Source organism: Rhodococcus sp. 105337 (assembly GCF_012844225.1).
Classification (GTDB): Bacteria; Actinomycetota; Actinomycetes; order Mycobacteriales; family Mycobacteriaceae; genus Rhodococcus.
On the sequence record NZ_JABAGQ010000011.1, the window covers coordinates 1 to 115343 of the forward strand.

The 115343-nt window shown below is 67.6% G+C and carries 101 protein-coding genes, 1 tRNA gene and 5 pseudogenes; 34 read left to right on the forward strand and 73 right to left on the reverse strand.

Going from position 1 to position 115343, the window contains the following annotated elements:
* Positions 1 to 327: 327 nt before the first annotated feature.
* The 19 genes from tyrS to infC form a co-directional block, all read right to left on the reverse strand.
* On the reverse strand, positions 328 to 1605 hold the full coding sequence (gene tyrS, locus HF886_RS16405) for a tyrosine--tRNA ligase (RefSeq protein ID WP_169652884.1): 1278 nt from the start codon (positions 1603 to 1605) through the stop codon (positions 328 to 330).
* A gap of 7 nt (positions 1606 to 1612) precedes the next feature.
* Positions 1613 to 2239 (reverse strand): DNA-3-methyladenine glycosylase, encoded by a 627-nt coding sequence (locus tag HF886_RS16410; RefSeq protein ID WP_169622997.1) that lies wholly within the window; start codon positions 2237 to 2239, stop codon positions 1613 to 1615.
* 14 nt (positions 2240 to 2253) lie between these two features.
* Positions 2254 to 2475, reverse strand: coding sequence for a Trm112 family protein (locus HF886_RS16415; RefSeq protein ID WP_169622996.1), 222 nt, complete (start codon positions 2473 to 2475; stop codon positions 2254 to 2256).
* Between the two features lie 41 nt (positions 2476 to 2516).
* Positions 2517 to 5504 carry an alpha/beta fold hydrolase gene (locus HF886_RS16420; RefSeq protein WP_169652885.1) on the reverse strand — a complete coding sequence of 996 codons (2988 nt, stop codon included), beginning with the start codon at positions 5502 to 5504 and terminating at the stop codon, positions 2517 to 2519.
* A 178-nt stretch (positions 5505 to 5682) separates the two neighbouring features.
* Positions 5683 to 7104 (reverse strand): argininosuccinate lyase, encoded by a 1422-nt coding sequence (gene argH, locus HF886_RS16425; RefSeq protein WP_169622994.1) that lies wholly within the window; start codon positions 7102 to 7104, stop codon positions 5683 to 5685.
* Between the two features lie 2 nt (positions 7105 to 7106).
* Entirely contained in the window at positions 7107 to 8306 is a 1200-nt protein-coding gene (locus tag HF886_RS16430) for an argininosuccinate synthase (protein WP_169622993.1), read from the reverse strand.
* A gap of 49 nt (positions 8307 to 8355) precedes the next feature.
* Complete coding sequence (locus HF886_RS16435) at positions 8356 to 8868, reverse strand: arginine repressor (protein ID WP_169622992.1); 513 nt, start codon at positions 8866 to 8868, stop codon at positions 8356 to 8358.
* A 2-nt stretch (positions 8869 to 8870) separates the two neighbouring features.
* Positions 8871 to 9800 (reverse strand): ornithine carbamoyltransferase, encoded by a 930-nt coding sequence (argF, locus tag HF886_RS16440; RefSeq protein ID WP_169622991.1) that lies wholly within the window; start codon positions 9798 to 9800, stop codon positions 8871 to 8873.
* Between the two features lie 6 nt (positions 9801 to 9806).
* The gene (locus HF886_RS16445; protein WP_169652886.1) at positions 9807 to 10994 is read right to left on the reverse strand and encodes an acetylornithine transaminase; all 1188 of its coding nucleotides are present in this window, start codon (positions 10992 to 10994) and stop codon (positions 9807 to 9809) included.
* The gene (argB, locus tag HF886_RS16450) at positions 10991 to 11935 is read right to left on the reverse strand and encodes an acetylglutamate kinase (RefSeq protein ID WP_169623003.1); all 945 of its coding nucleotides are present in this window, start codon (positions 11933 to 11935) and stop codon (positions 10991 to 10993) included. The genes HF886_RS16445 and argB overlap by 4 nt, the downstream gene beginning before the upstream one ends.
* 23 nt (positions 11936 to 11958) lie before the next feature.
* A complete protein-coding gene (gene argJ, locus HF886_RS16455; protein ID WP_169652954.1) occupies positions 11959 to 13191 on the reverse strand; it encodes a bifunctional glutamate N-acetyltransferase/amino-acid acetyltransferase ArgJ in 1233 nt (410 codons plus the stop codon).
* A gap of 35 nt (positions 13192 to 13226) precedes the next feature.
* Positions 13227 to 14300, reverse strand: a complete 1074-nt coding sequence (argC, locus tag HF886_RS16460) for an N-acetyl-gamma-glutamyl-phosphate reductase (protein ID WP_169652887.1) — start codon at positions 14298 to 14300, stop codon at positions 13227 to 13229.
* A 64-nt stretch (positions 14301 to 14364) separates the two neighbouring features.
* Positions 14365 to 14781 (reverse strand): hypothetical protein, encoded by a 417-nt coding sequence (locus HF886_RS16465; RefSeq protein WP_169622988.1) that lies wholly within the window; start codon positions 14779 to 14781, stop codon positions 14365 to 14367.
* 76 nt (positions 14782 to 14857) lie between these two features.
* Positions 14858 to 17344 (reverse strand): phenylalanine--tRNA ligase subunit beta, encoded by a 2487-nt coding sequence (gene pheT, locus HF886_RS16470; protein ID WP_169652888.1) that lies wholly within the window; start codon positions 17342 to 17344, stop codon positions 14858 to 14860.
* A 49-nt stretch (positions 17345 to 17393) separates the two neighbouring features.
* A complete protein-coding gene (pheS, locus tag HF886_RS16475) occupies positions 17394 to 18464 on the reverse strand; it encodes a phenylalanine--tRNA ligase subunit alpha (RefSeq protein ID WP_169622986.1) in 1071 nt (356 codons plus the stop codon).
* A gap of 93 nt (positions 18465 to 18557) precedes the next feature.
* Positions 18558 to 19388, reverse strand: a complete 831-nt coding sequence (locus HF886_RS16480; RefSeq protein WP_169622985.1) for an RNA methyltransferase — start codon at positions 19386 to 19388, stop codon at positions 18558 to 18560.
* Positions 19389 to 19426: 38 nt separating this feature from the next.
* Positions 19427 to 19807 (reverse strand): 50S ribosomal protein L20, encoded by a 381-nt coding sequence (gene rplT / locus HF886_RS16485; RefSeq protein WP_169652889.1) that lies wholly within the window; start codon positions 19805 to 19807, stop codon positions 19427 to 19429.
* Between the two features lie 72 nt (positions 19808 to 19879).
* Complete coding sequence (rpmI, locus tag HF886_RS16490) at positions 19880 to 20074, reverse strand: 50S ribosomal protein L35 (RefSeq protein WP_072698932.1); 195 nt, start codon at positions 20072 to 20074, stop codon at positions 19880 to 19882.
* A gap of 70 nt (positions 20075 to 20144) precedes the next feature.
* The gene (infC, locus tag HF886_RS16495; RefSeq protein ID WP_206037422.1) at positions 20145 to 20846 is read right to left on the reverse strand and encodes a translation initiation factor IF-3; all 702 of its coding nucleotides are present in this window, start codon (positions 20844 to 20846) and stop codon (positions 20145 to 20147) included.
* 338 nt (positions 20847 to 21184) lie between these two features.
* Here infC and HF886_RS16500 point away from each other — a divergent pair, with 338 nt between their 5' ends.
* A complete protein-coding gene (locus tag HF886_RS16500) occupies positions 21185 to 21550 on the forward strand; it encodes a DUF1844 domain-containing protein (RefSeq protein ID WP_169622983.1) in 366 nt (121 codons plus the stop codon).
* Positions 21551 to 21615: 65 nt separating this feature from the next.
* On the opposite strand, the gene uvrA is transcribed toward HF886_RS16500, so the two are convergent.
* Entirely contained in the window at positions 21616 to 24540 is a 2925-nt protein-coding gene (gene uvrA, locus HF886_RS16505; RefSeq protein ID WP_169622982.1) for an excinuclease ABC subunit UvrA, read from the reverse strand.
* A 120-nt stretch (positions 24541 to 24660) separates the two neighbouring features.
* On the opposite strand from uvrA, the pseudogene HF886_RS16510 reads away from it, so the two are divergent.
* From HF886_RS16510 to HF886_RS16515, 3 genes and pseudogenes are all read left to right on the forward strand, one after another.
* A pseudogene (locus HF886_RS16510) lies at positions 24661 to 25351 on the forward strand (MBL fold metallo-hydrolase).
* Positions 25352 to 25495: 144 nt separating this feature from the next.
* Positions 25496 to 25630: a hypothetical protein gene (locus HF886_RS21295; RefSeq protein ID WP_277350493.1), complete on the forward strand. Its 135-nt coding sequence runs from the start codon at positions 25496 to 25498 to the stop codon at positions 25628 to 25630.
* A gap of 44 nt (positions 25631 to 25674) precedes the next feature.
* On the forward strand, positions 25675 to 26838 hold the full coding sequence (locus HF886_RS16515) for a N(5)-(carboxyethyl)ornithine synthase (protein ID WP_169652890.1): 1164 nt from the start codon (positions 25675 to 25677) through the stop codon (positions 26836 to 26838).
* Positions 26839 to 26870: 32 nt separating this feature from the next.
* Here HF886_RS16515 and HF886_RS16520 read toward each other — a convergent pair whose 3' ends face one another.
* Positions 26871 to 27908 carry a beta-ketoacyl-ACP synthase III gene (locus HF886_RS16520; RefSeq protein ID WP_169622979.1) on the reverse strand — a complete coding sequence of 346 codons (1038 nt, stop codon included), beginning with the start codon at positions 27906 to 27908 and terminating at the stop codon, positions 26871 to 26873.
* 104 nt (positions 27909 to 28012) lie between these two features.
* Positions 28013 to 28228: a hypothetical protein gene (locus HF886_RS16525; RefSeq protein WP_240955183.1), complete on the reverse strand. Its 216-nt coding sequence runs from the start codon at positions 28226 to 28228 to the stop codon at positions 28013 to 28015.
* 165 nt (positions 28229 to 28393) lie between these two features.
* Between HF886_RS16525 and HF886_RS16530 the strand changes: the two genes are divergently transcribed.
* The 8 genes and pseudogenes from HF886_RS16530 to HF886_RS21140 all read left to right on the forward strand — a co-directional run bounded on the left by HF886_RS16530 (position 28394) and on the right by HF886_RS21140 (position 39827).
* A complete protein-coding gene (locus HF886_RS16530) occupies positions 28394 to 30097 on the forward strand; it encodes an alkaline phosphatase D family protein (RefSeq protein ID WP_169652892.1) in 1704 nt (567 codons plus the stop codon).
* A 339-nt stretch (positions 30098 to 30436) separates the two neighbouring features.
* Positions 30437 to 32731, forward strand: a pseudogene (locus HF886_RS16535) (xanthine dehydrogenase family protein molybdopterin-binding subunit).
* Positions 32728 to 33602 (forward strand): annotated as a pseudogene (locus tag HF886_RS16540) (xanthine dehydrogenase family protein subunit M). The pseudogenes HF886_RS16535 and HF886_RS16540 overlap by 4 nt, the downstream one beginning before the upstream one ends.
* Complete coding sequence (locus HF886_RS16545; protein ID WP_169652893.1) at positions 33595 to 34107, forward strand: (2Fe-2S)-binding protein; 513 nt, start codon at positions 33595 to 33597, stop codon at positions 34105 to 34107. The pseudogene HF886_RS16540 and the gene HF886_RS16545 overlap by 8 nt, the downstream one beginning before the upstream one ends.
* A gap of 68 nt (positions 34108 to 34175) precedes the next feature.
* Positions 34176 to 35540 carry a cytochrome P450 gene (locus tag HF886_RS16550; protein ID WP_169652894.1) on the forward strand — a complete coding sequence of 455 codons (1365 nt, stop codon included), beginning with the start codon at positions 34176 to 34178 and terminating at the stop codon, positions 35538 to 35540.
* A 208-nt stretch (positions 35541 to 35748) separates the two neighbouring features.
* Positions 35749 to 36774: a DoxX family protein gene (locus HF886_RS16555; protein WP_169622972.1), complete on the forward strand. Its 1026-nt coding sequence runs from the start codon at positions 35749 to 35751 to the stop codon at positions 36772 to 36774.
* A gap of 247 nt (positions 36775 to 37021) precedes the next feature.
* Entirely contained in the window at positions 37022 to 39268 is a 2247-nt protein-coding gene (locus tag HF886_RS16560; protein ID WP_169652955.1) for an ATP-binding domain-containing protein, read from the forward strand.
* A 154-nt stretch (positions 39269 to 39422) separates the two neighbouring features.
* On the forward strand, positions 39423 to 39827 hold the full coding sequence (locus tag HF886_RS21140; RefSeq protein ID WP_240955184.1) for a DUF732 domain-containing protein: 405 nt from the start codon (positions 39423 to 39425) through the stop codon (positions 39825 to 39827).
* A gap of 24 nt (positions 39828 to 39851) precedes the next feature.
* Here the strand turns inward: HF886_RS21140 and HF886_RS16570 are convergent, their stop codons facing one another.
* Both HF886_RS16570 and uvrB read right to left on the reverse strand, forming a co-directional pair.
* Positions 39852 to 40304: a universal stress protein gene (locus tag HF886_RS16570; RefSeq protein ID WP_169622971.1), complete on the reverse strand. Its 453-nt coding sequence runs from the start codon at positions 40302 to 40304 to the stop codon at positions 39852 to 39854.
* 185 nt (positions 40305 to 40489) lie between these two features.
* The gene (gene uvrB / locus HF886_RS16575) at positions 40490 to 42649 is read right to left on the reverse strand and encodes an excinuclease ABC subunit UvrB (protein WP_169622970.1); all 2160 of its coding nucleotides are present in this window, start codon (positions 42647 to 42649) and stop codon (positions 40490 to 40492) included.
* Between the two features lie 104 nt (positions 42650 to 42753).
* On the opposite strand from uvrB, the gene HF886_RS16580 reads away from it, so the two are divergent.
* Positions 42754 to 43263 carry a DUF402 domain-containing protein gene (locus tag HF886_RS16580; protein WP_169652895.1) on the forward strand — a complete coding sequence of 170 codons (510 nt, stop codon included), beginning with the start codon at positions 42754 to 42756 and terminating at the stop codon, positions 43261 to 43263.
* 74 nt (positions 43264 to 43337) lie between these two features.
* Here the strand turns inward: HF886_RS16580 and HF886_RS16585 are convergent.
* Positions 43338 to 43771: pseudogene (locus tag HF886_RS16585) on the reverse strand (5,10-methylene tetrahydromethanopterin reductase); the annotation flags it as partial.
* Between the two features lie 18 nt (positions 43772 to 43789).
* Here HF886_RS16585 and HF886_RS16590 point away from each other — a divergent pair.
* Positions 43790 to 44814, forward strand: a pseudogene (locus HF886_RS16590) (MFS transporter); the annotation flags it as partial.
* 61 nt (positions 44815 to 44875) lie between these two features.
* Here the strand turns inward: HF886_RS16590 and coaE are convergent.
* The gene (coaE, locus tag HF886_RS16595; protein ID WP_346765390.1) at positions 44876 to 46093 is read right to left on the reverse strand and encodes a dephospho-CoA kinase; all 1218 of its coding nucleotides are present in this window, start codon (positions 46091 to 46093) and stop codon (positions 44876 to 44878) included.
* A 216-nt stretch (positions 46094 to 46309) separates the two neighbouring features.
* Here coaE and HF886_RS16600 point away from each other — a divergent pair, with 216 nt between their 5' ends.
* A complete protein-coding gene (locus HF886_RS16600; protein WP_169652896.1) occupies positions 46310 to 46522 on the forward strand; it encodes a hypothetical protein in 213 nt (70 codons plus the stop codon).
* 194 nt (positions 46523 to 46716) lie between these two features.
* On the opposite strand, the gene rpsA is transcribed toward HF886_RS16600, so the two are convergent.
* Positions 46717 to 48177 carry a 30S ribosomal protein S1 gene (gene rpsA, locus HF886_RS16605; RefSeq protein ID WP_072698949.1) on the reverse strand — a complete coding sequence of 487 codons (1461 nt, stop codon included), beginning with the start codon at positions 48175 to 48177 and terminating at the stop codon, positions 46717 to 46719.
* Between the two features lie 232 nt (positions 48178 to 48409).
* Here rpsA and HF886_RS16610 point away from each other — a divergent pair, with 232 nt between their 5' ends.
* Complete coding sequence (locus HF886_RS16610; protein WP_169620018.1) at positions 48410 to 49321, forward strand: class I SAM-dependent methyltransferase; 912 nt, start codon at positions 48410 to 48412, stop codon at positions 49319 to 49321.
* A gap of 17 nt (positions 49322 to 49338) precedes the next feature.
* Here HF886_RS16610 and HF886_RS16615 read toward each other — a convergent pair whose 3' ends face one another.
* The 4 genes from HF886_RS16615 to HF886_RS16630 form a co-directional block, all read right to left on the reverse strand.
* Positions 49339 to 50112, reverse strand: a complete 774-nt coding sequence (locus HF886_RS16615; RefSeq protein WP_169620019.1) for an amino acid ABC transporter ATP-binding protein — start codon at positions 50110 to 50112, stop codon at positions 49339 to 49341.
* Entirely contained in the window at positions 50109 to 51077 is a 969-nt protein-coding gene (locus tag HF886_RS16620; RefSeq protein WP_169620020.1) for an amino acid ABC transporter permease, read from the reverse strand. The genes HF886_RS16615 and HF886_RS16620 overlap by 4 nt, the downstream gene beginning before the upstream one ends.
* A gap of 10 nt (positions 51078 to 51087) precedes the next feature.
* Complete coding sequence (locus HF886_RS16625) at positions 51088 to 51960, reverse strand: ABC transporter substrate-binding protein (protein ID WP_169652958.1); 873 nt, start codon at positions 51958 to 51960, stop codon at positions 51088 to 51090.
* 171 nt (positions 51961 to 52131) lie between these two features.
* Positions 52132 to 53259, reverse strand: coding sequence for an isocitrate/isopropylmalate family dehydrogenase (locus HF886_RS16630; protein WP_346765391.1), 1128 nt, complete (start codon positions 53257 to 53259; stop codon positions 52132 to 52134).
* Between the two features lie 19 nt (positions 53260 to 53278).
* Between HF886_RS16630 and HF886_RS16635 the strand changes: the two genes are divergently transcribed.
* The 3 genes from HF886_RS16635 (at position 53279) to trxA (ending at position 55545) form a co-directional block, all read left to right on the forward strand.
* Positions 53279 to 53797 carry a 2'-5' RNA ligase family protein gene (locus HF886_RS16635; protein ID WP_169652898.1) on the forward strand — a complete coding sequence of 173 codons (519 nt, stop codon included), beginning with the start codon at positions 53279 to 53281 and terminating at the stop codon, positions 53795 to 53797.
* Between the two features lie 232 nt (positions 53798 to 54029).
* A complete protein-coding gene (locus HF886_RS16640) occupies positions 54030 to 55052 on the forward strand; it encodes a helix-turn-helix domain-containing protein (protein ID WP_169652899.1) in 1023 nt (340 codons plus the stop codon).
* A gap of 121 nt (positions 55053 to 55173) precedes the next feature.
* On the forward strand, positions 55174 to 55545 hold the full coding sequence (gene trxA, locus HF886_RS16645) for a thioredoxin (RefSeq protein ID WP_169652900.1): 372 nt from the start codon (positions 55174 to 55176) through the stop codon (positions 55543 to 55545).
* Positions 55546 to 55663: 118 nt separating this feature from the next.
* Here trxA and polA read toward each other — a convergent pair whose 3' ends face one another.
* Positions 55664 to 58387 (reverse strand): DNA polymerase I, encoded by a 2724-nt coding sequence (polA, locus tag HF886_RS16650; RefSeq protein ID WP_169620025.1) that lies wholly within the window; start codon positions 58385 to 58387, stop codon positions 55664 to 55666.
* Between the two features lie 277 nt (positions 58388 to 58664).
* On the opposite strand from polA, the gene HF886_RS16655 reads away from it, so the two are divergent.
* The 4 genes from HF886_RS16655 to HF886_RS16670 are packed head-to-tail and all read left to right on the forward strand — an operon-like array spanning position 58665 to position 62789.
* A complete protein-coding gene (locus tag HF886_RS16655; RefSeq protein WP_169652901.1) occupies positions 58665 to 59972 on the forward strand; it encodes a branched-chain amino acid ABC transporter permease in 1308 nt (435 codons plus the stop codon).
* Between the two features lie 3 nt (positions 59973 to 59975).
* The gene (locus HF886_RS16660) at positions 59976 to 60965 is read left to right on the forward strand and encodes a branched-chain amino acid ABC transporter permease (protein ID WP_169620027.1); all 990 of its coding nucleotides are present in this window, start codon (positions 59976 to 59978) and stop codon (positions 60963 to 60965) included.
* The gene (locus HF886_RS16665) at positions 60958 to 61974 is read left to right on the forward strand and encodes an ABC transporter ATP-binding protein (protein WP_169620028.1); all 1017 of its coding nucleotides are present in this window, start codon (positions 60958 to 60960) and stop codon (positions 61972 to 61974) included. Before HF886_RS16660 ends, HF886_RS16665 begins: the two co-directional genes overlap by 8 nt.
* The gene (locus tag HF886_RS16670) at positions 61971 to 62789 is read left to right on the forward strand and encodes an ABC transporter ATP-binding protein (RefSeq protein WP_169620029.1); all 819 of its coding nucleotides are present in this window, start codon (positions 61971 to 61973) and stop codon (positions 62787 to 62789) included. The genes HF886_RS16665 and HF886_RS16670 overlap by 4 nt, the downstream gene beginning before the upstream one ends.
* A gap of 74 nt (positions 62790 to 62863) precedes the next feature.
* On the opposite strand, the gene HF886_RS16675 is transcribed toward HF886_RS16670, so the two are convergent.
* Both HF886_RS16675 and HF886_RS16680 read right to left on the reverse strand, forming a co-directional pair.
* Positions 62864 to 64192 carry an ABC transporter substrate-binding protein gene (locus HF886_RS16675; protein WP_169620030.1) on the reverse strand — a complete coding sequence of 443 codons (1329 nt, stop codon included), beginning with the start codon at positions 64190 to 64192 and terminating at the stop codon, positions 62864 to 62866.
* 154 nt (positions 64193 to 64346) lie between these two features.
* Complete coding sequence (locus HF886_RS16680) at positions 64347 to 64961, reverse strand: ANTAR domain-containing response regulator (RefSeq protein ID WP_169620031.1); 615 nt, start codon at positions 64959 to 64961, stop codon at positions 64347 to 64349.
* A 111-nt stretch (positions 64962 to 65072) separates the two neighbouring features.
* Between HF886_RS16680 and HF886_RS16685 the strand changes: the two genes are divergently transcribed.
* Both HF886_RS16685 and lexA read left to right on the forward strand, forming a co-directional pair.
* Positions 65073 to 65149, forward strand: a tRNA-Leu gene (locus HF886_RS16685).
* A 118-nt stretch (positions 65150 to 65267) separates the two neighbouring features.
* On the forward strand, positions 65268 to 65906 hold the full coding sequence (lexA, locus tag HF886_RS16690) for a transcriptional repressor LexA (RefSeq protein WP_206038873.1): 639 nt from the start codon (positions 65268 to 65270) through the stop codon (positions 65904 to 65906).
* 48 nt (positions 65907 to 65954) lie between these two features.
* On the opposite strand, the gene HF886_RS16695 is transcribed toward lexA, so the two are convergent.
* Positions 65955 to 66347 carry a hypothetical protein gene (locus HF886_RS16695; RefSeq protein WP_169620033.1) on the reverse strand — a complete coding sequence of 131 codons (393 nt, stop codon included), beginning with the start codon at positions 66345 to 66347 and terminating at the stop codon, positions 65955 to 65957.
* A gap of 271 nt (positions 66348 to 66618) precedes the next feature.
* Positions 66619 to 67197: a dihydrofolate reductase family protein gene (locus HF886_RS16700; protein ID WP_277351053.1), complete on the reverse strand. Its 579-nt coding sequence runs from the start codon at positions 67195 to 67197 to the stop codon at positions 66619 to 66621.
* Between the two features lie 172 nt (positions 67198 to 67369).
* Here HF886_RS16700 and HF886_RS16705 point away from each other — a divergent pair, with 172 nt between their 5' ends.
* The 4 genes from HF886_RS16705 (at position 67370) to HF886_RS16720 (ending at position 70355) form a co-directional block, all read left to right on the forward strand.
* A complete protein-coding gene (locus tag HF886_RS16705) occupies positions 67370 to 68614 on the forward strand; it encodes an MFS transporter (protein WP_169652904.1) in 1245 nt (414 codons plus the stop codon).
* Between the two features lie 3 nt (positions 68615 to 68617).
* The gene (locus HF886_RS16710) at positions 68618 to 68983 is read left to right on the forward strand and encodes a metalloregulator ArsR/SmtB family transcription factor (protein WP_169620036.1); all 366 of its coding nucleotides are present in this window, start codon (positions 68618 to 68620) and stop codon (positions 68981 to 68983) included.
* A gap of 56 nt (positions 68984 to 69039) precedes the next feature.
* Positions 69040 to 69531: a nitroreductase family deazaflavin-dependent oxidoreductase gene (locus HF886_RS16715; RefSeq protein ID WP_240955185.1), complete on the forward strand. Its 492-nt coding sequence runs from the start codon at positions 69040 to 69042 to the stop codon at positions 69529 to 69531.
* A gap of 317 nt (positions 69532 to 69848) precedes the next feature.
* A complete protein-coding gene (locus HF886_RS16720; protein WP_240955186.1) occupies positions 69849 to 70355 on the forward strand; it encodes a hypothetical protein in 507 nt (168 codons plus the stop codon).
* An 85-nt stretch (positions 70356 to 70440) separates the two neighbouring features.
* Here the strand turns inward: HF886_RS16720 and HF886_RS16725 are convergent, their stop codons facing one another.
* Entirely contained in the window at positions 70441 to 71652 is a 1212-nt protein-coding gene (locus HF886_RS16725) for an FAD-dependent oxidoreductase (protein ID WP_169652905.1), read from the reverse strand.
* Between the two features lie 103 nt (positions 71653 to 71755).
* The gene (locus HF886_RS16730) at positions 71756 to 72673 is read right to left on the reverse strand and encodes an RNA polymerase sigma-70 factor (RefSeq protein WP_169652906.1); all 918 of its coding nucleotides are present in this window, start codon (positions 72671 to 72673) and stop codon (positions 71756 to 71758) included.
* A 341-nt stretch (positions 72674 to 73014) separates the two neighbouring features.
* On the opposite strand from HF886_RS16730, the gene HF886_RS16735 reads away from it, so the two are divergent.
* On the forward strand, positions 73015 to 75057 hold the full coding sequence (locus tag HF886_RS16735) for a heavy metal translocating P-type ATPase (protein ID WP_240955191.1): 2043 nt from the start codon (positions 73015 to 73017) through the stop codon (positions 75055 to 75057).
* Positions 75058 to 75099: 42 nt separating this feature from the next.
* Here the strand turns inward: HF886_RS16735 and nuoN are convergent, their stop codons facing one another.
* The 21 genes from nuoN to HF886_RS16840 all read right to left on the reverse strand — a co-directional run bounded on the left by nuoN (position 75100) and on the right by HF886_RS16840 (position 99013).
* On the reverse strand, positions 75100 to 76701 hold the full coding sequence (nuoN, locus tag HF886_RS16740; protein WP_169652961.1) for an NADH-quinone oxidoreductase subunit NuoN: 1602 nt from the start codon (positions 76699 to 76701) through the stop codon (positions 75100 to 75102).
* Entirely contained in the window at positions 76701 to 78416 is a 1716-nt protein-coding gene (locus HF886_RS16745) for an NADH-quinone oxidoreductase subunit M (protein WP_169652908.1), read from the reverse strand. The genes nuoN and HF886_RS16745 overlap by 1 nt, the downstream gene beginning before the upstream one ends.
* Before the next feature lie 16 nt (positions 78417 to 78432).
* The gene (nuoL, locus tag HF886_RS16750) at positions 78433 to 80325 is read right to left on the reverse strand and encodes an NADH-quinone oxidoreductase subunit L (protein ID WP_169652909.1); all 1893 of its coding nucleotides are present in this window, start codon (positions 80323 to 80325) and stop codon (positions 78433 to 78435) included.
* Positions 80326 to 80385: 60 nt separating this feature from the next.
* Positions 80386 to 80685, reverse strand: a complete 300-nt coding sequence (gene nuoK / locus HF886_RS16755; protein WP_169652910.1) for an NADH-quinone oxidoreductase subunit NuoK — start codon at positions 80683 to 80685, stop codon at positions 80386 to 80388.
* Positions 80682 to 81503, reverse strand: coding sequence for an NADH-quinone oxidoreductase subunit J (locus HF886_RS16760; RefSeq protein WP_169652911.1), 822 nt, complete (start codon positions 81501 to 81503; stop codon positions 80682 to 80684). Before HF886_RS16760 ends, nuoK begins: the two co-directional genes overlap by 4 nt.
* Complete coding sequence (nuoI, locus tag HF886_RS16765; protein ID WP_169652912.1) at positions 81503 to 82051, reverse strand: NADH-quinone oxidoreductase subunit NuoI; 549 nt, start codon at positions 82049 to 82051, stop codon at positions 81503 to 81505. The genes HF886_RS16760 and nuoI overlap by 1 nt, the downstream gene beginning before the upstream one ends.
* Positions 82044 to 83360 (reverse strand): NADH-quinone oxidoreductase subunit NuoH, encoded by a 1317-nt coding sequence (nuoH, locus tag HF886_RS16770; RefSeq protein WP_169620044.1) that lies wholly within the window; start codon positions 83358 to 83360, stop codon positions 82044 to 82046. The genes nuoI and nuoH overlap by 8 nt, the downstream gene beginning before the upstream one ends.
* Positions 83357 to 85807 (reverse strand): NADH-quinone oxidoreductase subunit G, encoded by a 2451-nt coding sequence (locus HF886_RS16775; RefSeq protein WP_169652913.1) that lies wholly within the window; start codon positions 85805 to 85807, stop codon positions 83357 to 83359. The genes nuoH and HF886_RS16775 overlap by 4 nt, the downstream gene beginning before the upstream one ends.
* Positions 85804 to 87945, reverse strand: a complete 2142-nt coding sequence (gene nuoF, locus HF886_RS16780) for an NADH-quinone oxidoreductase subunit NuoF (protein WP_169652914.1) — start codon at positions 87943 to 87945, stop codon at positions 85804 to 85806. Before nuoF ends, HF886_RS16775 begins: the two co-directional genes overlap by 4 nt.
* Entirely contained in the window at positions 87942 to 89267 is a 1326-nt protein-coding gene (gene nuoD, locus HF886_RS16785; protein ID WP_169652915.1) for an NADH dehydrogenase (quinone) subunit D, read from the reverse strand. The genes nuoF and nuoD overlap by 4 nt, the downstream gene beginning before the upstream one ends.
* On the reverse strand, positions 89267 to 89986 hold the full coding sequence (locus HF886_RS16790) for an NADH-quinone oxidoreductase subunit C (protein ID WP_169620048.1): 720 nt from the start codon (positions 89984 to 89986) through the stop codon (positions 89267 to 89269). Before HF886_RS16790 ends, nuoD begins: the two co-directional genes overlap by 1 nt.
* Entirely contained in the window at positions 89983 to 90537 is a 555-nt protein-coding gene (locus HF886_RS16795; RefSeq protein ID WP_169620049.1) for an NADH-quinone oxidoreductase subunit B, read from the reverse strand. The genes HF886_RS16790 and HF886_RS16795 overlap by 4 nt, the downstream gene beginning before the upstream one ends.
* Before the next feature lie 91 nt (positions 90538 to 90628).
* A complete protein-coding gene (locus tag HF886_RS16800) occupies positions 90629 to 90988 on the reverse strand; it encodes an NADH-quinone oxidoreductase subunit A (RefSeq protein ID WP_169620050.1) in 360 nt (119 codons plus the stop codon).
* A gap of 265 nt (positions 90989 to 91253) precedes the next feature.
* Positions 91254 to 91682, reverse strand: coding sequence for a hypothetical protein (locus HF886_RS16805; RefSeq protein ID WP_169652962.1), 429 nt, complete (start codon positions 91680 to 91682; stop codon positions 91254 to 91256).
* A gap of 92 nt (positions 91683 to 91774) precedes the next feature.
* Positions 91775 to 92893: a glycosyltransferase gene (locus HF886_RS16810; RefSeq protein WP_346765392.1), complete on the reverse strand. Its 1119-nt coding sequence runs from the start codon at positions 92891 to 92893 to the stop codon at positions 91775 to 91777.
* Between the two features lie 727 nt (positions 92894 to 93620).
* Positions 93621 to 94532: a manganese catalase family protein gene (locus HF886_RS16815; RefSeq protein WP_169652916.1), complete on the reverse strand. Its 912-nt coding sequence runs from the start codon at positions 94530 to 94532 to the stop codon at positions 93621 to 93623.
* Positions 94533 to 94760: 228 nt separating this feature from the next.
* Entirely contained in the window at positions 94761 to 95045 is a 285-nt protein-coding gene (locus HF886_RS16820) for a hypothetical protein (RefSeq protein ID WP_169652917.1), read from the reverse strand.
* Between the two features lie 233 nt (positions 95046 to 95278).
* Positions 95279 to 95947, reverse strand: a complete 669-nt coding sequence (locus HF886_RS16825) for a methionine ABC transporter permease (RefSeq protein WP_169652918.1) — start codon at positions 95945 to 95947, stop codon at positions 95279 to 95281.
* Positions 95948 to 95960: 13 nt separating this feature from the next.
* Positions 95961 to 97034 (reverse strand): methionine ABC transporter ATP-binding protein, encoded by a 1074-nt coding sequence (locus HF886_RS16830; RefSeq protein WP_346765393.1) that lies wholly within the window; start codon positions 97032 to 97034, stop codon positions 95961 to 95963.
* On the reverse strand, positions 96980 to 97816 hold the full coding sequence (locus HF886_RS16835) for a MetQ/NlpA family ABC transporter substrate-binding protein (RefSeq protein WP_169652919.1): 837 nt from the start codon (positions 97814 to 97816) through the stop codon (positions 96980 to 96982). The genes HF886_RS16830 and HF886_RS16835 overlap by 55 nt, the downstream gene beginning before the upstream one ends.
* A gap of 171 nt (positions 97817 to 97987) precedes the next feature.
* A complete protein-coding gene (locus tag HF886_RS16840) occupies positions 97988 to 99013 on the reverse strand; it encodes an isopenicillin N synthase family oxygenase (protein WP_169652920.1) in 1026 nt (341 codons plus the stop codon).
* Between the two features lie 345 nt (positions 99014 to 99358).
* Here HF886_RS16840 and HF886_RS16845 point away from each other — a divergent pair, with 345 nt between their 5' ends.
* Entirely contained in the window at positions 99359 to 99976 is a 618-nt protein-coding gene (locus HF886_RS16845; protein WP_169652921.1) for a DJ-1/PfpI family protein, read from the forward strand.
* Entirely contained in the window at positions 99973 to 100443 is a 471-nt protein-coding gene (locus HF886_RS16850) for a MarR family transcriptional regulator (protein ID WP_169652922.1), read from the forward strand. Before HF886_RS16845 ends, HF886_RS16850 begins: the two co-directional genes overlap by 4 nt.
* A 7-nt stretch (positions 100444 to 100450) precedes the next feature.
* Here HF886_RS16850 and HF886_RS16855 read toward each other — a convergent pair whose 3' ends face one another.
* From HF886_RS16855 to HF886_RS16910, 12 genes are all read right to left on the reverse strand, one after another.
* Complete coding sequence (locus HF886_RS16855; protein WP_169652923.1) at positions 100451 to 101323, reverse strand: acyl-CoA thioesterase II; 873 nt, start codon at positions 101321 to 101323, stop codon at positions 100451 to 100453.
* A complete protein-coding gene (gene pyk / locus HF886_RS16860; RefSeq protein ID WP_169652924.1) occupies positions 101320 to 102741 on the reverse strand; it encodes a pyruvate kinase in 1422 nt (473 codons plus the stop codon). The genes HF886_RS16855 and pyk overlap by 4 nt, the downstream gene beginning before the upstream one ends.
* 84 nt (positions 102742 to 102825) lie before the next feature.
* Positions 102826 to 102996, reverse strand: a complete 171-nt coding sequence (locus HF886_RS16865) for a hypothetical protein (RefSeq protein ID WP_169652925.1) — start codon at positions 102994 to 102996, stop codon at positions 102826 to 102828.
* A gap of 59 nt (positions 102997 to 103055) precedes the next feature.
* Positions 103056 to 103760, reverse strand: a complete 705-nt coding sequence (locus HF886_RS16870) for a phosphodiesterase (RefSeq protein WP_346765394.1) — start codon at positions 103758 to 103760, stop codon at positions 103056 to 103058.
* A 100-nt stretch (positions 103761 to 103860) separates the two neighbouring features.
* A complete protein-coding gene (locus HF886_RS16875) occupies positions 103861 to 104667 on the reverse strand; it encodes a TM2 domain-containing protein (protein WP_296550592.1) in 807 nt (268 codons plus the stop codon).
* Positions 104664 to 105701 (reverse strand): prolipoprotein diacylglyceryl transferase, encoded by a 1038-nt coding sequence (gene lgt / locus HF886_RS16880; RefSeq protein WP_169652926.1) that lies wholly within the window; start codon positions 105699 to 105701, stop codon positions 104664 to 104666. Before lgt ends, HF886_RS16875 begins: the two co-directional genes overlap by 4 nt.
* On the reverse strand, positions 105698 to 106501 hold the full coding sequence (gene trpA, locus HF886_RS16885) for a tryptophan synthase subunit alpha (protein WP_169620062.1): 804 nt from the start codon (positions 106499 to 106501) through the stop codon (positions 105698 to 105700). The genes lgt and trpA overlap by 4 nt, the downstream gene beginning before the upstream one ends.
* The gene (gene trpB, locus HF886_RS16890) at positions 106498 to 107751 is read right to left on the reverse strand and encodes a tryptophan synthase subunit beta (protein ID WP_169620370.1); all 1254 of its coding nucleotides are present in this window, start codon (positions 107749 to 107751) and stop codon (positions 106498 to 106500) included. The genes trpA and trpB overlap by 4 nt, the downstream gene beginning before the upstream one ends.
* Positions 107752 to 107862: 111 nt before the next feature.
* A complete protein-coding gene (trpC, locus tag HF886_RS16895; protein ID WP_169652927.1) occupies positions 107863 to 108672 on the reverse strand; it encodes an indole-3-glycerol phosphate synthase TrpC in 810 nt (269 codons plus the stop codon).
* A gap of 90 nt (positions 108673 to 108762) precedes the next feature.
* Positions 108763 to 109413: a TIGR02234 family membrane protein gene (locus tag HF886_RS16900; RefSeq protein ID WP_169652966.1), complete on the reverse strand. Its 651-nt coding sequence runs from the start codon at positions 109411 to 109413 to the stop codon at positions 108763 to 108765.
* Between the two features lie 47 nt (positions 109414 to 109460).
* Positions 109461 to 111044 carry an anthranilate synthase component I gene (locus tag HF886_RS16905; protein WP_169620065.1) on the reverse strand — a complete coding sequence of 528 codons (1584 nt, stop codon included), beginning with the start codon at positions 111042 to 111044 and terminating at the stop codon, positions 109461 to 109463.
* Positions 111045 to 111132: 88 nt separating this feature from the next.
* The gene (locus HF886_RS16910; protein ID WP_169620371.1) at positions 111133 to 111900 is read right to left on the reverse strand and encodes a class III extradiol ring-cleavage dioxygenase; all 768 of its coding nucleotides are present in this window, start codon (positions 111898 to 111900) and stop codon (positions 111133 to 111135) included.
* Between the two features lie 142 nt (positions 111901 to 112042).
* Between HF886_RS16910 and HF886_RS16915 the strand changes: the two genes are divergently transcribed.
* The gene (locus tag HF886_RS16915; RefSeq protein ID WP_169620066.1) at positions 112043 to 112525 is read left to right on the forward strand and encodes a MarR family transcriptional regulator; all 483 of its coding nucleotides are present in this window, start codon (positions 112043 to 112045) and stop codon (positions 112523 to 112525) included.
* A gap of 6 nt (positions 112526 to 112531) precedes the next feature.
* Here the strand turns inward: HF886_RS16915 and HF886_RS16920 are convergent, their stop codons facing one another.
* Positions 112532 to 113815, reverse strand: a complete 1284-nt coding sequence (locus tag HF886_RS16920; protein WP_169652928.1) for an acyl-CoA dehydrogenase family protein — start codon at positions 113813 to 113815, stop codon at positions 112532 to 112534.
* A complete protein-coding gene (locus tag HF886_RS16925; protein ID WP_169652929.1) occupies positions 113812 to 114948 on the reverse strand; it encodes an acyl-CoA dehydrogenase family protein in 1137 nt (378 codons plus the stop codon). The genes HF886_RS16920 and HF886_RS16925 overlap by 4 nt, the downstream gene beginning before the upstream one ends.
* Before the next feature lie 84 nt (positions 114949 to 115032).
* On the opposite strand from HF886_RS16925, the gene HF886_RS21300 reads away from it, so the two are divergent.
* Positions 115033 to 115293 (forward strand): 4-oxalocrotonate tautomerase family protein, encoded by a 261-nt coding sequence (locus HF886_RS21300; RefSeq protein WP_169652930.1) that lies wholly within the window; start codon positions 115033 to 115035, stop codon positions 115291 to 115293.
* Positions 115294 to 115343: the final 50 nt, after the last annotated feature.

Sequence of the window (115343 nt, forward strand, 5' to 3'; positions counted from 1 at the left end):
GGATGATCGCACCAAATAATTGGCACTGACATTCATCGGCACACTGTTGAGTTCTCAAAGAACACGCACACACCATCGCGTTCCAGACTGTGTCTGACCCGCTCCGGGGCAACCGTTCCAATCTATCACCTTCGACCGGCGGCCCGCAACTCGTGCGTTCCTCGATCTTCGGCTGTTCTGAGTGACGTTCAGGACACCACTGAACTCCGAACCTCTCGGTCCGGGGCGGGTGTCCCTGTCGCTCGAACGAGGACTAAGTTACGCCCACGCTTCCGGGCCGTCAAATCGCCTGGTCAACGGCCCGGAAGCGAGTCAGAACCTCCGCGGTCAGCTGCGGTGCACGCGAACGCCGGCGAAATTACGCTTCCCCCGGCGGATCACCAGCCAGTGCCCGTGCAGGAGCTCTGCGTCGGACGGTGTCCACTCCTCCGACGAGACGCGGACGTTGTTGACCGACGCGCCGCCCTCCTTGACCGTGCGGCGCGCAGCGCCCTTGCTCTCGCACAGACCGGTCGAGACGAGCAGGTCGACGATGGTGTCGGGCTCCCCCGGACGCAGGTCCATCACCGAGGCCTCCGTGAGCGCCGCCGCAAGGGTGGGCTCGTCGAGGTCCGCGAGTTCCCCGCGCCCGAAGAGAGCGCGACTCGCCAATTCCACGGCTGCGGTGTTCGCAGCGCCGTGGACGAGCGTGGTCATCTCCGCCGCGAGCCGCTTCTGGGCCTCGCGTGCATGGGGACGCTCGGCCGTCGCGGTTTCGAGTTCGGCCAGTTCCTCGCGGTCGAGGAACGTGAACCACCGCAGGTACTTGACGACATCGGCGTCCGCGGCATTCACGAAGTGCTGGTACCAGGCGTACGGACTGGTCATCTCCGGGTCGAGCCACAGGCTTCCCCCGCCCGTGGACTTCCCGAACTTCTTGCCGTCCGAGGAGGTCACCAGCGGGACCGTCAGCGCGTGGACCGATGCTCCGTCGGTCCGTCGGTTCAGTTCGACGCCGGCGATGATGTTGCCCCACTGATCCGAGCCACCGACCTGGAGCGCGCACCCGTAGTCGCGGCGAAGCTGCACATAGTCGTTCGCCTGCAGCAGCATGTAGCTGAATTCGGTGTACGAGATGCCGTCGCCTTCGAGCCGCCGCTTGACGGTGTCGCGTGCCAGCATCACGTTCACCGAGAAGTGCTTGCCGATGTCGCGCAGGAAGTCGACCGCCGTCAGGCGCCCCGTCCAGTCCAGGTTGTTCGCGACGACGGCACCGGTCGGCGAATCGTCGAAGTCCACGAAGCGTTCGAGTTGTCCCCGGATCCGATCCGCCCAGTCGGCGACGGTATCGGCGGAGTTCATCGTGCGCTCCCCCACGTCCCGAGGATCGCCGATCAAGCCGGTCGCTCCGCCGGCGAGGACGATCGGACGGTGGCCCGCGCGCTGGAATCGTTTCAGTGCGAGAAGCGGCACGAGGTGACCGGCGTGCAGGCTCGGTCCGGTCGGATCGAAGCCGGCATACAGGGTGATCGGACCTGCGTCGAGATCGCGTCGGAGTGCATCGAGATCGGTCGATTGGGCAATGAGCCCGCGCCAGGTCAGTTCGTCGAGAATGTGCTCAGTCACCGCTCGATCATCCCATTCGTGTTCGGAGTGCGGGCGCCCGTGGGCTCCGTCGATACGCCGAGACCCCCGGAGAGCCCGGAATCCACAGACGCCACGGCCGGTCTGCGGCGACGCTGATCCCGACGCGCGGGCCGGAGGCCACGTCGACGTCGTCCCGTCGCTCGGGCAGTTCGAGGCGAACCCGCGACCGCGGAGAGAATACGTCGAGACCGTTGTCGGAGATATCCAATCCCAGTGCCGCGGCGAGGTTTCCGGGTCCGCGTGCAAGCTTGTCGGACGGCATCCCCGGGGTCCGTCGCCGGCTCGCGCACTGTTCGCCGTCCACGATCTCGCCGCCGCGCAGCAACACGGCGGCGGCCACGCCGTCGGGTCCGACCGAGATGTTGGCGCACAGATGCAGGCCGTAGCTGCGGTAGACGTACAGATGGCCGGCGGGTCCGAACATCACGGCGTTGCGCGCGCTCGGCCCCCGATACGAATGAGCGGAGGGGTCGGGCCACGGACCGTCCTCCGGTCCGCCGTACGCCTCGACCTCGGTGAGCCGAATGGCGACATCGCCTACCCGGACCACAGCACCGAGCAGCGCACGAGCCGCCTCGACAGGATCGAGGGATTCGAGGTACTGCGCGCTCATCGCGGCGGGGTCGGTCAGTCTCGGGTCCAGCCGGGAACGCCCCGCGTGACGTAATCCTCGTGTTCTGCGTCACCGACGGCCACGGCCTCGTCGATCAGGAGCACCGGGATGCCGTTCTCGATCGGGTAGGCGCGGCGCAGCCGAGGGTTGTAGAGAACCGTGTCGTCGACGAGAAGCAGCGGCCCCTTGTCCTCGGGGCAGGCAAGAATGTTCAACAGCGTGGGATCGACGGCCACGGGGGTCCTTCCGACTTCGTACACAACGGAACGGGTTCAGCCTACCGGGCGGCGGGCGTGGCTCCCGCCGTGCCCGTTGCCCATTTCGTGGCGACCGCCTTGGTGAACCGCTTGTAGGTGCCGGTGTCCCGGTCCGCGTACCACGAGCGAACGGTCGGGGTCGGCAAGCCGTGTTCGCGCAGCTTGTCGGCGGCGGGACGGTAGGACGGCCCGATCGGGATGGACGGGACGATGTGCACCAGATCGGGGCGCTCCGCTTCGGGAACGACGTCGAGAGCGGCCGTGATCTCCGCTGCCGTCGGGGCCTTCTTACCGCGCAACGTACACGCGGCCACCGCGATATCGCTGTCCCCCAGAGTGATTCCGTACGAGACCGCCAGATCGATACGCGGAATCATCCCGAGCATGTCGATCACCGGCTGCGAGTACACCGGTCCGTGCGCGGTGACGACCACCCCGCGTTTGTTGTCGAGAAGCCAGTAGTCACCGTCCGCGTCACGGCGGAACAGGTTTTCGGTGGCGATCCACACGTCACCCGGTTCGAACACACCGCGCATGACGTCGCCGAGCGCTTCGTTGGACGCACCAGGTTTGCCGAGGAGAAGTCCGACCTCGCCGTCGGCGCACGAGCGTACGAAGCCGCGGTCGTCTTCGATGAGCCGTCCGGTGAGCGGGTCGTAGGCCGCGAGACCGACCGCAGCGCTGCCGGGGAGCGGGCGTCCCTTGGATCCCACTTTCGAACCCGACACGTTGGCGAGGATCACGTCGCCTTCGGTGGACGCGTAGAACTCGACCACCCGCGCGGGAGCAAAACGTTCGAGGGTGCGCCACCACAGCCCGGGCGGCATGCCGGAGCCGATGAACAACCGGATGGGGTGACTGGCGTCGATGTGCAGGGAAGGGCTGTCGAGCACCTCTCGCATCATCGACCACGTGTACGTGACCACCGTGACGCCGTAGCGATGGACTTCCTCCCCGAACTTCGCCGGGTCCAGTCCGTTCGACAAGGCGATCCGCGCTCCACCCGCCAATGCACCGCCGAAGCTCACGAGCAGGCCCGACGAGTGATGCAGCGGTGCCAGGCAATACATCGTGTCGCGGCGGCCGAGCGACGCAGCGGTCGCCGTACCGAACGCCGACAGCGCCCAGCGATAGTTGGTGACCCGCTTGGTTTCGAGCGTCGGACCACTCCCCACGAAGAGCACGAACGCCAATTCGCGGGCGAGGCCCGGATCCGGGACGTACCAGCCCGGCAGGTGCACCCCGGAGATGTCGGTCCGCTCGAGATCGACGACGTCGGCGCCGGGCTCGACGTCGAGGTCGCGGACGTCGCCTCCACCCAGCACGAGAACCGGCAGGCCCGTGCCGATAGCGAGGTCGAGGTTTTCCGGGTCGGAGACGAGTTTTTCCACACCGCCGAGTCGGGCGGCGGCGGCCGCGTCCGGTCCGGGGGGGATCAGGACCGATACCGCGCCGAGACGGGAGACGGCGGCCACCGCCGCCATGGCGCTGGGCCGGACGTTCATGAGCACACCGACACGCATCGCCGGCCGGACGCCGTTGTCGACCAGACCGAGAACGATGTTGTCGATACGGCGGTTGACCGCTTCGTAGGTGTAGACCCGGTCCTCGAAGATGAAGCACTCGCGCTGAGGCCCTCTCCTCCCCTGTTCGGCGAGGAGGCTGCCGACGGAGACACGGGTGCGGGGCTGGATCTGTCCCAGGCGGGCGAGACGCGGAAGTGCTCGCGCGGCTTCGCCCGACAGGTCGCGGGCACCGCGCACCGCGCCGGTCGCGACCTCGGCGATCCCCTTCCCGATATCGGCGCCGACATCGGCGAGCGTGGCGACCGTGTGCGCCACCCGGCTACTGATGGAGACGCCGGTCGCGCCCTCGTCGCTCGGCTCCGGCGCGGTCATGGGACTGACCCCGACGGGCCGGTCCCCGATCCCTTCCCTCCACTGCACCCATTCGCTCGTCGCAGGCCACGTCTGTTGCGCTGCAACGGATCCGACGACGAGACCGAAATGGCCCGCGCGGAGCGAATATTCGTAGACCTCGGCGCGCGGCGACGCTCTGCGAATTCCGCGTACTGCGAGAGGCTGGCCGATGTCGTCGACTTCTCCGAGGAACGCAAGGATGGGGCAGGTGATCTCCGCGAGCGTCACGGGCTTGTCGTTGATCACGAAGCCCCCGCTGACCATGCGGTTGTGCGCGACGAACTGGCGCAGCAGGTCGGCAACCGCGGGTCCGGACCACGCGACCCAGCCCTCGGTGTCGAGGAACCTGCGCTGGGGCTCCCGCGGAAGGAGAGCTTCGCGGTCGTGGAGCTGCCGGAGGAAGTCGATACGCGACCGCACCGTCTTGACCGGGTCGAGGAACTGGAATCCGGTACGAGCCATCCAGCCTGTGATCGCGAGACGGTTGAAGACGTGATCGGCCAGGAAATCGGCCGAGAGTGTCGCCACAGGGCCGGGGATGCCGAAGGGCAGTGCGGCGAGGGTATCGACGGGACTGCCGAAGGTGATGAGGCTGGCGATGTTGCGGCTGCGGCGATAGGCGGCAGCCTGGTAGCAGAACATGCCGCCCTGCGAGTAACCCCCGAGGTGGACGTCGCGTCCGGTGTACGCGTGAATCCGGTCGACGATTTCGTCGAGAGCGAGGATGTGGTCGGTGAGGGTGCGGTCCCACCCGCCTTCCTCTTGGTCGGGCGAGCCGAAGTCCACCACCCAGGGATCGAGTCCCGCGGCGTGCAGGACACCGACCGCACCGCTGTCGCGGGTGACGTCGTAAACGTCCGCGGACATCATCATCGGCGGCACCAACACCACGGGTGGACCGGACGCGGCGGTGTCCGAGTCGGGGAAATAGCGCCGGAGACGGTACATCCCGCACCGTTCGACGACCTGATACGGAGACGACGAGGTGCCCGGTTCGAGCCCCCCGAAGCGGATGACTTCGAGACCGTTCTGCGCCGTCGCGATGAGCCGACGCATCGGTCCGGTCACCGCTCTACCGTCCAGTCCCACGATCGCTTCCCTCCACGATGCCCATGACCCCGGTACATGACGGGTGTACGCGTAAGCCTGCCATATCCGTGATCCGGTCCCGGGCAATTCGGACGCCGCCCGGTCCCGGGCTATTCGGATGCCGCCCGGGACCGGAAGAGGAACAGACGCAGCGCGGCGCCCGCCTACGCGAGGGGCGTCAGGCCCGCACCCAGGCCCGCAGCGCCGCCGCGGTCTCGCGCACCCTGCCGAGTTGCTCGGCAACGCGGACTCCCGCGGTGCCGCCGCGAGCGTTCCGCGACGCGATGGAGCCCTCGACCGTGAGAACTTCACGCACCTGAGGGGTGAGCGCGGGATCGACTGCCGCTAGTTCGGCGTCGGTGAGGTCTTCGAGCCCCACCCCGCGCGTCTCCGCTGCCCGGACGCAGGCGCCGGCAGCTTCGTGGGCCACGCGGAACGGGACGCCCTGGCGCACCATCCACTCGGCGATGTCGGTCGCCAAGGTGAATCCGGCGGGCGCGAGTTCGGCCATCCGTTCGGTGTGGAACGTCAGCGTCGACACGAGCCCGGTGATCGCCGGAAGCAGAAGCTCGAGCTGGGCGACCGAATCGAAGACCGGTTCCTTGTCTTCCTGGAGGTCCCGGTTGTAGGCCAGCGGCTGTGCCTTGAGCGTCGCGAGCAGGCCCGTGAGGTTTCCGATGAGCCTGCCCGCCTTGCCGCGGGTGAGTTCGGAGACGTCGGGATTCTTCTTCTGCGGCATGATCGACGATCCGGTGGACCATGCGTCGGCGAGGGTGATGTACCCGAACTCCGGTGTGCTCCAGAGGATCACCTCCTCCGCCATCCGCGAGAGGTCGACCGCGATCTGAGCGAAGACGAACGCTGCTTCTGCGGCGAAGTCGCGCGCACTGGTCGCGTCGATGGAATTGTCGGCGGCAGCGTCGAATCCCAGATCGGCGGCGATTGCCTCGGGGTCGAGCCCGAGGGACGAGCCCGCGAGCGCGCCCGACCCGTACGGCGAGACAGCCGTGCGCCGGTCGAAGTCACGCAGACGATCGACATCACGCAGCAAGGGATGCGCGTGCGCGAGCAGATGGTGCGCGAGCAACACCGGCTGCGCCGCCTGCAGGTGGGTCTTGCCCGGCATCACGGCGTCGGGGTGCGCGGCGGCCTGGCCTGCGATGGCCTCGACGACATCGAGCACACCGTCGCCGATACGCCGCGCGCTGTCGCGCAACCACATGCGGAACAGCGTCGCGACCTGATCGTTGCGGGAGCGCCCGGCGCGCAGACGTCCGCCCACCTCGGGGCCGACCCGCTCGATGAGACCGCGCTCGAGTGCGCCGTGCACGTCCTCGTCGGAATCCGACGGGACGAACGCGCCCGATGCGACATCGGCGGCGAGGCCCTCGAGCCCGTCGAGCATGGTCGCGAGGTCGTTGTCACTCAGTAGCCCGGCCCGATGCAGGATCTTGGCGTGCGCCTGGGATGCCCGCACGTCGTAGGGCGCAAGCACCCAGTCGAAGTGGGTCGACTTGCTCAATGCCGCCATGGCGGCGGCCGGTCCGGATTCGAACCGGCCGCCCCACAGCGCACCTTCGTTGGTGCCGTGGGTGGCCATGACTACAGGCCCAGATCGCGCTTCGCGGCGACCTTCGACGACAGGCCGTGGATCTGGACGAAGCCCTTGGCGTTGGACTGGTCGAAGCTGTCGCCCTCGTCGTAGGTGGCGAGGTTGAAGTCGTACAGCGATTCGGGGCTGCGGCGTCCGTTGACGGTGATGTGCCCGCCGTGCATGGCCATCCGGATGTCGCCGGTGACGCGTTCCTGCGTGTTCTGGATGAACGCGTCGAGCGCGTACTTGAGCGGGGAGTACCAGAGGCCGTCGTAGACCAGCTCGCTCCACCGCTCTTCGACACGGCGCTTGTAGCGGCCGAGCTCACGCTCGAGGGTGACGTGCTCGAGTTCCTGGTGCGCGGTGATCAGCGCGATCGCGCCGGGCGCCTCGTAGATCTCGCGGCTCTTGATGCCGACGAGGCGGTCCTCGACCATGTCGAGCCGGCCGACACCCTGTGCGCCGGCGCGCTTGTTGAGTTCCTGGATCGCCTCGAGCACGGAGACGGGCTTGCCGTCGATCGCGACGGGACGACCCGCTTCGAAGGAGACGATGAGCTCGTCGGGGGCCTGCCAGTTGAGGGTGGGGTCCTCGGTGTAGTCGTAGACGTCCTTGGTGGGGGCGTTCCACAGGTCCTCGAGGAAGCCGGTCTCGACGGCGCGTCCCCACACGTTCTGGTCGATGGAGAACGGGGACTTCTTGGTGACGTTGATCGGCAGGTTGTGCTCGGCGGCGAAGGCGATGGCCTTCTCGCGGGTCCAGGCGTAGTCGCGCACGGGTGCGATGACCTGCAGGTCGGGAGCGAGGGCACCGAAGCCGACCTCGAAGCGCACCTGGTCGTTGCCCTTGCCGGTGCAGCCGTGCGAGACGATGGTGCCGCCGTACTCCCGGGCCGCCTTCACGATGTGCTTCACGATCAGCGGACGGCTGATCGCGGAGACCAGCGGGTAGCGGTCCATGTAGAGCGCGTTCGCCTGCACGGTGGGCAGGCAGTACTCGTCGGCGAACTCGTCCTTGGCGTCGACGACGACGGACTCGACGGCGCCGCAGTCGAGCGCACGCTGACGCACCACTTCCATGTCCTCGCCGCCCTGACCGAGATCTATGGCGACGGCGACGACCTCCTTGCCGGTCTCCTTGCCGATCCAGCTGATGGCAACGGAGGTGTCCAGCCCGCCCGAGTAGGCGAGTACGACGCGATCGGCCATTGTCTTGTGCTCCTTCTTTTCTTTCGTGTACGTCTCTCGACGTGATGGTTCAGGCCAGTGATTCGAACAGGGCGGCCAGTTGGGCCCCTGTCATCGGTTCCCGGGCGATCACCGCAATGGTGTCGTCCCCGGCGATCGTGCCGACCACCTCCGGTAATGATGCCCGATCGAGTGCGCTGGCCAGATAGTGCGCTGCCCCCGGTGGCGTCCGGAGGACCGCGATGTTGCCGCTGGCGTCGGTGGAGACGAGCAGTTCACCGAGTAGCCGGGATAGTCGATCCGTGCCGCCGGACACTCCGCGGACGGGGCTGCCGTCCTCGGGCACGATGTACACGCCCGCTCCCCCGTCTGCGCCGCGCAGCTTGACGGCACCGAGTTCTTCGAGGTCACGGGAGAGGGTGGCGGTGGAGACCTCGATGCCTTCGGCCGCGAGGAGTGCCGCGAGTTCGGTGTGGCTGCGCACCGCGCGGGTTGCCAGGAGCGCGGTGATACGCGCCTGCCGCGCGGCCCGAGTCGGGGCGGCGCTGCCGGCCCGTTCGACGGCTCCCTCCGCGGTGTTCACGTTCAGCTCCTGCGCTGCTCGAGCAGCCACACGAGCAGGGCCTTCTGTGCGTGGAGCCGGTTCTCGGCCTCGTCCCAGACGACGGAGCGGGGTCCGTCGATGACCTCTTCCGTGATCTCCTTTCCGCGGTAGGCGGGCAGGCAGTGCAGCACGATCGACGCGGGATCGGACAGTGCCAGCAGCGTGTCGTCGAGCTGGTACGGCCGGAAGGGGGCCTCGCGGTCCTTGCCGTCGACTTCCTGCCCCATCGACACCCAGGTGTCGGTGACGAGGACGTCGGCGCCGGTCGCCGCTGCATGGGGATCGTCGGTGACGGTGACGCTGCCGCCGGTCTCCTCTGCCCGCGCGCGGGCTGCGGCGACCACTTCCGGGTCGGGAGTGAAGCCCGTCGGGGACGCGATGGTGACGTGGAGGCCGGCGGTGACGCCTCCCAGCATCAGCGAGTTCGCCATGTTGTTCGCGCCGTCACCGAAGTAGGTGAGTTTCAGCCCGTGGGTGCGGCCCTTGTGTTCGCGGATGGTCTGGAGGTCGGCGAGCACCTGACACGGGTGGAAGGTGTCGGTCAGCGCGTTGACCACGGGCACGGTGGAGTGCGCCGCGAGGGTCTCGATGCGGTCCTGCCCGAAGGTGCGCCACACGACCGCTTCGGCGAACCGGGAGAAGACGCGCGCGGTGTCCTCGAGCGTTTCGCCTTTGCCGATCTGCGTGGACCCGGCGTCCACGACGATCGCGTGACCGCCGAGCTGGGCGATGCCCGCGTCGAACGAGAACCGGGTGCGGGTGGAGGGCTTGTCGAACAACACCGCCACGCTGTAGGGGCCCTCGAGCGGACGCCGCGACAGCGGGGCTTTCTTGAGTTCCGCTGCCAGATCGAGGATTTCGTTCTGTTCGGCGGGAGTCAGGTCGTCGTCACGCAGAAGATGTCTCAGCACGGTGCTTCAGTTCCCTTCCCGGTCTGCGTTGTCGAGGATGGCGGGTAGCGCCGCGACGAAGCTTTCGGCCTGGCGCTCGGTGAGGATGAGCGGCGGCGCGAGCCGGATGACGTCGGGCGCCGGGGCGTTGACGAGGAACCCGGCCTCGCGCGCGGCGGCTTCGACCGCTGCGGACTTCGTGTCGGTGAGGACCATGCCGAGAAGGAGGCCGGAGCCCCGCACGTGCGAGACGAGGGGGTGCCCGAGGGACTCGATGCCGGTGCTCAGTGTCTTGCCGACGGCGTTGACGTGGTCGAGCAGGTTCTGCTCGTCGATGGTGCGGAGGACGGCGAGGGCCGCGGCGGCGCACACCGGGTTCCCACCGAACGTGGTTCCGTGCTTGCCGGGCTGGAAGAGGTCCGCGGCCGGCCCGGTCGCGAGGACCGCACCGATGGGCAGACCGCCGCCGAGACCCTTGGCGAGGGTCATCACGTCGGGCACGACTCCGGCTGCCTGGTGGGCGAAGAAGGTGCCGGTGCGGGCGATGCCGGTCTGGACTTCGTCGAGCACGAGCAGCGCGCCGCGCTCACGGGTGATGCGGCGGGCTTCCGCGAGGTAGCCCTCCGGCGGCACGACGACCCCGGGCTCCCCCATGATGGGTTCGAGGAACACGGCGGCGGTGTTCTCGTCCACCGCGGCGTCGAGCGCGGCGATGTCGCCGTAGGGAACGAACTCGACGCCGGGGGGCATCGGCTCGAACGGTGCCCGTTTGTCGGGCTGACCGGTCAGCGCGAGGGCACCCATGGTGCGGCCGTGGAACGCCTTCTCACAGGCGATGATCTTCGGCCGGCCGGTGAGGCGGGCGATCTTGAACGCCGCTTCGTTGGCTTCGGTGCCGGAGTTGCAGAAGAAGGCTCGCCCGGGGTGTCCGAAGTGCCCGAGGAGTTGTTCGGCGAGTTCCACTACCGGTGCGGAGGCATAGAGGTTGGACACGTGGCCGAGCTGCCCGAGCTGAGCTGTGACGGCCTCGAGGATCGCGGGATGCCGGTGGCCGAGGCTGTTGACCGCGATGCCCCCGAGCAGATCCAGGTATTGCATGCCGTCGGCGTCGGTGACGACCGCGCCGTCGCCGGCGACGAGCGCCAGCTTGGGGACGCCGTAATTGTTCATGAGCGAGCCTGCCCAGCGTTGCTGCAGCTCGGACGTGCCGGTCATGCGTTTCCTTCCGTGACGGGGAGCACCGTCGGGCTGTGCGTGCCGGTGCCCCGGGCAGGGGTGACCATGGTGCCGATGCCTTCCTCGGTGAACAGTTCGAGCAGCACCGAATGCGCCTGGCGACCGTCGATCACGTGAGCGGTCGGTACCCCGCCCTGGACGGCGCGCAGGCACGCCTCCATCTTGGGGACCATGCCGGAGTCGAGGGAAGGCAGCAGTTCGGCGAGCGTGTCCACGTCGATGGACGAGGTCAGCGACGAGCGGTCGGGCCAGTTCGTGTAGAGCCCCTCCACGTCGGTGAGTACCACCAGTTTCTCGGCGCCGAGGGCCTCGGCGAGCGCGGCCGCGGCCGTGTCGGCGTTGATGTTGTGGACGACGCCGTCGATGTCGGGCGCAACGGTCGACACCACGGGGATGCGACCGGCGGCGATCAGGTCGAGGACGGCGGCGGGGTCGACGGTGGTGACGTCACCGACGAGCCCGATGTCGGTGTCCGTGCCCTCCACGACGACGGTGCGACGGGTTGCGGTGAACAGCCGCGCGTCTTCGCCCGAGATCCCCACGGCGTAGGGGCCGTGGGCGTTGATGAGGCCGACGAGTTCGCGGCCGACCTGGCCGAAGAGCACCATCCGCACGATGTCCATCACCTCGGGGGTGGTGACGCGGAATCCGCCGCGGAATTCGCCTTCCAGCCCGAGACGCCGCAGCATGGCGTTGATCTGGGGTCCGCCACCGTGCACCACGACGGGGTGGATGCCGACGGTGCGCAGGAACGCCATGTCGGCCGCGAACGCCGTTTTGAGGTCGTCGTCGATCATGGCGTTGCCGCCGTACTTCACCACGACGATCTTGTCGCGGAACTTCTGCAGCCACGGCAACGCTTCGGCGAGGACGAATGCTTTCTGCTGTGCGGACACGTTCGCGATGAGGTCTGCGGCCATGTCGGCTCCGGTCACGTGCGCGGTCACGACGAGTAAGCCGAGTTCTCTTCGACGTACGCGTGCGACAGGTCGGTGGTGCGGATCGACACCTCGGCGTCGCCGAGCCCGAGATCGATGTCGAGCGCGATATCGATACCGGTCAGGTCCACCTCGCGGGCACCGGGGGCGCCGACGCCGCCGATGCACACGGGCTGCCCGTTGAACGTGACGGTGATCGTGTTCGGGTCGAGTTCGATCGGGGCGATCCCGATGGCGGCGAGCACCCGTCCCCAGTTGGGGTCGGAGCCGAACAGCGCGGTTTTCACGAGGCTGTCGCGGGCGACGGTCCGGGCGCCGATGAGCGCGTCGTCTTCGCTCGCGGCACCGCGCACGGTGACGGTGACGCGTTTGGTGACACCTTCCGCGTCGGCCATCATCTGGTCGGCGAGACTGTCGCAGACGGCGAGGACCGCGGCGTCGAGTTCGTCCTGTGTGGGGCTGACCCCGCTGGCGCCGGAGGCGAGCAGCAAGACGGTGTCGTTGGTTGAGGTGGCACCGTCGATGTCGAGTCGGTCGAACGTCTTCCGGCTGGCGTGGCGCAGCGCCGCGTCGAGTTGTTCCGGGGTGGCGACGGCATCGGTCGTGAGCACGCAGAGCATGGTGGCGAGCGCCGGGGCGAGCATGCCCGCGCCTTTGGCCATGCCGCCGACGTTCCAGTTCGCCGCGTGGTGGAGCGCCGCCTGCTTAGGGACGGTGTCGGTCGTCATGATCGCGTGGGCGGCGTCGGTGCCGCCGGAGATTCCTCCGGCGAGTTCGTGGACGATCTCCTGCACGCCGGTGAGGACCTTGTCCATGGGCAGCCGGTCGCCGATGAGCCCGGTCGAGCACACGGCGATCTCACCCGCGCCGGTCTCGGTGCCCCAGTTGCTCAGTGCGTCGGCCAGCGTTTCGGCCGTGGTGTGGGTGTCCTGGAATCCGCCGGGTCCGGTGCATGCGTTGGCACCGCCGGAATTGAGGATCACCGCGCGCAATGCGCCGGTGGTGAGGACCTGCTGGGACCACAGGACGGGAGCGGCTTTGACCTTGTTGGTGGTGAAGACGCCTGCCGCGGCGAGCTCGGGTCCCTCGTTGAGGACGAGGGCGAGATCGGCGTTGCCGTTGGCTTTGATCCCGGCCCGGATGCCGGCGGCGCGGAACCCTGCCGGGGCGGTCACGCCCTGGGTGCGGATGAGCCGTCCTCCGGCGATCTCCTCGGCGTGTGCGTACGCGGCGTCCACGCTGTCCTCCGTGGTGGTGCTGTCGGTCAGATCGGTCACGGCGCCACTCCTACGGTGGACAGGCCGGCGGCCTCGGGCAGCCCGAGCGCCAGGTTCATGGACTGGACCGCAGCTCCGGCGGTGCCCTTGGTCAGGTTGTCGAGCGCGGCGATCACGATCAGCAGGCCCGCGTCGGGGTCGACGGTGACGGCGAGCTGAACGGCGTTGGACCCGATCACCGAGCCGGTGGCGGGCAGCACCCCTTCCGGTAGCAGGTGCACGAATGTTTCGTCCCCGTAGGCCTTTTCGTAGACGGCGCGCGCTTCCTCGGCGGTAGCCGTGGTCGGCGCCGTGCAGGTGGCGAGGATGCCCCGGGGCATGGGTGCGAGAACGGGGGTGAACGAGACGGAGACGTCGGTGCCGGCGAGCACTGAGAGATTCTGCTTGATCTCGGGGGTGTGGCGGTGGGCGCCGCCGATGCCGTAGGCCCGCACCGATCCCATCACTTCGGAGCCGAGCAGGTCGACTCTCGGCGACTTGCCCGCGCCGGAGGCACCGGACACCGCGACGACCTGCACGGACGGTTCCACGATGCCGGCTGCGACCGCCGGAGCGAGAGCGAGCGACGCGGAGGTGGGATAGCAGCCGGGTACGGCGATGCGGGTCGCGCCGATGAGCTTGTCGCGCGCGCCGGGCAGTTCCGGCATGCCGTACGGCCAGGTGCCCGCGTGGTCGGTGCCGTACCAGCGCGTCCAGTCGTCGGAGGAGGTCAGCCGGAAGTCGGCGCCGCAGTCGATGACGACGGTGGTCTCGGGCAGTTGCTCGGCGATGACCGCGGAGTGGCCGTGCGGCAGGCCGAGGAAGACGACGTCGTGCCCGGCGAGGCTGTCGAGGTCGGTGGGTGCGAGAACCCGGTCGGCGAGCGGCAGCAGATGCGAATGGAATTCGCGGAGGGTGGCTCCGGCGTTGCTCCCGGCGGTGAGTGCACCGATGACGAGTGATCCGTCCTGGTACGCGGGATGGCCGAGAAGGAGGCGCAGGATCTCGCCGCCCGCGTAACCGCTCGCTCCCGCGACGGCCACCCGGAGCGGCGCCTGCGGCGTCGCCGTGAATACCGGTGAATTACCCATACGATTGATTATGCACGATGATGCAAACTATTTCATCCAGCTCTGGGTCACACCCAGTTCCGGGTCATTCCGAACGCAACGACCGCCGGATCTCCGCGAGCTTGTCGGCCGCGGCTGCCTGCCGCGCCTCGTACTCGTCGTCGAGGGTGCGCCCGGACACGCTTTCCCTCGCCAGTTCCTCTGCGCCGATCGCTGTCGCCGAACGGTGCTCGATCTTCTCTCGCACCGAGTCCAGCGTGGGCACGCCGTCGCGGGTGTACCCGGTGATCTCCTCGATCGTCGGCGCCCGCGTCCCCGAACCGACGGGGCCGGGATCGGTGGCCGGTTCGGGCTCGGCGGGCGGCACGTCCGGGATGTCCGGCGACGGCGGCACGTCGGGCACCGTGGGAGTCGCGGGTTCGGCCGGTGTGACGTCGGGCGCAGGCTCGTCCGGCGTCTCGGGCTCCGGTGTCCGGCCGTGGTTCCGTTCGTCGCTACTCATACATCCAGGTTACGTCGGACGGACCGAGAGCGGGGGCGCCGAGCCGTGACCCGGCGCGCCCCCGCCGAGGACAACGTCAGCGACGCATCTCGGCACCCACGGAGGCAGCAGCCGCAGCGACCGCAGCGTCACGGGCAGCGCTCGCCTCGTCCTCGGTGAGCGTGCGATCGGGCGCCCGGAAACGCAACGCGAACGCGAGCGACTTGCGGTTCTCACCCACCTGCGCGCCTTCGAACACGTCGAACAGCCTGATGTCTTCGAGCAGTTCGCCGCCACCCGCGCGCAACGCGGACTCGACCGACGCCGCCGGCACCTCCGCGTCGACCACCACCGCGACATCCTGCAGCACCGCCGGGAACGGCGAGACCACCGGAGCGGGCAGCGACTCGGAGATCGGGAGGGCGTCGAGATCGAGCTCGAAAGCACACGTGCGCGCCGGAAGGCCCGCCCGTTCGACGACGGCCGGATGCAACTCACCGGCGTGGCCGACGACCACCCCGTCGACGAGCAACTCGGCGCAACGACCAGGATGCCACGGAAGATACTGCGCCGCACGCCGTTCCAGCTGCACACCCGCGGCCCTGGCAATGGTCTCCGCGGCCGCGAAGGCGTCGGACGCCTCTGCGGCACGTCCGGATCCCCACGGTCCCGCGGGCTCGCGCATTCCCGCGAGCGCACCGCCGACGTGCACGGGCTGCGCCGGGAGCGACTGCTCGAGGGTCGCGATCTCGTCGTCGCTGGGACGCCGGTCGACCGGCAGCGGCGCGACCGCCACCGTGTCGGGACCCGGCTGCACCACCTGGGCGATGGAGAACAGCGCCAGGTCGCGCTGACCGCGCGAGACATTGCGCGCGAGCACCTCGAGGAGGCCGGGCAGCAAGGTGGTGGCCAGTTCCGGGCGGTCGGATTCGAGCGGGTTGAGCACCTTGGTGGTGACGCGGCGCGGATCGTCGGCGTCGAGTCCCCAGGTGTCGAACACGCCGGTGGGCAGGAACACCGGGGCGAGTACCTCGACGTAACCGTCGTATGCCAGCGCCTTGCCGACGGCGCGGCGACGCTTCTGGCTCGGCGTCAGTCCCCGTCCTGCGGGAGCGGCCGGGAGCACCGACGGGATCTGTTCGAGTCCCTCGAGGCGAAGCACTTCCTCGACGAGATCTGCGGGCTGACGCAGGTCGGGGCGCCACGACGGCGGCGTCACCACGAGCTGACCGTGCCCGTCCTCGCCGACACCGACCTCCACGGCACACCCGATCTGGGTCAGGCGACGGGCGGCGGTGCCGTTGGGGTAGGTGACCCCGGCGATGCGGTCCGGAAGGTCGATGTCCATCCGGATCGACACGGGTTCGGTCGGAACGACGATGTCGGTGAGGGTGGGCTCGACGGTGCCGCCGGCGATCTCGACGAGCAGCGCTGCCGCGCGATCGAGTGCGGCGCGGGCGACGGCGGGGTCGACGGTGCGCTCGAAACGCTTCCCGGCTTCACTGCTGAGCTTGTGACGCCGGTTGCCGCGGAACACGGCGAGCGGATCCCAGGTCGCCGCTTCGAGCAGGATGTCGGTGGTCGCGTCCCCGACTTCGGTGGTGGCGCCGCCCATGATGCCGGCGAGGGAGATGACGCCGGAATCGTCGCAGATCACGACGTCCTCGGGATCGAGGTCGCGCTCGACACCGTCGAGGGTGGTCAGCTTCTCCCCCGCCCGAGCCCGGCGCACGACGATATCGCCCTGCAGGGTGGCCGCGTCGAACGCGTGCAGCGGCTGGCCGAGTTCGAGCATCACATAGTTCGTGACATCGACGGCCGGGGAGATCGGGCGCACACCGGCGGTGTGCAGGCGCCGTTGCAGCCACCACGGGGACACTGCGTTCGGGTCGATGCCCGTTACCCGGCGTGCCGCGAACCGGGTGGCGTCGGTCTCCGGCTCGAGCCGGATCGGGTAGGCCTCGCCACCGTCGGCGGGCAGCGGGGTGACCTGAGCGGGGTCGACGAATTCGAGGTCGAAGCCGCAGGCGAGTTCGCGGGCCAGTCCGCGCGCGGAGAAGCAGTAACCGCGGTCCGGAGTGATGTTCAGTTCGACGACCGTGTCGCCGAGCCCGAGCAATTCGTTCGCATCCGCGCCCGGCTCGGCACTTCCCGGTTCGAGCACCAGAATGCCCGAGTGGTCGGTGCCGATACCCAGTTCGCTCACCGAGCAGATCATCCCGTCGGAGACCTGCCCGTAGGTCTTGCGGCTCGCGATGGCGAACCCGCCGGGAAGCACCGCGCCGGGGAGTGCGGCGACCACGAGGTCACCTTCGGCGAAGTTGCGGGCACCGCACACGATGCCGCGGGGCTCGTCTTCGCCCACCTCGACCTTGCAGAACCGGATGGGCTTCTTGAACCCCTCGAGTTCGGTGATCTCGGCGACCCGTCCGACGACCAGGTTGTCGATGCGTTCGAGGGTTTCGATGTCCTCGACCTCGAGCCCGACCCGGACGAATCCCGCGTCGAGTTCCTCGGGCGTGACGTTCCACTCCGGGGTGGCACGCTGCAGGATCTCGGTCAGCCAGGACTGCGCTATTCGCACTTGGGTTCAGCTTTCTCGTTCGTTCGGGGACGGATGGAGGTGGCGGGCGTCAGCCCTGCACACCGAAGGGCAGGGTGAAGCGCACGTCGCCTTCGACGATGTCGCGCATGTCGGGGATGCCGTTGCGGAACTGCAGCGTGCGCTCGAGACCCATGCCGAATGCGAATCCGGTGTACACGTCGGGGTCGATGCCCGAGGCCCGCAGCACATTCGGGTTCACCATGCCGCAGCCGCCCCACTCGACCCAGCCCGCGCCGCCCTTCTTGTTCGGGAACCAGACGTCCACCTCGGCGGACGGCTCGGTGAACGGGAAGTAGTTCGGACGCATCCGCGTCCGGGTCTCCGGTCCGAACAGGGCACGCGCGAACGCATCGAGCGTGCCGCGCAGGTGGCCCATGGTCAGACCCTTGTCCACCGCGAGACCCTCCACCTGGGAGAACACCGGGGTGTGCGTGGCGTCGAGTTCGTCGGTACGGAACGTGCGGCCCGGGCACACCACGTAGATCGGGATGTCGCGGTGCAGCATCGTGCGCACCTGCACCGGGGAGGTGTGGGTGCGCAGCACCTGACGCGACCCTTCCGGTGCGATGTGGAAGGTGTCCTGCATCGTGCGGGCCGGGTGGTCGGGCAGGAAGTTGAGGGCGTCGAAGTTGAAATGTTCGGTTTCGACCTCGGGCCCTTCGGCGATTTCCCATCCCATCGCGACGAACACGTCGGCGACCTGGTCGGAAATGATGCTGATCGGGTGCCGGGCACCGAGCGGGCGGCGAGTCGCCGGCAGCGTCACGTCGACGGCCTCGGCGACGAGGACTGCCGCGTCACGCTCGGCCTGCAGTTCCTCCTTGCGGGCGTCGAATGCGGCCTGCGCGGCGGTGCGGTGGGCGTTGACCCGCTTGCCCGCGTCGGCGCGCTCCTTGCCCGGCAGCGAGCCGAGCGCACGCTTGGCGAGGGAGATGGGCGCCTTGTCGCCGAGATGGTCGACCTTCGCTCGCGCGAGCGCGTCGAGGTCGGCGGCGGCCGCGAACGCCTCGATCGCAGCCTTCTCGGCCGCAGCGAGGGCCTCCTCGGTCAAGGCGCTCGGATCGACTGCCGGCGGGGTGCCGCCTTCATTCTTGGCCACGACCGGTGCAACTCCTTCTTCGGGCGAACGATGGTTCGAAATGTTCTCGCGGGCGCCGCCGCGACCGGATGGTCGACGGCGCACCGACAAATCCTATGTGATGGGTCCGGAGGCCCGAGTCTGCACCGGGGGCCGGTGCTGCACCCGGGAGCTGGCGTACAGGCAGATCGACGCTGCGGTAGCGAGGTTGAGAGACTCGGCACGACCCCGGATCGGGATACGGACCCGATGGTCTGCCCGCGCGGCGACCTCCGGATCGAGACCGTGGGCCTCGTTACCGAACAGCCACGCCGTGGGACGGGCCAGCAGTTCGTCGGCGTCGTCGAGTTCGACCTCGCCGTCGGCGGCCGTCGCGAGGATCTGCACGCCTGCGCCGGAGAGGGCGTCGAGAACACGCAGGGTGTCCCGCTCCCGCGCAACCGGCAGGTGGAAGATGCTGCCTGCCGACGCACGCACACACTTCCCGTTGTGCGGGTCCACCGAGTCGCCGGCGAGGATCACCGCGTCGGCGCCGACAGCGTCCGCGACACGGATCAGGGTGCCGGCGTTGCCGGGCTCCGCCATCGCGACGGGCACCGCCACGAGCCGGGGGCGCGGCGACAGTGCCGCCTCGAGAGGGACGTCGAGGGTGTCGCAGACGGCCACCAGTCCCGGCGGGGTCACTGTGTCCGACAGACGGGCGGCGGCTTTCTCGGTCACGGTGGCGACGCGCACCCCCGCGCGGTGCGCGGCGTCGACGCAGTCGCGGTAGCGTTCGGCCGCGGCTTCGGTGACGAACAGGTCGTGCACGTGACCGGCCGCGAGCGCTTCGGTGACGGAGTTCTCACCCTCGGCGAGAAACCGCCCGTTTTTGCGTCGTTCCGCGGCCCGCAAGAGTTTCACAGCAGAAACGACCCGCGGGGTGCGCTCGGTGAGCGGATCCACGGGCCGTTCCTGTGTTGTGTCGTCGTTCAGCGTCGTGCTCAGGCAGCCGGAGCGTTGACGTCGGCCGGCAGCGCAGCCTTGGCGAGCGCGACCAGGCCGGTGAATGCCTCGGCGTCGGAGACGGCGAGCTCGGCGAGGATCTTGCGGTCGACCTCGACACCCGCGGCCTTGAGGCCCTGGATGAAGCGGTTGTAGGTGATGTCGTTGGCGCGAGCCGCCGCGTTGATACGGCTGATCCACAGCTTGCGGAAATCACCCTTGCGGGCGCGACGGTCGCGGTAGGCGTAGGTCAGCGAGTGAAGCTGCTGCTCCTTGGCCTTGCGGTACAGACGCGAGCGCTGCCCGCGGTAGCCCTTCGAGGCCTCGAGAATCGAACGGCGCTTCTTCTGGGCGTTGACGGCCCTCTTCACGCGTGCCACTGGTTAAGTCCTGTCAAAGTTCGGGGGACGACATTGTTTCGTCCCCGGAGAGCGGGAAACGGTCGGGGAAGCTCAGAGGCCGAGCAGGCGCTTGACCCGCGGGGTGTCCGCGGGCGCGACCACTGCCACGCCGTCGAGACGGCGAGTGACGGTCGAAGGCTTGTGCTCGAGAAGGTGGCGGCGCCCGGCCTTCTGGCGCAGGATCTTCCCGCTGCCGGACACCTTGAATCGCTTCGCGGTGCCGCTGTGGGTCTTCGACTTGGGCATGGAGTCCTCAGTTCTTGTCGGTGTGTACATCGGTGCTCGCACGCAGCACCGGGTGTGCTGGTTCGAGCGGCTAGCTGCTTGGGGCGTCGCCCTGCTGCGGCGCCGGCGGCGGGGTCGCAGGGGCAGATGCCTGCGTTGCCTGCGCGGTGCTCGAGGGCTGCGCGGTGTTGACCGGTGCAGCATGGGCGGCTTCCTGCGCCTTCGCGCGGGTCTTCGCGCCCTTGTGCGGGGCCAGCACCATGGTCATGTTGCGACCGTCCTGCTTCGCGGAGGTTTCGATGAAGCCGAGTTCGGCGACATCCGCACCCAGACGCTGCAGCAACCGGTACCCGAGTTCGGGACGCGACTGCTCACGGCCACGGAACATGATGGTGACCTTGACCTTGGACCCGGCCTCGAGGAAGCGAACGACGTTGCGCTTCTTGGTCTCGTAGTCGTGATCGTCGATCTTGGGCCGGAGCTTCTGCTCCTTGATCACGGTCATCTGCTGGTTCTTGCGCGATTCGCGCGCCTTCTGCGCGTTCTCGTACTTGAACTTGCCGTAATCCATGATCTTGCAGACCGGCGGCCGAGCGTCGGGCGCCACCTCGACGAGGTCGAGGTCGGCTTCGATAGCCAGGCGGAGTGCATCTTCAACACGCACGATGCCGACCTGTTCCCCGCCAGGTCCGACGAGACGGACCTCGGGAACTCGGATGCGTTCGTTGATGCGGGTCTCAGCGCTGATGTGGCCTCCTAGGTAGAACGGTGGGTCGGTGTGACCGCACCGCAGCAGGTGGCCCGAGTTCCTCGACGAAAAGACCCCGCTGTGGTGCCGAGGCTCCACGCGGGGTCCGATACCGACCGGTCGACGAACGGCAGTTGCACTGCACATACGCCCCAGCATCCCGGAGGATGCGGCATCCGCGGTGCGAGCACCGGGAAGACCGGACCACTGAACTGCATCTATGTGCCGCCAGAGGTGGGAGTCGGACTCCACTTTGCTGCCCATGCTGGTATGCACGGGCGGTCGTGGGGACAAGTCTAGCAAAGATGCACGTCGGCATCGAATCGCCCCGCGAGCGACCACCCGAACTGCGTCGCTCCCGGGCGCAGTGGGATCCTCGATGCATGACCGAGGCACCCGATTCCCAGGACCCGAACGTAGCGCCGGACGACGTGCGCGAACTCGCCGAGATCCCGGCCGTCGAGGTGATCAGCCGCGCTGCCGTGATGTTGATGAGTTCGGCCGCCGAGAAGCTGGGTCTCGGCGACGCCGACCCCCAGCAGAGCAGCCACCTCGATCTCGACGAAGCACGACGTGTGATCACTGCGCTGGCCGGCCTCGTCACGGCTTCCGTGGAATACCTCGGACCGCACGCCGGACCGATCCGCGAGGGCCTGCAGGCACTGCAGCGCGCGTTCCGTGAGGCATCGTCGACTCCCGACGAGCCCGGATTCGGTCCCGGCGAGAAGTACACCGGCCCCGTCTACTGATCCGACCCGCACAGCACGACACCCGGGACGCAGCGCTCGGCGCCGCTCCCGGGTGTCCTGCGTGACTATTTCGCCGCGACCTTCTTCTTCGCCGCCCGCTTCCGGGCCGGAGCCTTCTTCGGCGCGGGCGGTACAGGCGCGAGTGCCTCGGCGAGGAAGCGCCCGGTGTAGCTCGCTTCCACCTCGGCGATGTCCTCGGGCGTGCCCTGTCCGACGACGGTGCCGCCCCCGGCTCCGCCTTCGGGTCCCATGTCGATCACCCAGTCGGCCGTCTTGATGACGTCGAGGTTGTGCTCGATGACGATGACGGTGTTGCCCTTGTCGACAAGCCCGTTGATGACGCCGAGCAGTTTGCGGATGTCCTCGAAGTGCAGGCCGGTGGTCGGCTCGTCGAGGATGTACGCGGTGCGCCCGTTCGACCGCTTCTGCAGTTCCGCCGCGAGCTTGACGCGCTGGGCTTCGCCGCCGGACAGCGTGGTGGCCGGCTGGCCCAGCCGCACGTATCCCAGTCCCACCTCGGTGAGTGTCTTGAGATAGCGGTGGATCGAGGTGACGGGCTGGAAGAACTCGGCCGCCTCCTCGATCGACATGTCGAGAACCTCGGCGATCGTCTTGCCCTTGTAGTGCACCTCGAGGGTTTCGCGGTTGTACCGCGCGCCGTGGCACACCTCGCACGGCACATAGACGTCGGGCAGGAAGTTCATCTCGATCTTCAACGTGCCGTCACCGGAACACGCCTCGCAGCGTCCGCCCTTGACGTTGAAGGAGAAGCGCCCCGGCTGGTACCCGCGCACCTTCGCCTCGGTGGTGGCCGCGAACAGCGTGCGGATCTTGTCGAACACCCCGGTGTAGGTCGCGGGGTTGGACCGCGGCGTGCGACCGATCGGAGACTGGTCGACGCGCACGAGCTTGTCGAGCTGGTCGAGGCCGTTGATGCGGGTGTGCCGGCCGGGCACCTGGCGCGCCCCGTTGAGCTTGTTCGCCATCACCGTCGCGAGAATGTCGTTGACCAGCGTGGATTTACCCGAGCCGGATACGCCGGTCACGCAGGTGAGCACACCGAGCGGGAACGACACGTCGATGTCGTGCAAGTTGTTTTCGCGCGCCCCCACGACGGTGATCTGCCGCTTCTGGTCCACGGGACGGCGGAGCGCCGGGATCTCGATGGCTTCGCGGCCGGACAGGTACGCGCCGGTCAGCGACTCGGGGTTGTCGAGCAACTCCTTGTAGGTGCCGCTGTGCACCACCCGGCCACCGTGTTCGCCCGCTCGCGGACCGATGTCGACGACCCAGTCGGACGCGCGGACGGTGTCCTCGTCGTGCTCGACGACGATGAGCGTGTTCCCGAGATCGCGGAGCCGCGTGAGGGTGTCGATGAGCCGGCGGTTGTCGCGCTGATGCAGGCCGATGGACGGTTCGTCGAGCACGTACAGCACACCGACGAGGCCGGAGCCGATCTGGGTGGCAAGCCGGATGCGCTGCGCCTCCCCGCCCGAGAGGGTCGCGGCGGCGCGGGAGAGCGAGAGGTAGTCGAGGCCCACGTCGAGCAGGAACCCGAGCCGCGCTTGCACTTCCTTGAGCACCTGGCCGGCGATGGCCGCCTCCCGGCTGCCCAGTGTGAGGGTGTCGAGGAACTCGGCGCATTCGGCGATCGACAGGTCGCACACCTCTGCGATCGACCTGCGGTCGTGGTTGCCGGCGGTGATGGTGACCGAGAGGATCTCGGGTCGCAACCGGGCACCTTTACATGCGGGGCAAGGGATTTCCCGCATGTACCCGTCGTAGCGCTCCTTCATCTGATCGGACTCGGTCTGCTCGAGGCGACGATGCAGGAACGGCATCACACCTTCGAACTCGGCGTAGTACGAACGGACGCGGCCGTACCGGTTCTTGTACCGCACGTGCACCTGGTCGGTGCTGCCCTCGAGGACCGCCCTGCGAACCTTCGCGGGCAGTTTCTTCCACGGAGTGTTGATGTCGAAGCCCATGACGTCGGCCAAGCCGGTCAGCAGGCGCGTGAAGTACTCCGCACTCTGGCCCATCGACCAGGGCGCGATAGCACCTTCCGCCAGGCTGACGTCCGGGTCGGGCACGACGAGATCGACGTCGACTTCCTTCCGGACACCGAGGCCCGCGCACTCCGGGCACGCGCCGTAGGGCGAGTTGAAGGAGAACGAGCGCGGCTCGAGATCGTCGATCGCCAGGGGGTGCCCGTTGGGGCACGCCAGCGACTCGGAGAACCGGCGCTCGCGATCCGGCGCATTCTCGTCGCGGTCCACGAAGTCGAGGACGACCACGCCTTCCGCCAGGCGCAACGCCGTCTCGACCGAATCGGTCAGGCGCTGCTTGGCGCTCGGCTTCACAGCCAACCGGTCGACCACGACCTCGATGTCGTGCTTCTCCTGCTTCTTGAGCTTCGGCGGATCCGACAGCGGATACACCACGCCGTCGACCCGGACGCGGGAGTAACCCTGCACGGTGAGCTGCTCGAACAGATCCACGAACTCGCCCTTGCGGGTACGGACGACCGGCGCGAGGATCTGGAATCGCGCCCCTTCCTCCATGTCGAGGACCTGATCGACGATCTGTTGCGGCGTCTGCCGGGAGATCTCCTCGCCACACACCGGGCAGTGCGGAGTGCCCGCGCGGGCGTACAGCAGACGCAGGTAGTCGTACACCTCGGTGATCGTGCCGACCGTGGATCGAGGATTGCGGTTGGTGGACTTCTGGTCGATGGACACAGCCGGCGACAAGCCCTCGATGAAGTCGACGTCGGGCTTGTCCATCTGTCCGAGGAACTGCCGGGCGTAGGCCGACAACGATTCGACGTAGCGCCGCTGGCCCTCCGCGAAAATGGTGTCGAACGCGAGGCTCGACTTGCCCGATCCCGACAGGCCGGTGAACACGATGAGGCTGTCGCGCGGTAGGTCCAGGTCTACTCCCCGCAGGTTGTGTTCCCGTGCTCCACGCACGATCAGGCGGTCCGCCACGCCATATCCTTCCTGTAGACACGGCCGAGGTTCGGCCTTGATCCATGGTAGGCGCGGGTACCGACAGAGGCCGGGCGCGCTTCGTCCCCTCCCGGGTGTGGCGGCGGTAGGTTTGCGGGTATGACGCAGCACACCGTGATCATCGAGGACACCTACACCGGCGACGTCACCCCCGGGAGGTCCGGCCCAGCGACGCGCAGTCCCCGGCGCGGAGATCGTCAAACTCGCCGTCGGCCCGATGAACAACAACACCTACCTCGTCACCGACACCGCGACCGGCAAATCCGTATTCATCGATGCCGCAAACGAACCCGACACACTGGTGCAGTTCCTGCGCGACAACGCCCCGCACCTCGAACTCATCGTCACGACCCATCAGCACTGGGATCACTGGCAGGGTCTCGAGAAGGTCGCCGCCGAGACGGGTGTCCCCACCGCCGCGCACGCACTCGACGCCGGACCGCTGCCGGTCGCACCCGATCGAATTCTCACCGAGGGAGAGTCGATTCGGGTGGGTGACCTGGATCTCGAGGTGATTCACCTCGCAGGGCACACACCGGGGTCGGTCGCGCTGGTTCTCACCGAACAGGGCACAGGCAAGCACCACATCTTCACCGGCGACTCCCTCTTCCCCGGGGGTCTTGGGCGGACAACAAAGCCCGAGGAGTTCGATTCGCTCTACCAGGACGTTACGACGAAGATCTTCGATCGCTTCGACGACGAGACGGTGTTCTACCCCGGCCACGGCAAGGACTCGACCCTCGGCGCGGAGCGTCCGCACCTCGGCGAGTGGCGCGAACGCGGCTGGTGACGGACTGCGTAGCAGGTCATCGGCCCGAGCCTCGACGCCGGCCGTTCGGGGACCCCGCATTCGAGGCGGAGCGAGGTTCCGGGCCGGTGATCCCGTACTGTCAGGTCATCAGGACCGTTCAGGTCCTCGAATGAGGGTGGCAGCATGGCCGACAAATCGCCTCGCAGTTCCATGTCCAAGAAGTCCGGCAAGTCGCTGAAGGAAAAGCGGGCCGACAAGAAGTCGGGCGCGAACTCCCAGGCCGATCCCGAGATCGTCGCGCACGTCAAGAAGCGCTGACACAACTCTCCCTCATCACCAAACCCGCAGGAGCACAACTACATATGCTTGATCTCGGTGTCCTGGCGCACTCTCGGAAGAAAAACGAGCGACGTCTGCCGATCCACCCGCACCACTTTTCCCGGATCGACGAGGATTTGCGTGCCCACATCTATCTGGAGCCCGGCTACGGCACACCCTTCGGTGTGTCCGATACCGATCTGGAGCCCTTCGTCGCGGGATTCCGTTCCCGGGAGCAGTTGATTGCCGACTGCGACGTGATCGCTCTGCCCAAGCTTCAGGCGAGCGATCTCGCGGAGTTCCGGGAGGGCCAGACGGTGTGGGGCTGGCCGCACTGCGTCCAGGACACCGCGGTGACGCAGCAGGCCATCGACCGGCGGCTGACGCTGATCGCCTTCGAAGCGATGAACCACTGGCGCAGCGACGGGAGCTTCGGGCTGCACGTGTTCCACAAGAACAACGAGCTTGCCGGTTACAGCTCGGTGATCCACGGTCTGCAGATCATCGGGTGCACCGGTGACTACGGCCGTCGTCTGCGCGCCGTCGTCATCGGGTTCGGGGCAACGGCCCGGGGCGCGGTCACCGCCTTGAACGCACACGGCATCGACGATGTCCGGGTGCTCACCAACCGTGATGTGGCCGCCGTCGGATCGCCTATCCACTCGGCGCGCATCGTTCGGTTCGAACACGACGCCACCGATCCGCATCGCAGCTTCGTGCTCACCGACGAGGGACGGGTGCCGCTGGCGCCGTACCTCGCGGAGAACGACATCGTGGTCAACTGCGTCCTGCAGGACACCGCGGAACCGCTCACGTTCCTCCACGAAGAAGACCTGGATGCGTTCGCGTCCGGCAGCCTGATCGTCGATGTGTCGTGCGATGCGGGCATGGGGTTCAGCTGGGCGAGGCCCACCTCGTTCACCGAGCCGAGCTTCGTCGTCGGTAACAACATCCACTACTACGCCGTGGATCACAGTCCGTCGTACCTGTGGAACTCCGCGACGTGGGAAATCAGTGCAGCGCTGCTCCCCCACGTGCGGACGGTCCTCTCCGGCCCGGACGCCTGGGCCGGCGACCAGGTCATCGCCCGAGCGATCGAGATTCGCGACGGAGTGATCCGGAATCCGAGTATCACCGCGTTCCAGCACCGCGCCGCCGACTACCCGCACGCGATGCTCGCTGAGACGGTGGACGCGACCGCGCGATGACGGGTGCCGCGACCGGCACCCGCCGGTCGCGGTTACACGATCGCGGGCATCCGGACGACCTGCCCGGCGTACGAAAGCCCGGCCCCGAACCCGAGCAGCAGTGCCGTGTCACCGGGCTTGGACGCACCGGATCGCAGCAACTCTTCCATGGCCATCGGAATCGAGGCCGCGCTCGTGTTGCCCGTTTCCGCGATGTCGCGAGCGACCGCCACGGTGTCGGGTAGTCCCAAGGTCCGGATCAGGGCATCGGTGATGCGGCTGTTGGCTTGGTGCGGCACGAAGGCATCGAGGTCGTCGACCGTGACGCCGGATTTCGCCAGGGCGTCTTTGCACGCCGTCTCGAGGAACGTCACGGCCCAGCGGAAAACGGCCGCGCCGTTCATCCGGATGTACGGGCGTACCGGCGTCGGACCGCCGGCCAGCGCGGCGTCGACCTCGCCGAAATACTGCTGGAAATCCTTGTCCTGCTTGATGGCGTCGGTCTGGCTGCCGTCCGAGCCCCAGGCGACCGGCCCGATCCCTTCCTCGTCGGCCGGGCCCACGATTGCGGCCCCGGCGCCGTCGGCGAAGATGAACGCGCACGTGCGGTCGGTGGGGTCGAGCAGGTCGGACAGTCGCTCCACACCGATGACCAGGACGTTGCGGGCCTGGCCGGCGCGGACGAGACTCGCCGCGTTGCCGAGCGCGTAGCAGAACCCGGCGCAGCCCGCGGAGACGTCGTAGGCGGCGGTGTTCTGCATGCCCAGTTCGGTGGCCACGACAGCCCCCGCGGACGGTCCCAGCACCATCTGCGACGAGGTGGCCAGTACGACGGCATCGATCTGATCGACATCCATGCCCGCCGCGGACAGCGCGTCGCGGGCAGCGGCCGTGCTCATCGAGACGATCGTTTCGTCAGGTTCGGCCCAGTGGCGGGCGGTGATGCCGGAGCGGGTCCTGATCCATTCATCGGTGGAGTCGATGCGCTCGACGATCTCCGAATTGGGAACGACGCGGCGAGGCCGGTAGACCCCCAGACCGAGGAGGGCGGTGTGAACTGTCGGCGGTGCGGTGGTGATGTGTGCGGGCATTCGCACATCTTGCCCCTCCCGCGCGCCGTTCGGAAGCACTTCCATGGCATCGCCACAACGCCCCCGCGCGCACGACTGAACGCCGGACAGGACAGCCGGCCGCTCTACTGCCGGTCCGCTTCCGATTCGTCCCCGCGATGTTCGTCGTCAGGCTCGGCGAACGCGGTACCGGAGACCATTCCGTCGGTACCCGGCACGGTTTCGGTGGGCCGTACCCCGGGTTCGTACATCTTGCGGACCTTCTCGGCCTTGTCCTGCGCCTGCCGCTTCGCGTCTTCGTCGAGGTTGTCCCATCCACTCGGATCCTGACTGTCGTCCACGCCGGACTCCCCTCGTTCCGAAGTTCCGCCGGCGGAGACTGCCGGCATCAACAGCGTCCCCCCGATTCCCCTTCCCGGGGCTCGTTTCGTCGGGATCGGCCTTCTGATCCCGGTACGATTCGGTCGCATCAGGCCTCGCTCCTGCGAACTCCGGCACGGTGAACCATGGCGGCACTTCTGCTCGGCCCCGTCCTCAGGCACGTCGGTTCCACGGACGCCACGGTGTGGGTGGAAACATCTGCCCCCTGCACCGTCGAGATACTCGGCCGTTCCGAACGGACGTGGTCCGTCGAGGGACACCATTACGCGCTCGTGGTGATCGACGGCCTGGAGCCGGGTTCCACCACGCCGTACCGGGTGCGACTCGACGACACCGACGTCTGGCCACTCGAGGACGCCGACGCCTCTGTCATCCGGTCCCTGAGCGACGACGCCCGGTTCGATCTCGCGTTCGGCTCGTGCCGGGTCGCCACCACCGGCGCCGAGACCGACGGCGGGGGCGACGAGTCGCTCGGCGCGGACGCTCTCGCGGTTTACGCGCAGCGTATGAGGACGCAACCGCGCGACCTGTGGCCCGACGCGTTGATGCTGCTGGGCGACCAGGTCTATGCCGACGAACTGTCGCCCGAAATCCTGCAACGCGTCGGAGAGCGGCACGACCTGGACGAGCCGCCCGGCGCCCAGGTGCGGGACTTCGAGGAATACACCTGGCTCTATGCCCAGGCGTGGTCGGACCCGGAGGTGCGGTGGCTGCTGTCGACCGTGCCGACCTCGATGATCTTCGACGACCACGACGTGCACGACGACTGGAACACCTCGCAATCGTGGCGCGCCGAATTCGAGGCGAGCAACTGGTGGGAGGAGCGGATCGTCGGGGCGCTCATGTCGTACTGGATCTACCAGCACCTCGGAAACCTCTCGCCCGCGGAACTGCGCCGGAACGAGTTGTACGCCAAGATCCGCGGGACCACCGGCGACGCGACCGCCCTGCTGCGCGAGTTCGCGTCCGAGGCCGACGAGGAGGCCGACGGTGCGCGCGGTGTGCAGTGGTCGTATCGCCGGGATTTCGGGTCGGTGCGTCTTCTCGTGATCGATTCGCGCTGCGGGCGGGTCCTCACCTCGGAACGGCGCGAGATGGTCTCCGATCCGGAGTTCGACTGGATCGAAGACCAGACGGTGGGCGACTACGACCACCTCCTCGTCGGAACGTCGTTGCCCTGGCTGCTGCCCCGCGCGTTGCACGATGCGGAGGCCTGGGACGAGCAGTTGGCGTTCGGTGCGCGGGGACCGCGGCTCGCCCGCTGGGCGGAGAGTCTGCGCCGCGGCGCCGACCTCGAGCATTGGGCGGCGTTCCACGACTCGTTCGACCGTCTCGCGCGACTCTTCGGCGAAGTCGCCCGCGGAGACCGGACCGACGCGTCCGGCATCCCGCCGGCGACGATCTGTGTGCTGTCGGGCGATGTCCACCACGCCTACGCCGCGAGCGCGCGGTTCACCTTCCCGACCGACTCGCAGGTCTATCAGTTGACGTGTTCACCTCTCCACAATCGGGTTCCGGCCGCGGTCCGGGCGGGGTTCCGGGCGGCGTGGAGTCGCCTGGCGGAACGGTCGGTACGCGGGTTGCTCCGGCTTGTCACGCCGGTTCCCCGGTCGCCCGTGGAGTGGGATCGGATCGCCGGGCCGACGTTCGGGAACCAGATCGCGACGCTCCGGTTGCACGGCCGCGCGGCACGACTGTCGATCGAGCGCACCACGAGCCGTGGTAGCGCCGCCCCGTACTTCGAGTGCGTCACCGACCTGGTCCTGTCGCGGGACGACGCGACTACGGACGCGCCGCGACTGCATCGTCCGGACCGCGCGGAGACCTGACCTGCCGTAAATGCAATTCTCACGAAATCGCAACCACATAATCGCCGACGACATATCTTGTTGACATCGCACCGTCGGCGATGTTAGACATTCCGCACGTGCCGAACCCGCACGTGTTTGCGCTTTCATTCTCGAACCTGTTGGGGCACAAGCCTTCAGCGGACGCCTGACGGACTGTCCAGGTGAACGGAGAACCTGCCGCATGACACTTCCGCCGTCGTTTTCCCGCATACCGAACCGCCCTCTGCGACGAGCACTCCGGTGACCCGCACGCAGACTCCCCCAGCTGTCCGCGACGACGCCGCCGCGCGCGGGGTAGTCGGCACCTCGGTTCCGCGCATCGAGGATCTCCGCCTGGTCACGGGCGCCGGCACGTTCGTCGACGACGTGACACGGCCCGGGATGGTGCACGCCTGTTTTGTACGAAGCCCGTTGCCCCGCGCGCGAATAGGCGCGATCGATACATCCGCGGCACTGCAGCTCGAGGGCGTCTTCGCGGTATACACCGCCGCCGAACTGAACACCGTCGCGCACCAGATCTCCTACGCGCTCGACATGCCCGGCATGCCGCCGGTACCTCGGCCACCGCTCGCCGAAGAAGAGGTGCGATTCGTCGGAGACCCGGTGGCCCTGGTCGTTGCCGTCGACCGGTACGTCGCAGAAGACGCCGTCGAACTCGTGGAAGTCGAGTACGAACCGCTCGAACCGGTACTCGATTACGTCACCGCGGATTCGTCACCGCATCTCGTGCACGCCGGGTTCGCCGGCAACTCCGCCGGTGAGATGGCCGGACGTCCGGCATCGGATCTCGATCCGATCTTCGAGGCCGCCGCACATACCGTGCAGCAGCAGATCTTTCAGCAGGCCTACCTACCCGTTCCGATGGAAACCCGCGGGCTGGTGGCGGAGTGGTCGGCCTCGACAGGCGAGATGACGGTGTGGATCTCCACCCAGTCGCCCCACGAGGTGCGCGGCTTCTGTGCCCGGCTGCTGGGCATCGACGAACACCGGGTCCGGGTGATCGCGCGCGACACCGGAGGGGGTTTCGGACTCAAGGTTGCGCCGCTGCGCGAGGAGATCTGCATCCAGCTCGCGGCACGCACGCTCGGCACGGCGGTCAAGTGGATCGAGGACCGGCAAGAGAATCTGATGTCGTCCGGTATGGCGCGTCATGAGCACGCAGACGTGCGGATGGCCTTCGACGCGGAGGGCCGGATCCTTGCGGCGGGAATGGACCATGTGCAGAACGTCGGTGCCTACCCCACTCCTTCGCCTCTCACCGCCGGAGTCGTGGTGGGCATGCTGTTCCCGGGTCCCTACCGGGTCCCGGACGCGTCGTTCAGCGTGAAGTTCCACTAGTCCAATACCGTCGGCCGGCTTGCCTACCGTGGTCCCTGGCAGTTCGAATCCGTCGCTCGTGAAGTGCTTCTCGACCATGCCGCCCGCCGGATCGGCATCGATCCCGTCGAGCTGCGACGTCGCAACATGATCCGCCGCGAGGACTTGCCCGCGTTCAACCCGCACGGCATGCCGCTCGATCACATCACACCCCTCGACACTCTCGAGCAGGCTGTGGCGATGCTCGGCTACGAGGACTTCCGGGAAGAGCAGCAACGCGCCCGCGCCGAGGGACGGTACCTCGGCGTCGGTACGTGCACCTACGTCGAGCCGACTACGGGCGGAACCTCGTTCCACAGCACCGAGGGCGCCACCATCCGGATCGAGCCGACCGGCAAGGTGAACGTCTATGTTGCCGGTGGCTCCGCGGGCAACAGTCTCGAGACGACCGTCGTGCAGTTGACGGCAGATGCCCTCGGCGTTGCGATGGCGGATGTCCGGACGGTCCAGGGCGATACCGCCGTCACGCCGTTCGGGGCCGGCACCGGTGGCAGCAGGTCCGGGTCGATGACGGCAGGTGCGATTGCCGAGACCGCCGCGGGCCTGCGTGAACGGATCGTGGCGATCGCGGCGCACCGGTTGGACACGACTCCCGACGAGATCGACTTCGTCGACAGCACGGCGTCGGCGCGGAACGCACCGGACAAGACACTGTCGCTGGCCGAGATCGCGGATATCGCCTACTTCCAGGGTGAGGCCCTGCCACCGGGTGTCCCGCCGGGTCTGGAAGCGAGCGGGCGCTACCGGACACCACACATGATGATCTGGGCCAACGCCACCCACGTGTGCACCTGCGAGGTGGACGTAGCGACCGGCAAGGTGACCCTGCTTCGCTACATCGTGAGCGAGGACTGCGGCAAGATGATCAATCCGAGCGTGGTGGAGGGCCAGATCTGCGGCGGCACCGTCCAGGGAATCGGCGGCGCACTGTACGAGCATCTCGCGTACGACGACAGCGGCAATCCCGTCGCCACCACCTTCATGGACTACCTGCTGCCGACGGCATCCGAGATTCCGGCGATCGAGATCGGGCACATCGACACCCCGAGCCCGGGGCCCGGAAACTTCAAGGGCGTGGGCGAGGGCGGCGCGATCGGCGCGACGCCCGCAGTGCTCAACGCGGTGATGGACGCGCTTGCTCCGTTCGGAGTCGAACTGAAACAGCTGCCGCTGTCCCCCTCCGCCGTTCTGACGATGATCGACGACGCGCGCACCGCCGCGAAGGACGACGAATGAAGCCCGCCGCGTTCGACTATCACGCACCGGAGACGGCCGACGAGGCGGTTCACCTGCTCGCCGAACTCGGTGACGAGGCCAAGTTCATCGCCGGCGGGCAGAGCCTGATGCCGCTGCTCGTCCTGCGGCTCGCCGTGTTCGACCACCTCGTCGACCTCCGGCGACTCACCGATCTGGCGGACATCACGGCCGGCACCGACACCGTCCGGATCGGGGCCACCACCACGCACACGATGGTCGGCCGGTCCGAGACGATCGCCCGAAGCGTTCCCCTGCTCGCCCGCGCGACACCGCTCATCGGGCACTTCCAGATCCGCAACCGCGGCACGATAGGCGGTTCCCTCGCGCACGCAGATGCCGCAGCGGAGTATCCGGCGGTGGCCCTGACCCTCGATGCCGACATCGAAACGCGCTCCCCCGGGGGTTGCGCACGATCCCCGCCGCCGACTTCTTCCAGGGGATGTGGACGACGGCGATGGAACCGGACGAGCTGGTGACCGCAGTGACATTCCCGGTGTGGCGCGGCCGGTGCGGTTCTGCGATCGAAGAATTCACCCGCCGCAGCGGCGACTTCGCGGTGGCGGGCGCTGCGGTCGCGCTCCGCGTGGATGCGGACGAGCGGATCGAACGGTGCGCGGTCACGGTCTTCGGAATGGGCCCGACACCGATCCGCGCGCGAACGGTCGAAAGGGAACTGCTCGGGCGCGGGGCGTCGACGATCTCCGCCGAGGAGGTCGGCCGCAACGCGACCGCACATCTCGACGCGGTTCCGTCGGACGGTCACGGCACGGCCGGGTACCGACGCCGCGTCGGGTCCGCGATGGTCGCTCGCGCGTGGAACCGCGCCGTGAAGGAGGCACTCGATGACTGACGTCGATATCCGTGTCCGGATCAACGGCGCGACCCGCCACGATCGCGTACCACCGCGCTTGACGCTGGCCGATTACCTGCGCGAGCGGTGCGGCCTGACCGGCACACATCTGGGATGCGAGCACGGAGTGTGCGGGGCGTGCACCGTCCTCTTCGACGGCGAGGCCGTGCGCGCGTGCCTGATCTTCGCGGTCCAGGCCGACGGAGCCGAACTGACGACCATCGAGGGCCTCGCCGGCGCCGACGGGGAACTGTCCTCCGTCCAGGCAGCCTTCCGCGACCAGCACGGACTCCAGTGCGGTTTCTGCACACCGGGATTCATCGTCTCGGCAACCGCATTCCTGCGAGAGAACCCGTCACCGTCCGACGACGAGATCCGGGAAGCGATCTCGGGCAACCTGTGCCGCTGCACCGGTTACCAGGGCATCGTCCGCGCGGTACGCGCCGCGGCCGGTGGCCCGGACTCCAGCGGCGAGCCCGGCGCCGTCGCCGCATCCGGCGCCTGACGCATACGACGACAACACCGAGTGAAGACGATCCCGCCCGAGTATCCCTGTACCGCGAAGGAACAGCTGTGACCATCGATGACGCACCCGTCGACCGGGACCGTAAGCACCCCCGGGCCCATTTCGACCGGCACACCCCGGAATACCGGCATCGGTTCGAGGAGATCACGCATGATCTTCACGCCCGGTGCCCCCTCGCCTGGACCGACACCTACGACGGGCACTGGGTAGCCAGCGGGAGCGACGAGGTCTTCGAGCTCGCACGCAGTGCCGACGTGTCGAACGACCACGACGTTCACGGCACCCGGCGCGGATACAAGGGGATCTCGATTCCCACCGCACGTCGCGCGGCAATGGTGCGCGGCGGCATTCTCGAGATGGACGACCCCGAGCATCGCCTCTACCGGCCGGTCCTCAACCCTTACCTGTCCCCTGCCGCGGTGAAACGGTGGGAACCGTTCATCGACGAAGCAGCCCACGCCGCGCTCGACGAGAAGATCGAATCCGGACGGATCGACTTCGTCGACGACCTGGCCAACGTCGTGCCCGCCGTCCTCACCCTCGCCATGCTCGGTATCCCGATCGAGAAATGGTCCGTGTACAGCGAACCGGTGCACGCGTCGGTCTACACACCGGAGAATTCGCCGGACGCCGAGCGGGTCGCCGAGATGCACCGCGCGATGGGGATCGACCTGCTGTCGAATCTGGCCGAGATCAAGACGAACCCTCGTCCGGGACTCGTCAACGGGCTCGTCGAGTTGCGCATCGACGGCGAGCCGGCGCCCGACCTCGAACTGCTGGGCATGCTCGGACTGCTGATCGGTGGCGGTTTCGACACGACGACGGCGCTCACCGCCCACTCGCTCGAGTGGTTGTCGTCGAATCCAGACCAGCGTGACGTGCTCATCCGCGACCGCGAACAGTTGCTCGATTCGGCCACCGAAGAGTTCCTGCGCTTCTTCACGCCGGCACCGGGCGACGGGCGCACCGTCGCGGCCGACTTCGAGGTCGGTGGCACCGAGTTGCGCGAAGGTGAGCGCTTGTGGCTGTCGTGGGCGATGGCGAACCGTGACGCGACGGTCTTTCCCGATCCCGACGAGATCGTCCTGGACCGGAAAGGGAACCGGCACTTCAGTTTCGGTCTCGGAATCCATCGCTGCATCGGCTCCAACGTAGCCCGAACGGTGTTCAAGTCGATGCTCACCGCGGTACTCGACCGCATGCCGGACTTCCGGTGCGATCCCGAAGGGACGGTGCATTACGACACCATCGGTGTCATCCAGGGCATGCGGCACCTGCCCGCGTCCTTCACTCCGGGCCCCCGGAGAGGCCCGGGCCTGAGCGCCACGCTCGAGAAGCTGCAACGGATCTGCGACGAGCAGCAACTGGCCGCCCCGGTGACCGCCCGCCCGGAGGTCGCGCGCATCGATTGACGCGACGACCCTCAGGTCTCGGCCCGGTTGTGCCGGCGGGTGTGCACCCCTGCCGATTCGGGTTATCTAGAAGTTCCGTCCTATGCGAACCCCACTTCTGCGCGGAAAAGGACATCCCGGGCGACACTCCGGGATCCCGGGCATATTCCGGCAGCGGTGGGGGTACACGGGTTGCGGTGGCAACACACCCGACTACGGGAGGAATTACATGATCGTCCGGAGACTCGCGAGACCGATGCTCGCGTCCATTTTCATTGCCGGGGGCGTCGACGCCCTCCGCAATCCCGCTCCGCGGGCGAACGCGGCTCAGCCCGCGTTGGATCAGGCGGTGAATGTCCTGCCCGCCTCGGTCACCGATCGGCTCCCGAGCAACCCCGAGACGCTGATCCAGCTCAACGCCGCCGTGCAGATCGGTGCCGGCGCGCTCTTCGCGCTCGGTAAGGCACCTCGACTCTCGGCACTCGCCCTCGCAGGTTCGCTCATACCGACCACCGCCGTCGGACACGACTTCTGGAACGCTCAGGATGCGGAAACCCGTTCCAAGCAGCGCACCGAGTTCATCAAGAGTGTCAGCCTGCTGGGCGGGCTCCTCATCGCCGCGGTGGACACCGAAGGCAAACCGTCGCTCGGATGGCGAGGCCGCCGCGCGGCGCGGCACGCCCAGGCTTCCGTGGCAGCGGCTCTCCCCCTCGCAGCTTCCTCCGATCGCGGCACTGCGGAGGCCTTCAGCAACGTCGCCGATCGCGTGAAGTCCCTGACCGGTGACGCAGCCGAACACGGCGGTCATCTGCTCGATGTCGCCAAGGAACGTGGTCCCGTCCTCGCCGAGGTGGCGAAGGAACGCGGCACCGACTTCCTCGAGGTTGCGCGTGATCGTGGCCCCGTACTCGCAGAACGCGCACGGGAGCGCGGCACCGGCCTGATCGACATCGCGAAGGAACGCGGCCCCGTGTTCGCGGACACCGCACGCGAGCGCGGCACCGAACTGCTCGACGTCGCGAAGGAACGCGGCCCCGAGATCGCCGAGGTCGCCCGTGTACGCGGCACCAAGTTCCTGGACACCGCCCGTGATCGCAGCAGCGAGTGGGCACAGCTTGCAGACGAGCGTTCGGCGGTGCTCAACGCCAAGGCGCTCAAGGCCGCTGAGAAGGCACGGATCAGCGCCGAGAAGGCCCGCAAGCAGGCAGAAAAGACCATCGAGAAGAATCGTAAGGCGCTCGAGAAGAAGCGGTAAGACCGCCTCGAGACGAGCACAGCGAGCGGAGTGATCGGCTTCCGCGGCAGGCACGTGGATCCACCCGGATCCGCGTGCCTGCGCTTTGTCTCCGGGTGTTCCTCGACGCCCCCGGCGATCCGACTAGACTTCTCGGGCACTTCCGTCGACGCCCCCACGCGTTCGATCTGTCCCTATCCGAGGAGTTCATGTGCCGGCCGATGGCGCGTCCCACCCAGACCTCGAGCCTGAGCAGGCCTACGTCTCGATGCTCTACCGGCACCTCGACGACCTGCGCGACTACGCGAAGACGAGGCTGACCCGCGTGCTCCGGGAGTCGGGGGGCACCCCGCAGGCACGCTCCGAACGTGAGTCGTTCACCCAGATGTATACCGAGGATCTCGCGAAGTACGACGCCGCGGAACACGGCCTGTGCTTCGGGCGGATCGACGTGCGGGACGACGAGGTCGACAACGACGGGGGCCTCGACAGCCGATACATCGGGCGCATCGGAATTCTGGACGAAGACAACGACTACGAGTCGCTTCTCCTCGACTGGCGGGCACCGCAGGCGCGGCCTTTCTATCTCGCCACGCCGGCAACACCCGACGGCGTGGTGCTGCGTCGCCACATCCGCAGTCGTGGACGTTCGGTGACCGCCCTGAACGACGAATACCTCGATCTCGACGCCGCGCAGGAGCACTCCGACACCCCGGCTGCAGGCGGAGTCGCCGGCGAGTCCGCCCTGCTGGCGGCCCTCAACGCCGCCCGCACCGGGCAGATGCACGACATCGTGGCCACCATCCAGGCCCAGCAGGACGCGATCATCCGCTCCGAGCACCGAAGCGTGCTCGTGGTGCAAGGCGGGCCGGGAACGGGCAAGACTGCGGTGGCGCTGCACCGCGCCGCATACCTGCTCTACACGTACCGGAAGCAACTCGCGAAGAGCGGCGTGCTCATCATCGGCCCGAATTCCACCTTCCTCGACTACATCGGTCAGGTGCTGCCCTCCCTCGGTGAGACGGGCGTGCTGCTGTCCACCATCGGCGACCTGTATCCGGGTGTGAAGGCCACGCTGGACGACAGCCGCGAGGCCGGTGAACTCAAGGGGTCGTCGGCCATGGTCGACATCCTCAAGAAGGCGGTGCGGGACCGGCAGGAAGTCCCGAGTTCCCCGGTGCCCGTCTCGTTCGACACCTACCGCCTCATGCTCGACCGGAAATCTGTCTCGCGTGCACGCGGCCGGGCGCGCTCGTCGCGTCGGCCACACAATCTGGCTCGTCCGATTTTCGTGTCCGCGGTCATCGAAGCGCTCGCAGACCAGCTCGCCTCCATCATCGGTACCGACCTGGTCAACGGCGGAAACCTGCTCAGCCGCGACGACATCGACGACATCCGGTCGGAGATGCGGGCGGACCGGGACATCGTCTCCGCGATCGACGCCTTGTGGCCGGAACTGACCCCGCAGCAGGTGCTCACGGATCTGCTCGGCTCACGGGAACGTCTTGCCTCGGCCGCTCCGCACTTCTCGGAAGACCAGATCGAGGCTCTCTACCGCCCGGACGGTGCAGGACGTTTCAGCGCCGCCGATGCCCCGTTGCTCGACGAGATCGCCGAACTGCTCGGGGTCGACGACGCGGCGGAACGAGAACGCGCGTCCCGTAGGTGGCGCAGGCAGATCGCCGATGCCCAAGGCGCACTCGACATCCTCACCGGTTCCGCACCGCAGGATCTCGAGGACGACCTCGACCCCGAACTGCTCATGGCGTACGACCTGATCGACGCGTCCCAGCTTGCGGAGCGCCAGGACCACCGGGACCACGAGACCACCGCGGAACGTGCTGCCGGTGATCGGACCTGGACCTACGGGCACGTGATCGTCGACGAAGCGCAGGAACTGTCGGAGATGGCGTGGCGGGCGCTGATGCGCCGAATCCCGAACCGGTGGATGACCCTCGTGGGCGACACCGCCCAGACCGGTGATCCGGCGGGCAGCACGTCGTGGCAGCGGGTCCTCGAGCCGTATGTCGCGAACCGGTGGAAGAAGGCCGAACTCACCGTCAACTACCGGACACCGGCAGAGATCATGCGGGTCGCGCACGCGGTGCTCGCGGAGATCGACCCCGAGCAACTCCCGCCGGAGTCGGTGCGCGAATCCGGCTACGAACCCTGGGCACGTTCGGTGGAGGCCGAAAGCTTGGTCGACGCGGTGCGCAGTGCACTGGACGAGGAGTCGGGACCGGGCACGACGGCGGTTCTGGTACCTGCCCGCCTGGTGGCGGAGTGGGCGCACCTCGCCTCACCGTCGGTGACGGTCGCTGCCGTCAAGGACGTCAAGGGCCTCGAGTTCGACGCCGTGCTGCTGGTGGAGCCGTCCGAGATAGTGTCGGAATCTCCCCGCGGCATGAACGACCTCTATGTCGCACTGACCCGAGCGACCCAGAGACTCGGCGTGCTGCACACCACCCCGCTCCCCCGGGTGCTCGACGGACTCGCCGCCCAGGCGCGGTGTTGAGCGGGGGCCGTCTCGAGGTAGCGGTGTGGAAGCAGCACGCCGTGGATCGGAACGATTCCGTTATGCCGGGAAGGTACGGTCCTGTGCACGGTGCCGTACGCCACGGCACCGCCGACAGAAACGTCCGGTTCGTCGACGGTGTGAGGTGAGGGTGATGGGACGGGGACGGTGGCCGATCGGCGCCGCGGCTCGGGTTCTGCTCGCCGGCGCGGCAGTGCTCGCGGCTGCCGCATGCTCGGCCGGCACAGCCGACCCCGTCGAGGCGGTGGAGACACCCACCGCCACGGCCGCGGCCGAGCCACCGGTACTGGACGCGCGCGCGACACGCATGAAGGAGACACTGGACGAAGCGGGACTGGTCGCAGATGTTCCGGACGAGACCCTGCTCGCGGTCGCGCGCGGACTGTGCGATCAGATCGCAGCCGGAATGCCGGAGGAACGCATCCTGGAGACAGCGCGGCCGATCGCGTCGTACGCCGCGGCGGCGACGCATACGACGGTGCCGGGCGACGATGCCGCCCGGCACTATGTCGAGATCACGCGCGAGACCTACTGCTGACTCCCGCGCGTTCGCGGAACTCTGTCAGCGGACGGTGTGCACGACCAGCACGTCGGAGGTCGCTTTCCGGGCCACGTCCGACGGCACCGAGCCGAGGAGCCTGCCGGTGAGGGTGTTCAGTCCGCGGTTACCGATCACGATGAGATCCGCCTCGACCTCTGCGACGAGGGCGAGGAGGGATTCCACGGGCGAACCGACGACGGGCCGTTCGACGATGTTCTTCGCGCCCGCCACGGTGGCCTTTTCCCGTGCCGTGCGGAGGATTTCGTAGGTCGGTGCGGATCCGGTGACCTGGTAGGCCTCGTCGCGCAACACGTCTGCGGCGTGTGCGGTGTCCTTGGGATCGGCCGGGTAGTACGCACAGGCGATCACCAACTTGGCGCCGGCGTCTCCCGCGAGGGCAGCTGCCTTCTCCACCGCCTTGTACGACGATTCCGAACCGTCCGTCCCGACGACAATGGTCCGGTAGGCGCTCATTCGTTCCTCCATCGTGTTCCGGTCACCGGCGCGTGCCGCCGATGGTGCCGGTGGAAGAAATGCGAACCCTCCCCCCGGCGCTGGCGTAGACAGTATCGGGACACCGGGGCGCATGGGGGATTTGGGTCCCACGCCACAGGGACGCGTCCCGGACCCTCGCGGCCGCCGGGAGCGGTTATCCGGATCTACTTCAGACCGGCGGCGTCCATCCCCCGCAATTCCTTCTTGAGATCGGCGATCTCGTCGCGGAGCCGACCCGCCAGCTCGAACTGCAGATCGCGTGCGGCCTGCATCATCTGGTCGGTGAGTTGCTGCACGAGGTCGGCCAATTCGGCGCGCGGCATCGTCGTGGTGTCGCGACCTTCGACGACACCGGAACTCGTCGCGCGTCCCGACTCGCCCTGGGCGCGACGTCCGCGCGAGGCATTGCGGCCCGATCCGCCCACCTCGATGGCTTCGGTGTCCTCAGCTTCCTGATACACCTGGTCCATGATGTTGGCGATCTTCTTGCGCAACGGCTGCGGGTCGAGGCCGTGCTCCTTGTTGTAAGCGATCTGCTTCTCGCGCCGGCGGTCCGTCTCGTCGATGGCGCGCGCCATCGAGTCGGTGATCTTGTCGGCGTACATGTGCACTTCGCCGGAGACGTTGCGCGCCGCGCGCCCGATGGTCTGAATCAGCGACGTGCTCGAGCGGAGGAACCCCTCCTTGTCGGCGTCCAGGATCGCCACCAGCGACACCTCGGGGAGGTCGAGACCCTCACGGAGCAGGTTGATGCCCACGAGCACGTCGTACTCGCCCAGACGCAACTGCCGGAGCAGTTCGACGCGGCGCAACGTGTCGATGTCGGAGTGCAGGTACCGCACCCGGATACCGAGTTCGAGCAGGTAGTCGGTGAGGTCCTCGGCCATCTTCTTCGTCAGCGTCGTGACGAGCACACGTTCGTCGCGCTCGGCCCGCTCCCGGATCTCGTGGATGAGGTCGTCGATCTGGCCCTTGGTGGGCTTGACGACGACCTTCGGGTCTACCAGTCCGGTCGGGCGGATCACCTGTTCGACGAATTCGCCGCCGGTCCGTCCGAGTTCGTACGGTCCGGGCGTCGCCGACAGGTAGACGGTCTGGCCGATTCGAGACGCGAACTCCTCCCAGGTGAGCGGCCGGTTGTCGACGGCCGAGGGCAGGCGGAAACCGAATTCGACGAGGTTGCGCTTGCGCGACATGTCGCCTTCGTACATGGCGCCGATCTGCGGCACCGTGACGTGGGACTCGTCGATGACGAGGAGGAAGTCTTCCGGGAAGTAGTCGATCAGCGTCGCGGGTGCGGTGCCGGCGGGCCGGCCGTCGATGTGCCGCGAGTAATTCTCGATGCCGGAGCAGAATCCGACCTGCCGGATCATCTCGAGATCGTACTGCGTGCGCATCCGCAGCCGCTGCGCCTCCAGAAGCTTGCCGCGGTTCTCGAGATCGGCGAGACGCTCCTCGAGTTCGGCTTCGATGTCCTTGACCGCGCGTTCCATCCGCTCGGGTCCGGCCACGTAGTGCGTCGCGGGGAAGATCCGCAACGAATCGACCTTGCGGACGACGTCGCCGGTGAGCGGGTGCAGGTAGTACAGGGCCTCGATCTCGTCGCCGAAGAACTCGATGCGGACCGCGAGTTCCTCGTAGGCAGGGATGATGTCGACGGTGTCGCCCTTCACACGGAACGAGCCGCGGGTGAACGCGAGGTCGTTGCGGTTGTACTGCACGTCGACGAGCAGGCGGAGCAGGGCGTCGCGCGGAACTTCGAGGCCGACCTCGAGCTGGATCGAGCGGTCGAGGTAGGACTGCGGGGTGCCGAGGCCGTAGATGCAGGACACCGAGGCGACCACCACGACGTCGCGGCGGGAGAGCAGCGACGAACTGGCCGAGTGACGCAACCGCTCGACGTCGTCGTTGATCGACGAGTCCTTCTCGATGTAGGTGTCGGTCTGCGCGATGTACGCCTCGGGCTGGTAGTAGTCGTAGTACGACACGAAGTACTCGACCGCATTGTTGGGCAGCATCTCCCGCAGCTCGTTGGCGAGCTGCGCGGCGAGAGTCTTGTTGGGTGCCATCACGAGGGTGGGACGTTGCAGCCGCTCGATGAGCCACGCGGTGGTAGCGGACTTGCCGGTACCCGTGGCACCGAGCAGGACGACGTCTTTCTCCCCCGCCTTCAGCCTGCGCTCGAGTTCGTCGATCGCGGCGGGCTGGTCGCCGGCGGGTTCGTATTCGCTGACGACCTCGAACGGGGCGTCGGTGCGTTCGATCTCCCCCACCGGACGGAACTCGGAATGGGCGACTACAGGATGCTCACTTGCGAACGCCATGTTTCCAGGGTAATTGCTCCCACCGACACGTGCGGCGCGCCGCCGAGCCCGCCGCTCCCCGCCAGGCGCAACGCCCGTTCCCGCGCGGACGGTAACGTGCGGTCATGACGCCGCACCTTCACCCCGTCAAAGAGGAACGTTTCGATGTTCCCGCGCAGACCAACACCGACCCGAAGGGCAATGTGCGGCCGGTGGACGTGTACCGGGTCGAGCCGTGGGGGCTGTACATGGCGCGGCCGGCGGACCACCACGAGTTCGGGTACGTGGAGTCCTGGCTGCTGCCGTCCCGGCATCTGCGCGTGACGATCTTCCATTACCGACCCGGGCACGAGCGCGACCTGGATCGGTACGTCGATGTGGGCGAGTACTGGCGAGACGGTGACGTGTGGCATTCGCGCGACCACTACCTCGATCTTCTCGTCCGCACCGGCCGTGGCACCGCGGTAGAAGATGTCGACGAACTGTTCGCCGCCGTCGCCGCGGGTCTGCTCGACACGGACGACGCCGAACTGGCCGTCCTGCGCGCGTTCGAAGCGGTCGACGGCATCGCCGCCCACGGTCACGACGTCGACGCGTGGCTGAGCTCGGTCGGGCTGCCGATCAGCTGGCAGTGACGCCCGCCGCTCCCCTGCTCATTCCCGGGCTCCGGCCCCGCTCGCAGCCGGAGCTACGAGCCGGTGCGGCGACCCGGGACGACCTCGCGACCGAGGATCTCGATCTGCTCGAGCACCACGTCGAGCGGCAGACCGGCGTGATCCATGAGGAACAGCTGACGCTGGTAGTCGCCCGCGTAGTCGGCGAAACCGAGGGTGCGCTCGACGACCTGTTCGGGGGTGCCCACGGTGAGCGGGGTCGTCGCAGAGAATTCCTCGAGGGACGGGCCGTGGCCGTACACCGGCGCGTTGTCGAAATACGGACGGACGATGCGCCTGGCCTCGGCTTCGGTTCCGCCATGAATACCTGGCCGCCGAGTCCGACGACGGCCTGCTCGGCCGCGCCGTGCCCGTACTGTTCGAAGCGGTTCCGGTACGGGGTGATCATCTGCCGGGTGTGTTCCTTGTTCCAGGAGCCGTCGCCGTAGAACGCTGGCTGTTCAGCGATTCCAGGCCACCGAGAACTACCACCTGCTCCGGCGCCTCGTCGAGCCCGGCAGAATCGACGATCGCCGCGTTCGGGACGCTGGCGGTCGGCTACGTCGCACGGCCCTTGGGGGGGTTTGGTATTCGGGCATTGCAGCGATCGGCTAGGCCGCAAGTCGATGCGGCGCGGCGTTGATGGTCGCGGAGCACTCCGGCGCCCGTCGACGGGGCTTCTGGACCGGCCTCATGCAACTCGGCTCCCCCATCGGATTTCTGCTGTCCACCCTGGCGGTCATGCTCGTCACTCTGCTTCCGAACGAATCGTTCGAGTCGTGGGGCTGGCGCATTCCGTTCATTGCCAGCGCGGCACTCCTGGCGATCGGCCTGTACGTCCGCATGAGCGTCGTCGAAAGTCCGGTCTTCGAAGAGGCCGCGGCGAAGGCACGGCGAGCGCGACACCGCCGGTGCTACAACTGCTTCGCCAGCCTCGTCCACTCGTCCTTGCCTGCGCAGTGGGCATCGGACCTTTCGCGTTGACCGCGCTCATCACCTCGCACATCATCTCGTACACCACCTCGATCGGGTACGAGTCTTCCACTGTCATGCGGATTCTGGTGGCGATGGCAGCAACCTCGGTCATCACGATCCCACTGTTCTCGGCCCTGTCCGACCGCATCGGCCGGCGGACGGTGAGCCTCACCGGCGCGGCTGTGGCCGTGCTGTATGCCTTGTATTCGATGATCGACGCCGGTTCGGTTGCGGTGCTGACCGTCGCGCTGATGCTCGGGCAGGTGGTGCAGTCCGCGATGTACGCGCCCCCCGCGCCGATGCTCTCTGAGATGTTCGGAACGAACGTGCGATATACCGGGGTGTCGTTCGGTTACCAGTTCGCCAGCCTGATCGGCGCAGGCTTTACCCCGATGATCGCTGCGAGCCTGCTGGTTGCCTTCGAGTGTGCCGCTGAGCCTCCTACTCGCGGCGACCGCCGGAATCACCATCCTCGCAGCGTGGACCGCGTCGGAAACGAGCGGAAAGAACCTGGAACCAGCAAAATGGAGTAGAGCCCACGACGGACCCGGTGGGTAGGCCCTGTTGTGCAGGGTCTACCCACTGCAAAGGAAAGCCGACACCGGAGAAGGGCGTCCGGCTATGCGCTCCAGCCGGTGTCCTGCGCCCATGCCCACGCGCGGTGGTAGGCGCGGTCGAACCAGGGCGACTTCGCCTCGCTGTACGCCACGGCCGACTCCAACGGATCACCGAATGCCGACGCCGCGTCTGCTGCGGCACGTTTGACGTCGGCGTATTCCGCGGCCGCTTCCGCGTCGGCACGCAGCCAATCGCGTAGCAGCAGCGCGAACTGCTGCCCGGGCCAGCCGTCGACGCGCACCGCGACCCGCGCGGGCTGCCCAGGATCGGCGCTTCCGTGCAACCGCATCGCCCACAACGCAGGGTCCGTCTCGCCGCCCGCGCCGTACGAGGGCTTCGGCTGGTCGTGATCGACCTGCTCGATACGAGGGAAACCTGCGACGGCCAGCGGCTCGGCGAGCGCGTCGGCGGCAGCGAGGTCCGGCACCGTGACCTGCAGATCGAGCGCGTCGACTGCGTCGAGCCCTGGCACTGCGGTCGATCCCACGTGGTCGATGCGCAGCGCGCTGCCGCCACAGGCCACGGCGAGCCGGGCGATCAGTCGTTGCGCTGACCGATCCCATTCGGGGCGTGCCGGAACGAGTACCGGCGCCGGTGTCACCGCGGTGCGGGTGCGCACGTTGCGTTCGAACGGCACCAGACGGTCTGCCCACAGCGTCCGTACCCGGCTCACCACATCGTCCGGCTCGCCGGTGTTGTCGAGCCAGACATCGGCCACCACGCGCCGCTGCTCTTCCGTGGCCTGCGCCGCGATCCGGGCACGAGCGTCGGACTCGGGCATTCCCCGTAGCTCGACCAGCCGGCGGAGTCGCTCGTCCTCCCCCGCGTGCACGACGGCCACCAGATGGAAGATCGGGGCCATTCCACCTTCGACGAGCAACGGAATGTCCTGTACGACGACTGCATCCTCCGGTGCCGCAGCAACGAGTTCGGCGGTGCGAGCGCCGACCCGCGGGTGGGTGATGGCATTGAGGACGGCGCGTGCGTCGTCGGTGGCGAACGCTTTGGCCGCGAGCGCGGGCCGGTCCAGCGAGCCGTCCGGCCGGAGAATGTCCTCTCCGAACGCGTCGACGAGTTCGGCGAGACCTTCCGAACCCGGCTCGACGATCTCGCGCGCGATCGCGTCGGCGTCGACGAGCACCGCCCCGAGATTCACGAGTTCCTTGGCGACAGTGGACTTACCCGCGCCGATACCTCCGGTCAACCCCATTCGCAGCACGCCGACCAGTGTCGCACCACACAGCCGAGCACCGTGAGTCGACCCGCCGCTGTCACGGCACAGTCACGGCACGGTCACAAGCTGGTCGCGACCGCGGCCTTCCTGGGGAAACACGGCCTTTCACCTGCGGTAAATGACCGGCAGGGCTCTTCGCGTCCGATATCGTCTTGGCGAAGCGTCCGACTCCGGTTATCCCGTTCATCGAGAAGGCAGGCTATGCGTTCCTCCCCCTCACCTTCCGGTCGACATCGCCTCGGTATGGAACACGGTATTCACTGCGTCCTCATTCCCGAGGTGGCCGCCGCGCTCGCCGAGCATCGGCGCAACTGGTTCACCACGCTGCTGAGCAATGCGCGGCACAGTCACGCCGCGATGCGTAAGCGCGCGGCCGCACTTCCCGCGCAGTGGGCAACCCCCGCCGTGGGCTGATCCCGCACGGGCCGGACCGCTACGGTCACACACCACAACGGCGACCCCTCCCGACAGGAGGTGGTCGCCGTCGTCGTCCGAGCCCGGGAGCGCCGCATGACGCACCGACGCAACCGGCACCGAACGCAGAAAAGCGGAAGACCCCGCACCGAATCGGTGCGGGGTCTTCCGTCGATCAGAGTCGATCAGATCTGTCAGGCGTTGCCGGACAGCTTCTCGCGCAGTGCAGCGAGCTGAGCATCGCTGGCCAGCGAGCCACCGGTCTGCTCGGCGGGCTCTTCGGCATCCGTCTCGGACGAGTAGTTGCTGCTGGACACGCCGGCAGCAGCCTCGGCAGCCTCGTCGGCGGCCATCTTCTCGATCTGAGCGGTGTGCATCTTGTGACGACGCTCGGCCTCCGCGTAGCGGGACTCCCACTCCTCACGCTGCTTCTCGTAACCCTCGAGCCATTCGTTGGTCTCGGGATCGAAGCCCTCGGGGAAGATGTAGTTGCCCTGCTCGTCGTAGCTGTCGGCCATGCCGTACTTCGACGGGTCGAACTCGGCCGTGTAGTCCTCGTTCGCCTGCTTCAGCGACAGCGAGATACGACGACGCTCGAGGTCGATGTCGATGACCTTGACCATCGCGTCGTCGCCGACTGCGACAACCTGGTCCGGGACCTCCACGTGGCGCTCGGCCAGCTCGGAGATGTGCACGAGGCCTTCGATTCCCTCTTCGACGCGCACGAACGCACCGAACGGAACCAGCTTCGTGACCTTGCCCGGGACGATCTGGCCGATCGCGTGGGTCCGGGCGAACTGACGCCACGGATCTTCCTGCGTCGCCTTGAGCGAGAGGGACACGCGCTCGCGGTCCAGGTCGACGTCGAGAACCTCGACGGTGACCTCGGTGCCGACCTCGACAACCTCGGACGGGTGATCGATGTGCTTCCAGGACAGCTCGGAGACGTGCACGAGGCCGTCGACACCGCCGAGATCGACGAAGGCGCCGAAGTTGACGATGGAGGACACGACGCCCTTGCGGACCTGGCCCTTCTGGAGCTGGTGCAGGAACTCGCTGCGGACCTCGGACTGGGTCTGCTCGAGCCATGCGCGGCGCGACAGGACCACGTTGTTGCGGTTCTTGTCGAGCTCGATGATCTTGGCCTCGATCTCCTTGCCGACGTACGGCTGGAGGTCGCGGACGCGACGCATCTCGACGAGCGACGCGGGCAGGAAGCCACGCAGGCCGATGTCGAGGATCAGGCCGCCCTTGACGACCTCGATGACGGTGCCCTTGACGGCCTCGTCCTTCTCCTTGAGCTCCTCGATCGTGCCCCAGGCGCGCTCGTACTGCGCACGCTTCTTGGACAGGATCAGACGGCCTTCCTTGTCCTCCTTGGTGAGGACCAGAGCCTCGACCTCATCGCCCACGGACACGACCTCGTTGGGGTCGACGTCGTGCTTGATGGAGAGCTCACGGGAGGGGATGACGCCTTCGGTCTTGTAACCGATGTCGAGCAGCACCTCGTCGCGGTCGACCTTGACGATCGTGCCTTCGACGATGTCGCCATCGTTGAAGTACTTGATCGTGGCGTCGATGGCGGCGAGGAAATCCTCGGCGGAGCCGATGTCGTTTACGGCTACCTGCGGCGAGGTGACGGTGGTGGAGGCCATGTGTTGAGTTGCTCCGGACGGGTTGATAGTCGGTTGATGGAACTTCGGTCGGGCATGCGAATCGGGCACTGCGATGAAGCGGTGATCGAATCACGGCGAGCGTCCCCGTCCGACCGATGAAGCCGAGCAGCGGACACTCGCGACCACCAGGCTACGCGTCCGCAGGGGAGCTGGGCAAACCAGGACGCCCCACCCGCGTGCCCGCCCCCGCGAGACCTTTACGCTCGGATCCATGCCCAGCCCCGAAAACTCCTCCGGCACAGCACCTCACCAGTCCCAGCTGTCACCCGAGGAACGGCACGCATCCGCGAACGCGCTCCTCGGCACCGCCAAGGTCGGGCGCCTCCGGCTCGGCTCCCGCGACAGCGAGCGCGCAAGCAGGGCGTGGTGGGACGCCGACGCCGAGGACTACCACCGCACGCACGGCGAGTTCCTCGGCGTCGACTCGGCCGCCGGTGAGTTCGTCTGGTGCCCCGAAGGACTCCACGAGGGCGACGTCCATCTGCTCGGCGACATCGCGGGGCGGGATGTGCTCGAGATCGGTTGCGGGTCCGCTCCGTGCGCGCGGTGGCTGGCCGAGCACGGCGCACACCCCGTCGGACTCGACATCTCGATGGCGATGCTCGAGCGCGGCCTGGCCGCGATGGACGCCACGGACACACCCCGGGAGCGTCGCGTTCCGCTCGTGCAGGCCGGCGCCGAGAATCTCCCGTTCGCGGACGGGAGCTTCGACGTGGTGTGTTCGGCCTTCGGGGCCGTGCCCTTCGTCGCGGATTCGGCGCAGGTCATGCGGGAGGTCGCGAGGGTGCTGCGACCGGGAGGCCGCTGGGTGTTCTCCGTCAATCACCCGATGCGGTGGATCTTCCCGGACGACCCGACCGAAAAGGGACTGGTCGCGATGTTCCCCTACTTCGATCGCACGCCCTATGTAGAACTCGACGACGCCGGCACCGCCACCTACGTCGAACACCACCGCACCATCGGCGACCGGGTGCGCGAACTCGTCGGCGCAGGACTCGAGGTCTACGACATCATCGAACCCGAGTGGCCCGAGCATCTCGACCGCGAGTGGGGACAGTGGAGCCCTCTGCGCGGCGAGTACTTCCCGGGCACCGCGATCTTCTGCAGCCGCAAACGGCACTGACCCGGGCGCCGGCCCAGCTACAGCAGGCGTGACAGGAACCCGCGGGTGCGCTCGTGCTGCGGGTTCGACAGCACCTCACGCGGATTGCCGGCTTCGACGACGACACCGCCGTCCATGAACACGAGTTCGTCGGCGACCTCGCGCGCGAAACCCATCTCGTGGGTGACCACGACCATCGTCATTCCGCCGGCAGCGAGATCCCGCATCACGGCGAGGACCTCACCCACCAGTTCCGGATCGAGCGCCGAGGTGGGCTCGTCGAAGAGCATGAGCTTGGGGTCCATCGCGAGGGCACGGGCAATGGCGACGCGCTGCTGCTGGCCACCCGACAACTGCGCCGGGTACGCGTCGGCCTTGTCGGACAGGCCCACGCGGGCAAGGAGTTCACGCGCACGCTCCACCGCCTCCGCGCGCTTGACCTTCTTCACCAGCATCGGAGCCTCGATGATGTTCTCGAGCGCCGTGCGGTGCGGGAACAGATTGAAGTGCTGGAAGACCATGCCGATCTCGCGGCGCTGCCGGGCGGCGACCTTGGGCGAAAGCTCGTGGAGCTTGGAACCGCGTTCGGCGTAACCGACGAGGTCACCGTCGACGTAGAGGCGCCCGGCGTCGACGCGTTCGAGGTGGTTGATGCACCGCAGGAAGGTGGACTTGCCGGACCCGGACGGGCCGATCATGCATGCGACCTGACCGCGTCCCACCTCGAGAGAGATGCCTTTGAGCACCTTGACGGCCCCGAAGTTCTTGCACACGCGGTCCGCGCGAACCATCGGCGTTTCGGTCGAGGTCATGCGAGCCCACCTCCGGGGTGCTTCGGGGTCTTCGGCGCGGCGGCCGGCGTGTCCTGTGCGTCGGCGAGGGCCTGCAACTGGCGGTTCGTCAACTGGCGGCTCAGCCCCTTCGAGTAGTGCCGTTCGATGAAGTATTGGCCCACCATCAGCACGCTGGTGATGGCGAGATACCAGGTCGCGGCGACGAGCAGCAGCGGGATGGGCTGGAAGTTCGCGCCCGAGATGTCTCGCGCTCGGCCGTACAACTCGAGGCTGTAGGGCACCGCCGCCACGAGCGAGGTGGTCTTGAGCATGCTGATCAGTTCGTTGCCCGTCGGCGGGATGATCACCCGCATGGCCTGGGGCAGCACGGTGCGCCGGATGGTCTGGGACCATGACATCCCGAGCGCGGTCGACGCCTCGACCTGCCCTTCCGGAACCGATCCGATGCCGGCGCGCACGATCTCCGCCATATAGGCGGCTTCGTTGAGGGCGAGACCGACGACGGCGAACAGGAATGCAGCGTTGAGCCCTTGGACGTCGATGTGGACGAACTGGTGCACGAACGGGATGCCGAGATCGATCTGCTTGTAGATCGAGGGAAACAGGCCCCAGAGGACGAGTTGCACGTAGACCGGGGTGCCACGGAAGACCCAGAGATACAGCCACGACACCGACTTGAGCACCGGGTTCGGCGACAGTCGCATCACGGCGAGGAGGACACCGAGCAGCACCGCGATCAGCATCGCGAGTGCCGTCAACTGCACCGTCTTCCACGCGGCTGCGGTGATGCGGCTGTCGAAGAGGTACTGGCCGTACACATCCCAGCGGTAGGCCTCGTTGGTGGCCGCGCCCCACAGGAACAGGCCCAGCCCGATCAGCACCAGTGCCCCGGAGATCCAGCGTCCGGGGTGCCGGAGAGGAACCGCCTGGATCGGTTCCGGTTCGGTCGCAGGCGCACCGCTCGGATGCGTGTGCTCGCTCATCGGTTCCCTCTCAGCTCGTTGCCGCATTGATCTGCGACGTGGTGATCGCCCCGACCGACATGTTCCAGCGCTCGAGGATCTCGGCGTAGACACCGGTGTCGATGAGGTACTGGACGCCCTGTTGCAGTACGGGGCCCAGCGGTGATCCCTTCGCGACGACGAAGCCGTACGGCGCCGCGTCGAACAGCGGTCCCGCCGCCTCGAGTCGGTCCTCGCTGCGGGCGATGACGTACGCGGTGACCGGTGAGTCGGCGGACAGGGCGTCGACGCGTCCGAGGATGAGCGCGTTCGCCGCTTCGTCCTGGCTGTCGTACTTGACCTTGTCGATCGGCGGGAGCCCTGCGGCGACACACGCCTCGTTCTTCGCGGGGATTTCTTCGATGTCCTCGACCGTGTTGGTCTGCACCGCGACACGCATCCCGCAGGCGTTGTCGGGATCGACGTGCTCGCCGGTCCGTTGTGCCCACTGCACGCCGGCGTTGTAGTAGGTCACGAAGTCGACCGTTTCCTCACGTTCCAGCGTGTCGGTGAACGACGAGGAACCCAGATCGAAGGTGCGGGCCTGCACCGCCGGGATGATCCGGTCGAAGTCGGCCTCGTTGAAGACTGTCTGCACGCCCAGCACGTCGCCGAGCGCCTGCACGAGTTCGACACCGAAGCCGACGATCGTGCCGTCGTCGTCCCGGAACTCGTTCGGGGCGTAGGGCACGTTGACGCCGATCTGGAGGTCGGGGTCGGAGGCCCAGTCGGGAAGCTGGGACGCGATGCTGTCGACGCGTTCGGCGCGGACGCGGTCGCCCGCGGGCACGGTCGATTCCGAGTTGACGACACACCCCGTCGTGACACACAGCACCGCGAACAGGGATACACACGCTGCCGCGATGCCTCGACCGCGGCGCGTTCCGCTCGCCTTGCGTCCGGAATGTCCGGTGCTTTCGGTGGGATGTGTGTCGCCGGTGTGCCCCCTGCCGTGGGTGCGCACTGCTTCTTTCACAGAGAAACAGTATCCACTCCGGTGCCCGTGCGGCCGAATCCCGCGCCGATCGCTCCGGGGTCAGAGGTCGCGCACGCGCGCGATCAGGGCATCGGTGAACTCGGCGGTCGACGCCGTGCCGCCGAGGTCGGCGGTGGCGATTCCGGAGCCGACCGTCGCGTCCACGGCAGCGTCGATCCTGCGCGCAGCTGCGGCGAAGGAAGGATCGGATGTGTCGCCGATCCGGTCGAGAAGCATTGCCGCAGAAGATATCAGCGCGATGGGATTGGCCCGGCCGAGACCGGCGATGTCGGGCGCGGCACCGTGTGACGCCTGCGCCATCGTTCTGGTGCCCGAGGCGTTGACCGACGCCGCGGTGCCGAGCGAACCCGACAACTCGGCGGTCAGATCGGAGAGGATGTCGCCGAACATGTTTTCGGTCACGATGACGTCGTACCGGTCGCCGTGCCGGACCAGCAGCGCTGCCATCGCGTCGACGTGGGCGTCGTCGACCTGCACGCTCGGATAGTCGCGGCCTACTTCGCGGCACACGTCCCGGAACAGTCCCGTGGTCATCGACAGCACATTTGCCTTGTGGACGATGGTGACGCGGCCGCGGCGCTTCGACGCGAGGTCGAACGCGGTCCGGGCGATCCGCTCACACGCAGCCCGTGTGACGACACCCACGGCAAGGGCGACGTCGGGGGTCGGCATGAATTCACCGCTTCCGACCGCCATGTTGCGGTCCGCGTAGAAGCCCTCCGTGTTCTCACGGACGACCACCAGGTCCATCGCCGGTGAGACGGCCCGCACGCCGGCGAGTGTGCGCGCGGGCCGGATGTTGGCATAGAGGTCGAAGTGCTTGCGGATGCGTCCGCCGGGAGTCAGTTGTCTCCGGTACGGCTCCGGGTACGACGCACTGTCGTGCGGACCCAGGATCCACGCGTCTAGGCCCTCGAGCGCGTCGAGCGTCTCCTCGGGCAAGGGCGTGCCGTGCGTGTCGATCGCCTCGGCCCCGATCGGCAGCGGGACCCACTCCACCCCGATTCCTCCGGCCGCGGCGACCGCCGCATCCACGACCTCCCGCGTTGCCGGGACGATCTCGTGGCCGATGCCGTCGCCTTCGAGAAGGCCGATGCGGTGTGGACCTGTTCCGGGGAGCGCTGCCGGTCGTGTCGCGTCGCGGGGCGTTGCGGTCTGGTCGGTCACCCGGTCATCATTGCTCACCATGGTGCAGTCGGTGGAACTGCTGCTCGACGACCGCCTCGACGCGGCGGTGCGTGACGAGTGGACACGCATGCTCGACGGGGGAATCGACAGTCAGGGCCGTGTCCGCTCCCCGACCAATCGCCCGCACGTGACCCTGTTCGTCTCGGCCGAGATCCCGGCCGAGGTCGAGGACGCCGTACGCGCGACCCTCACCGACACTCCCCTGCCTGTGCGGCTCGGGGGTGCCATCGTGTTCGGCGATCGGCACGCGACCCTCGCGCGCCTGGTCGTACCGTCGTCCGCGCTCCTCGATCTGCATGCGCGGATCTACGAACTGCTGAAAGTGTGCCCCGGGATACCGGCACACATCCGGCCCGGCGAGTGGACCCCGCACGTGACCCTGGCCCGGCGGGTTCCTGCCGATCGCATCGGAGCGGCCCTCGTCGCGGCACATATCGGGGGCCACGACCTGAGCGGGACGAGTGCCGGGATCCGCCGGTGGGACGGCGCAGCCAAGCGCGAATGGCGTCTGGTCTGACCGCGTACCCGGAGGGTGCTCAGAACGTGTAGTCGCCGAATTGCGTTGTCTCCAAGTGGGTATCGGGCGTCCTCCCGAGGAGCGCGAGCACGTCCAGGACCAGCAACACGGCCAGGAACAGAATCAGCAGCGAGATCATGGTTACCAGCGTCGCCCTCGTCCACCCGCCACAACAGTGGCAGAAAAGACATGATTACTCGCTTTCCTGCCACCCAGGGTGCAGACTGACGTCATGGCCGACAAACTCGAGACAGTGGTGGTCCCGGTCCTGCCCCGGACCGAGATGTTCGAACTCGGTGTCGCGTGCGAGGTCTTCGGATTCGACCGATCCGACGACGGCCTGCCCACCTACGATTTCTCGCTGATCGCCGGGAGCCCGACTCCGTCCCGGACCCGCTTCGGGTTCACGGTCGACGCGCCCTACGACCTGACGAAGATCGACGAAGCCGATCTGGTGGTGCTTCCCGCCGGCGGCACGGACATGGCCTCCCTCGACGATCCGTCCTTCCTCTGCGGGAAGGGTGCCGACGCATCCGAACTCGAACCGCTGTTCGAGCGTCTCCGCGCGGCAGTCGACCGCGGTGCCCGCGTTGCGAGCCTGTGCACCGGAGCGTTCCTCCTGGGTGCGGCGGGGCTTCTCGACGGCCGGCGCTGCACGACCCACTGGCGACATGCCGAGCGACTCGCCCGGATGTACCCCGAGGCGCGGGTCGACCCCAATGTCCTCTACGTCGACGACGGCTCGGTGCTCACCAGCGCGGGCACCGCAGCCGGCATCGATCTGTGCCTGCACATCGTGCGCACGGTGCAGGGCTCCCACGTCGCCAACTCCATCGCCCGGCGCATGGTCGTTCCCCCGCACCGCGACGGCGGCCAAGCGCAGTACGTCGCGATGCCGCTGCCGGAATGCGAATCCGAGGCTCTGGCCCCGCTCCTCGACTGGATGACCGAGAATCTGGGCCTCGACCTGCCCGTTCCGGCGCTCGCCGCGCGGGTGCACATGTCGCCGCGGACCTTCGCGCGGCGTTTCGCCGCCGAGACCGGCACCACTCCGGCACGGTGGTTGCGCGACCAGCGCGTTCTCGCTGCCCAGCGACTTCTCGAGCACAGCGACCTCCCGGTCGACGTGGTGGCGGACCGCGTCGGGTTCGGTACCGCCGCGGTGCTCCGGCAGCATTTCCTGCGGCTTCGGCAGACCACGCCCCAGGCTTATCGGCGTGCGTTCCGAGCAGCCGAAGCGGTACCGGTGTCCTGACCACCGGGCCCGATCGACGGGCCGAGCACGCCGCACGGGCGGAACCACTCGCGTAGCGTGGCGGGAAGAAAACGAGACGTCCGGATGTTGGAACCGTCGATACGCCGACGAAAGGATTTCCGTGGCAACCCAAGCTCTCACGCAGCAGAACTTCGATGAGGTCGTCACCAGTAACGACATCGTGCTCGTCGACTTCTGGGCCGATTGGTGCGGCCCGTGCAAGCAGTTCGCCCCGACCTTCGAGGCATCGTCCGAGGAGCACCCCGACGTGGTGCACGCCAAGGTCGACACCGAGGCCGAGCAGGGCATCGCGGCAGCGGCGAACATCAGGTCGATCCCGACGATCATGGCCTTCCGGGAAGGCATTCTCGTCTACAACCAGGCCGGTGCCCTTCCCCCGGCTGCCCTCTCCGATCTCGTGAGCCAGGTCAAGGCACTCGATATGGAAGATGTGCGCAAGCAGATCGCGGAAGCGCAGAACGCCCAGAACTGACCGACCCGGACCACGGTCCGTCGCGGCCGTGCCTCCCCGTCACGACAACGTCCTCCCCACCCCGCGCGGGTAGGGAGGACGTTGTCGTCTTTGCCCGGTATCCGGTGGGTGCGGCCCGTCAGTGGGCGGCGGCGTCCCAGCTGCGGCCGTAGCCGACCGAGACATCGAGCGGCACCGACAAGTCGATCACGGAGTCCATCTTCTCCCGCACGATCGCCTCGACCTGCTCGCGTTCCTCGTCGACGACCTCGAGAACGAGTTCGTCGTGCACCTGGAGCAGCATCCGGGACCGCAGGTCCGCGGCCCGCAGCGCGCGCTGCACATCGATCATGGCCACCTTGATGATGTCGGCAGCCGTGCCCTGAATCGGGGCATTCAGCGCCGCGCGCTCGGCCACCTCCCGGCGTTGACGATTGTCGCTGTTGAGGTCCGGCAGGTAGCGGCGTCGCCCGTACAGCGTCGAGGTGTAACCGACCTTGCGGGCCTCCTCGACCACATTGTGGAGGTAGTCGCGCACCCCACCGAACCGGGTGAAGTACGCCTCCATCTGCGCACGCGCCTCGTCCGCGGAGATCTTGAGCTGTTGCGCGAGACCATAGGCGCTCAGCCCGTAGGCCAAACCGTAGGACATGGCCTTGACCCGGCGTCGCAATTCCGGAGTGACCTCCTCGAGCGGCACCCCGAACGCCCGCGACGCGACGAACGTGTGGAGATCTTCCCCGGTGCGGAAGGCTTCGATCAGTCCTTCGTCGCCCGAGAGGTGCGCCATGATGCGCATTTCGATCTGGCTGTAGTCGGCGGTGAGGAGCATGTCGAAGCCGTTGCCGACGACGAAACCCTCGCGGATCTGCCGTCCCGCATCGGTTCGTACGGGGATGTTCTGCAGGTTCGGCTCGGTCGACGACAGCCGGCCGGTTGCCGCGACCGTCTGGTTGAACGTGGTGTGGATCCTGCCGTCGTCGGCCACCGATTTGATGAGCCCGTCGACCGTCGTCTTCATCTTGGTCGACTCACGGTGTGCGAGAAGATGTTCGAGGAACGGGTGGCCGGTCTTGTCGAACAGGCCCTGCAGTGCGTCCGCGTCGGTGGTGTACCCGGTCTTGGTCTTCTTCGTCTTCGGCATGTCCAGTTCGTCGAACAGCACGACCTGCAACTGCTTCGGCGAGCCGAGATTGATCTGCTTTCCGATGACCTCGTATGCGGCATTCGCGGCGGCGGCGACGTCGGCGGCGAAACCGGACTGAAGGTCGTGCAGGTGGTCCGCATCCACGGCGATGCCGGTGGCCTCGATGTCTGCCAGCACTTCGAGCAGCGGCAGTTCCATCTCGGACAGCAACGCCACCGACTCGATGTCGGCCAGTTCGGCGTCGAGCGCCGTGGCCAGGTCGACCACCGCGCGGGCAGCGAGGATCTGAGTCTGTGCGGCCTCCTCGTCGACGGCGTCTGCATCGTCGAGCAGGGACAACTGACCGTCGCCGTTGCTTTCCGCCCGCAGTTCCCGCTTGAGGTAACGCAACGACAGGTCGTCGAGCTTGAAGCTGCGCTGTCCCGGCCGGACGAGGTACGCGGCGAGCGCGGTGTCGCTGGTGAGGCCCGCGAGTGTCCAGCCTCTGCCACGCAAGGCGTGGATCGCCGATTTCGCTTCGTGCAAAGCCTTTTCGACGGCCGGGTCGGCGAGCCACGCGGCGAGCGCGGCGTCGTCCTCGGGAGTGAGAGCGATCGTCGTGACGTAGGCGCCTTCACCGTCGGCTGCCGCGATCGCCACAGCAGTGGCCTCGCCGCCGTACGGCGTTCCGGATCCGACCACCGACAATCCGTGGCGGTGGCCCGCCACAGCGTGCGTGGCGAGCCAGTCGCCGAGCGCACCGGGCTCGACGATCCCGCCGCGCACCTCGAAACCCTCTTCGGCTTCGGGCGCGGACGAGGCGAGCGTCTCGAAGAGGCGATCTCGCAGCACCCGGAACTCGAGGTCGTCGAACAAGCGGTGGATGCGGTCGCGATCCCAGGGCGCGAGCGCGAGCTGATCCGGAGAGTAGGGCAGCGCCACGTCGCGCACCATCTCGGTGAGCTGCCGGTTGAGCAGGACGTTGGACAGGTTCTCGCGGAGCGCGTCGCCCGTCTTGCCACGCACCTCGTCGACCCTGTCGACGAGACCGCTGAGGCTGCCGTACTCCCTGATCCACTTCGCGGCGGTCTTCTCCCCCACGCCCGGAATACCCGGCAGATTGTCGCTCGGATCACCGCGCAACGCCGCGAAGTCGGGATACTGCGCCGGTGTCAGGCCGTACTTCTCCTCGACCGCCTCGGGGGTGAAGCGAGTCAGGTCGGAGACCCCGCGACGTGGATACAGCACGGTGATGTCGTCGTTGACGAGTTGGAGCGCGTCGCGGTCGCCGGTCACCACCAGCACCTTGTAGCCCAGGGCGTTGGCCTGCGTCGCGAGTGTGGCGATGAGGTCGTCGGCTTCGTACCCCTCGATCGCCATCACGGGAATGCCCATCGCGCCGAGCACATCTTTCGTGAGTTCGATCTGACCCTTGAACTCGTCGGGTGCGGCGCTGCGCTGGGCCTTGTAGGCGGCGAACAGCTCTGCCCGGAAGGTCTTGCGGCTGACGTCGAAGGCCGCCGCCACGTGCGTGGGCTGCTCGTCGCGCAGCAGGTTGATGAGCATGGAGGTGAACCCGTACACCGCGTTGGTGGTCTGCCCGCTGTGGGTCTTGAAGTTCTCTGCCGGCAGCGCATAGAAGGCACGGAAAGCCAGAGAGTGTCCGTCGAGAAGAAGAAGGGTCGGGCGGGCGTCGGCGTCCGCAGTGGGCGTAGTCGAGGAGGATGCACGGGTCACGCGCTCAGTCTAGGGACCGGTCCCGACACCCGTCGAAGCCGCAAGTGCGGTGACACGGGGTCGCCGGCTCCGAAACACAGGTGTTTTCGTGAGATACGGGAACGAAACACGTGGGAAACCGGGGATGTCGGTGCATTTCCGTTACAGACGCTAAAGTGCCCACTCACGACACCGCCCCAGGCGTCGCGCTCGACAACATTGCACCTGATTCGGGAGGACCTGCGTGGCCCCTACGGTGAGACTCCGGAGACGTCGATGGGCGTCCGGATTCCAAATCGTGCTATTGCTCCTGGCGGCGGTTTTCGGCTTAGCGATAGGAGCCGGCACCGCCGCCGCCCAAGACCCTCCGGAGCCCTCGCCGACAGGCACCACAGCACCTCCCGCCGACGCACCACCGGTTGCGGACGATGCCGTCACGGTTCGCGGCACGCTCAACAATGCGGGAGAACGACTGGACGGCGTGACGGTCCGTGCGTCGGACGCGGCCGGCGAGGTCGTCGGCGAAACGGAGTCCGCGGACGGTGGCCGGTGGGAACTCGCGGTGCCGCCGGGGACATACGTCTTCGAGGTCATCGGTGAGAGCCTCCCCGACGACGTGACCGTGCAGTCGACCGTGACCCGCGATGTCGCCGCCGGCCAGCCCAACACCGTGATCTTCTCGTTCGGTGAGGCAAGGTCCGGATCGAATGTGGCGTTCGCGGAGACACTGATCCGCACGATTGTCGACGGCTTACGGTTCGGCCTGATCATCGCCATCGCAGGCGTCGGTCTGAGCCTGATCTTCGGGACGACCGGCCTGACGAACTTCGCGCACGGCGAGTTGGTGACGTTGGGCGCGGTCGCGGCCTGGGTCTTCAACGTCAGCTTCGGCATCCACCTGATACCGGCGACGATCCTCGCGATCATCGTCGGCGTCATCATCGGCTGGCTCAACAACGCGCTGGTCTGGGCTCCCCTACGGCGGCGGCGCACCGGCCTGATCGCACAGCTCGTGGTGTCGATCGGTCTCGCCATCGCGTTGCGATACCTGATCCTCATCTTCTTCTCCGACCGCGCTCAGCCCTACAGCGACTACCAAGCACAGCGTCAGCTCCAGTGGGGTCCGCTCGCGATCACCCCGGTCAATCTCGCGTGCATCGTGATCAGCCTGGTGGTGCTCGTCGGGGTGGCCTTGCTGCTCCAGCGCACCCGGATCGGCAAAGCGATGCGCGCGGTCGCCGACAATCGCGATCTCGCCGCGTCGTCGGGCATCGACGTCGAGAAGGTGATCCGCTTCGTGTGGGGCCTCGGCGGCGGACTCGCCGCGCTCGGCGGTGTGTTGTTCGGTCTCTCCGAACTCGGAGGACGCGTCCAGTGGGAGATGGGCTTCAAGCTGCTCCTGCTGATGTTCGCCGGAATCATCCTCGGCGGACTCGGAACGGCGTACGGCGCGCTACTCGGCTGCGTCGTGGTCGGGCTGCTCGTGCAGTTGTCCACACTGGTGATCAATCCCGACCTGAAGTACATCGGCGGCCTGCTGGTACTCATCGTGATTCTGGTCATCCGCCCTCAGGGCATCCTCGGCAGCAGAACAAGGATCGGGTGACACATGGACCTCCTCGCTGTTCTCCAAGTGTCCTTCGCGCAGATGATCGGCCCGTCGGCCATCTTCTATGCGCTTCTCGCAATCGGCCTCAACCTCCACTTCGGTTACGCGGGCCTGCTCAACTTCGGCCAGATCGGCTTCGCGCTGCTCGGCGGGTACGGAGTGGGCATCATGACGGTCACCTACGGCCAGCCGCTGTGGATGGGTGTACTCGTCGGGCTCGCACTCCCTGCGCTGCTCGCCCTCCTGCTCGGTATCCCGACGCTCCGTCTCCGAGCCGACTATCTGGCGATCGCAACGATTGCCGCAGCCGAGATCCTGCGGTTGGTGTTCCGGTCCACCGCCTCCGACTCCGTCACCGGGTCGACCCGCGGCCTGTGGGGATTCGCAGGTCCGTTCACGGCGTGGAGCCCCTTCGATTCCGGTAAGCAGTACAACCTGCTCGGGATGCGCTTCTACGGCGACGACCTGTGGGCGATGGTGGTCGGCTGGACGCTCGTGCTCGTCCTGTGCGGCGTCGTCTACCTGCTGTCCCACAGCCCGTGGGGACGCGTCCTCAAAGCGGTCCGAGAGGACGAGGACGCCGCCCGCGCCCTCGGCAAGAACGTGTTCGTCTACAAGATGCAGGCTCTCGTATTGGGCGGCATGATCGGCGGCCTCGGCGGCATCTTCAACGCGCTGCAGACCAAGTCCATCAACCCGGACTTCTATTCCACTGCGCAGACGTTCTTCGCGTTCGGCGCGTTGATCCTCGGCGGCGCGGCCACCGTGTTCGGCCCGGTCCTCGGGGCGATGCTGTTCTGGTTCATCCTCACGCTCCCGGACGCATTCCTGCGCCAGGCGATCTCCGGACCCGATCCGCTGATCTCCCTCACCGAACAGCAGGTCGGGGCGATGCGATTCGTCCTCCTCGGCATCCTCATCGCGGTGATGATGGTGTTCCGTCCACAAGGAATCCTGGGCAGCAAGCGGGAGGTACAACTCGATGCCTGACACCACCATCCGCACGCCTCTGTCGCGCGAACAACGAGTCGCCGTGTTCGCGGATGTCCCCCACGATCCGGGAAGCCCGAAGGTTGATCCGATCCTCGTCGTCGACGACGTTTCCCGGACCTTCGGTGGGCTCAAAGCCGTGGACGTCGCTCACCTCGAGATCCAGCGCGGCTGCATCACCGGCCTGATCGGGCCGAACGGAGCAGGCAAGACGACCCTGTTCAATCTGCTCACCGGTTTCGACCACGCGGATACCGGAACGTGGAGCATGGACGGCCACTCACTCGGCCGCATGGCTCCGCACCGTGTCGCGCGGCACGGCATCGTGCGCACGTTCCAGCTCACCAAGGCGCTGTCGAAGATGACGGTGCTCGACAACGTCCGTCTGGGAGCACGTCACCAGACGGGTGAGCGGATGGCCGGCGCGCTGCTCCCCTGGACGTGGCACGCGCAGGAGCGCGCCATCACCGAACGCGCCCACGCACTGCTCGCCCGGTTCAACCTCGAGCAGAAGGCCGACGATCTCGCCGGGTCATTGTCCGGCGGACAGCGCAAACTGCTCGAGATGGCACGCGCACTGATGACCGATCCCACGATCGTGATGCTCGACGAGCCGATGGCCGGCGTGAATCCTGCACTGACGCAAAGCCTTCTCGGGCACATCAAATCGCTGTGCGACGACGGTATGACCGTGGTGTTCGTCGAGCACGACATGGATGTCATCCGCGACATCTCCGATTGGGTGGTGGTGATGGCCCAGGGATCGGTGATCGCCGAAGCACCGCCGGACGAACTCGCGAACAACAATGCGGTCGTCGACGCCTACCTCGGCAGCCACCACGACCAGGCACTCGAGTTCGACGACGAGGGCAATCCCGTCGGCGCGACCGCGGAGTTGGCGGAGGTGCTCGCCGAGGCGGAGGCCCAGGTTCTCGAGTCCGGAGCCGACCTGTCCGACCCCGACGCGGTACGCCCCACCGATCTACCAGGATCCCAGGAGAAGTCATGAGCGACACCCCACCCACCGGGTCCATGACCCCGGCCGAATCGGCCGCGACTCCCGGCGAACACGCGCGGTTGGCCGAGGGTGCGCTCGTGCGCGCGGACGACGTCGTCGCCGGCTACTTCCCCGGCGTCGACATCCTGCGTGGCTGCAACTTCTTTCTCCGCGAGGGTGAGATCGTCGGGATCATCGGCCCGAACGGTGCCGGTAAATCCACTCTGCTCAAAGCGCTCTTCGGCCTGATCCCGGTGCGGCGGGGCGAAGTCACGCTCCGGGGCGAATCGATCACCTCGGAGCCCGCGCACGTCCTCGTGCGCAAGGGCGTGGGGTACGTCCCGCAGACGCAGAACGTCTTTCCGTCGCTGACCATCGAGGAAAATCTCGAGATGGGAATCTACCTGCGGCCCAAGCAGTTCAGTGAGCAGTTCGACCGGGTCTCGACCCTGTTCCCCCTTCTCGGGGAACGCCGCAAGGTCAAGGCAGGAGCGTTGTCCGGTGGTGAGCGGCAGATGGTGGCGATGGGCCGCGCACTGATGATGGATCCGTCGGTCCTGCTTCTCGACGAACCGTCGGCGGGCTTGTCGCCGATGTTCCAGGACGAGGTGTTCATCCGCTGCAAGAAGATCAATGCCGCGGGCGTGTCGATCATCATGGTCGAGCAGAACGCGCGGCGCTGCCTGCAGATCTGTGACCGCGGGTACGTGCTCGATCAGGGCCGTAACGCCTACACCGACACCGGGTCCAACCTCATGCACGACCCCAAGGTCATCGAGTTGTATCTCGGGACTCTCGCGGGCAGCAAGGAGAAGAAGACTCCCTGACGCGCTCGCCCGAACATACGACGGGGCCGGTCATCCATCGGATGACCGGCCCCGTCGTATGTTTCCTGCGTCTGTCAGCCACCCACGACGATGTAATCCTCGGTCGTCAAGGTGTTGTCGGGTCCGAAGACGAGACGGCCGTACGAACCGACTCCGGGCTCACCGGCATCCACGAACGACAGCTCGCCGGTCGCGCCGTCGTAGTCGATGTCCTGTCCCGATGCGAGGAGGTCCTTGCACTGCTGGAAGGTCGTGCACTTCTCGCCGTCCTTCGTGACCGCGTTGATGTTCGCCGCGATGTCGACGCCGGCGGTGGAGCCGGCCACCTCGGCGGCGAGCGCCGACACGACAGCTGCGTCGTAAGACTCTCCGGCGTAGTTGAAGTCGATCAGCGCGGGATCGACCTCGAGCAGGCGCTGCTGGAAGGCCTCACCGGTGTCGGTGAGAGGGGTCGTACCCGCCATGCCCGCGAGCAGGCCGTCGGCGACACTGTCGCCGAGCGCGTTGCCCATGTTCCCGTCGACACCGAAGACCGCCATGCCGTCGGACGGGCCGATGCCGACCTCGTGCATACGCGTGATGATCTTGGCCGATTCCTCGAACCCGATGAGCGCCACGGCGTCAGGACTGAAGTTGGCGACCTGGTCGACCTCGGCGTTGAAGGACTGCGCGTTGGGGTCGTAGATGATCTTCTGGATCTGGTCTTCCGGGATACCGGCGTCGACGAGGTTCGTCACGGTGTTCTCGGCCAGGCCCGTGCCGTACGGATCGTTCAGCGCGAGGATCGAGACGCGCTGAGCGCCGTCCTCGGCGATGAGCTGAGCAAGTGCCTGCGCCTGCAGGGAGTCCGTGGGCGCGGTACGGAAGTACATGCCGCCGTCGGCGTAACACACGAACTGATCGGACGTGTTGGCAGGAGAGAACATGACCACGCCCGCGCTGGCGATCTTGTCGATGACCTTGAGCGAGACCGACGACGACGCCGCACCGATGATCACCTGGGTACCCGCGGCGAGTTCCCGGTCGACGGTGGCGTTCGCCGTATCGGTGGTGGTGTCGCCCGAGTCGCCCGGGATCAGCTCCACGGGCTGGTTCAGGACGCCGCCGGCAGCATTGATCTCGTCCACGGCCAGGCGCACCGCCGCGACCTCGGGCGGACCGAGGAACGCGAGGCTGCCCGTCTCGGGGAGCAGGGTGCCGATCTTCAGCGGGCCGGTCGCCGGGGTCGCACCGGGCGTGGCCTGTTCGGGTTCGCAGTCGGTGTCGACAGTCGTGGCGGTCGCGGAACCACCGCCCTCGGCAGAACCACTCGTGGAATCGTCGCTGTCCGAGCTACAACCCGCGAGTGCGAGTGTCACAGCACCGAGAACCGCAGCGGCGCGGACATAGGTCCGTTTTGCCATCCAACTCTCCTTCAATCGCCTGTCCCCCCGGCTGATGCGCCGGACGTGGGTCGAAACATAGCCGGAGAAGTGACGATTCGAACACAGCCGAAATCGTTGTGACCCGACCGTTATATTTCGGGCAGGAGAATTGATGTGGCCGTAACGAGCGGAGTCAGCCTGCCGCTTCGGAACCGAGGGTGTCGACGATGACCTCGGCGACCTGCTTCATGGTGGTACGGCGGTCCATGGCGGCACGCTGGATCCAGCGGAACGCCTCCGGTTCGGTCATCGCGTGCTTCGCCATGAGCAGGCCTTTGGCCCGGTCGATGAGTTTGCGGGCCTCGAACCGCTCCGACAGCCCGGCGACTTCACGTTCGAGTTCGCGCAATTCGGCGAACCGGCTCACCGCCACCTCGATCGCGGGAACGAGGTCGCTCTTGGAGAACGGCTTGACCAGATAGGCCATCGCTCCGGCGTCGCGAGCACGTTCGACGAGGTCGCGCTGGCTGAAGGCTGTGAGAATAACCACAGGCGCGATGCGGCGCTGCGCGATCTCCGACGCTGCGTCGATCCCGTCCCGGCGGGGCATCTTCACGTCCATGATCACGAGGTCGGGCGAGAGTTCCTCTGCCAGTTCCACCGCCCGCTGGCCGTCGCCCGCCTCCCCGACGACGTCGTACCCTTCTTCGCGCAGCATTTCCACCAGGTCGAGCCTGATCAGCGTCTCGTCTTCCGCAACGACGACCCTCCGGGGGGTTGCGGTGCTGTCGTGCGGCGCGGTTGTCATGATCGGCCCTTCCCATCGTGCTCTGGCGGCCCCCGCGAAGGGGTGGAACGATTGAAGGGTACCGGTGTTTGACCGCCACGCCTGATCCCTTACAGTGGTCTCCGCAAGCACGCCCTCGTATCCCAATTGGCAGAGGAAACGGATTCAAAACCCGTGCAGTGTGAGTTCGAGTCTCACCGAGGGCACCACCACACCGGTCGACGAATGATGGTGCGGCACCACCTGCGTGGTCCCGCACCATCGCCCGTTTCAGGAGTCCGGCCACTCCCCTAGGATCGCCGGGTGACCGGTTACGACGATCTCGATATGTTCAGCGGCCTCGACGCCTCCGCCCTTCCCCATCGCCAGCAACTGATTCTGGCGACCATCAGGGATTGGGTGGCCTCCCACGGTTCCGCTCCGAGCACCCGGCAGATCGCCGATGCGGTCGGCCTGAAATCGACGTCGACGGTGTCGAAGCATCTGCGACTCCTCGAGGATGCGGGTTTCCTGCGCCGTGGCTCCGCGATGGCACGCCAACTCGATGTGCGACCCTTCCTCGCCGGATCGTCGGCGGGCCGATCGTCCGACAACAGGGTGTCGGTGCCCGTCGTCGGCGACATCGCGGCCGGCACACCGATCCTCGCCGAGGAGCATCCCGACGAGGTGCTCGATCTCCCCCGCGAACTCGTCGGCACCGGCACCGTGTTCGGCTTGCGCGTACGCGGGGAATCGATGATCGACGCCGCGATCTGCGACGGCGATGTCGTCGTCGTCCGTCGCCAGGACGAGGCCCACTCCGGAGAGATCGTGGCGGCGATGATCGACGGCGAGGCGACCGTGAAGGTTTTCCGGCGCCGCAGCGGTCACGTCTATCTCGAACCCCGCAACGCCGCATACTCGGTGATCGACGGCGACAACGCGGTCGTGCTGGGCAAGGTGGTGTCGGTGATGCGGCGGCTCTGAGCGCCGGGCCGCCCCGCCGCACAGTGAGGTGTCGCGCGGCGGTCGGGCTCACTTCGACTGTGCGCGCATTCGGAACCTAAGGATCCGGTCCAATTCGACCGGGCCCCATAAACGGCGCGCTCCCTCGGGTGGATAAGAGAATCCTGGCACGATACGCCCGGCCATTTCGGCACCGAGCAGCACGATCACCAACGCGGGCACGAGGGTCTGCCACAAATATGCGAAACCGGGATCGGCGAGTCCTATTCCGCCAGCGCACAGCGCCGCCGGTACGTGAGGAGCGCGGAGAAACACCGTGACGGCGACGGCAGTCACGGCCGACAGCGCCGCAGCGGTCTGCGAGGGGGCGAGCAGTTCGGCGATGGTGAGCGCACCGATGGTTGCGGCGGGATACGCGCGGAGGATGACACCCGGACGCGGTCGCCCGAGCCTGCCCGCCATGCGAAGGAAGCGGCGCGGGTCCTGCTCGTGGAGTCCGTTCCGTGACGGCTCCGGGACGGAAGATGTTCTCGGACTGCACGCTTCGGAGCGCTCCCTGGTGCACGATGCCGCGCCCCGAAGTGCGCTCCATGAGGAGGATCGCCGCGGACATCGCACAGTCCGTGAGTCCGTCAGCTCCGCTGTCGAGGTACGAATCATCGCCGCCGATCCGCTTCATTCGCCCGAATCGCACCGGGCCGACAGACCACTGCTTCTACAAGTCGGAGAACCCCTACGCAGTCGGCTCCTCCGCCCGAGGAAGATAGCGGAGCAGAACGACGCCGGACCGCGCGAACGTTTTCGACTCCACCAATCGCAGATTTCGGCACCCCAGGGGAGGAAGCGGCATTCCCTTGTCGAGCAGCACCGGGAAGACCATCAGCCGGTATTCGTCGATCAGATCGTGGGAAGCGAAGGCAGAGATCGCGGTCGCCCCGGCGAAGAGTGCCAAGTCCTTACCGGGCTGTTCCTTCATCTGCGCGACCTCCCGTGGGAGGTCGTCGCCGACCCGCCGGGCCGGGCCCCAGTCGGTGGTGAGTGACGAACGCGAGAGCACGTACTTCGGCAGCGAGTTCATCCGCCGCGCCTGCTCGGCTTCGATTTCCCTGCTCGAGTTCTCGGCGGCGGGCCAATGCTGCGCCAGAAGTTCATAGGCCACGCGCCCGAAGAACATGCCGTCGATCCCGGCAAGCAACTCGGCGATGCGAGTGTCCAGTTCGTCGTCCGCGACGTCGATCCACTCGAGCTCTCCGTTCGGTCCCGCCGTGAAGCCGTCGACTGTTGTCATGACAGACAGAATTACTTTGCGCATCGTCGTCGCCTTTCGTCCGGGTCTCGACAACACGGACTCGCAACCCGCGGCGAACTCATCGGCCACAGTTGTAGAGACTGGATCATTCGCGCAATTCTCTCACCACATGTGCGCAAGTGCGCACCTGTTGGCGTATCGTGGACAGTAGGAAAATGGTTCAGGAGGTAGCCGGGTGCTCGCGACCCTGCGGAACCGCACGTTCCGCCGATTGTTCGCCGCGCAGGTGGTCGCGCTCGTCGGCACCGGCCTGCTGACCGTCGCGCTCGGCCTACTCGCATACGACCTGGCCGGCACCCAGGCCGGCGCGGTATTGGGCACGGCACTGGCGATCAAGATGGTCGCGTACGTGGTGATCGCACCGGTGATCTCGGCCCTGACCGATCACGTGCCGCGGCGGGCGCTCCTGGTGGGTGCGGATGTGGTGCGTGCGGTGATCGCACTGGCGTTGCCGTTCGTCGATCAGCCGTGGCAGATCTACGTGCTGATCTTCGTGTTGCAGTCGGCGTCGGCGACGTTCACACCCGCGTTCCAGTCGGTGATCCCGTCGGTGCTCGTCGACGAGGACGACTACACCCGGGGGCTTTCCCTCTCGCGGCTGGCCTACGACCTCGAGTCGCTGCTGAGCCCGATACTCGCAGCGGCGCTGCTGTCGGTGGTGACCTACAACTATCTGTTCCTCGGTACCGTTGCCGGGTTCGCCGCCTCTGCGCTGCTGGTGGTCTCCACGACTCTGCCGATGATCGCGCCCGCCGATCGTTCGGTCCCGCTGGTGCAGCGGGTCACCCTCGGCGCGCGGGTGATGTTCTCCCGGCCGCGGCTGAGGGGCCTTCTCGCACTGAACCTGTCGGTCGCGGCAGCGACCGGGCTGGTCCTGGTCAACACCGTCGTCTACGTCCGCGAACTCCTCGGCGGCTCGAACACCGGGGTTGCGATTGCACTCGGTATCTACGGAGGCGGGTCGATGCTGGTGGCATTGACGCTGCCCCGCCTGCTCGCCCGGATCCCGGACCGGCGGGTGATGCTCACGGGCGCGGCCCTCCTGCCGATCGGACTGACGGCGACGGTCGCGCTGCTTGTCGCCGACGCGGGCCGCGGCGCCGGGTGGGCGTTGCTCGCAGGGACCTGGCTGGTCATGGGCATGGGTACGTCGTTGATCAACACGCCGTCGGCGCGGCTGCTGCGGTTCGAATCCGAGCCGGAGAACCGGGGTGCGGTGTTCACCGCGCAGTTCTCGCTCTCGCACGCCTGCTTCTTCTTCACCTACACGATCGCGGGCTGGGTCGGGGCCACCGTAAGCCAGCCGATAGCGGCAATCACCCTCGCCGTTCTCGCTACACTCGCAGGACTCGTTGCTGCCCGGGCATGGCCGGCGCGCACCGAACCGATCACCGAGCCGGTGCCGGCAGGAAGGGCGTGAGCGATGAAGCCGGGAATCGAAGCGCCGCAACGGTCCGCGAGCCTGAGCCACCCGGTCGCGCCGGACCAGGAGCGGCTCGACGCAGCAACTTCTACATTCCGGATGCTCGCCGACCCGACCCGCTTCCATATTCTCTGGCTGCTCACGCACGGCGAAGCCGACGTCACCGCTCTGACCGATGCGTGCAGGGGCTCCCGCACCGCAGTCAGTCAACACCTGGCCAAACTGCGCTTCACCGGCCTCGTCGACACCCGCAAGGAAGGCCGGCGCGTGATCTACCGCATCCGTGACGGGCACCTCGCCCGCCTGGTCCGCGAAGGCATGAACCACGCCGACCATGTCGTCACCGGCGAACCCCCACACGAATAGACCCACCTACACTCCCCGGCGGGCTGTGCGCGGCTCGAAAGCGCAGGAGGCACACCATGAATGCAGACCGGCGCGACCCGTCCGCTCCCGACGGGCAACCACGGAAGATCCGGACCTACAGCCGGGGTCGCGCGCATCGCCTCGAGAACACTGTCATGAGTGCGCTGGTACGCGCCGGCGTCGTGCCCCACACCCACCTGCTGACCACCCGGGGCCGGCACACGGGCCGACCTCGCACCAACCCGGTGACGGTCGTCCGGCACGACGGCCGGCGCTGGCTGGTCGCGCCGTACGGCGCGGTTCCCTGGGTTCACAACGCCCGCGCCGCGGGCCACGTCCGTCTGACGCGCAGGTTCCGCAGCCACGACTATTCCGTGCGGGAAATCTCGGCACACGAGGCCGGACCCGTCCTGAAGCACTATGTCGCCGTCGCCTCAGCTACCCGGGATTACTTCGACGCCGAGAAGAACGCGCCCGCGGAAGATTTCGAAGCCGAAGCACACCTGCATCCGGCTTTCGAACTGGGTCCGCTGGAACCGCCGGAGTAGCGCACGTCTCGGTGTGCTCGCCACCGGGCATGGCACGCATCGCGGCAGTCCCGCTCACGGGAGCGGGCCCGGATTCTGTCGGAGGTCCCGTCTAGGGTTGCGCCGTATCGGAGATTGCCTCGCACCTCACCGACACGGAACGGACTCCCACCATGACGCCGCCGGTCATTCCCCCCGCACCCCGAGCTTGTTCCGGCGCTGCCCCCGCACGCCCGGCGCGAGCGCCGGGCGACGGGCTGCCGCGCGGCGCATCTACATGCACTGCGGCCGCCCCCGCCCGCCGGACCCTGATTCCGTTCGGCCGCGACAGTGCGGGCATGCCGGTGTCCTGGGATCTGTCGGCCGGGCGCAATCTCCTCATCGCGCGCGACGAGCGACTCGCCCCGCCCAGCGTCGCCCTCGACCTGGCGGCCATGAACGCCCTGTCGTGTGGCACGCATGACGTGGTCGTGCTCGATCCGCACCGTCGGCACGGCTGGCTGACGGGGCTCGATGCCCGGCAGTCCGCTGCGTGCCTTTCCGCCGTGACACCCGCACAGATGTCCCGGGTGGTCACCGAGCTCGCAGCCGGCGTGGTGGTGCGGCCTCGCCTGTTGCTCGTGGCCGACCTCGCAGCCACGGTCGCGGCGCTGGGCGCCCAATCCCGTGTCGCGCTCACCGACCTGGCGGTCACGGCACGCGAGCGTCAACTGACGGTGGTGGCGACCACCGCGGACACCGATCCCCGACGGTTTCCCGAGCACCTGATCGACGCGTTCGACGACATCGTCGCGCCGCAGGTGGGCGCCGGGCGGTACCGCGAGCCGCGACTGTGGATGCGCTGACTCCCCTGCCCGGGCCGTGCCATGGCACCCCGGGCCCTCACCGTCGTCCGGTCACGCAACGCGCCGCGCGCCGGCGACCCTTTTGTCAGCGCGTGTCGGAGAACGGAGCGCTGTCCTCGGTGGCAGCGTGAGCAGGGTCAGCGGTACGCGCCTGGGTATCGGAGGGATGCCGGCCGCCTCCCGGCAAGGCAACGGTGCCCGGACGTAGTGCCTCCACGCGAAGGCCCGCCATGGCGGCTTTCAGCCCGAGATCCTTGATCGACAGGGCAATCCGGCCGGCAAATGCTCGATCCTTCGGGGTGTCGTCCCGCTCGTGGAACTGGACGACGCCCGAGCGTCGTCCCAGGCTGATACCGATGCCGTTGAATCCGAGGTCGAGCGTCGCGGGTTCCTCGCCCGCGATACGGCTGAGAACCGTATCGGCCGCGGTGAGTCCCATCGGAAGTGCAGACTGGCATGCCATCCGCACCGGGTCGCCCGAGGGGGCTGCGCAATCTCCTGCGGCGATCACACGATCGTCGTCGATGCTCGTCAGTGTCTCGTCGGTGAGGATCCGGCCGAGCGTATCCGTGCGGAACCCGCTCGCGCGGGCGAGTTGGGGAACCCCGAATCCGGCGGTCCAGACGGTGACCGCGCTGGGCAGAACCGTACCGTCCCCGAGCGCCAACTCATCCGGGCCGACCCGGACCACACGTGCATTCTCGTGGACCTCGACGTGCAGGTTCGACAGACGTTCGTGCGTGGCGCGGCGTGCTCTCCCGGTCAGCACCGGGCCGATGACACCGCTGCACACGAGACGGACCCGACGGCCTTGCTCGGCGAGTTCCCCGGCTGTTTCGAGACCGGTGAGCCCTGCGCCGACCACCGTGATCACCGCCTCGGCGTCGAGCGTGTTCAGGGCGTGCCGAAGGCGCTCTGCGTGCTCGAATTCCGCTACCGGGTAGGCGAATTCTTCGACCCCCGGCACGGTGGCCCGCCGTGTCGCGGTGCTCCCCACGGCGTAGATCAGGTAGTCGTACCCGACGGAGTCGTCGGTGGCGAGATGAACTGTCCGCGTGCGGGATTCGATGCGTGTCACGGTATCGACCAGCAGTTGTGTTCCTTTCCCCAGGAGTGTGCGGTAGTCGCCGGAAGCATGATGGTTTCCGACTGCGAACTGATGGAGCCGGGTCCGTTCGACGAAGTGCGGCCGAGGATTGATCACGGTGACTGCCGCCTTCCGGCTCATGCGACCGGCTGCGGCAGCTCCGGCGTATCCGCCGCCGATCACGACGACGCGGGGGCGTGGCTGAGACATGATTTCTCCGATCCCTACGTGGCTCTGTGTCGAGCCCTCGTCATCGAAGACAAGACAGGATCGGTGTTTGTGACACGGTTGCAGAGAATCGGGCCCGGCGGGTTCACGGTCGTTGCAGGTCGCGGAGCTGCTGCGCGAGCGCGCGTACGTCCGCGACCCGCCCGAGGTGCACGAGTTTGTCCGGGTTGATCACGACCCGGACTGCGCCGATCTTTCCGTCGGCGATGTCGAAAGACATGACCTGCACGATGGCACCGCTGTTGTCGCGCACGATCACACCTGGATGCCGGTTGATGTTTCGAGGCTCGAGCACCATGCCGATCTGCGCCATGGGCGCCACATACGAGGCGAGCAAACGCATGACCTTGTCGTCGCCGACGACAACCCTCCGCACCGCCGGCGCGTTGCCGCCGCTGTCGGCCACAAGGTGCACGTCGGCGGCCAGCAGGTCGCGCATGCCGTCGACGTCACCGTCCTGAAACGCCGTGAGAAATCGCGCGGTGAGCTGTTCGTGGGCATGCGGATCGGCATCGAATCGTGCCGCGCCGCGGTCGACGTGACGGCGTGCTCGCACCGCAAGCTGCCTGCACGCCGCCTCCGATCGGTCGACGATGTCGGCGATCTCGGCAAAACCGAATCCGAATGCTTCACGTAACACGAAGACGGCGCGCTCGAGGGGGGTCAGGCGCTCGAGCAGGACGAGCGCCGCCATCGACACCGATTCCGTCAGCTCTGCCGAGCGCTGCGGATCGTCGTAGGGCTCGTCGAGTATCGGCTCCGGAAGCCACTCCCCCACATACTGTTCGCGGCGCGCGCGGGCCGATTCGAGCACGTTGATCGACACCCTCGTGACGACCGTGGACAGGAACGCTCGAGGCGACTCCGGCAGTGTTCCGGATGCGTCGTATCGCACCCAGGTTTCCTGGACGGCGTCCTCGGCCTCCGCGACGCTCCCGAGGATGCGGTAGGCGATGGCGAAGAGCAGTGGACGCAGGTCTTCGAACTCCTCGACGGCAGTCACCTCTGCCCCTCCCGTAGATCCGTGTGTTCGATGACAGCACCCCACCCGGGGTCGGTGCAACGACCCGCAGCCGACGGAGTCGCCCAACCCGTCCCGAGGTCGGCGCTCCGGGCGCACAATCGATCGGAGCGCCCGTGCACATCCGCCGGGACTTTCGGTGGCGGTCCGCGCGGCGGCAGATCGATCCGCAGGTCGGGAGGAGACTCATGTCGCATCCGGAACCCGGTCACTCCCATCCGGACTCGGCCACGGCCACGCACGCCGAGCACGTCACCCACGGCGAGCATCCGGCCCACGCGGAACAGGGCGGTCACACCGGACACGCCGACCACGGCGGGCATATGGGACATGCCGGTCACGCCGCGATGTTCCGCCGCCGATTCTGGATCAGCCTCGTCCTGTCTGTGCCCGTGGTCGCATTCAGCCACATGGTCGCCGACCTGCTCGGCTACCACCTGCCGGATTTCCCGGGCGCCTCGTGGATTCCGCCCGTTCTGGGCACGGTGATCTTCTTCTACGGGGGTATGCCCTTCCTCACCGGGGGCTGGGCCGAACTGCGCTCCCGCCGGCCGGGAATGATGCTGCTGATCGCCATGGCGATCACCGTCGCGTTCGTCGCATCGTGGGTCACCACGCTCGGAATCGGTGGGTTCGAACTGGACTTCTGGTGGGAACTGGCCCTGCTGATCGTGATCATGCTGCTGGGGCACTGGCTGGAGATGCGCGCCCTGGGATCGGCGTCCGGAGCCCTCGAAGCGTTGGCGGCGATGCTCCCGGACACCGCGGAGAAGATCACCGACGAGGGGACCCGCGAAGTCCCCCTCACCGAGTTGTCCACCGGCGATCTGGTGCTGGTGCGCGCCGGAGCCCGCGTGCCCGCCGACGGCACCGTCGTCGAGGGGCGTGCAGAGGTCGACGAGTCGATGATCACCGGCGAATCCAAGACTGTCGCCCGAAGCGCCGGCGACACGGTGGTCGCGGGTACCGTCACCACCGACAGCGCCCTGCGACTGCGGGTCACCGCGGTCGGCGACGACACCGCACTGGCCGGCATCCAGCGTCTGGTTGCCGACGCCCAGGCCTCCTCTTCCCGCGCCCAAGCGCTCGCGGACAAGGCTGCTGCGTTCCTGTTCTACTTCGCTGCCGGCGCGGGCGTGCTGACGTTCCTGATCTGGTCGCTGCTGGGCAACTTCGACGAGGCCGTGGTCCGCACCGTCACCGTTCTCGTCATCGCCTGTCCTCATGCTCTGGGTCTTGCCATTCCACTCGTGATCGCCATTTCCACCACGCGGGCCGCGCAGGCCGGGGTGCTGGTCAAGGACCGGCTCGCGCTGGAACGCATGCGCACCGTCGATGTGGTTCTGTTCGACAAGACCGGCACGCTGACCGAAGGCCGCCCGCGCGTCACGGGGGTCGCCGCCACGGCGGACACCGGCGACGCGTACCTGCTCGCCCTGGCCGCCGCAGTCGAAGCGGACAGTGAACATCCCGTGGCCCGTGCGATCGTGGCTGCGGCCGACGACCGGGTCGCCGCGCCCAACCGTCTGAGCGCCACGGATTTCCGTTCCTTGCCGGGGCGCGGGGTGCGTGCGCTCGTCGACGGCACGGAAGTGATCGTCGGTGGCCCGGCGATGCTCTCCGACCTACGGTTGTCGGTGCCCGACGACGTCGCCGGAGTCACCCGTGGCTGGGTCCGGCGCGGCGCAGCGGTCCTGCACGTCGTGCTCGCAGGCCGCGTGCTCGGCGCCGTGGCGCTCGAAGATGCGGTCCGCGACGAATCCCGGCAGGCGATCGACGCTCTGCACGCCCGCGGAATCGATGTCGCGATGATCACGGGCGACGCCCGGCAGGTCGCGGAAGCCGTGGCCGCAGACCTCGGCATCGACGAGGTGTTCGCCGAGGTATTGCCCGAGAACAAGGACGCCGAGGTCGCCGAACTACAGCAGCGCGGTCGCACCGTCGCGATGGTCGGCGACGGCGTCAACGACGCACCCGCTCTGGCGCGCGCCGACGTCGGCGTCGCCATCGGCGCCGGCACCGACGTGGCCATCGAATCCGCCGGGGTGGTCCTCGCGGCCGACGACCCCCGGGCGGTGCTGTCGATCATCGAACTCTCCCACGCCAGTTACCGGAAGATGTGGCAGAACCTGGTCTGGGCGGCCGGCTACAACGTCGTCGCCGTGCCGCTCGCCGCCGGGGTACTGGCCTTCGCCGGGATCGCAATCTCACCCGCGGTCGCCGCCATCCTGATGTCGATCTCCACCATCGTGGTGGCCCTCAACGCCCAGTTGCTGCGCCGCCTCAACCTCGACCCTGTGCACCTCGCTCGCACCGGCACACCGGTGTCGCATCACCTGTCGTCGGAGCGCGTGCACCGGCTCTGATCGTCGGGCTCACGACCCGCCGCAGGGGTGATCGTCGGACCGCTACTGCAGGAATCCGACGGCTTGCTCCGCAAGGGAGAGCACCGGGGAAGGCATGATGCCCAGCAGAACGGTGATGACCGCCGCGAACGCCACCACCGCACCTGTGGACGTGCTCGTCGCCGCGAACTCCGGTGGCGACTCGGGTGGATCGTTGAAGAACATCAGCACGATCACCTTGACGTAGAAGTACGCGGCGATGGCACTGGCCAGTACACCGACGATCACCAACGGGACCGCGCCTCCCGCAACCGCAGCACCGAACACCGCGAACTTCGCGATGAACCCGCTGGTGAGCGGGATACCTGCGAGCGAGAGCAGGAACAACGCGAACACCGCGCCGAGGGCGGGATACCTCCTGCCCAGACCGGCCCACCGGGACAGATCCCACGCCTCGCCGTCCGGGTCGCGGACCAGGCTGACCACCGCGAACACGCCGACGGCACCCACGGCGTAGACGAACAGATAGAACAGTGTGGCCGCCACCCCGACCGCGTTCGAGGCCACGACGCCGGTGAGCACGAATCCCGTATGGCTGATGGCCGAGTACGCGAGCATGCGCTTGACGTCGGTTTGGGTCACCGCCAGCACCGCCCCGACGAGCATCGTCGCGATGGCGACGGCCCACAGGATGGGGCGCCAGTCGTCGCTCAGGCCCGGCACCGCGACGTACAGCACTCGCATGAGGGCACCGAATGCGGCGATCTTCGTCGCGGCGGCCATGAAGGCGGTGATCGGTGTGGGCGCTCCCTGATAGACGTCCGGGGTCCACGAATGGAACGGCACCGCACCGATTTTGAACAGCAACCCGACCGACAGCAGGCCGACGCCGATCAGCGCGACCGTCTCGTCTCCGGTTCCCGCCGTGACCGCGTAGGCGATCCCGGGCAGTTGCACCGTGCCCGCGTAGCCGTACAGGAGGGCGATTCCGTAGACGAAGAACGCCGACGAGAACGCCCCGAGCAGAAAGTATTTCAGTGCCGCTTCCTGCGAGAGCAGCCGACGCCGGCGGGCGAGTCCGCACAGCAGGTACAGCGGCAACGACAGGACCTCGAGCGCGACGAACATGGTGAGCAGGTCGCCCGACGCGGGAAAGAGCAGCATGCCGCCGATCGCGAACAGTGCCAGGGGAAACACCTCGGTACGGGTGATTCCCGCCGCGGTCGCCTCACGCTCGGCGACACTGCCGGGCAGCGCGGCGGCTTGGGGTGCGAATGCGTCGGTGCGCCGGGGCGCACCCCCGCCGTCGGGTTCCGGGAGAGGCGCGGTCTCGACGCCGCGTTCCGCGACGAGCCCGATGGACAGCACCGACACCACCAGGATCGAGCCCTGCAGGAAGAGCGTGACGCCGTCGATCACGACTGCCCCGCCCACCGTCCACCCTCGGGTGCCGATCAGCAGCACGACCGCTACGAGCGCGGCGACCAGTGCACCGAGACTCAGTACGACGTGCGTGACGTATCGCGCCCGGGACGGAACGAATGCCTCGACGAGCACTCCGAGGACCGCAGCCGCGAATACGAACAGCATCGGCGCGAGCATGCCGTAGTCGATGTCGGGCGCAGGCAACGACTGTGCGAGCGCGGCTCCGCTGTCGGGAAGTATCACTCGTGGGCCCCTTCCTCGGTGCCGTCACCCGAGCCGGGCTCGGCTACGGGACTGTCCGACGGAACGGTCGGCTCGGGTTGGTCCAGGTCGATGGAGATCAGCGTGGCGTCGACCGCGGGTGTGATCACGTCGAGTACCGGCTGTGGGTAGAGACCGAGGAACAGCAGTACAGCGATGAGCGGTGCCACCACGGCGATTTCGCGCGGCACCAGGTCGGTGACGCGGGTGCCGTGCGGTGCGGCGTCACCGGACGCGTCGCCGCGGACCGGGCCACCCATCATGCGCTGATACAGCCACAGGATGTAGAGGGCGGAGAGGACCAGCGCCACGGTCGCGATCACGGCGGCGGCCTGGTAGCGGGGATACGTGCCGACGAAGACGAGGAACTCGCTCACGAACGGTGCCAGACCGGGAAGCGAGAGCGTCGCCAGGCCCGCGACCAGGAACGTGCCGGCCAGGACGGGAGCCACCTTCTGCACCCCGCCGTAGGCGGCGATCGCACGGGAACCTCTGCGCGAGACCAGGAATCCCGCGATGAGGAACAATGCTGCGGTCGAGACGCCATGGTTGACCATGTACAGCGTCGACCCGGTCTGGCCTTGCGCTGTCATCGCGAAGATGCCGAGCACGATGAAACCGAAGTGCGAGATGGAGGTGTAGGCGATCAGCCGCATCACGTCCGTCTGGCCGATCGCGAGCATCGCGCCGTAGACGATTCCCACGACCGCCAGCGTGACCACCACGGGCGCGAAATACACCGACGCTTCCGGAAACAATTGCAGGCAGTACCGCAGCATGCCGAAGGTGCCGACCTTGTCGACCACCGCCATCATGAGCACCGCGGCCGCCGGGGTGGTCTGCACCGCCGCGTCGGGAAGCCATCCGTGCAGAGGCCACAGCGGCGCCTTGACCGCGAAAGCAACCATGAAACCGAGGAACAGGAAGTTGAGTACGACCGGTGCGACACCGAGGTCCCCGGCCGCTGCGGCCTCGGTGATCACCCGGATGTCGAAGGTGCCGAACCCGGGGTCGCTGCCCAGTCCCGCCCGCGCGGTCACCACGTAGAGGCCGACCACGGCGGCGAGCATGACGAGACCACCGAGCAGGTTGTAGAGCAGGAATTTCACGGCGGCGCGCGACCGGGTACCACGGTCGCTGCCCCGGCCTCCGAAACCCGCGATGAGGAAGTACATCGGGATGAGCATGGCCTCGAAGAACACGTAGAACAGCAGCACGTCCAGTGCCGTGAACGAGACCAGCACCATCGATTCGACGAGCAGTATCAGCGCGACATAGGTGTGCGCGGAGCGGGGCCGTGACCGTTCTGCGCGGTCGCCGGACTCACGAGCGTGGGCATCCCGTTCGTCGGCGTCCCGTTCGTCGGAGTCACGGCCGTCGTTCCACCCCGCCATCATGAGCAGTGGCACCAGGGCTGCTGTGAGCAGGACGAGCACGAGGGCGATGCCGTCGATGCCGAGCCGGTATCCGGAACCGAAAGACGGTATCCACGGCTGTGATTCGACGAACTGGAAACGGTCACCGGACGGATCGAAGCCGGCAGCCAGCCCGATACCGACGAGCAGGACCGCGACAGCCACCCCGAGCCCGAGCATCCTCGCCCCGGAGGCCATCCGGGCAGGCAGAGAAAAGACGAGCACTGCGCCGATCAGCGGGAGGACCCACAGGATCGTCAGCCAGGGCACGGTGGTCACGAGCGCTTCACCCCCATCACAGTCTCACCAGCATCAGGGCGCCGACGACGATCGTCGCGCCCGCGAACATGTAGAGGGCGTACGACCGGACGAACCCGGTCTGAAGACGACGCAACCGGCGGGACACACCACCGACGACGGCGGCCGTTCCGTCGATCGTGCCGTCGATTCCGCGGCTTTCGACCTCACCGAGCGCACTCACCGCCACCTGCCCGGGTCGCATGAAGACCTCTTCGTTCACGGTGTCGCCGTAGAGGTCCCGGCGGGCGGCAGTCGTGAACGACGACACGTCGACCGGGGCGGATTCCGGCACCGGCCGCGTCGCGTACTGCCGGTACGCCACGGCGACTCCGATCGCGACCACAGCGAGAGTGAGCGTCGTGACCAGCCACACCGGCAACCCGCCGCCGTGCGGTGCGACCCCCACCACCGGTTCGAGCCAGTGCTCGAGCGCCCCGCCGGCGACCAGCGCACCCCCCGCGGCCACCGATCCGATCGCAAGCACGATCATCGGCCACGTCATGATCCGCGGTGCTTCGTGCGGTTCGACGGGTTCCTCCCACCGCCGTTCTCCGAAGAACGTCATGATCATGACGCGGCTCATGTAGAACGCGGTCAGCCCCGCGCCGAGCAGCGCCGCACTCCCCAGTACGGCTCCCCCCACACCGCCCTCGGCGAAGGCGACCTCGATGATCTTGTCCTTGGAGAAGAACCCGGAGAACGGCGGAACCCCGATGATCGCGAGGTATCCGAGTCCGAACGTGGCGAAGGTGATGGGCATGACCGTCCGCAGCCCGCCGAATCGTCGCATGTCGGTCTCGTCGTTCATCGCGTGCATCACCGAGCCCGCGCCGAGGAACAACCCCGCCTTGAAGAATCCGTGGGTGAGCAGATGCAGGATCGCGAAGACGCATCCGGCGGGTCCCAGCCCGGCGGCGAGCACCATGTACCCGATCTGGCTCATCGTGGACGCGGCGAGCGCTTTCTTGATGTCGTCCTTCGCGCAGCCGATGATCGCGCCGAACAACAACGTGGCAGCGCCGACGATCACCACGGCGAGCCGCGCGGCGGGCGCGGCCTCGAAGACCGTGTTCGCCCGGACGATGAGATAGACGCCGGCGGTGACCATCGTCGCCGCGTGGATGAGCGCCGAGACGGGAGTCGGGCCTTCCATCGCGTCGCCGAGCCACGATTGCAGCGGCAGCTGTGCCGATTTCGCGCATGCGGCGAGCAGCAGCATCAAGCCCAGCGCGGTGACGATCCCCTCGCTCGCGTCCGGTACGGCAGCGAACACCGTGTCGTAGTCCAGGGAGCCGAAGGTGGCGAACATGATCATGAGCGCGACGAGCAGTCCCATGTCTCCCACGCGGTTGACCACGAACGCCTTCTTCGCGGCCGTCGCCGCGGAGGGCTTGTGCTGCCAGAAACCGATCAGCAGGTACGACGCGAGACCCACGCCCTCCCAGCCGAGGTACAGGACGAGGAAGTTGTCGGCGAGAACGAGCACCAGCATCGCCGCGAGGAACAGGTTGAGGTACGCGAAGAACTTCCGCCGGGCGGCGTCGTGAGCCATGTATCCGACCGAGTAGAGGTGGATCAGCGCCCCCACCCCGGTGATCAGCAGCACGAAACACACCGACAGCTGGTCGATCCGGAGCCCGAAGTCGACCTGCAGCCCGCCGACGGACACCCACTCGAACAGGGCCTGCCCGGTGCTGCGTGCGTCGGCGTCCGTGCCGAGCATCTGCGCGAACACCACCGCGCCGAGCACGAACGACACGAGTGCGGTGCCGCAGCCGAGCAGGTGACCCCACCTGTCGCTGCGGTGCCCCGCGAGTAGTAGTACCGCTGCCCCGAACAGTGGGATCGCGGGGATCAACCAGAGTGCCGACGAGGGGAACGAGTTCATGTCCTGTGTCCTCTCGGCGCGTCGTGGTTCGTCACTCTCACCGTCCTTTGGGGGCGACCGTCAGTATTTGAGAAGATCCGCGTTGTCCACCGAGGCGGAGCGACGACTCCGGAAGATGGTGACGATGATCGCGAGTCCCACCACCACTTCGGCTGCAGCGACCACCATCGTGAAGAAGGCGAAGACCTGACCGTGCAGGTTGCCGTGCATTCTCGCGAACGTGACGAAGGCGAGATTCGCAGCGTTCAGCATGAGTTCGATGCACATGAAGACAACGATCGCGTTGCGCCGCAACAGCACTCCGGAGGCGCCGATCGTGAACAGCAATGCCGACAGGTAGAGATAGTTCTCCGGATTCACGGCCGTTCCCCCTCGTCACGGTCAGGCCGGGCCTCCCCATGCTTCGCGGGGCCCCGGATGCCGAGATCGGCAGGCCCCCAGCCGCGCCCGATCCGCCGCAACAGCGGACCGACGGAACTGTCCGCGAACGAACCGTCGGGAAGCATCGCCGGAACGTCGGCGGCGTTGTGCCGGGCATAGACGCCCGGTCCGGGCAGCGGAGTCACCCGGCCGCCGTTGCGGAACCGTTCCTCGGAGAGTTCACGCTGGGTGCGCCGCGGCCCGAGCCGTTCCCGGTGCGCGAGCACCATCGCGCCGATGGTCGCGGTGATCAGCAGAGCGCCGGTGAGTTCGAAGGCCCAGACGTAGTCCAAAAACAGCAGTACGGAGAGTTCTTCGACATTTCCGGCTGCGTCGGCTGAATCGAAGCCGACAAAGCCCGTCACCGCCGCGTTTCCGAGTCCGCCGATCAGCAGCACCCCGAAGCCGATTCCCACCGCGATGGCGAGAACGCGCTGTGCGCGCAGTGTCTCGACCAGCGAGTCCGACGAGTCGATGCCCACGAGCATGAGCACGAACAGGAACAACATCATGACGGCACCGGTGTACACGACCACCTGCACGACACCGAGGAACAACGCTCCCTGGGCGATGTAGAACACGGCGAGCACCACCATGGTCATCGCGAGGAAGATCGCCGAATAGACGGCCTTCGCCGCGCCGACGACGCCGAGTGCACCGATCACCGCGACGGTCGCGAGAATCCAGAACTGCACCCCTTCCCCGGTAGAGGTGCGGGTGAGTTCCTGGGCGAGCAGCATTGTTCCCGGCGCACCCATCACGGTTGCCCTTCCGTCGGAGCCGACGCATCGCTGTCGTCCACCGGCGGGACGGTGCCGCGGTAGTAGTCCTCGTCCGCGGCGCCCGGCGACATGGGATGCGGCGCCGGCTGCATTCCGTCCTGGAGCGGCGCGAGAAGGCGATCCTTGTCGTAGATCAGATCGGTGCGGTTGTCGTCGACCATCTCGTAGTCGTTGGTCATCGTCAGGGCGCGGGTGGGGCACGCCTCGATGCACAGTCCGCAGCCGATACAGCGCAGGTAGTTGATCTGGTAGACGCGTCCGTATCGCTCACCCGGCGAATACCGTTCGCTCTCGGTGTTGTCCGCTCCCTCGACGTAGATGGCGTCGGCCGGGCACGCCCACGCGCAGAGTTCGCACCCGATGCACTTCTCGAGTCCGTCCGCGTACCGATTGAGCTGGTGGCGACCGTGGTAACGCTCGGCGGTCGGATTCTTTTCTTCCGGATAGAACTCGGTGTTGGGCTTTTTGAACATGGTCGAAAAGGTCACGCCGAAACCGGCGAGCGGGCCGAGGAATTCAGACATTGCTCTCCTCCTGGGTTGTGGCCGGCGCACTCGCGGGCAGTTGCCCGGGCAAGGGAGGCACCGGGTATCCGCCCATCGTGGGGTCGTGCCGGACGGGCGGCCCGGCTGTGCCGGTGCCGGGGTCGTTTCGGGGGTCGGCCGCACGACGCCAGCGGTACCCGAGGTACCAGAACGACACCGCCGAGACGGCGATGCCCGCGACGACGAGCGATGCGGTGCCGGGCAGGCGTCCTTCGCCGGCGAGAAGAACGATGACGGCGACCACCATCACCCACACCACGGCGATCGGGATGAGCACCTTCCATCCCAGTGCCATGAACTGGTCGTATCGCAGGCGGGGCAGCGTGGCCCGGAGCCACACGAACACGAACAGCACCAGCCAGATCTTCACGACGAACCACAGCAGCGGCCACCATCCGGTGTTCGCTCCGTCCCAGATGCTCAGCGGCCACGGCGCGCGCCAGCCACCGAGGAACAGCGTGGTGGCCAGCCCGGAGACGGTGATCATGTTGACGTACTCGGCAAGCATGAACATCGCGAACCGGAGCGAGGAGTATTCGGTGTGGAACCCACCGACGAGTTCGCCCTCAGCTTCGGGAAGGTCGAACGGCGCCCGGTTCGTCTCACCGACCATCGACACGCAGTAGATGAGGAATGCGGGCAACAGCAGCAGAGCGAACCAGATCCCCGTCTGCTCGGCGACGATCCCCGACGTCGACATGGTGCCGGCGAGCAGGAAGACGGCGGCGAAACACAGTCCCATCGCGATCTCGTACGAAATGACCTGCGCCGTCGAACGCAATCCGCCCAGCAGCGGGTACGTCGATCCCGACGCCCATCCGGCGAGCACGATCCCGTACACACCGATCGAGGTGACGGCGAGGATGTAGAGCACGGCGACGGGAAGGTCGGTCAGCTGCAGCGGCGTGCGTTCTCCGAACACGGACACCACGGGACCGAACGGGATGACCGCGAAGGCCATGAGCGCGGGGGCGGTCGCCAGCACGGGCGCAAGCAGGTAGAGGGGTTTGTCCACCCCGCTCGGGGTGATGCCTTCCTTGAGACCGAGTTTGATGCCGTCCGCGACGGTTTGCAGCAGTCCCTTCGGTCCGACCCGGTCCGGTCCGACCCGCATCTGCATCCATGCCATGACCTTGCGTTCCGCGAGGATCAGCACGAGCGTGGTGAGCACCAGGAAGGCGAAGACCAGCAGGGCTTTGACGATCACGAGCCACCAGGGGTCGATCCCGAACATCGACAGGTCGACCTCCCGCGCTGTGGGCACGGACCGGTCGGCGGAGATGATCATTGCGGTACCTCCGTATCCGGAAGCGCGGCACGGATACCCACCACGTCACCGGCCGTCGCGGCGAGGTGTTCGTGGACGCCCGCACCGGGCGAGGCCGTCGGGAGCCAGACCACCCGCTCGGGGAGCGCGTCGATCACGAGCGGCAATGTGATCTCACCGCGTTCGGTGAACACCGTGATCGATTCGCCGTCGCGGGCACCGATCTCGGCGGCCGTCGGCTCCGACAGCCGCACGACCGGTACCCGCGCGGTCCCGGCGAGATTCGGCTCACCGTCCTGGAGCCGTCCCGCGTCGAGCAGCATCCGCCAGGTGGCCAGAACCGCTTCGCCCGGTCCGGGGCGTTCGCGTTCGGTGGAGACGACGTCGGGAAGCGGTGCGTCCGGTGCCGGACGGTCACCCACACGGCCGAGTTCGGTTCGCGCCGAGGCGGTGTCGGACGCACCGAGATCGATGTCCATGGCGTCGGCGATCGCGTGCAGTACACGCTGGTCGGGCATCGAGTCGGCCTCGCGCAGTGCGATTCCGAAGGGTCGTGCCCTGCCCTCCCAGTCGACGAACGTGCCGGACTTTTCGGCCACGGACGCGACGGGAAATACGACATCGGCACGGTCGGTGACCTCACTGCGGCGCATTTCGAGACTGACGACGAACGGCGCGGCGACGAGCGCCGCCCGCGCCGCGTCCGGGTCGGGCAGATCGGCGATCTCCACCCCGGCGACGACCAGAGCGCCGAGATCGCCCGCTGCCGTGGCCTCGAGCATCGCGGCGGTGTCGCGGCCGGGAACGTCCGGAAGATCGTCCGCCGAAGGCAGATTCCATGCCGTCGCGACCTCGCGCCGCGCGTCGGCGTCGGTGACGGCACGGCCACCGGGAAGCAACGCCGGGAACGCGCCCGCATCGAGTGCGCCGCGTTCCCCGGCGCGCCGCGGGATCCACGCCAGGCGCGCACCCGTGGCGTCGGCGAGTCGGGCGGCGGCGGTGAGTCCGCCCGGGGCACCGGCAAGACGCTCCCCTACGAGAACGAGTGCTCCGTCGCGGCGCAGGAGGTCGGTGTCGACATCCTGCCGGTCACCCGAGCGCAGCGCGTCGAGCAGTTCCGCCTCGGTGCCGGGTACGCACCCGAGCACGCGGGCCTGCATTTTCTTCGCACCGGCACCGGCATACGGCGCGACGGTCCAGACCGCGGTGCGCCCGGCCCGGACGGCTTTGCGCAACCGGAGGAACACGATGGGCGATTCCTCTTCGGGTTCGACACCGACCAGGAGCACGACCGGCGCGTTCTCGAGGTCGCGATAGGTGACACCGACGCCGCGTCCCGCGACGCGGGTGGCGAGGAACCGGGTCTCCTCCGCCGAGTGGACCCGGGACCGGAAGTCGATGTCGTTGGTCCGGAGCGCGACGCGGGCGAATTTCGCGTACGTGTAGGCATCCTCCCGGGTGAGCCGCCCGCCGACCAGTACCCCGGCCGCGCCCTGGGCGGCTTTCAGGCCGCGCGCCGCGACCGCCAGTGCCATGGGCCAGGAGGCGGGGACGAGTTCACCCGACTCGTCGCGAACCAGCGGACCGGTGATCCGGTCGGGCAGCGTGGCGTACGCGAACGCCCACCGGCCCTTGTCGCAGTTCCACTCCTCGTTGACCTCCGGATCGTCGCCGGCGAGTCGCCGGAGCACCACGCCGCGACGATGGTCGGTGCGCTGTGCGCATCCGCTGGCGCAGTGTTCGCACACGCTCGGGCTGGACACGAGATCGAACGGCCTCGCCCGGAACCGGTAGGCGGCGCCGGTGAGCGCTCCGACAGGACAGATCTGCACGGTGTTTCCCGAGAAGTACGATTCGAACGGTTCTTCGGTGTAGATGCCGACCTGTTGCCGTGCCCCACGCTCGAGCATGTCGACGAAGGGATCGCCGGCGATCTGGTCCGAGAAGCGGGTGCAGCGCGCGCACAGGACGCAGCGTTCCCGGTCGAGCAGCACCTGCGACGAGATCGCGATCGGCTTGGGGTACGTGCGCTTTTCTTCGATGTACCGGGATTCGGCGCGACCGTTGCTCAATGCCTGGTTCTGCAACGGGCATTCACCACCCTTGTCGCACACCGGGCAGTCGAGCGGATGGTTGATGAGCAGCAACTCCATGACACCGCGCTGCGCTTTGTCCGCCACCGGCGAGGTGGCCTGGCTCCGGACGACCATGCCGTCGGTCACCACGGTGGTGCACGAGGCGAGCGGTTTGCGCTGCCCTTCGACGTCCACCAGGCACTGCCGGCACGCTCCGACCGGGTCGAGCAACGGGTGGTCGCAGAAGCGAGGGATCTGCACGCCGACGAGTTCGGCCGCGCGGATCACCAATGTTCCCTTGGGAACGCGGATTTCGATGTCGTCGATGGTGACGGTGACCTGATCGTCCGCCGGGGCGGCGCCGACCGGGTCCGTTCCTGGAGCTGAACTCATGAAGTCTCCTCGCGTACTGCGCCGGCGGCGAGTGTGGCGCTGTGCGGATCGAAGGGGCAGCAGCCCTGTTCGACGTGCGCGCGGTACTCGTCGCGGAAGTATCCGATCGACGAGGTGATCGGACTCGTCGCGCCGTCGCCGAGTGCGCAGAACGCCCGGCCCAGGATGTTGTCGGAGATGTCGAGCAAGGTGGCGAGGTCCTCTTCGGTGCCCCGGCCCGCCTCGAGCCGCTCGAGGATCTGCACGAGCCACCACGTGCCTTCGCGGCACGGGGTGCACTTCCCGCACGACTCGTGGGCGTAGAACTCGCTCCAGCGCAACACCGTCCGGACCACGCACGTCGTGTCGTCGAAGATCTGCAGGGCGCGTGTCCCGAGCATCGACCCTGCGGCGCCGACACTTTCGTAGTCGAGCGGTGTGTCGAGATGCTCGGCGGTGAAGATCGGTGTGGACGATCCGCCCGGAGTCCAGAACTTCAGCTCGTGACCGGAACGGACACCGCCCGCGTACTCGAGCAGTTCGCGCAGCGTGATCCCGAGCGGAGCCTCGTACTGACCCGGGGTCGTGACGTGCCCGGACAAGGAGAACATGGCGAAGCCCGGAGACTTCTCGGTGCCCATCGACCGATACCACTCGACTCCGTTGCGGATGATCGGCGGCACGTTGGCGATGGATTCGACGTTGTTGACCACGGTGGGGCACGCGTACAGACCCGCGACCGCCGGGAACGGCGGCCGCAGTCGCGGCTGCCCGCGGCGACCTTCGAGCGAGTCGAGCAGCGCGGTTTCCTCACCGCAGATGTAGGCACCGGCGCCGGCGTGCACGACGAGATCGAGGTCGTATCCGGAGCCGAGGATGTCGTTGCCGAGGTACCCGGCGGCGTACGCGTCGGCGACAGCGGCCTGCAACCGCCGCAGTACCGGAACAGCCTCACCGCGGAGGTACACGAACGCGTGCCGCGCGCGGATCGCGTAGGCCGCGATGATCGCTCCTTCGAGGAGGGCGTGCGGAGTGGCGAACAGGAGCGGGATGTCCTTGCAGGTTCCGGGCTCGGATTCGTCGGCGTTGACGACGAGGTAGTGGGGCTTGTCGTCACCCTGCGGAATGAACGACCACTTGGTGCCGGTGGAGAACCCCGCGCCCCCACGCCCGCGCAGGCCCGCGTCCTTGACCGCCGACACCACGGCGTCGGGTTCCATGCCGAGGGCGATCGGCAACGCCTCGTAACCGTGCTGACGGCGGTACGCGTCGAGAGTCCACGCCTCGTCGTCGCCCCAGGACCGCGTGAGCACGGGCGTCAGAGCCGTCCCCACGTTCCCGAGATCGCTGTCGGCGCGGGCGTCACCGTCGCGTGGCGCCGGCGGGGCGGCCATACCGCGATCGCGAGCGACGCGCAGACCGGCCAGCGAGGCGCCACCTGCGGTGCCGCCGGCTTCGAGCGCGCCGTCGCGTTCGTCGGGGAATCCGGCGAGCAACCGGGAGGTGTCGCGGAACGTCGTGAGCGCGGCGCCGCGGGTGGGCTGAGGCGGCCGCCCCGCACGGAGGTCGCCGACGAGGTCGACCGCGGACTCCACGGACGCGTTGTCGAACAGTTCCCAGTTGACGGTCATCACGGGGGCGAAATCGCAGGCGGCGTTGCATTCGATGTGCTCGAGCGTGATCGCGCCGTCCTCGGTGGTCTCGCCGTTGGCGACGCCGAGATGATCCCGCACCGCTTCGAAGATCTCGTCACCGCCCATGACCGCGCAGAGCGCGTTCGTGCACACTCCGACGTGGTAGGTGCCGGTGGGCTTGCGCCGGTACATGGTGTAGAAAGTGGCAACCGCAGCGACCTCCGCGCCGGACAATCCCAGTTGCCGGGCGCAGAATTCGAGTCCTGCGGGCGTGATGTAGCTGTCCTCGGCCTGGACGAGGTGCAGCAGCGGAAGCAGGGCGGAGCGGCCGTGGGGGTAGCGGCCGATGATCTCGGCGGCATCCTTCTCGAGCCGGGCGAGCACGTCGTCGGGATAGCTCCGGCGTGCACCGGGGCGCACGATCGAGGCGTCTTCTTCCGGTCGCGGCCCGAGCGGAAGGAAGACCGGTTCCTGCCCTCCGGTGGGAACGGGTGTGTCTCCCTTGTGGACGTATTCGGTGCTCATCGGTCCACCCCACCCATCACCGGATCGATACTCGCGAGCGAGGCGATCACGTCGGACACCATGCCGCCCTCACACATCGCGGCCACCGCCTGGAGGTTCGTGAACGACGGGTCGCGGTAGTGCACCCGGTAGGGCCGTGTGCCGCCGTCGCTGACCATGTGGACCCCCAATTCGCCGCGAGGCGACTCGACCGAGACGTACACCTGGCCCGCGGGCACCCGCAGTCCTTCGGTGACGAGCTTGAAATGGTGGATCAGTCCCTCCATGGACGTGCCCATGATCCGGCGGACGTGCTCGGGGGAATTGCCGAGACCGTCGCCGCCGCGGGTGAGTTGCGACGGCCACGCGATCTTCCTGTCCTCCACCATCACCGGGCCCGGGCGGAGCCGGTCGAGACACTGTTCGACGATCTTCAGCGACTCCTTCATTTCACCGATCCGGATCCGGTACCTGCCGTAACAGTCGCTGCCGGTGTCGGTGACCACCTCGAATTCGTAGTTCTCGTATCCGCAGTACGGCTGTGCCTTGCGCAGGTCGTGCGGCAGGCCGGTCGACCGCAGGATCGGCCCGGTGACCCCCAGCGTCATGCACCCGGTCAGGTCGAGGTAGCCGATACCCCGGGTGCGCGAGATGAAGATCGGGTTGTCGTCGAGAAGCATTTCCATGTCGCGGATCCTCGAGGGCAGGATCGCCAGCAGATCGCGGATCTTCGGGACCGCGTCGGACGGGAGATCCTGGACCAGCCCGCCCGGCCGGATGTACGCGTGGTTCATCCGAAGTCCGGTGATGGTTTCGAAGACGTCGAGGATCAGTTCGCGCTCGCGGAAGCCGAACAGCATCGGCGTGGTGGCGCCGAGTTCCATGCCTCCGGTCGCGAGGGCGACCATGTGCGAGGAAATCCGATTGAGTTCCATGAGCATCACCCGGATGACGTCGGCCCGCTCGGGCACGAGATGGGTGATGTCGAGCAGTTTCTCCACGCCGAGGCAGTACGCAGCCTCGTTGAAGAACGGCGCGAGGTAGTCCATGCGGGTGACGAACGTGACGCCCTGCGTCCAGTTGCGGTATTCGACGTTCTTCTCGATACCGGTGTGCAGATAGCCGATACTGCATCGCGCTTCGGTGATGGTTTCGCCGTCGATCTCGAGGACGAGCCGAAGGACGCCGTGCGTGGACGGGTGCTGCGGGCCCATGTTGACCACGATGTGGTCTTCACCCGCCGCCGCGGCGGCCGTGACGACCTCGTCCCAGTCCTGGCCGGATGCGGTGAGGATGGTGGTGTCGTCACGCGCGCCGCCGGACGTGGCTGCTGTGTCGCTCATCAGCTGTATGCCCTCCGTTCGTCCGGAGGCGCGATGGTGGCGCCCTTGTACTCCACGGGGATCCCGCCGAGCGGGTAGTCCTTGCGCTGGGGATGCCCGGACCAGTCGTCGGGCATCTCGATGCGGGTCAGCGCGGGGTGACCGTCGAACCTGATCCCGAAGAAGTCGTACGTTTCACGCTCGTGCCAGTCGTTGGTCGGATAGATGGCGTAGAGCGACGGGATGTGCGGATCGGACTCCGGCGCAGTGACTTCGAGTCGCACGCGCCGGTTGTGCGTGATGGACATGAGGGCGTACACCGCGTGGAGTTCGCGGCCGGTCTCCTCCGGATAGTGCACCCCGCTGACTCCCAGGCACAGTTCGAACCGCAACGCGGCGTCGTTGCGCAGGGCGAGGGCGACACGCGGCAGATGCTCTCGGCGGACATGGATCGTCATTTCGTCGCGGAAGACGACGATCTTCTCGACCGCGTCGGCGAATCCCTCCCCCGCGGTGGGCGCGAGCGCATCGTCGAGGGCGTCGGCCACGTCGTCGAAATAGCCGCCGTAGGGCCGGGGCGAACTGCCGGGCAGGGTGATCCTCCGTACGAGGCGCCCGTACCCGGAGGTGTCGCCGCTGTCGCGGGCACCGAACATGCCGCGCCGGACATCGATCTGCTCCCTGCCGGTCTCGGGGCCGATCTGTTCCCGGCCGGCCTCAGTGGGGTGTTCGCCCGTCATCGCCGAGGCACCGTCAACTCGATGAGCGGGCGTGCCGAGAGTGCGGCCTCCTCGGCTGCGCGCACAGCGTCCGCGCGGTTGGCACCGAGAGGCATGTGCGCGATCTTCTCGTGCAGCGCCAGAATCGCGTGGATCAGCATTTCCGGGCGCGGGGGGCACCCGGGTAGGTAGATATCGACCGGCACCACATGGTCGACGCCCTGGACGATGGCGTAATTGTTGAACATGCCGCCCGACGATGCGCACACCCCCATGGAGAGCACCCATTTGGGCTCGACCATCTGGTCGTAGACCTGGCGCAGCGCCGGCGCCATCTTCTGGCTCACCCGGCCGGCGACGATCATGACGTCGGCCTGCCGGGGGGACGCCCGGAAGGCTTCCATTCCGAATCGTGCGAGGTCGTAGCGGCCTCCCGCAGTGGACATCATTTCGATCGCGCAGCACGCGAGGCCGAAGGACGCCGGCCACAGCGAACCCTTGCGTGCGAACCCGGCGAGGGTTTCGACCGTGCTCAGCAGAAATCCGCTCGGCACCTTCTCCTCGAGACCCATGTTCGACTCCTACCACTTGCGTCGTTGGTGTGGATCACTTTCTCGCGCAGCCACTTCGACGACACCGCCCTCGGCCGGTGCGTCACGCGGGCTACTCCCAGGCGAGTCCGCCGCGTTTCCATTCGTAGGCGTACGCGACGAACACATTGACCATGAACAACCCCATCGCGAGCAGTCCGAACACGCCCAGCGCGTCGAAATTCACCGCCCACGGATACAGGAAGACGATTTCGATATCGAAAATGATGAACAGCATGGCCGTGAGGTAGTACTTGACTGGAAAACGTCCGCCTCCGACGGGCTGCGGTGTCGGATCGATGCCGCATTCGTAGGCTTCGAGCTTGGCACGGTTGTAGCGACTCGGCCCGGCTATCGACGCGACGACCACCGAGAACACCGCGAACGCGACAGCGATCGCTCCCAGCACCAGGATCGGTACATAGACGTTCATCGCCACCTCCGGTTCCGCTGACGTCTCCCGGTCGTGCCGTAGTCACAGAACCTCGGTCCCCGGTGCCCGAGCCCGGCAATCCGGGACAACTCGGTCACATGTGAGCTACCGCACACACACTAGTAGCGTTCGTGCCGCAGTTGTCAGCGATTTCGGATGCAGAATTCCGTCGCGCGTGTCCGCTCGGGAGCGAGGTACGGATGGGGTAGGTTCGTGCGCGCCGTTCGGTACGGAGCGGTCGGTTCGGTATCGGCCCGCGGGCGGTTCAGCGGCCGGCCGGACGCAGCAGTCGTACCACTTCACGCGCGAGCGTCAGTGGATCGATCGGGCGCGTGACGACCGCCTCGGCACGTGACCAGGACGCGAGCCACGCGTCATCGGCTCTGCCTGTGAGCACCACGATCGGTGGGCACGGATCGATCTCGTCCTTGAGCTGTTTCGCGATGCCGAGTCCGCCCGCGGGCGCCGTCTCACCGTCGAGTATCGCGAGGTCGACGTCGCCCGCGTCCATATGTGCGATCACCACCGGCGCGGTGGCCACTTCGAGGTACTCGAGCCGGGGCAGGTCGGGGTGCACCCGGTCTCCGAGCGCCGACCTCAACTGCGCGCGCACACCCGCGTCGTCGCTGTAGAGGAGTATCCGCAGCGGCGCGGAGGGGCTGGTGCTGTCGGGCGCGGCGGTCACGCGCCCGATGCTAGAGGCTCACCGGGCGAGCGGGGTGCATCCGGCGGGCGTCGGGACGCGTGTCGCCGGAGGCCGGTCCGAAGCGCTCGCTGCCGCCGGTCTCACAGTGCTCCCGACCGGGAGGCGCCGGCGCGGACCGTGACGGGTTCGGCGAAGGACTGCCGGACGGCGCGTTCGTAGGCACCGACAAGGTCGACGACGGCCCGTCCCCAGGAATAGCGCGTTTCGGCACGATCGCGCCCCGCGACACCGAAAGCGCCGTGCTGCACCGGATCAGCGATCAGTTCCCGTACGGCCGTAGCGACGGCGTGCGGGGAGCGCGGTGGTACGAGGAGCCCGGTCACCCCGTCGACCACGATGTCGCGCAGGCTCGCGACTGCGGTCGCCACCACCGGGCGTCCGCACGCCATGGCCTCGAGCGCCACGATCCCGAACGGTTCGTACCGCGACGGGCACAGCACCACGTCGGCCGAACGCAACAATGCGGGCATCCTGTCTCGCGTGACGTGCCCCTCCATGTGCACTCGCTCGCGCACCCCGAGTTCGTCGGCGAGCGCGAGCAATCGGTCCGTTTCGTCCGCCGCCGCGTCGTCGTGCGCGGCTCCCCCGGCGATGACGAGTTCGGTGTCGGGCAGCAGCGGCAACGCCGTGACGGCGGTGTCGAACCCGTCCTCCGGCGCCGGCCGCCCCGCCGCCACGAGCCGGTACCGTCCACGGGACGACGGGACCGTGCCGAATCCGGCGACGGTGAAGTGGTCGACGTCGACGCCGGACGGGACTACCGACGTCCGTGTTCGTGGCAGACCCATCCGAGACAACTCGAAGACTTGTTCCGAGCACGTCGCGACCACATGATGTGCTCCCTTCGCCAGCACACGTTCGAGCCGCATCCGGCTCGAAAGGTCCACCTCCCCACCGGATTGCAGCGCGGATTCGGCAACGCTGAGGGTGGCGAAGGTCTGCACGGTAGGGAGGGAGAGCGCTCGGGCGGCGAGTTGGGTGGCGATTCCCGATGTCCACGAATGCGCATGCGCGACGTCGGGACGGTGCCGCATCCAGTCCGCTTCCAGGAAGCCTGCGAACGTGCCCATCGTCGGCAGCACTTCGTCTTCCACCAGCGGGGCTGCCGGGCCCGCTGGTACATGGACCACCGTGTATCCGTGAGCTGTGGTGACGCGTTCGGGGAGATCAGGATTGTCGCGCCGGGTGTAGACGGTCACGTCGTGGCCCGCACGGGCGAGAGCGGGCGAACAACTCGGCACTATGCGCTTTCCGGCGGTCCGTGTCCGCACGCCCGCAGGTGGCGAGCGGGCTGATGTCGTCGGATACCATCGCGATTCGCATGATCTTCCTCTTTCTTCTTTCGCGTATTCCGGCGCGAGTGGGCTACTGCTGCCGGCCACGGCCGTAGCGCCGGTGCGCTCGACAGCGGAAGGGCGGGGCCTCCCGCTGCGCGAGCGTTGTGTTCTTCGGATGCCGAGCGGGAGACGAGTCGGCCACTTGCGCTGATCCACCCGGTGATCCCGGGGTGCGCATGGCGAGGACCATGCTGACGACGCTGCCTGCAGGCACAGGACTCGGATCGTTCATCCACCCGTGACCGAGCGCCGGAGCCCATCGGGGGCGTGGAGAACACCTCGTCCAGAGTGCGGCGATGAGCCGTTCGAAATACGTCGGATCCATCAGCAGTGTCGCTTTCGCCTCGCCGGTGCCATGCGCGGCACGCGGTGCATTCGATGCGAGGGCGGCGCACTGCTGGACCGACCTATCGGTACCGGACTTGTACCCGCGGTACGGGAGCACCAAACATGCGACGGGAGGGGCCGACATATGTCGGCCCCTCCCTGGTTCCTGCGCCCGAGCGCCGCTGTGCGTTTCCACTGCGGACCCGAACCACTCCGTGGTGTCCGTGGCCGCCGGGCACCGGCGACCGTCTCCCTCGCCTACTCAGGGTTCGGTGTTGACTGCGTCCTTCATCTTGCCCATCAGCCCCTTCTCCGTGCCCAGCGCAGCCGAACGCGGCTCACCCTGCGACCCGTCATAGGTCGCATACAGCTTCGGATCCGGCGGCGGCGCACTGGCCACATCACCGAGCGGAACCGGATCCGCCAGGAACGACATCGGCGTCGACCCGTCGGGACCGGTACCGTGCGCCCACCGGCCCTGATCCGACGCGACACCGTCCGACAGATGCCACAAGCTCGTGGCATGTTCGGAATGCTCCTCGTCGAACAACGCGTTCGGTGCGATCGGGGACGGCTCGATCCCGTCGGCCTGCAGTTCCTCGATCGCCGCGAGCCACAGATTCTGGTGGTACGTATCGCGCGCCAGGTTGAACTCGAGCATGTCCTTGACACCCGGATCGTCGGTCATGTGATACAAACGCGCGGTTTGTACCCGGCCCTGCGCTTCGGCAGCGACGTTGGCCCGGAAGTCGGCGAGCAGGTTGCCGCTCGCGACGATGAACCGTCCGTTCCAGGGCACACCGTTGCTGTCCGACAGCGTCGGTCCGCCGCCGGAGACGATGGCCTGTTGCGGGTCCATTCCGCCGAGCACGGCCGCGACGACGGGGTCGGCGGCGGCGTTCTTGGTCGATTCGGTGGCCGGTGCGCCTTCGAGGAGCCGGGCGACCATGGTGGCGATCATTTCGACGTGGCCGATTTCTTCGGTGGCGACGTCCATGATCATGTCCTTGTACTTGCCGGGCATCCGGCAGTTCCAACCCTGGAACAGGTACTGCATGGTGACGGTCATTTCGCCGTATGCGCCGCCGACGAGTTCTTGGAGTTTGCGGGCGTAGACGGGATCGGGCTTCTCGGGTTTGACGTCGAACTGGAGGTGATCTGTGTGACGGAACAAGGGTTTCACCTTTCAGGAGGTCGGCGCACAGTGCGTGCAGTAGCGGTGTCGTACCACCGCACAACGCGCCCAAACTCCTGGGGCGGATCTGTCCCTTTTCGGTTCGGCCGATGTCCGTCCCGGGAACACGTCGGCGCCCGGTGCCACACCGGTCGTTGCCCGTCACCGTGAAAACGAATCCGGAGCGCCCCGCGTGTTGCGGACGCGCTCCGGATACGGAGGCATTCATCAGCCGTGACGGATCTCGAATACTCGTGGCGGAGGTGCGATTTCGTGCCGAGCGGGACCCTGGACAGTTCCCCGTCCGATGATCGCGCCGGGCGCGATCATCAGGTGCGCCACGATGATGCACGCTCCGATGAGCAGCGACGAGATCAGCCCCACCGAGTACGAACCGGTGAGTGCGGCAGCGACGAAGCCGATGGTGAGCATGCCGGAAAGAACAAGTATGGCGAGCATCCTCCGCTGCGACGACGGCGCGTTCTCGGATGCCTTTCGACGGTGTGCAGCCATCACGATCTCTCCGTTCCCTCCCTGGAGAACAGTTGCCGGACGCCCCCACGTCCGCACCCCTGCCGACCGATGCCCTTCTCGGTACGACGGTGTGCACCTCCGCTGTCAACGGATTCGGCGTTCTGCTTCCCTTCCGCTCGAAGAGAGCGGGTTTGGTAACGGAAATACTATCAACTGTGACATACATCTCGCAATCGATTAGTGGCTCGTCACCGGCCTGTATCTGTCGACGATCACCGCCGGTGCGCGTAGGCCCGGATGATGCCGTCGCCGACCGATTGCATGATCTGCACCATCACGATCAGCACGACCACGGCAACCAGAAGCACCGGCGTGTTGAACCGCTGGTAGCCGTACACGATCGCGAAGTCGCCGAGTCCGCCGCCGCCGATGACACCGGCCATGGCGGAGTACCCGACGAGAAGGACCAGGGTGAGCGTCGCGCCGGCCACGAGAGGCGAGACGGCTTCGGGCAGGAGAACCTTCCGCACGATCTGCCCGGTCGACGCTCCCATCGCCTGGGCTGCTTCGACCCGGCCGCGCGGCACCTCCCGCAGCGCGGATTCGACGATCCGCGCGAAGAACGGGATGGCCCCGATGGTGAGCGGGACGATCGCCGCCGTCGGACCGATCGCTGTACCGACGATCGCCCGGGTGACTCCGATCAGCGCGATGAGCAGGATCAGGAACGGCAACGACCGGAACAGGTTCACGATCACACCGAGCACCGTATTGAGTGTCCGCCGCGGCAGGAGGCCCGACGGGGAGGTGACCTGCAGGACGATGCCCACCAGCACTCCCCCGATCACCGTGAGCACGAACGACACCGTGACCATGTACAGCGTTTCGAGGGTCGCCTCCCACACTTCGGGCAAGGAGTCGTACCACGTGAGCTTGTTCATCGCGGATGTGACCTCATTCGGTGAGTCCCTCCAGTTCGGTCCCCGCGCCCCACGACAGGGTCAGGTGCGGGTGCTGGTCCACGAATCGTTCGACCCGGGCGTGGTCGGTGTCCGTCGTGAATCGCAAACGCATCCGGCCGACGGTCACGTCGCCCACCTGCTCGACGCGCCCGCCGACGACGGCGATATCGGCGTCCGCAGCCCGGATCATCTGGGACAGCCACGGCCCGTGCGCCGCGTCTCCGATCGCCGTGACCACCGCGGTGTCGGCGCTCGACCCCAGAGAGGGGTCGTCACCGACCGGCAGCATCGCGGCACCGAGCGCAGAGTCGGGCGAGGCGACGAGGTCGGTGATGCGCCCGGTCTCCACGATCCGGCCGGCTTCGAGTCGCGCCGCCGACGTGCAGATTCTGCGTAGCACCCCGAGTTCGTGGGTGATCACCACAACCGTCACGCCCAGGGTGCGGTTCACCTCGGCGACGAGGTCGAGAACCTGCTCGGTGGTGTCGGGGTCGAGGGCGCTGGTCGCTTCGTCGCACAGCAGCACCTCGGGTTCTGCGGCGAGCGCGCGCGCAATGCCGACGCGTTGCTGCTGGCCGCCCGACAACTGGGACGGGTAGCTCTTCTCCTTGCCGGACAGGCCGACGAGGTCGATCAGCGACGCCGCGCGGGCGCGCCGCTCGTCCTTGCCCAAGCCGGCGAGTTCGAGTGGCAACTCGATGTTGCGGAGGACGGTGCGCGAGTGCAGCAGGTTGAACTGCTGGAAGACGGTGCCGATCCGGCGCCGGGCGGAGCGCAGTTCGGCCCCGGAGAGAGTCGACAGGTCGTCCCCGCCGAGAAGGATGCGACCCGACGTGGGCTTTTCGAGGAGGTTCAGGCACCGGAGAAGAGTGGATTTACCCGATCCGGACGGACCCACGATGCCGAAGATCTCTCCGTCCGGGATGTCGAGAGAAACCCCTCGCAACGCCGCGACCTCCCCGGCGCCACCGGCGTCGGGGAAGGTCTTGACGAGGTTGTCGACGACGATCATCAGTTCGTGGGCTGGACCGGAACGACGGAACCCGAGTAGGTCTCCTCGATCCACGCAGCGGTTTCCGGCGACTCGAGAGCGTCCGCGAGTGCGACCACCGCGGGGTCGTTCTCGTTCTCGGCGCGCACGACGAGCAGGTTGGAGAAGGGGTTGCCGTCGACCTGCTCGGTGACGATGCCGTCCTCGGCCGGGGTGAGTCCGGCCTCGAGGGCGTAGTTGGAGTTGATGACGGCGGCGGTGACCTGCGCGTCGTCGAGCTGACGCGCGAGCTGGGGCCGCTCGATCGCCAGGAACTTCAGGTTCTTCGGATTCGCGGTGATGTTCGATTCGGTGACCACCGACAGATCTGCCCGGTCGAACGGCACGTCCATCTCGATCAGCCCGGCCGATTCGAGCAGGTACAGCGCGCGGGCGTAGTTGGTGGTGTCACGCGGCACCGCGATGGTGTCGCCGTCCTTCAACTCGTCGAGCGACCCGATCTTGTTCGAGTACAGGCTCAGCGGCTCGAGGTGCACGTCGGCGACAGCGACGAGATCGTCGACACCGTTCTGCTTCTGCCAGTCGATCAGGTACGGCTCGTGCTGGAAGAAGTTCGCGTCAACGTCACCGGCTTCGAGCAACTCGTTGGGATCGACCTCACCGGTGATGTCGAGGATGTCGAGCTGGTAGTCGCCGAGCGCACCGGTGCTCACGAGGTGATCGAGGATCTCGACGTGCGGCGTGGACGAGGCCGAGATCCGCAGGGTGTTCTCGTCTCCTCCGGACGACGAGCAGGCTGCCAGGCCGAGGGCGAGGGTGAAAGCGGTGGTCGCGACGACGGTACGACGCAGGAACATCGGGTACTACCTTCCGTTGTGGAACTGCCGGTGCTCGGCAGGGTGGAACTGTGGGAGCGCCCCGGACGACGCGGGATCACGCAGTCCGGACGGGTCGGCTCTCAGGCTACGGCGGACGTGTGGTCGGGCCGGACGAATCCGGCGGTGCGGGGGCGGCAGGCGACGACGCGGTCATCGGCCGAGTTCGAACGAGCGGAGCAACTCCGCGTGGTACCGATCGGTGACATTGGGATGAGCACGCAACCGGGATTTGAGCGCGTTCAGTCCGTACACCGCGTGCAGCGCTCCGCCGTGCGCGTCGTGTCCCACGCCCCGCGCCGCGGCCGCCAGATGATCCGGCAGCGGGAGGGTGGGCAGCGCTTTGTCGAGTGCGGGATTGAGGAAGAACGGCAGGGACACCCGATCCGTTCCTGTTGACGGCGGTTCGACGCGGTGGACGGTCGCCGTGAGATATCCGCCGGTGGCCACCTCGAGCAGTTCGCCGATGTTGACGAGAAGGTGCCCCGGGAGCGGATCGACCTCGAACCATGCGCCGTCGCGCTGCACCTGAAAGCCGGTGCTCCCGGGTTCGGGGTACAGAAGGGTCAGCGCGCCGACATCCTTGTGGCTGCCCACTCCCTGGTCGGTCACCGATCGATCGTGGCCGGGATAGCGCACGATCTTGAGCAACGGGTCCGGGTGGGCGAAGGCCTCGTCGAAGAAATCTGCGGGGGCCCCCAGGGATTCGGCCCAGGCGCGCAGCAAGCGGAGACCGACCACCTGGAGTCGGTCCATCCACTCCACTGCTGCCGGGCGCAACTGCGGAACCTGCGCGGGCCACAGGTTCGGTCCGTGGAGCACCTCCCAGGGACGCGCCGGATCGAACTCGGCGACGGCGTCGCGTTCCGGCCCGATGTCGAGTTGTTCGCGCCAGTCGACGTGGCCCTGGGTGCGCTCACCGCCGACCCGGGTGTAACCGCGGAAGTGTGGTGAGTGGCTGTTCTCGACCTCGAGTTTGGCGGCGTCGGGAAGCGCGAAGAACTCGCGGGAGGCAGCAATCAGGCGATCGGCCGCCGCGGGATCGATTCCGTGGCCGGCGAGGTGGAAGAAGCCGATCTCGTGCGTGACGGTGCGAAGACGGTCGAGCGCAGCATCGCGTGTTTCGGGTGCATCGAAGTCGGCGAGATCGATGACGGGAAGTGCCGTCGAATCGGACATGCGGAGGATCCTTTCGAACCGTGGCGGGCTCGGGTGACGAGGCCAACGGCGCACGGTTCGGGGGACGGATTTCGGGCACGGCTCCCGAGGGGGACCTATGCCCCGGTCGGGGGTATCAGCGGCAGGCGCAACAACACGACGTGGCGGCGACGCCCGCACGTGTGTGCATGTCCTGTGCTCGATTCATGCCGAACATGTCCCCTCCGATGGGTCGGGCTCGACCCTAGACGACAGCAAAACCACCGAGTGGTCGATACGAGGCTAATCGTCGACGCGGCGGTCGGGCAAATCGTCCATCTGCGGCACACCGTTGCCAGCACGCTGTCATGCTGACAGCATACTGTCATGAATGGCATCGTGTACTTCGCCGTGTACGACACGCTCGCCGACTGGGAGATCGGATACGCGATGTCGGGCATCGCAGATCCCGACTTCCAACGTCAGCCGGGGCGCTACAGCGTCCGCACCGTCTCGACCGGACGCAACCCGGTCACCACCATGGGCGGCCTCCGCATCGTGCCGGACGTCACACTCGACGAGGTGGATCCGGCCTCCTCCGCAATGCTCGTACTCGCCGGCAACAACATCTGGCCCACCGAGGCGTTCACTCCGTTCACCGACAAAGCGAGAGAGTTCCTCGACGCCGGCGTCCCGGTCGCCGCGATGTGCGGAGCGACCGGCGGACTCGCGCGGGCGGGGCTGCTCGACGACCACGCCCACACGAGCAATGCGAGGGAATTCTTGGAGAGCGTCGGATACGGCGGCGCACACCTCTATCGCGACGATCTCGCCGTCACCGACCGGGACCTCCTCACCGCGAGCGGGATAGCGCCGGTCGAGTTCGCCCGCGCCATCTTCGAGCGTCTCGATCTGTACACACCCGAGGTGCTCACCGCCTGGTACAAGCTCTACGGCGAGCACGACCCGTCGGGATACTACGAACTGACGGCACACGAGGGATGAGCACGACCGAAACCTCGATTCCGGAACTGCTCAGCGCCGCCGCGTTGACATCGTTCCGCCTCAACGGCCAGTTCCTGGACCTCGCGGACACCCTCGCCGCACCCGCGGGCCTGACCGCCTCGCGCTGGCAGGTACTCGGCGCCGTACTCACCACGCCGCTGCCCGTCGCGGGGATCGCACGCGAGATGGGTATCACCCGCCAGAGCGTGCAGCGCATCGCGGATCTGCTCGTCGAGCAGGGTCTCGCGGAATACCGGCCGAACCCGGCGCATCGCCGCGCGAAGCTGGTCGCCGCGACGCCGGCGGGTCTCGAGGCGGTCGCACAGATCGGCCCCGCGCACGCGACGGCCGCGCGCCGTCTGTGCGACGAGATGGGCTGCGACGACTTCGAGGAGGCCGTGTCGGCACTGCGACGGTTGTCGGCGGCGCTCGAGCGGATGACCGGCGATTCCGGCGACCGGGCGTGAGCGTCGCTCAGCGGCGGGACGGGAAGTGCCGCACCAGACCTTCCTGCACGACCGTCGCGACGAGTTGCCCGTCGAGGTCGAAGTACCGGCCCGTCGCCATCCCGCGCGACCCGGCCGCGACCGGCGACTCGGTGGCGTAGAGATGCCAGTCGTCGAATCGGAGCGGGCGGTGGAACCAGATCGAATGATTGACGGTGGCCGCGACGATCCGGTCGAGACCCCACGACAGTCCGTGCGTGGTCAGAATCGAGTCGAGGACCGTGGTGTCGGAACTGTAGGCCAGAGTCGCCGCGTGCAGCAGCGCATCGCCGGGCATCTCACCGTCGGGACGCATCCAGACACGGTTGTGGTTGAGCTTCTCGCCGGTGCCCCGCAGCACCCATGCGGGGTCGTTCGCGTACCGCATGTCGATGGGCTTGAGTGCCCCCGCGAAGTACGGCAACTGTGCCTCGAACCCCTGCAACCGCTCCCCGATGGATGGAAGTGTTTCCGGCAGAGGAACTTCCGGAACCCCGACGGAATGCTCGAGTCCCTTCCCCCAGCGCTGGAACGCCGCGAGCATGACGAACAGTTCCTGCCCGTCCTGGTAGGCGGTCACCATCCGGTTCGCGAAGTCACAACCGTCACGGTGCCGCGCGACCCGGTACTCGATGGGCGCCTTGACGTTTCCGCCCCGGATGAAGTGCGCGTTGATAGCGTGTACCGGCCGGTCTCCGACCGTGCGCCCCGCCGCGACGAGCGCCTGCGCGACGAGCTGCCCTCCGAACGTCCGGGCACCGACCTGCGGGGGATGTTCGCCGCGGAGCACGTCCTCCCCGGTCTGCTCGAGATCGAACAGTCCGAGGAGGACGTGGAGATCCGACGTGTCGACACCCGTCACCGGGTGTCCTTCTCCCCCAGCCGGTGTACGTGGATCAGGTTGGTCGAACCCGTCCGTCCCGGAGGGGCACCTGCGACGATCACCACGAGATCGCCACGCTGGTAACGCCCGAGCGAGAGCAGCGCCGCGTCGACCTGCTCGACCATCTGGTCGGTGGTGTCCACCGGCGGCACGGAGAACGTTTCGGTGCCCCACGTCAGTGCCAGCTGATTGCGAATACTCGGCGCGGGCGTGAAGGCGAGCAGCGGGAGCCTTGTGTGCAGCCGCGCGAGTCGGCGCACCGTGTCGCCCGATTGCGTGAACGCGACGAGTGCGCTCGCATCGAGCCGCTCGCCGATGTCGCGGGCCGCATACGAAATGACGCCGCGTTTCGTTCGGGGCACGTGCGTCAACGCGGGAACGTCGGTCGAATCCGATTCGACTGCCGCGATGATGCGCGCCATCGTCTTGACGGTCTCGATCGGGAACTTGCCCACCGAGGTCTCGCCGGACAGCATGACGGCGTCGGCGCCGTCGAGTACGGCGTTCGCGACGTCGGATGCCTCCGCGCGGGTCGGGCGGGAATTCTCGATCATCGACTCGAGCATCTGCGTCGCGACGATCACGGGCTTGGCGTTCTCCCGGGCGATCTGGATCGCGCGCTTCTGCACCAGCGGGACCTCTTCGAGCGGCAGTTCCACACCGAGGTCGCCGCGAGCGACCATCACCGCGTCGAATGCCAGCACGACCGCTTCGAGGTTCTCGATCGCTTCGGGCTTCTCGAGCTTGGCGATGACCGGGACACGGCGGCCGACACGATCCATGATCTCGTGCACGAGTTCGATGTCGGCCGGGGAACGCACGAACGACAGAGCGATGAAGTCGACACCGAGCTGCAGCGCGAATTCGAGGTCGGCGATGTCCTTTTCGGACAGCGCCGGAACAGAGACGTTCATCCCGGGCAGCGAGACGCCCTTGTTGTTGCTGACCGGGCCGCCCTCGGTCACGCGGCAGACCACGTCGTTTCCTTCGACGGATTCGACCACGAGGCCGACCTTGCCGTCGTCGACGAGCAGCCGGTCGCCGGCGACCGCGTCCTGCGCGAGTTCCTTGTACGTGGTCGAGACGCGGTCGTGGGTGCCTTCGACGTCGTCGACGGTGATGCGGACGAGTTCACCGTTGTTCCAGACGGTGGGGCCGTCGGCGAATCTGCCCAGACGAATCTTGGGTCCCTGGAGGTCGGCGAGCACGCCGACCGCCTTGCCGGACGACTCGGCGGCGGCACGAACGTGGTTGTACTGGAGCTCGTGATCGGCGTGATCTCCGTGGCTGAAGTTCAGCCGCGCCACATCCATGCCGGCGTCGACGAGTTCCCGGAGGACGTCGGGGTCCGAAGTAGCCGGGCCCATTGTGCATACGATCTTGGTACGTCGGGTCACGCCTCGAGCCTAGCCCCCATGGTGCGCGCCCACCATCGGAGTCCGTAACCCGCACGCGCGCACCCGGAGCGGCAGCCCGGTGTGTCAGTCCTTCTGGTCCTCTGCTATTTCGGGTGCGTTCTCCCTGGTCGCCATCCCGCCGGTCCCGCCTTCGTCGGCGGGTCCGGGCCGGCCGCCCTTGGGTGCGCGGGCGTGCGACGCGCTCTCGTCGGTCGTCTTGCCGGGGCCGTCCGAACGGTTCTTCTTCTCTGCCATCACGTCGTCTCCTCATCTACCGGATACATGGACACCGTCGGTCTCACGCGTCGAGAACCTCACGCATCGAGGGAGGCTGCCCGTCCCGCGCGGCTGCCGCGATACGCGTCCCGGCGAATCTCTGCGACGAAGTCGGGCCACATCCGCAACGTAGGGGGACAGTGCACCACCGGGTCGAACGAGGTCATCTCGGAATCGTCCACCGCGAGTCGCGAGGTGAGGGTGACATTCCCGAACGGGAGTGCCGCGCCCCGCGCGGGCGCCCAGCCGAGCGAGAAGACGAGCGGTGCCACCTCGGGCCGGAGATCGTCCGTCGATGTGGTGTTCGGCTGTCGTCCCACGGGCGTCGCGAGGACCCATCGCACCCGGTCGTCCCCGTATCTGCGGTACGCGGCGAGGCTGCTGTAGCGGGCGCTCCCCCAGCCGCGCACCGGGAGCAGTACCGCCCGCGCCGGGAGATACGAGGTCGCGAGCAGCAGATCCCAGGGGCCCGATTCCAGGGAGACGCGCAGCGCGAGACCGAGAATGTCGGGAACGCCGGCGGGCAGCCCGATGCCCCGGGAAAGCCGGCCGGTGACGGCATAGCGCCCCGGAGGCACGGGCCCGCCGTCCACCCGTACGTCCAGCTGGCCGCGGAACAACGCGCCTTCGGGGTGGAACGCTCGCGCACCCCGCAGCGCCGAGGCGGCCCGGAACACTCCGGACACGGCCGAACGCAGGGGTCCTGCGGATCGGGTGCGGCTGGAAAGATCGAGGGGCGACACGGACCGCGTATACCCGGTGCGGTCGGGTTCAATCCTGGCCGTCCGGTCCGGGCCGGAGGTTCGCCGCACGGGTGAACCCGTCACCGGTCGGTGCCGGCCGCTACGGGCGGAGCGGCCGCCCGTGCTCGTCGCGCACCTTGCCGGTGAGCATCAAGATGCCGTCGATGAGCGGCCAGATCCCCCCGATACCGCAGGTCAACCATGTGACGGCGATCTGCGCCACCGCCGTGCCGGGCTGGCCGAGGTAGAAGCGTCCTGCACCGAAGGCGCCGAGCAGGATTTCGAGTACGCCGGCCGTGACCTTCGACTTGTCCGAGTACGCCTCGCCGGTATAGGGGTCGCGTCCGAACGGGGCGGAAGGATCGGTGCCGTATCCCTGGGGCGCGCCGTAGCCCTGGGGGCTGCCGTAGGCCGGAGGAGGTCCGTAGGCAGGCGGCGTGCCGTATCCCGACTGCGGGCCGTCCTGCACGGGAAAGCCGGGGGCGGAAGTCGGATAGCCCGGGTCGGGAGTGCCGTAAACGGGCCCCGGCGACGCGGATTTTTGTCCCTGGTTCGGACCGGGGTAGGGATAGCCGCTCGGGGGCGGATAGTCGGACTGATGCGCCGCCGGCGGAGGGTAACTCGGCGTGGTGCCCCAGCCGGGACCGTTGCCGATCCCGGAGTAGGTATCCCAGCCGGGGCCGGGGGTTCCGGTGTGACCGCCGAAGGACTCCGCCGGGGGCTGCTGCTCGGAGAGCGAGGCCTGCGCGGTCGCGTCGTAGTCGAAGGTCCGGCCGAAATCCCGGGTCGGCTCGTCGTGGTGCGCGGTGTCTCCGCCCGGTGTCCCGGTATCGGAGTGTTTGCGCAGGTCCGGCTTGGCAGGTTCGGCGTCGCGCGAGTCGGACGCGCCCGGGTCCGGTGCGGTCACGAGTTGTCTCCCTTGCTCTTGCCTGGCCGTGAACCATCTAGTTTAGCTGCGACTTCGGTCCCGTCGTCGTCCGCTGCGCGGGGCGTCTCGGGGGCAGTCGATTCGCCCTCGGCCGTCTCGGCCGCGGAGTCCTTGTCGCCGGGCGCGACCTGTGGGTCGGCAGGCGTGCCGCCGAGCGTGGCCGGATCTTCGCGGCCCTTACGCGCGAAGATCACGTAGGCGACCGCCAGCACGAACACGATGCCCGAGGTGAAGGTGTTGATGCGGATTCCGGCGATCTCGGTTGCCGCATCGGCACGCATCAGCTCGATCCAGAACCGTCCGGCGCAATAGCCCGCGACGTACAGCGCGAACAGGCGTCCGTGCCCGATGGCGAATCGGCGGTCGATCAGCACCAGCAGAATCACCACGGCGACGTTCCACAGCAACTCGTACAGGAAGGTCGGGTGGACGACGAAGGCCACTTCGCCGGTGGAGACGCCGTCGATCAATGCCGGCGATACGCGACCGGCGTCGTCGCTGCGCTGGTAGATCTCGAGGCCCCACGCGACGGTCGTTTCCCGCCCGTAGAGTTCCTGGTTGAACCAGTTGCCGAGTCGCCCGATGGCCTGGGCCAGCAGAATGGCGGGTGCCAGCGCGTCGCCGAACGCGGGCAACGGGATGCCGCGGCGGCGGCAGCCGATCCAGGCTCCGACGGCGCCGAGCGCGACGGCCCCCCAGATTCCGAGGCCGCCTTCCCAGATCTTGAGGGCATCCGCAGGGTTCGCGCCCTCCCCGAAGTATTTCTGCCAGTCGGTGAGGACGTGGTAGAGACGGCCGCCGATGAGACCGAACGGCACGGCCCACACGGCGATGTCGAGAACCGTGCCGGGCTTGCCGCCACGGGCGACCCAGCGACGATCGCCCCACCAGATGGCGACGACGATGCCGACGATGATGCAGAGGGCGTAGGCGCGCAGGGCCAGGGGCCCGACGTACCAGACGCCCTGTGAGGGGCTCGGCAGATAAGCCAGAACAGACGCAGTCGATGTCACGAGGCCACGGTAGCCGAGCGCACGCCCCTCGCGAGATCCTGCGTCAGGGCGAGCAGCGCGTCGCGGCCCTGGGCCGCCGCCGTCACCAGCGCCGAGCCGACGATCACGCCGTCCGCGTACCCGGCGATCTCGGCGGCCTGCGCGCCGTTGCGGACGCCGAGTCCGACGCCGACCGGGATGTCGCTGTGGGTGCGCACCCGGGCGACGATCTCGGGTGCACGGTTGTCGACCTTGTCGCGGGCGCCGGTGACACCCATCGTCGACGTCGCGTAGACGAAGCCCACACACTGGTCGAGCGTCTTGGCGAGGCGCTCGTTGGTGGACGACGGGGCGACGAGGAACGTCCGGCCGAGGCCGTACTTCTCCGCGGCGGCGATCCACTCTCCGGCCTCGTCGGGAATGAGGTCGGGGGTGATCATCCCGAGTCCGCCGGCAGCGGCGAGGTCACGGGCGAAGTTGTCGACGCCGTAGCGCATCACGAGGTTCCAGTACGTCATGACGACCGCTGCGCCGCCGGCGGCGTTCACCGCTTCGATCGCCCGGAACACGTCGCGCACCTTGACGCCGTTGGCGATCGCCTCGAAGGCCGCTTCCTGGATGGTGGTGCCGTCCATCACCGGGTCGCTGTACGGGATGCCGACCTCGATGAGATCGCACCCGCCCTCGACCAGGGTGGTCATGGCTTCGAGCGAGCGTTCGACGGTCGGATAGCCGACGGGGAGATATCCGATGAGCGCGGCGCGGTTCTCCGCCCGGCAGGTGTCGAATATCTGGGTGAGGCGTTCGTGGGGGGCGCTCACTGCGCGGCTCCTTGGGTGCTGTCGCTGGCGTTGTCCGGGAGGTAGCCGAACCACTTGGCTGCGGTGTCGACGTCCTTGTCGCCCCGGCCGGACAGGCTCACGAGGATGATCGCGCCCTCCCCCAGCTCGGGTCCGAGTTTCAGGGCTCCGGCCACGGCGTGCGCGGATTCGATCGCGGGAATGATGCCTTCGGTCCGGCACAGCAGGCCGAACGCGTCCATCGCCTCGCTGTCGGTGATCGCCCGGTACTCCGCGCGACCGATGTCGGCGAGCCACGAATGCTCGGGGCCGACACCCGGATAATCCAGACCTGCCGAAATGGAATGCGATTCGATGGTCTGTCCGTCTTCGTCCTGCAGCAGGTACGAGTAGGCACCGTGCAGTGCGCCGTGGGTGCCACCGCCGATGGTCGCGGCGTGCCGGCCGGTGTCGACGCCGTCGCCGCCGGCTTCGCAGCCGATCAGCTTGACCGACGGGTCGTCGATGAACGGATGGAAGATGCCGATGGCATTGGACCCGCCGCCGACGCACGCGACGACCGCGTCGGGCAGGCGACCGGTCATCGCCCGCACCTGCACACGCGATTCGAGTCCGATGATGCGCTGGAAGTCGCGCACCATGGCGGGGAACGGGTGCGGTCCGGCGGCGGTGCCGAAGCAGTAGTACGTGTTGTCGGCGTTGGTCACCCAGTCGCGCATCGCTTCGTTGATCGCGTCCTTGAGGGTGCGCGACCCGGTCTTGGCGGCGACGACCTCGGATCCCAGCAGGCGCATCCGCGCGACGTTGAGGGCTTGGCGCTCGGTGTCGACCTCGCCCATGTAGACGCGGCACTCGAGCCCGAGCAGAGCGCAGGCGGTGGCCGTGGCGACACCGTGCTGCCCCGCACCGGTCTCGGCGATGACGCGGGTCTTTCCCATGCGCTTGGCGAGCAGGACCTGCCCCAGCACATTGTTGATCTTGTGGGAACCGGTGTGGTTCAGATCTTCCCGCTTGAGGAGGATGCGGGCCCCGCCCGCGTGCTCGCTCAGTCTGGTCGCTTCGAACACCGGGGACGGCCGGCCGGTGTAGTCACGCTGCAGCCGGTCGAGTTCGGCGAGAAATCCGGGGTCGGTCCGTTCCTTCTCGTACGCGGCGGTGACCTCTTCGATGACCGCCATGAGCGCCTCGGGGACGTAGCGTCCACCGAACACCCCGTAGTGGCCACGAACGTCCGGCTCGTGGGCGGTGGGGGTGGATACGGCGTCACTCATCGAGGGAAGGCCGTGCCCCTTGGCGAAAAGTGCGGAATCGTCTGCAGTCACGTCTTCAGTCTGCCCCACGTGGCGACGCGGATCGTGCCCGGGTCCGGCCCCGGCGACGGTTCAGCGTGCAGGCTTGGGGCACGACGGATGTGTGCCCACGGTCACCAGTTCGGCGACGGCCTGACGCGGGTCGCCACTGGTCACCAGACCCTCGCCGACCAGCACCGCATCGGCTCCTGCTCCGGCGTAGGCGAGCAGGTCGGCCGGTCCCCGCACACCCGATTCGGCGATCTTGATGACGTGGCTGGGCAGTCCGGGCGCGATGCGGCCGAAGGTGTTCTTGTCGACCTCGAGAGTCTTGAGGTTGCGGGCGTTGATGCCGATCACGGTCGCGCCGGCCTCGAGCGCGCGGTCGGCTTCTTCCTCGGTGTGGGCTTCCACCAGGGCGGTCATCCCGAGCGATTCCGTGCGGTCGATCAACGCCGTCAGCACGGTCTGCTCGAGGGCCGCCACGATGAGCAGCACGATGTCTGCACCGTGAGCACGCGCCTCGTGGATCTGGTACGGACCCACGACGAAGTCCTTGCGGAGCACCGGGATCCGCACCGCGCGCCGCACGGCATCGAGGTCGGCGAGACTGCCGTGGAAGCGACGCTCCTCGGTGAGCACACTGATCGCGCGTGCACCGCCTGCTTCGTAGGCCTTGGCCAGCTCGGCGGGATCGGCGATGTCGGCGAGCGCACCCTTGGACGGGCTGGCGCGCTTGACTTCGGCGATCACTGCGATGCCGGGCTCGCGGAGAGCGGCCTTCGCGTCGATCGGCGCGGGCGCGGCAGCACCGGCGGCCTTGACGGAAGCGAAGTCGACAACTGCCTCACGGGCGGCGACGTCGGCTCGCACACCTTCGAGAATCGAGTCGAGAACTGTCATCGTGGCTCGAGTCCTTTCCCACCCTTGTCAATCCCGATGTGATTAAGCTCATCGGATTTCCTCAGAGCCTAGTGCGCGTGCCCACGGCGCTCATCGCCGGGTACCCGAATCCGACGGGCCCTCGTCGTCGTGCCCCTCGTCACCGTGGTCGACGGTCGGATCCTCCCCCGCATCCATTGCGTCCCACAGCGTCCGTTCGGTCATCGGTTCGTCGGTGTCGGCCCGTCGCACCGCCGCGTCACGGCGTACTGCGGGGCTGTCGTACTTCGACGACAACCCTGCCTGCTCGCGCGGGGTCCGCCACAGTGCGAACCCGGCGCCGAGCGCCAGGACCGCGCCCAGCAGCGCCAGGACCGCCGGCAACGGCGACACGGTCACCGCGGTGACCGTGGCACGGCCCGGAAGTTCGGCGATCCTGGCCGCCGTCTCCGGATCTCCGCCGCCGGCAAGCAGCTGCACCGCGGGAACAGCAGCCGCCACCGCAACCGCCGCGACCGCGACCGCGACGACACGCAGGGCCCGTCCCCGGACCGCGAACGCCGCGGCGATGGCGGCGAGCAAGGCCAGCGCGAGGGGTGTGGTGGCTGCGGCCCATCTCGCACCTTCGAGGTCGGTGACACGATCGGCACCGAGCCCGTCCGACGATTCGGCCCGCACCCAGGTCATCCGGCTCGAACCCCACAGTGCGGCCGCGCCGAGGGCGAGAAGCCCCGCCGCCACGACCGTGGGGCGCCCGCTCACGCCTGTGCGCGGGCGGGCATGGTCGCCGGTCTGCGGGTCCGGGGCGGTCACCGCGCGTCCCCGCTGTAGTTGGTGACGGTCGCGGCCGCAGCGACCGCTGCGAGCGCGGACATCGCCTTGTTGCGGGCTTCGGTGTCCTCCGCGTCGGGTACCGAGTCGGCGACGATGCCCGCGCCGGCCTGCACGTACGCGACCTTGTCCTTGATGAGCGCCGATCTGATCGCGATGGCGGTATCTGCGTCACCGGTGAAGTCGAGATAGCCCACGATGCCGCCGTAGATGCCGCGGCGGGTGGGTTCGAGTTCTTCGATCAATTCCATCGCCCGCACCTTGGGAGCGCCCGAGAGGGTTCCCGCCGGGAAGCACGCGGTGACGGCGTCGAGCGCGCGCTTGCCCTCGGCCAGCCGCCCGGTGACGGTGGACACGAGATGCATCACGTGGCTGTACCGCTCGATGTGCCGGTAGTCGTGCACCTTCACGGTGCCTGGCGCGCACACCCGGCCGAGATCGTTGCGCCCGAGGTCGACGAGCATGAGGTGCTCGGCGTTCTCCTTCTCGTCGTGCAGGAGATCCTTCTCGAGCAGGGTGTCCTCTTCCTCGTCGGCGCCTCGCCACCGCGTCCCGGCGATCGGATGTGTGGTGGCCGTGCCGTCCGCGACGGTCACCAGCGCCTCCGGACTCGAGCCGACGATGGAGAACGCCGTGTCGCCGTCCGGTCCCGGAATGTGCAGCAGGAACATGTACGGGCTCGGGTTCGACGCGCGGAGCATGCGGTAGACGTCGATGGGCGCAGCGTCGCAGTCGATTTCGAAACGTTGCGAGAGCACGACCTGGAACGCTTCGCCGGCTTCGATGTCGCCGATGAGCTTGCGGACGTCGGTGCCGAACGACTCGGTGGTGCGCTGACGACGGTATGCCGGTTCGGGGCGCGAGAACGTCGCGACGGTGGCCGGTGCCGGTGCGGCGAGCGCGGCCGTCATCCGGTCGAGGCGTGCGACCGCGTCGTCGTAGGCCTCGTCCGCGCGCTGATCGGTCCCGTCCCAGTTCACCGCGTTCGCGATGAGCCAGATGGTGCCTTCGTGGTGGTCCACGGCGGCGAGATCGGTCGCGAGCATCATCACGAGTTCGGGAATCTCGAGGTCGTTCTCGGAGAGGTTCGGCAGCTTTTCGAGATAGCGCACGGTGTCGTAGCCGAGATACCCGACCATGCCGCTCGTGAGGGGCGGCAAACCGTGGATGCGGTCGGTGTGGAGCAGTTCGAGGGTGTCCCTGAGCACGTCGAGCGGGTTGCCCCCGGTGGGTGTGCCGGCGGGGACGTGCCCGTACCACGCGGCTTCGCCGTCGACCACGGTCAGCGCCGCGGGGCTGCCCGCGCCGATGAACGACCACCGGGACCACGACCGGCCGTTCTCGGCGGACTCGAGCAGGAACGTGCCGGGACGGTCGTCGGCGAGCTTGCGGTACGCCGAGAGCGGTGTCTCCGCGTCGGCGAGCACCTTGCGGGTCACGGGGACCACGCGATGCTCGCGCGCCAGTTGCCGGAACTGCTCTCGCGTCGTGGTCGAATCGGACCAGCCACCTGCGGGGGAATCGGTGGTGGCTGCGGGAATGGTGGTGGGCTCGCCGGACATGAAGACATCATCCCAGGGATCATCCGGGGCGGCGCAGGCGCGGTCGTCCGCAACCGGACGTGCGCCGCCTCCGGAACGGCCACGTGTCTCAGGCGACCTGGATCGACCGCTTCGCCAGTCCCATCCAGAATCCGTCGATGACCTGTTCGGGCGGCTGCGCCGGGTCGCGGGATGCGCCGAGGGTGACGAACAGCGGAGCGAAGTGCTCGGTGGTCGGATGCGCGTACGGCATGCCGGGTGCGCGGTTGCGGAAATCCAGCAGTGCGTCGACATCCCCGCGCGCCAGTTGTTCGCCCGTCCACTGGTCGAACTCCGCGGACCACCCCGGCGCCGGGGCTTCGGGCCGCGGGTCGCGCAGGAACGGGAGTCCGTGGGTGGTGAAACCGGAGCCGACGATGAGCACTCCTTCGTCACGCAGCGGCCGCAACCGCTCACCGAGGAGCAGCAGGCGCTGCGGGTCCAGGCTCGGCAGCGATATTTGCAGGACCGGGACGTCCGCGTCGGGATACATCACGGTCAGCGGCACGTAGGCGCCGTGGTCGAGGCCCCGGTGCGGCTGTTGTACGACGGGCTCTCCGTCGGGCATCAGCATCGCGACCCGGCGCGCGAGGTCCGGTGCTCCCGGCGAGGCGTAGGTGACCTCGTAGAAGCGGCGTGGGAAGCCACCGAAGTCGTAGACGAGTGGTGTCCCCGTGGTGGTCGACCCGATCGTGAGGGGTGCGGATTCCCAGTGCGCCGAGACCACGAGGATCGCCGTCGGGCGCGGCAGACCCGCGGCCCAGGTGCGGAGCTGCTTCACCCACAGGTCGCTGTCGACCAGGGGCGGTGCCCCGTGGCTGAGGTAGAGGGCAGGCATCTCGCTCATGAAACTCCTTAAGTTGAAGCTTCAAGTATCGTAGCGCGTGCGGGCCGGTTTGCCGAACCGACTCCCCCGCCGGATACACCCACCACGGCTTTGACAGGCTGGACACAGGACTACGGAAACGAGGACACCGGCAATGAACAGCGACCCGAGGTGGCTCGATGCGGACCAGCAGGCGGCGTGGCGCGTGCTGGTCTCGGTGATCACCCGGCTACCCGCGGCCCTCGACACCCAGATGCAGCGCGACTCGGACATGACGCACTTCGAGTACTTCGTGCTCGCCGTGCTGTCGGAGGCTCCCGGGCGCCGGTTGCAGCTGAGCACGCTCGCCACCGAGGCCAACGCGTCGCTCTCGCGCCTGTCCCATGTCGTGACCCGACTCGGCAAACGCGGGTGGCTGCGGCGCGAACCGGTCACCGGGGCCCGCGGGTCCTACGCGGTGCTCACCGACGCCGGGCACGCGAAAGTCGTCGAGTCCGCCCCCGCGCACGTGGACACTGTCCAGCGCTTGGTGTTCGACGGACTCGACGACTCTCAGGTGCGTGAACTCACCCGCCTCGGCACGGTGCTCGTCGAGCAGATCGACAAGGGGATCGCCTCCGGCACCGGCAAGGCCTGATCTCGCCTATCCCGCAGCGCGGCCCTTCGGCACGTCGCGGAATGCGAGATTGGGATCGTGGCTGCGCTCGCGCGGCATGCCGAGCACCCGCTCACTGATCGCGTTGCGCGCCATCTCGGTGGTGCCGCCGGCGATGCACCACACCTGGCGCAGCAAATAGTCGACTCCGCGCTCGGCAACCGCGCCGTCGTCCTCGTCCCACGCGGCGCCGTCCGCGCCCGTGAACTCGTATCCGATGGTGACCAGGCGGGACTCGACCACGCCGGACATCAACCGGGAGATACTCGCGGACTGGTCCGAGATCGTCCTCGCCGCCATCCCTTGCCCGACGCGTTTGTTCAGTGCCTGTTTGGCCAGTTCGAGCGCGCGGGCCTCGCCGAGAAGATCGCGTGCGACCGGGTCGTCGAGCCGACCCGCGTCGCGGGCGACCGCGAACAATTCCGAGATACGGGATCCGCCGCGCACCGAACCCGCCGGAATCGTGGTGTACGGCGAGTTCTGATACATCCGCTCGTGGAACATCCACCGCGTTCCCACGGTCCAGCCGTCGTCGACCTCGCCGATGCGATCGCTGTCGGGCACACGCACATCCGTGAGGTACTCCTGGCAGAATTCGCTGGAGCCACTGAGCATTTCGATGCGGTGCACTTCGATGGACGGTTGCTTGAGCGGCAGCATGAACACGGTCAGGCCGCGGTTCTTGGGCACATCCCAGTTGGTGCGCACCAGGCACAGCGCCCAGTCCGACCACCATGCCCCGGTGGTCCAGATCTTCGAGCCGTTGAGAATCCAGTCTTCGCCGTCGCGCACCGCAGTGGTCACCGCGCCCGCGACATCGGATCCCCCGCTCGGTTCGGACAGCATCTGCATCCACAGTTCCTCGCCCTTGAGGATGGCGGGGATGTGGCGCCGCTTCTGCTCTTCGGTACCGAACTCGAGCAGGACCGCGGTGCACGGCACGAAGGTGGGCACCTGTAGCCGCGACGGGTATTCGTAACCGCGGAGTTCCTCGTTGAGTACCTGCTGGTACGGCCGCGTGAGCCCCTGCCCGCCGTATTCGCGGGGCACGCAGATTCCTGCGAGACCGGCATCGAAGAGTGCGCGCTGAAGGTCGCGTTCCCGTTGGACCGCGGCGAGTTCTTCCTCGTCGGAGCTTTCCTCGCGCAGCACCCCGATGTGGGACGCGAAGTCGGACCGTTGCAGATTGGCGCTGATCCATATGCGGGCGCGGGCACGGAAATCGTCGAGCGATTCCACATCCCGGTCGGTCGCCGAACTCTCGACGGTCATCGGTTGGCCTCCTGGTATTCGACGATGTCGGCGATGCGGGCGCGATGCTCGGCGGGCGTCCCGTAGTTCGACCGGTTGGCGGCGCCGCGGCGCGCGAACAGATGCAGATCGTGCTCGAACGTGATGCCGATACCGCCGTGGATCTGCATGCAGTCCTGGAACAGTTCTCCGCCGTAGTGACCGATGTACGCCTTTGCGGCCGAGACCAGTTCCGGCGCGTCCGCTGCCTGCGTCGCCACGGCGAACGCGGCGCTGTCGCTGATGCCGTGGCTGGCCTCGAGCCACATCTTCATGTCGGCGAACCGGTGCTTGAGTTCCTGGTAGGAGGCCAGGGGGCGACCGAACGAGTACCTGTCGAACGCCCATGCCACCGTGAGGTCGAAGGCGGCCTGAAGCGCGCCGACGGATTCTGCGCAGCCCAGCACGGCGCCGACGCGCAGCGCACGTTCGATGTCGGCTGCGGCGCCGCCCGCGGCACCGACGAGCGCGGTGGCGGGTAGGCGTACCTCGGTGAACTCGACGGCGGCGTAGCGGCGGGTGATGTCGATGGACTTCAGGGGAACGATCCGCACACCGGGGGCCTCGCGCGGCACGAGTACGTGTGAGAGGCCGTCACCGGACCGTCCGGTCACGAGCAGGAAGTCGGCCGAGACCGCCGCCTCGACGGGACGCTTCGTTCCGCGCACGACGACCTCGTCGCCGTCCACCGTGATCTCGACGCCGTCGGAGGCTACTGTGCCGCCCGCACGAGGCTCCTCGAAACACCATGCAGCGGTGGCAGTTCCTTCCACGAGTGAAGTCAGAACATCGCCGTGTGCCTCGGCGTGCCGGCTCAGGAGGTCGGCGACGACGTTGGTGGGGACCAGCGGGCCCGGAGCCGCATGCGTACCGAACTCGTATGCGACCAAGGTCAGATCGACGAGGCCGTAGTCGCCGATCGACCCGCCACCTGTGGCGTCCCCCGCGAGCAGGCTGGTCCAGCCGAGCTCGGCACCGCTTCGCCAGTATTCCGCGCCGAACCCCGCCGGGTCGTGGCGGAGGCGACGGATCTCGGCCACGGGCACCCGGTCGGTGAGGAACCGAGATGTGGTGTCCCGGAAGAACTCTTGATCCGGACTCGGATCCAGCAACATGCGCTCCCCTATCCACTTTCAGTTTACGTATATATAACTCTCAATACAGAGAACACTATTCTCTATCAATGCGAAAGGTCCGGGGTGACATTCGTCGGGACGCCGAGCAGCCCGGGCCGGGCGAGCACCGGCGGACCGGGTGCCGGGTATGGCAGAGTCGCCGCTGTGCCCTTGATTCAGATCAGCCAGACACCAGGTCTCACGCCGGAGCAGAAGCGCGCAGTAATCGCAGCGGTGACCTCGGCGTACGCCGAAGCAGCCGGAAAGAATCCGGACAAGGTGTGGGTGACGATCACCGAGGTTCCCGGCGAGAACTGGGGCGTGGGCGGCGTTCCGCTGAGCTGACACCTTCGGCGTCCCAGCGCTCCGCGGGCACCCGGGCATACACCACACCG

What these genes read in the sequence shown, in the direction of transcription:
- HF886_RS16410 (WP_169622997.1), bottom strand. Translation starts at nt 2,239, where the DNA reads ATGAGCGCGCAGTACCTCGAATCCCTCGATCCTGTCGAGGCGGCTCGT.
- argH (WP_169622994.1), bottom strand. Translation starts at nt 7,104, where the DNA reads ATGGCCACCCACGGCACCAACGAAGGTGCGCTGTGGGGCGGCCGGTTC.
- HF886_RS16430 (WP_169622993.1), bottom strand. Translation starts at nt 8,306, where the DNA reads ATGGCCGATCGCGTCGTACTCGCCTACTCGGGCGGGCTGGACACCTCC.
- HF886_RS16445 (WP_169652886.1), bottom strand. Translation starts at nt 10,994, where the DNA reads ATGACCGGCACGTCCGAGCTGCAGCAACGCTGGGCAGGCTCGCTCATG.
- argB (WP_169623003.1), bottom strand. Translation starts at nt 11,935, where the DNA reads ATGGCCGCAGACCTCATCGCGAACGTGTCCGCACAGCAGAAAGCATTC.
- argC (WP_169652887.1), bottom strand. Translation starts at nt 14,300, where the DNA reads ATGGGTAATTCACCGGTATTCACGGCGACGCCGCAGGCGCCGCTCCGG.
- HF886_RS16465 (WP_169622988.1), bottom strand. Translation starts at nt 14,781, where the DNA reads ATGAGTAGCGACGAACGGAACCACGGCCGGACACCGGAGCCCGAGACG.
- rpmI (WP_072698932.1), bottom strand. Translation starts at nt 20,074, where the DNA reads ATGCCCAAGTCGAAGACCCACAGCGGCACCGCGAAGCGATTCAAGGTG.
- HF886_RS16500 (WP_169622983.1), top strand. Translation starts at nt 21,185, where the DNA reads ATGACCGAGGCACCCGATTCCCAGGACCCGAACGTAGCGCCGGACGAC.
- HF886_RS21295 (WP_277350493.1), top strand. Translation starts at nt 25,496, where the DNA reads ATGGCCGACAAATCGCCTCGCAGTTCCATGTCCAAGAAGTCCGGCAAG.
- HF886_RS16515 (WP_169652890.1), top strand. Translation starts at nt 25,675, where the DNA reads ATGCTTGATCTCGGTGTCCTGGCGCACTCTCGGAAGAAAAACGAGCGA.
- HF886_RS16520 (WP_169622979.1), bottom strand. Translation starts at nt 27,908, where the DNA reads ATGCCCGCACACATCACCACCGCACCGCCGACAGTTCACACCGCCCTC.
- HF886_RS16530 (WP_169652892.1), top strand. Translation starts at nt 28,394, where the DNA reads ATGGCGGCACTTCTGCTCGGCCCCGTCCTCAGGCACGTCGGTTCCACG.
- HF886_RS16545 (WP_169652893.1), top strand. Translation starts at nt 33,595, where the DNA reads ATGACTGACGTCGATATCCGTGTCCGGATCAACGGCGCGACCCGCCAC.
- HF886_RS16555 (WP_169622972.1), top strand. Translation starts at nt 35,749, where the DNA reads ATGATCGTCCGGAGACTCGCGAGACCGATGCTCGCGTCCATTTTCATT.
- HF886_RS16560 (WP_169652955.1), top strand. Translation starts at nt 37,022, where the DNA reads ATGCTCTACCGGCACCTCGACGACCTGCGCGACTACGCGAAGACGAGG.
- HF886_RS21140 (WP_240955184.1), top strand. Translation starts at nt 39,423, where the DNA reads ATGGGACGGGGACGGTGGCCGATCGGCGCCGCGGCTCGGGTTCTGCTC.
- HF886_RS16570 (WP_169622971.1), bottom strand. Translation starts at nt 40,304, where the DNA reads ATGAGCGCCTACCGGACCATTGTCGTCGGGACGGACGGTTCGGAATCG.
- uvrB (WP_169622970.1), bottom strand. Translation starts at nt 42,649, where the DNA reads ATGGCGTTCGCAAGTGAGCATCCTGTAGTCGCCCATTCCGAGTTCCGT.
- HF886_RS16580 (WP_169652895.1), top strand. Translation starts at nt 42,754, where the DNA reads ATGACGCCGCACCTTCACCCCGTCAAAGAGGAACGTTTCGATGTTCCC.
- HF886_RS16600 (WP_169652896.1), top strand. Translation starts at nt 46,310, where the DNA reads ATGCGTTCCTCCCCCTCACCTTCCGGTCGACATCGCCTCGGTATGGAA.
- rpsA (WP_072698949.1), bottom strand. Translation starts at nt 48,177, where the DNA reads ATGGCCTCCACCACCGTCACCTCGCCGCAGGTAGCCGTAAACGACATC.
- HF886_RS16610 (WP_169620018.1), top strand. Translation starts at nt 48,410, where the DNA reads ATGCCCAGCCCCGAAAACTCCTCCGGCACAGCACCTCACCAGTCCCAG.
- HF886_RS16615 (WP_169620019.1), bottom strand. Translation starts at nt 50,112, where the DNA reads ATGACCTCGACCGAAACGCCGATGGTTCGCGCGGACCGCGTGTGCAAG.
- HF886_RS16620 (WP_169620020.1), bottom strand. Translation starts at nt 51,077, where the DNA reads ATGAGCGAGCACACGCATCCGAGCGGTGCGCCTGCGACCGAACCGGAA.
- HF886_RS16635 (WP_169652898.1), top strand. Translation starts at nt 53,279, where the DNA reads ATGGTGCAGTCGGTGGAACTGCTGCTCGACGACCGCCTCGACGCGGCG.
- HF886_RS16640 (WP_169652899.1), top strand. Translation starts at nt 54,030, where the DNA reads ATGGCCGACAAACTCGAGACAGTGGTGGTCCCGGTCCTGCCCCGGACC.
- HF886_RS16660 (WP_169620027.1), top strand. Translation starts at nt 59,976, where the DNA reads ATGGACCTCCTCGCTGTTCTCCAAGTGTCCTTCGCGCAGATGATCGGC.
- HF886_RS16665 (WP_169620028.1), top strand. Translation starts at nt 60,958, where the DNA reads ATGCCTGACACCACCATCCGCACGCCTCTGTCGCGCGAACAACGAGTC.
- HF886_RS16670 (WP_169620029.1), top strand. Translation starts at nt 61,971, where the DNA reads ATGAGCGACACCCCACCCACCGGGTCCATGACCCCGGCCGAATCGGCC.
- HF886_RS16675 (WP_169620030.1), bottom strand. Translation starts at nt 64,192, where the DNA reads ATGGCAAAACGGACCTATGTCCGCGCCGCTGCGGTTCTCGGTGCTGTG.
- HF886_RS16680 (WP_169620031.1), bottom strand. Translation starts at nt 64,961, where the DNA reads ATGACAACCGCGCCGCACGACAGCACCGCAACCCCCCGGAGGGTCGTC.
- lexA (WP_206038873.1), top strand. Translation starts at nt 65,268, where the DNA reads ATGTTCAGCGGCCTCGACGCCTCCGCCCTTCCCCATCGCCAGCAACTG.
- HF886_RS16695 (WP_169620033.1), bottom strand. Translation starts at nt 66,347, where the DNA reads ATGGCGGGCAGGCTCGGGCGACCGCGTCCGGGTGTCATCCTCCGCGCG.
- HF886_RS16700 (WP_277351053.1), bottom strand. Translation starts at nt 67,197, where the DNA reads ATGCGCAAAGTAATTCTGTCTGTCATGACAACAGTCGACGGCTTCACG.
- HF886_RS16710 (WP_169620036.1), top strand. Translation starts at nt 68,618, where the DNA reads ATGAAGCCGGGAATCGAAGCGCCGCAACGGTCCGCGAGCCTGAGCCAC.
- HF886_RS16715 (WP_240955185.1), top strand. Translation starts at nt 69,040, where the DNA reads ATGAATGCAGACCGGCGCGACCCGTCCGCTCCCGACGGGCAACCACGG.
- HF886_RS16720 (WP_240955186.1), top strand. Translation starts at nt 69,849, where the DNA reads ATGCCGGTGTCCTGGGATCTGTCGGCCGGGCGCAATCTCCTCATCGCG.
- HF886_RS16725 (WP_169652905.1), bottom strand. Translation starts at nt 71,652, where the DNA reads ATGTCTCAGCCACGCCCCCGCGTCGTCGTGATCGGCGGCGGATACGCC.
- HF886_RS16735 (WP_240955191.1), top strand. Translation starts at nt 73,015, where the DNA reads ATGGGACATGCCGGTCACGCCGCGATGTTCCGCCGCCGATTCTGGATC.
- nuoL (WP_169652909.1), bottom strand. Translation starts at nt 80,325, where the DNA reads ATGAACTCGTTCCCCTCGTCGGCACTCTGGTTGATCCCCGCGATCCCA.
- HF886_RS16760 (WP_169652911.1), bottom strand. Translation starts at nt 81,503, where the DNA reads ATGGGTGCGCCGGGAACAATGCTGCTCGCCCAGGAACTCACCCGCACC.
- nuoI (WP_169652912.1), bottom strand. Translation starts at nt 82,051, where the DNA reads ATGTCTGAATTCCTCGGCCCGCTCGCCGGTTTCGGCGTGACCTTTTCG.
- nuoH (WP_169620044.1), bottom strand. Translation starts at nt 83,360, where the DNA reads ATGATCATCTCCGCCGACCGGTCCGTGCCCACAGCGCGGGAGGTCGAC.
- HF886_RS16775 (WP_169652913.1), bottom strand. Translation starts at nt 85,807, where the DNA reads ATGAGTTCAGCTCCAGGAACGGACCCGGTCGGCGCCGCCCCGGCGGAC.
- nuoF (WP_169652914.1), bottom strand. Translation starts at nt 87,945, where the DNA reads ATGAGCACCGAATACGTCCACAAGGGAGACACACCCGTTCCCACCGGA.
- nuoD (WP_169652915.1), bottom strand. Translation starts at nt 89,267, where the DNA reads ATGAGCGACACAGCAGCCACGTCCGGCGGCGCGCGTGACGACACCACC.
- HF886_RS16790 (WP_169620048.1), bottom strand. Translation starts at nt 89,986, where the DNA reads ATGACGGGCGAACACCCCACTGAGGCCGGCCGGGAACAGATCGGCCCC.
- HF886_RS16795 (WP_169620049.1), bottom strand. Translation starts at nt 90,537, where the DNA reads ATGGGTCTCGAGGAGAAGGTGCCGAGCGGATTTCTGCTGAGCACGGTC.
- HF886_RS16800 (WP_169620050.1), bottom strand. Translation starts at nt 90,988, where the DNA reads ATGAACGTCTATGTACCGATCCTGGTGCTGGGAGCGATCGCTGTCGCG.
- HF886_RS16820 (WP_169652917.1), bottom strand. Translation starts at nt 95,045, where the DNA reads ATGGCTGCACACCGTCGAAAGGCATCCGAGAACGCGCCGTCGTCGCAG.
- HF886_RS16825 (WP_169652918.1), bottom strand. Translation starts at nt 95,947, where the DNA reads ATGAACAAGCTCACGTGGTACGACTCCTTGCCCGAAGTGTGGGAGGCG.
- HF886_RS16835 (WP_169652919.1), bottom strand. Translation starts at nt 97,816, where the DNA reads ATGTTCCTGCGTCGTACCGTCGTCGCGACCACCGCTTTCACCCTCGCC.
- HF886_RS16840 (WP_169652920.1), bottom strand. Translation starts at nt 99,013, where the DNA reads ATGTCCGATTCGACGGCACTTCCCGTCATCGATCTCGCCGACTTCGAT.
- HF886_RS16845 (WP_169652921.1), top strand. Translation starts at nt 99,359, where the DNA reads ATGAATGGCATCGTGTACTTCGCCGTGTACGACACGCTCGCCGACTGG.
- HF886_RS16850 (WP_169652922.1), top strand. Translation starts at nt 99,973, where the DNA reads ATGAGCACGACCGAAACCTCGATTCCGGAACTGCTCAGCGCCGCCGCG.
- HF886_RS16865 (WP_169652925.1), bottom strand. Translation starts at nt 102,996, where the DNA reads ATGGCAGAGAAGAAGAACCGTTCGGACGGCCCCGGCAAGACGACCGAC.
- trpB (WP_169620370.1), bottom strand. Translation starts at nt 107,751, where the DNA reads ATGAGTGACGCCGTATCCACCCCCACCGCCCACGAGCCGGACGTTCGT.
- trpC (WP_169652927.1), bottom strand. Translation starts at nt 108,672, where the DNA reads ATGACAGTTCTCGACTCGATTCTCGAAGGTGTGCGAGCCGACGTCGCC.
- HF886_RS16905 (WP_169620065.1), bottom strand. Translation starts at nt 111,044, where the DNA reads ATGTCCGGCGAGCCCACCACCATTCCCGCAGCCACCACCGATTCCCCC.
- HF886_RS16910 (WP_169620371.1), bottom strand. Translation starts at nt 111,900, where the DNA reads ATGCCTGCCCTCTACCTCAGCCACGGGGCACCGCCCCTGGTCGACAGC.
- HF886_RS16915 (WP_169620066.1), top strand. Translation starts at nt 112,043, where the DNA reads ATGAACAGCGACCCGAGGTGGCTCGATGCGGACCAGCAGGCGGCGTGG.
- HF886_RS16920 (WP_169652928.1), bottom strand. Translation starts at nt 113,815, where the DNA reads ATGACCGTCGAGAGTTCGGCGACCGACCGGGATGTGGAATCGCTCGAC.
- HF886_RS16925 (WP_169652929.1), bottom strand. Translation starts at nt 114,948, where the DNA reads ATGTTGCTGGATCCGAGTCCGGATCAAGAGTTCTTCCGGGACACCACA.